We start from the raw sequence: 108,426 nt of genomic DNA on the forward strand, positions 1-108,426 counted from the left end.
CGGGACGGGATTGCTGGCGGTGCCGGTTCTCGCTGGTTCGGCTGCTTTCGCAGTGGGTGAAGCCTGCCGGTGGCCAGTAGGGCTGGAACGCAGACCTAAGGACGCGATCTCGTTCTATGCGACCTTAGCCGCCGCGACCGTACTCGGAATGGGGATCATGTTTACGCCAATCGATCCTATCAAGGCACTCTATTGGAGTGCTGTCATCAATGGCATTTGCGCAGTCCCAGTGATGGTGGTGATGATGCTGATGACGGGGCGTTCCGAAATCATGGGCGAGTTTCCTGTGCAGGGTTGGCTACGGACTTTGGGATGGCTGGCTACCGTCGCAATGGCTTTGTCTGTGCTCGGCCTTGCGGTTCAGTGGATAATCCCTTCAGGAACTTGACGCGGCCGACAAGGCCAGGCTTGAGCCATTTGGGCGCGCACCGCGAGTAATGCTATCCACCGTTTTCCTCGACACCTCATCAAGCGAGCTCGCGCGCTTCGTTCATGCCGCGTCATTCTCGGGCTCGCCAAGGTCCCTGACCATCGGGCCGCCCTTCGGCGCCAGGCCTTCTTCTTCCTCGTCGATCAGGTCGGGCATGTCGTTGACGTCGATCGAGGAGAAATCCGAGTCCGGATCAGCGGCAACGCGCTTGCGCGATTCCTCGGGATCGATCACGCCGCTGTCGATCAGGATCTGATCGCGCTCGGCCTTGGTCTTCTCGACGTCGGCGGCTTCCTTTTCGTCGGTCTCCTCGAGCTTTTCAAACTCGAAGTCGATGCCGTCGTCGGGCTGGCCCCAGAGCGAGATCATCACCAGCCCCATGAGGCGGTGCAGCGGGTGCCGGAATAGATGCTCCTGGTAGGAGTGCACATAGTCGTTGAACGAGCGAAGCTCGCCTTCGGAGGAGGCGTTCAGCCCCGCCGGCTGGGTGCCGAGCAGCTTGACCAGCGGAATATGGCTGACCGACGCCATGTGCTCCTGGGCCTGCGCCTGGAGCATGTCGAGACCGGACAGCGACGCGGAGACGTTCTGGAAGTCCTCCGTGTCCTTGTCGATCATCATCAGGCCGCGATTGGACCTGACCAAATTGAACAACTCGGCGCGCTTGAAGAGCTGGTCCCCGCCGGCCTGTAGCGTCTCGCCAAGATTGGTGGCGAGCACGAACACCGTGAACGCGCTGATGATGTCGTTCACCGACTGGCGCGTCTCCAGCCAGTTGTCGACATAGGGCTTGACCATCTGCGACAGCGACAGGCCGCCGAACGAATAGGTCGGCTTCAACAGGTCCGGCACTTCGCGGCCGATGAAGGTGATCAGCCGCGTGGTGTGGACGATCTTGGCCTGCACATACCAGCTATCGGGCCGGTACCAGTTGTCTTTCAGCGGATCGTTCGAGTTGTAGGCCGTCGGATAGCACCACACCGCCTCGACGGTGCGCAGCGCCTCGATGGGCTTGTTGGCGAACTTGGCGACGCTCATCTTGTCCCAGCCGGTCCCGATCGGCTTTTGCAGCTCCTCGGGATTATCGGTGTCGCCGGTGTCGATGTAGATATGACCGCGGCCGAAGAAGCCGTCCTGCTCGGCGGCGCGGCAGAACAGGTCGCGCACGTAGAGGCGCTTGAACTCGGCCTCCAGCTTCGCGATCTTGTCGGCCTTGTCGGCGCCGTCGTTCGAGGTGAAGCGGATCCACTTGCGCGTCATCTCGCTGGCGATGGTCTCGGAGATCACCCGGTATTCCGGGCGCTGCGCCAGTTCCGACAGATAGGCATAGCCGAGGAAGGTGATCCCTTCGGTGAAGAAGCCGTTCAGCGCGAAGCCATTGGCCCAGGTCTGGACGCCGCCGATGGCGCTGTCCATGGCGAGGCCTTTGCCTTCCGGCACAACACCCGCCGGGTGCTGCGGCATGCTGAACACCTGCACCGGCGCCGGAGCGTCCTTCTGGGCGCGCAGCGCCGACAGCATGGCATCCGAGATGCGGGTGGGTCCCCGCGTGCCAGGAGGCGTCGCGGCAAGCGGTACGGCCTTTGCGGCCTCCGCAACTGGCTTGCGCTTCAACAGGCCGCGCGCTGCCCGGAAAAACCTCCTGATCATCGGGGCGCCGGCTGGGCAGCGCGCCGAAGAACGTCGTCGCTGATCACCATGGCCCCCTTGATGTTGAGCAGCCTCGTAAAGGCGCCGGAAGATGCGTCGACCTGGTCCATAAGTTTGCCGGCCGGGAAGATGCAGAGTTCGTCGAGATAGAGCTGGTTCCAGTCGCCTTCGACGATGGAGACGTTGCCGTATTCGCACTGAGCCGAGAACGGCTCGGCGCGCGTGATCTTGTCGCCGGTTTCACCCTCGGCATGAACCTTGTAGCCGGCGAGGTCGGCGACATAGTCCTGCACCTGGGCCTTGCCCGCCTGCCCCGGATCCTGCGGCAGGCTGATGTGCACCGCTTTACCGTCGAGCGCGGCTTGCGCCTTGATGGTCTTGCGGACCGACTTGCCTTCCTCGCGAAGCGTGACGACGTGGCCCACGTAGTAGTGGCCGTCGGCATCGCGGCCGAGCTTGACGCCAGCGGTGCGTGCGCCAGTGCCGCCTTTCGTGCCGGCCAAGTCCCAATGGCGGACCCAGACCGTGCCCTTGGGCGCTTGCCTGACGAATTTGTCCTCGAACCAGGCGCGCTTGAACATGCCGCCTTCGCGGGCGGCCGGCCGCTGCTGAAACTGCCCGGCCGAGGCGTGACTGCCCATGATCTTTTTGTCGCGTTCGACGACCTGGGGCGGGAAGCGCTCCGGAAAGAGCAGTTCGCCGTCGAACTTGCGAGGATCCTCGAATCCGATCGAGGTATAGCACTTGCGCTCGGGCTCGAACTCCATGGGGAGCATCAAGTGCTCGTAGCCGTAGTCGTTTGCGATGATGACGCCGGAGACGTCGTCTTCGTGCAAGCGCTGCATGATGACGATGATGGCCGACGAATCGGGGTTATTCAGACGGGTCGGCAGCGCTTCGTGAAACGTGTCGTTGGCGGTCTGCCGCTCCACCGGCGACTTTGCCATCTGCACCGAGAGGGGATCGTCGAGGAGCACGCGGTCGCCGCGAGAGCCCGTCATCGAGTTGAACGCCATGGCTTCGCGAAAGCCGGTCTTGTTGTTCTCGAATTTGGTCTTCGTGTTCTGGTCGCCGATCATGGCGAAGCCAGCGCCCCAGCGATCCTGATACCAGTTGGACTGGATCAGGCGTCGGGTCTTGACGTTGTCACGGATCGCCAGCGAGTCCTTGTAGGACGTGCCCATGAACCGCAGGTGCGGCATGGCGAGCGGTCCCCACTCCCAACCCGGGAAGAAGACGCCCGACAGCAGCGATTTCATCGTGCCTGGAGGCACGTTCATCAACAGCCGCAGGATCTCGCCGCTGCTCACCGCCGCAAGATGGTCGCAGATGGCATCAATGTGCCAGCCGTGCTTGTAGGGCTGCCCCGGCTCCAGGACATGCCATGCGCGCTTAACGAACTCGGCGAGAGACCGGGCGCAGGCGCGCCGATCCATCTCGATCAGAAGTTCTTCCGGTGTCGGCGGCATGACGCCCGATATGCGCGCCATAAATCACTTCCCGCCGGCTGTGCTCTCCCGCGCTTGTGCAGCGCGCCACATGATTTCGAGTTCTTCGTCTGTCAGTTTGGACAGGTCCAATTTCTGCTGCGTCTCAACCGGGCCGCCGTTCTTGCCGGTGGTCTCGACGCGGCGCACATAGCCGCGCTCCTTGCCTTTCAGCTCCAGGTACCAGCGCACGGTCTGCAAATCGCCAGAGCGGAGCGCAATCACCACCTGGCCCTCGGCAACGTCGAGCAGCTCGTCCGCGATCTCGGAGTCGGCCTCCTGGATTTCCGGGTGCTCGCTCAGAAAGGCGTACAGCGTCGTGCGGCCGACGTTCAGCTTCTCCGCCGCGACGGTCTTGATGCCACCGCACTGGCGCAGCATCGCAATGACGCGCGCCACATCGCGCTCGGTCAGCTTCGGCGATGCCCCGCCCTTGTGGGCCTCGGCCGGCTTCGGCTGTGGCGCCGGCTCGGGCTTGGTAGCAGGCTTCGGCTCCACAGTGGGCTTTGCCTTGCTGGCCGGTTTCTTCTTGCCGCGCGCCGTCTTGATCACCGGACGATTCGCGCGTGTGAGTGTTCGGAATGTTCGGGATGGCCCTTTTTTTCTCCCGCCAAATCCCACCCCATGAACACCGGACCACGAGGGGTGTTGTAGACTACCAAACCATCCCGCAAAGCCTTGTGGGGCTTGCGATTGGTCAACATGCGCAGAAACGCAAACTGACCCATAATGCTTGACGCCACGACCATGCTAACCACCGACACTGCGTTACACAGACCCGAACACATGCCGATCACGCAAACAGGACGCGTGCGACACAGGCGAGGAAGCCGAGCACGAGGATGGCGGCGACGACCACGAATGGCGAGCCGAAAGAGGGGCCCGCCGGCGGATTGCCGGGCTCGGAGAACGCGCCGAGAAGATTGGGCAGTTCATGCCGCATCTGATTTGTCCTCCGCTTCGGCTTCGAGTTGATCCAGCCGCTCGCCGGCAAGGCGCGCCATGACTGAGAGGGCGATGCCCGAGTTGACGATGTTGAGCTGCTGCTTGGTGCGTACGATGGCGTCGAAGAAGGCGTCGAACCCCGACTGCGGCGCGGCATGGATGCGGAAGCGCTTCGCCCTTTTGGCGATGGCCTCCATTTCGATCTCGAACTGCACGCGCTCCTCCGGCAGGAAGGCGAACAGCAGTTCGTCGTATTTGATGTTCGCGCCGCCGAGTGCTGCGGCACCTGGTCCCTTGTCGCCAGAGAGCACGCTGTCATCGAGACCCGAGAATTTCTTCGAGTCGATGTCGAGCGAGGCGTACAGCTGGGCGAGCAACGACTGGTCGTCCTCGCCGTTGATCGAGTTGTGGCTCAGCTGGATCGCGACCTTGCGCTTCTCGGTCAGTGGCGTGGTGATGACGAGCGCATCCACGATTGCCAGTCCGGCCTCGATTGCGGCGGCGGTGCGGTGATGACCGGACAGGATCTCGAGCGAGCCGTCCTCGTCCTGGCAGGCCAGAACCGTCGTGGTCAGCCTGCCATCGATTTTGACGTTCTCGACAAGGCGCTTAAACATGGCCGGTGCCATGTAGTGCGCGTTCTTCTCGCGGCGCCGGAGCGTCTTCGGATCAACCTGCCGCGCCTCGACATCGAGGGCCTTCCAGTCAACGCTTGAAGTGCTTGCCATACCACCACTCGAACGCTTGTTGCGGCGTCTCGTCGATGCGGGCGCCGACGTAATTCAGCATGAACTTGCCATCCGGGGCGTTCTTCTCCTCGCGCTTTGAGAGCTCGAAGATGCCGCGATACTTCATCGACACCGGATGGTCCGAGAACGCCGTGGTCTTCACCTCGCGGTAGCGGTTGACGAAGCGCTTGCCGAGATCGTGCAAAACCTCGCCATTGCAGGCGAGCCTGGTGACCAGCTTCGACAGCCGGCCCTGCTGGGAGATGGCGAAGTCGGAGAGCAGGTAGATCGAGGCCTTTTCGCCGAATTTCGGCAGGGTGTAGATCAGGCCGCCGACGAGCATGTCGTCGACGCGGACCAGATAGTTCACCATGCCCGGCGTGTGGGTGATGCCTTTTTTCAGGTAGACGTCTTTCAGGAACGTCATCTGAGCCGCGTCGGCCCTGCCGATGGTCACCACCGAATCCGGCTTGATCTTCTCCAGGTCAACCGGCTTGTAGCGGAACGGCGCCGACCGCGGCACGAGCTGCAGGTAGGACGACTTGCCCGTCGACACGTAGCAGAAGTGCGGCTTGCCCCGGCCGGAGATGAACTCCAGTTCCGGTTTCAGATCCTCGTAAATCTGGTCCGAGAGGATGCAGTATGGCACCCCGGCCTGCCGGACGCGCTCGATGATGCCGCGCAGGTTCTTCGGATCGAAAATCTGATATTGCGGCGCTTCCCATTTGATGTTCGCGGCCAGGAACTCGAACATCTTCTCATAGCCATTTTTGAAGAATGGCGGGTAGCTGAACACCGCTGCCTTGCGGTCGATGGCCTCTTCCATGTGGAGCAGCCAGTCGCGCGGGGCGTAGCTCTTGATCGGGATCATGCCCGGCAGCTTGCGGACCTTTTCAAGGGTGCGCTCGACATAGCCGGCGAAGTTCTCAACCAGGTGCGTGCGGTGGCTGGTCTTGTAGGCGTTGGCCTTGCCGCCGGCGAAGCGCCCGAGATTGAAGGCCACGGCCAGTGCGGCGAGGCGCTGATCGGGCTCCCGAAAATCATGCTCGTTCACGAAGTCGAGCGCGCCGTGAAACTCGTAGTCGATGGGCTTGCCCAGGACATAACCGGCGATCGCTGAGGAGTAGAGGCTGACGTCGTTCGAGTGCATCTCGACGCCGGGGAAAGTGGCTAGCGTGATCTGCTCAAACCGGAACGTCCCGGAGCAGCAATTGTAGACCCTGCCCCACTTGTCGACCTCGGAGACGCGCAGGATTTGCGCGATGCACTCCTTCGGCACCACGCCCTGAAACATACGCCAACGCCTTCGCTTTTTTTGCCGCCGCGATCGCTTTTTAGTTGTAACCGGATCGGTTACAGCCTAAGTTATTGATATCAAAGAACAAAACGACGAAGCAGCCAGATGGACATCCTCTCGACCCTGACCGAAGCAGACGGCTTGGACCGCGCCTACTTCGCACCCGTAGCCATCGCTGCCGCAGCCGGTCGCGAGGACAACAAGGCTTTCCGCAACGAACTCAACGCGTTGGTGAAAACCGGCGAGGTCGAGCGTGTCTACGCCCCGATGCGTCGGGCCGGCCGGATCAGCATATACCGGATCGCTCGCTAAGTTTTTTCCCTTTACTTTCCCCGCATTGTAACCAGAATGGTTACATCAACCCTACCACGCGGAGACATGAAATGACCGAACAGCAGAAGAAGATGGCAGCCAAGATCAAGGCTTTGCTCGCCAAGACCACCGACGCCGGTGCCACCGAAGCCGAGGCTTTCGAGGCAATGGCGAAGGCCCGCGAACTCATGGACAAATACGGCCTGACGAAGGCGCAGATCGAACTCGACGCAGAGACGATCGCGGCCCAGAAAACCAAGCGCGACAACTTCAAGACCTACGTCATCAAGGACCATCTGGCTCTCGAAGTCGGCCGCTACTGCGACTGCAAAGCCTGGCTCTCGAAGAAGGAAGACACGATGACTTTCTTCGGCACCGAGCAGGATCGCCAGTTTGCAATCTGGCTGGTCGAAAGCCTCGACCTGTTCGTCCGCAACCAGACCGTCCGCTTCATGACCGAGCGCTACAATCGCGCCGGCGCCGGACCTTGGGACGTTCAGAAGGGCTTCATGGTCGGCTGCATCAGCCGCATCAATGAGCGCCTTCACCGGCTCTCGGCAGAACGCGAGCAGGCTGCTCGGCCGAATGGTCGCGGCAACTCCCTGGTCATCGTCAAAATGGCGTTGGTCAACAAGGCCTTCGGCCAGATCGGCTTGAAGCTCCGCAAGGGCTCCGCGAAGGGCGGAATGAAGGGCGACGGCAACGCTTTCAACGCCGGTCGGGCCGCTGGCGACCGCGCCACATTCAATCGCCCGATCAACGGCGGCGCAGGAACGCGCGCCATCACGGGCTGATCAGAATCGGGGAGGAGTTGGGAAGCGGCCATAGAAGAATCAGGCTGCATGTTTTCTGCCCCTCCCCCGGTACTCAGGTCAAGTGCTTTGGAAAAGAAAAATTGGACACTTTTCGGAAAACGACCATGAGCAGCATCAAGTCACTCGATCCCAAAGATGTCGCCAAAGCGCTGTTTTTGGCGGCTGGACGCAAGTCCGACGCTGCCAAGGCGCTCGGCGTAGCACGCCCGTCTCTCTATCGATTTCTCGAGCTCTACCCCGAGATTGAGCCGGCAGTGAAAAAAGCGCTCGCGCCACAGCAACCAGACAAGATTTCGGGCCGAAGATGGCTCAGGGGACGACCGGGATCATAGCTGAACTCGGACTTTTCCCAGGCCGAAACCCTCGCAAGCGTGTCGCCAAGAAGCGACCGCTGCTCTGAAACTTGCAACCATTTTGACAACACCCCTACCACGGAGAGACCAGTGGCCAACTACCTATCCCCGACCGGAAGCCCGATCACCGGCACGCTTGAGCGACTGTCTGGACGGGCCGAAATCAGCAGCATCGACGAGGCTACCGGCACACCCGAATATTCGGGGGGAACGGACATCTTCTGGGATGAGCAGCGGACCGTCGAGCGTGATGGCAAGATCATCTATCTCGACGAAGCCGGCGATCAATGGACCTTCGACCAGCTGGTCCCCGAAGAGGACGAGGAAGACGACGGCTGCCCGAAGGGCGATCCCGAATGCCTCAGCAAGAATGGCGACTGCCACGATGCATGCGAGCCAGCCAGCGCGGAGGCACGGATATGATCAGGCAATTCCTCGATCTGTCGACCGGACATTTGACCTATGAAACCCGTTCTTTGCTCTCCGACGGACGGCTCCCGCTTTCGACGGTCTACCCGACCGAGTTCGGCTGGTTCGTGCACGTTCCCGATATCGACGCCCTCGGCGAGGTCGATCAGGAGCGCCAGCGCGACTTGCCCAAGGACATGAAGGACGTTCTCGATTTCGCGCGAGAAAACGGCTGCGATTACGTCATGTTCGACTCCGACGCCGCCCCGCTCATGAACCTGCCTTACTACGAAGGCGACGGGGAGCCGGTCTGATGCCGATCGGCTCCCACCATTCCGCGGCGGCCGGCACCGACGTCTGGCTGACACCTCCCGAGATCCTGGCCGCGCTCGGCGGCGCCGAGAGCTTCGACCTCGATCCCTGCGCGCCGCTCGACCGGCCTTGGGACATGGCGCGCCAGCACTACACCATCGCTGACAACGGGCTGATCAGGCCCTGGCACGGTCGGGTTTTCTTGAACCCACCTTACAGCAATAGCGCCCTCGCCCGCTGGATGGGCCGTATGGCCGACCACGCCCATGGAATCGCGCTGATCTTCGCTCGCACCGAAACGCAGGTTTTCCACGAGAGCGTGTGGCGAGCTGCTGACGCGTTGCTGTTTATGGAAGGCCGACTGCATTTCCACGACGCGGCCGGCGTCCGCGCCAAGGCCAATGCCGGCGCGCCCTCGGTGTTCTGCGCCTATGGCGCCGACGATGCAGAGCGGCTGGCGGCAAGCGGCATGCCAGGTGCTTTCGTGCCGCTGCGGCTGCGGTCCCTGATCTTCGGCTTTGCCTCTATCGGCTCGTGGGTCGACGAGGTGATGAAGGTCATGAAGCGCGCCGGCGACGCTCTCCGGCTCGACGACCTCTACCGCGAACTGGCCGACAATCCGAAGGCCGGGCGCAATCCGAACTGGAAGGCGAAGGTCAGGCAGACGCTCCAGCGCGGCCCGTTCGAACCGCTGGGCGATGGCGTCTGGCAGCTGGCCGACGGGAGGCTGCTTTGATCTCACTCCCCGGATACGACGCATGGAAGACCGCCACGCCGCCCCAATGGGATTGGGACGAGGGCGAAGAGGATGCCCTCGCCGAGGCGCAATACCTGTTCGAACTGGAGGAGATGATTTTCCCGCCAGCGTGGGGCCATTGGGAGCGCGAGCCGTTCCCCGGCCCCGATGATTTTCCCGACGATGGTCAGCTCGAGCACATGGAATGGGTGTTTGTGATGGCAAAGGCGAAGAAAGAACCGAAGAAGGCTGCATGGCAGATCGAGGCCGAGCAGCGGCGCCGCGAGCAGGACGACATCGTCGCCATGCTGCGCAACGGTCCCGACGACTATCTTGTCTCGATCGCGCGTGAAGCGCTCGGCCACTACCACGCGGCTATGATGGCGTGCGACAAGCCGGCGCGCCTCCCCTATGAGCTGGTGATCGACGCCTGTGTCGAGACCCTATACCGCATCACGGAATATGGCGGTCGCGAGGAGCGAGCCGACGGCTCCGGTCGCTCATGGCCTCCGCAAGGCCGATCCCGCTTCGACTGCTGGAACTCGGCATCGGCATGGCTCGGCAAGCAGCTGGCCGCGCGCGACGGGGAAATCCCCATGCACGGCCAGCCCGGTCGGTTCATGCTCTTGATCCACGGGTGCAGGACGGACGTCGAGTATCCTGGCCTGTTCGGCGGGCCGGGGCTGCATGGCAAGGTCATCGACCTGGACCGGCCATTTTTCAGCGAGACCGGTTTCCGATCTTTTACCGGCGGCGGGCTCTCCCGCGAGCGCTGGTTCGTCGAGGAGGCGTTGGACGTCCGCGAGATGCTGACCATCGTGATGGAGGAGTCGCTACTGGCCGACGGCAACGGCAAACGCCTGCCAAAGCCCAAGCTCCGCAACCCGCCGTTCGGCTCGGGCTACTGGCGCGGCAACGTGCGGCACGAGGCCTCCGACGAGCACCTGCGCGAGGAAAGGCGAAAGGATCCTGCCTATCAGCCAGGCGGTTTCATCGCCGCGCTCCCCGGCCTCGCATCGCTCGGCTTCGCCACCCGACAGGAGAAGACCGGCCAGCTAGCGTTTATCTTTTAGTTTATTCTACTTGTTGCCAAAATGGTAACATGCTAAGTTGTTGTTGTTGCTAAGAAATTCCCTACCACGGAGTCCAACGATGACCCTGACAGCCCAGATTGAGGAAGCCCGCAAAGCCGGTGATTGGGACAAGCACGCTGACCTTTGGGAACAGCGCCGCATGGCCGAGGTCGACGCCGAAGAGAGCAGCTTTCCAGACCATCCCTTCTCCCCCGAGAACGTTGCCCGCGAGAGCGGCGCAATCAGCACCAGCGAGGCAAACTGGCTCCGCTGGGTCGGCAAGGCCGAGCGGATCGCCGGCCACGATCTGGACGGCGACCAGGACGTCGACGGCTACAGCCTCGACTTTGCGTTTGAGGCCTTCCGTGCCGGCATGTCGGCTGCGGATCATGTCGCTTCGTTTCAGGGCCGGGGCCGCTGAGACCATGTTCTACTGCGACGAATGCCTCGACCCCTGCCGCTGGCACGATACCGGTCTCTGCCCCGGATGCCGCGAGCGCCGCGCTGAGACCATGGCGGCCGAAGAAGCCGACATGGCTTTCGATTTCCAGGAAACCAGCGAGGGAGGCGTGATGCACTGAGAGAGGCAAACCATCCCTTTCGATAGGGCGGCGGGAGTGGTCCCGTCGCCCGCCAAGACCCTACCACGGAGACCAGACCAGTGACCGACAAGCCCACCGAATACGAGTTCACCCTGCCCGACGGCACCAAGCGCTACGAGATCATCATCGAGCGCAAAGACTTCTTCATCTTCCAGAAGATGCACGGCGCCACCAGCGCCAAGCCGGTCGGGCAGAAGCCATGAACGCGCTGATCCCCCGCAACACCGTCGAGCAGATCGCCGCCTATCGCGATGCCGCGGTGGCCGCGTATTACGCCGCATTCGAAGACGTCGAGCGAGCCGCCGGCAAAATGAAGGAGGCTGCGCTGCTCTGGAAGTCTGCTGCCGGCGAACACGCCAACAACTATCACGGCGAACGGGAACCCGCCGAGATCAAGGCGTTCTTCAACGCCGTGAAGCTCCCCGACCGGGACCAATATTTCCGCACTGCGGTGCGCCTCATTGACGTGTCCTGCTGGCACTATCTGGTGCAGATGACCGATCTCGACGCGCTCATGGACCGCAAGGCCAAGGACGAGCTACGCGATAGCCTCGCATGGGTGCCAGAAGCATGGCGCCCAGGAAGGGGCGAGAGCCGCGATCTCGTCAACCTCGACCAGTTGCAGGGCATTCCGCCCGTCACCGTCGACAACATCTACGCCACGATCGACAAGTGGGCCGGCGAAGCCGAGATGATCTTCCGGCGCGGCATTGCCGTCGCCTTCTCCTCGCTCGACCGCCGCTTTCGCTCGCATGACGGCTTCAAGGTCGGCGGCCGGGTGATCCTCACCAATGCCTTCGCCGAATACAGCGGCGGGCTGAGCTACGGCAGGACCGCCGACACGCTGCAGGACATCGAGCGCACCTTCCGCGTCCTCGACGGGCAGAAGCCAGGCGCGGCCTACGGCGGAATCATCGGCCAGATCAGGAACGAGCGCAAATACGGGCCGCACCAGTCCGAGCATCACGGCGAGTATTTCAAGGTGGTCGGCTACAAGAACGGCAACGCCCATCTCTGGTTCACGCGCGACGACCTGGTCGAGAAGGTCAACAAGATGCTGGCGGAATACTACGGCGAGGTGATCGGCGACGCGCAGACCAAGGAACCCGACGATCTCTTCCGCAACCGCAAGACCACGCCCGCGAGGAACTTCGGTTTCTTCCCGACGCCGGACGGTGCCGCCGAGGATCTGATCAAGGGCATCCCGCTATTGCAGCCGATCGAGAAGCCGCGCCTCACCATCCTGGAGCCCAGCGCCGGCACCGGCAATCTGGCGCGGCGCTGCGTCTCCACCATCAAGGACTTTTCCGATCATTACGGCTATGGGCAGGCCGACCAGATGGAGCGGTGGCGCAAGGAATACCGCTTCGACAACCAGGTCGATTGCGTCGAGCTGCAGCCGGCGCTGGCCGGCGCGCTGCAGGCTCAGGGGCTCTATCGCAAGGTCTACGCCACCGACTTCCTGTCGCTGCGCCCCTCGGTCACCGGCCTCTACGATCGCATCGTGATGAACCCGCCCTTCGACATGGAGCGCGATATCGACCACGTCGTCCATGCGCTCGACTTCCTGAAAGACGACGGTTGCCTCGCCGCCATCATGTCAGCCGGGACCGAGTTCCGAGAGACGCGCAAGGCCATCGCCTTCCGGGCGTTGATGGAGAAGCTGAACGCCAGGTTCAACGATCTGCCCCACGGCTCATTCGCCGAGGTCGGGACCTACGTGAACACCATCACCGTCAAGGTCTGGAAGGACGCCCGCAGAAGCTATTTTTAGCTTGACCATATTGTAACCATTTTGGTTACGCCATAGGATCAATCCCTACCACGGAGTCCCCAATGTTTCCCCCGAGAGAATTACCCCAAGACGAGGAGGATCGGCGGCAGCTGCGCCCCTCCATTACCCAGGCCCTCGAGATGTGGGGCAGCTGGCATCGCGACTGCTCCCCACTCGGCTGCACTGGCGATTACACCCTCGACATGCAGCTCGCGGACGCGTTCCGCCATCTCCTCTATCGGCCGGCGCTGAACGACCGGCTGACCTGGATCGAGCGGGAGATCAAGCGGCCACGCAAGCGCGGAGCCGACAACCGCTACCAGGCGGAACTCTGCGCCTGGTGGCTGGACCTATGGGAGGCCGAGAAGGCGCCCGTCATCGAAAACCGAAAGCACCAAAGGGAAATGCGATGCGCTTCATACTGATCGATTCCGGCCTTCGTCAGGTCTTCGACACGGCCACACCTCACCGCATCGACGAGGAGTTTATCGGCAGGATCCTGCGGCGCGACACTTTGGAGCGGGTCGAACTGGCCGAAGATCTCGACCTTTGGGTGTCAGCCGAGCCGGCCAGGACGAGTTTCAGGTTCTTCGCCGACGGGCCGGAATATGTCGGTCACGGCTTTCTGTCCGGTCGCAGCTTGCTTGGCGACTTCAAGAGCCTGCCGCGCTGGCTGACCTATGAGTCGGATCAGCAAATGGGTCGTCTGGCCCCGGGTCTACGACAGCGCGCCGCTGCGCCGGAAAATTCAAAGGCCGACCAGGTTGCCCTTGGTCGGCCTTGCTCTCAATCCCTACCACGGAATCGCGCTCGGAAGCGCCAGAGAGGTCTCAGACATAATGCAGATGTACGGCTGACTCAACGCACCAAAATGGTAACACACGTGTCATTTTGGTTGCTTCGGAAGTTCACCAAGTTTACATTTGGACCTGTCCAAAACCCCACCACAGAAAGAGTCGAAGATGCGCATTTTCACTTCATCCTGGTTCCATCCTCTCCCCGACACCATCCAGAAAATCGGGGTCAGTCGAGGCACACCGAGAGGCTACAAAGCAGGTTACCGAAAGATGCCCGAGCTGGCTCCAGGCGATTGGTTCAAGACCGCCAGCGACCGCGATTACAAGCAGCTCTATTTCGAGATCCTGGCCAAGCTCAGCCCCCGGCAGATCGTCGCCAAGATGGAAGACATCTCGGGCGGCAAGGATTGCGCCCTGCTCTGCTACGAGGCCCCGACGGACAACCAGTATTGCCATCGCGCCTACATCTCGGTGTGGCTGAAAGAACAGCTCGGACTCGAGGTGTTTGAATATGGCATGGAGACCCAGGGCTGCGCGTGGAGCCATCCCAAGCTGCCGGCGCAATACAGGCACCCGGCCACGCCGCCCGAACCCCTCCAGGTCTCTCCCTACCTGGGCGCCGAGGCGCCCGACGCTCAGGGCCGCATCTGGACGGTGATCGGCGTCGATCCGCAGCACATCGAACAGGCTCTCGTGCAGTCCGGCGACGACAAGCGCTCGATCTCCAGCGACGTCCTGCAGGCCCGGTTTCAGCCGGTCACTAGCCGCCTCAGAAGTGGATGAAAATAATCGGCTTTTCGTGGTCTTTCTACTTGTAACCAAGTTGGTTACAGTCTAAGTTATTGAAGTTACTTAGATATTCCTGCCACGGAGACCTCAACTGTTCGCAGTCAGCATCCACTACACCAACGGCACTTCCTCTTTCTACGGCAACCGCATGGCGCCAAGCCGCGCTGCAGCCGTCGCGGAGGTCAAGGCAATTCTCCGCTCTCTCGGGCTGCTCCGTGGCTGTGGCGTCAGGCAGATCGTCGCCACCGAGCTTTGATAAAGCGCCGCCTTCGGGCGGCGCTTTCTTTCCCCCTACCACGGAGACCGACCATGAACCTCGAAATCGAAGCCCTTCGCCAGTCCGCTTCCAAGCTGGCCGGCCGGGACGCGGAGTTCGCCGCTTCCCTTATCCATCAATACGACAGCCGCGCCCACCTCTCGGAGCGCCAGTGGCCGTGGGTGGCCACGCTCACCCAGCGGGCTCAAACGCCATCCGAGCCGGCGGCGCCGAAGGCGCAGGTAGGCGCAATGGACGGGCTGATCGCCCTGTTCGACACCGCGATCGCCAACAAGCTTAAGCATCCGAAGATCCGGTTCGACGTCGAAGGCGAAACCATCATTCTCGCGCTTGCCGGTGAGCGCTCCAGCCACGCCGGGCAGATCAACGTCACCTCGCCTGGCTCGTTCGAAAGCCGCGAATCGTATGGCCGCATCGACCGCAAGGGCGAGTTCACACGCTCCCGCCGGTCGCCAGGTCCAGACGCCTTGATTCCCGCGCTCTCGGCTCTGGCCGAGAACCCCTCGAAGGCCGGCGCCGCCCACGGCAAGCGGACCGGCAACTGCTGCTTCTGCGCAATCGAGCTCACCGACCCCCGCTCGATCGACGTCGGCTACGGGCCGGTGTGCGCCAAACGCTGGGGACTGGCGTGGGGTTGAACCCCGCGCCTTCCTCGAACCCAACCCTACCACGGAGAAAGACGATGACCTTGAACAAAGACGAACTGGCGGCCCTGCGCTCCTATGCCGACGAGCGTGGCCGCAAGTGGAAAGAGGCGCTGAGCCTGGATTGGTACAATGCCCGCCTGTCTGCCTGCGATGCGATGCCGAACCGCGGCTCGGTCCTTCATGGGCTGCGCAATGATCCGAGCTTCGGGCCGTCCGGACTCGAGAAGTTCCGTTTCCCGCCGGTGCGTACCGGCTTCGACGATGCGATCGACACGGCAGAGGAACGCGGGGACCGCGATCTGGCCCGGCGCATCAAGGACGAGCGCCGCATGTGCACTGCCTTGGTGGATGCCTGCTTGAAGCGCGCCTATGTGATCTCCGTCAGCGATGGCGAGGATTGGCCGGTAAAGCGCTCCACCGACAAGGCCGCCATCATGGCCGCGCTGTTCTCGACCGACGAGGACGTGATCGTCATCCGCAACGCAGCGGGCGACAAGCTCGGCTGGTTCCAGCTGATCTATGGGAACGACGGCTGGGACGTGGTCTCCGACTCCAGCGAGAACGAAGTCTGCAACGCCATCTGGAACGAGGTGCTGTCGCCCTTGTCCGACAAGATCGAAGGGGAAATGGCATGAACGCCGCCCGCTTCCACAACGCCCTGCGTATCCTGCTCAGCCTCGACGGCTACGACCTGATCAACGCGGGCGTAGTCGGCCAGAATTGGGGAACGCCGGAAGCGTCCGAGCGTGACCAGATGGGTGCTTTCCTTGAGGATCCTGCCCGCGAAGCGCTCCACATGCCGGACGCCAATTTCAACCGGCTCTTTGCGCTGGTCGAGAGCCGCCAGCCAACGTCTCTGTGAAGGGGGCAACAAATGTGTCGAATACGCCTGGTAGTGCGATTGCTGCCGCTCCGTCCATTGCAGTCTAAATTACGCACCGACTTGATCGATAAAGCTACCGTCTTCATTCTTTGCCACAACCGTGTCGTATAGACCGTAGTGAGACAGCCCCTTGTGGCTTTCGATGCCAGTGTAGCGGAGTGAAGCGTCCTCATAGCGTCGGAAGGCGAAGACGGCCTCGTTCATCCTCTCGGTGTTGAACACTCTTAGGCTCACGAGGAGATGGAAGTCATTTACTGTCAAGCCAGTCACGGCGAGGAACAGGTCCGGCTCCAGCCTGGTAATTACGTCCTGAAGCGTGTTTTCGCGGAAATCCGTCAGATACATGAAGGCAGGAATGCGCGTCGCAAATTTTATCAGTTTTTCCTGAACGAGCTTACGCTTGGATTTGTATTCCTTCTCCTCATCGCTGAGTTCTTTCTTTTCTTTCGCGGTTAAATCCTCGCCCTTCGCCTTGTTCTTGAGATCTTTGACCTTGTCGCTCTTGTTATTGATGGTCTCAATAATGTTGTCGCCAAGTGCGCGCCAGCCTTCGATGCGCCCGACTGCGGCCATTGCGTCGGGGTTGTCGAGAATTCGGCGCAGGGTGTCGTTGTCCACGTTGACGAGCAGCGCGGATTCCCATTTGCGGGCGAGCAGCGTCGCCGAGGTACCGGCCATCGCAAGGTCCAGGATGCTGCCCGCGTCAATCTGCATCATGTTGGCACCATCATAGGCCAGCACGGGTAGAAACGAGACAAGCTCCCGAACAGCATTCTCGGGGTTGGGCTCACCGGGCGAGAGGCCGAGGCCGTATTCCGACAATTGCCGCAGCGCGCGTGTTGGCGCGAAATCAAATACGCAGCAGACCGGCTTCAGCACCTCTTCTTCGTTGGGATTGTCACCATTGGGATTCTTGATCGACCACGGCGACTGCACCCGGAACGCGGCCTGGAAATAGGTTTCCGGGGATTTGAGGTTGCGCAGCATCAGGATCGACGACCACTGCGCCACCGTCACACCTGTCGTGAGCTTGCCGCAGGAAAGCGTGATCGTTTTCGAGTCGAAGCCGCTACCGACGGCCTGCCGAACCGGGGGCAAGGCATCGAGGCCGATCCCCGCCGATGTGCCTGCTGCAACGACAACCGTGTAACGCTGGCGACCGGCGAGTTCATCGAGGAACAGATATTCAACTGGACCTATACCGACGAGCAGCGCGCATGCTCCACGCGCTCGAACCAGATGCGTTTTCTGGAGCCGGCCTGCGGCAGCGGGAATTTTCTCCTCCCCATCCTGCAACGCAAGCTCGCCGCCGTGGAACTGAAATTCGGTAAGTCCGAGTTCGAGCGGCGGCATTACGATATTATCCGCCAACAACTCGATACCATAACAGCACATCAAGGCCAGCAGGGCGATTCGGCTTCGTGCCACTTTTCTCGGTGATCGGATGACTGCCTAGGCACCCATAACAGTCATTCAGTTGAGGTCAATCAAAGGCTGACCGGAACCCCGTGGGGGATATTTCTTAGTAACCCACTTGTAACCGGATTGGTTACAAACTAAGTTATTGTTGTTGCTAAGAAATTCCCTACCACGGAGACCCGACCATGAAAAAGCGTATCCCCCTCACCCAGGTTATCCCGAACCCAAATCAGCCCCGTCGTTTCTTCGACGCGGTCAAGCTCCAGGAGCTGGCCGAATCCATCCGCGAGCGCGGCCTGATCCAGGCCATCACGGTCCGGCCCGTCGGGGACGAAGGCCTCTACATGATCGTCGGCGGTGAGAGGCGCTGGCGCGCTCACCAGCTGATTGGCGCCGCCGACATTCTCTGCGAGGTCGTCAAGATCGACGACAATGAGATGGCGCTGCAAGCCATCGTCGAGAACCTGGCCCGGGCCGACATCAAAGCGCTGGAGGAAGCGCGCGCGTTCCAGGCGATGCTTGACCGCGGCTGGACGGTCGAGAAGCTGGCGAAGGATATCGGCGTGCAGCCGCAGCGCATCAAAGCCCGCACGGCGCTGCTCAATCTGGACGAGACGATTCAGAAGCTGGTCGACGCCAACCAGTTCCCGCTCGGCCATGCGATCTGGTCGACTTGCCCAAATCCGATCAGGTCAACATCGTGAAACTGTTCTCGAGCGGGAAGCTGAAAGATTGGTCGAGCATCAAGGCGGCGGCGCAATCCGTGCGCGACCGGATCGAGCAGGGCGGCATGTTCGACAATGAGAACCGGCCAGAGCCCACAAAAGACGACATGGCCGCGATCTCCCGCATGGAGAGGATGGCAGAGAAAATCGTCTCGGCGATCGCCTCGGGCTTCACGGAGGGCGAGTTCGTCGCCATGAAGACAGTCGACCCGAACCGGGCCGACAAGATGGCCGACACTCTGGCCGCAGCAGCGCGCACGTTACGGTCGATGGAGTCGCAGCTTCGTGGGGCTCACGCCCGCTCGATGCTGATGTAACAGCCTCGGCCTTTCTCCGTGGGGCTGAGGTGCCCGCCGCGATTGGTCCTCGCGGCGGGCGTTTCTTTGGGCGGTTATGCATTTTACGCACCCAGGGCCGAATTCGTTAGGGTGTGGCTACGGTCGTGCTACGTTGACTAGGGCCGCCGGCAAACTTTTCTCTCAATCCTGTAACGGATGGCTACTCGCGGCAGCCAGCGCCTTTAGGGCGCGTGACACTGAAAGAGGGAAAATGACTGACAAAAAGGATGATCCGCCGCCGCCGCCAAAGTCCGACCCACCACCGCCGCCACCAGATCAGACGGCTATAAAGAATGGCGACACTGGCAAATTTGAGAAGCGTTAAGGCGCCTGCCACCCTACTAACATAACCATCGCGGCGGCAGAAAACGCCGCGATGCCAAGTTTCTTTGCCACATTGAGATCGCCGGAGTTGAGCAGGTTGACTTTGCTATTCATGTTTTGAGCGGCCTGAGCGTACTCAAAATACACCGATAGCGCTGCCGTTTCTGTTATGTCGTCACGCATCGCCCATTGCCAGAAATTACCCGCTTTGCCAGGTAGGGAAATCTCGACGGGGCGCATCGCCTTCAAACAGTAAAAGCACCCGACGAAGAGGCAGAGTAACATCGAGCCAAGGGCAACAATGGGGTATATTTCATCTCCCCAAGCTTGCTTTGCGGCTCCCGCCGCAAGCCCCGATGAAACCGCTATTCCCAACGTCACATAAATTCGAAACAGCTCTAAGGCTTGCCTATCGGTGGCAAGGAGCAGCGTCAGCCACGCCACGTCTCTCCCTCTAGAGTCATCTAACATTGCCTTTATATCGATCTTCGCCCTAGGCGTCGTTTTCGTTGCTGATTTGGTGGTGCTCACGGCTTTTTCCACGATGCATCCTTTGCCAGTCCAAGTCTGTTGAGGTCGATGAGACCTATATTGGCCGCAAACGTATAATCGCATTTTTTGTCGAGCGTAGAAGCCCGCCAACGAGCGTCAGTCGCCGGCCTTCCCATCATACGTCCGATGGTCCCCGCGCTCGTCCTGGCCTGCCTCTGGCGGCACAGCGGCCGATTTCGCGACTTCCTTCGCCAACAGCCGGGCGCACCGCTCGCATTTGTCGACATCACCGGGATCCCGCAGCCAGCCGGCGGCGGCGTCCTGAGAGCCGCAGAGCGAGACGGCCAGGCCAACGCCGGGGCGCCGGAAGTAGTGCGCATTGCTGGCTGTTGGCGACTTGATCGCCCAACCCTCTCGGAAACTGGCCATGTCTATTTGTGCTCCACCGGGATCATCCGGCCCTTGCGGAAAAGGCGCTCGGCCGCGTCGCGGGCGCTGGTGATGGTTTCGCCATCGCGCCTCATATTTCCATTGAAGTAGCGCAGCAGGTTCTCGGTGACAGCCTTCCATGCCTCTGCCTCGGTCGGGAACAACATGGGCGTGCCTTTCGGGCCTAGCACCGGCTCGGCCTGGCCGTCCTCTGCGAAGCGCAGCATGGCATGGTGACCGCCGACGACCGGCGTTGTGAAGCCTGCGAAATGATTCACCGGCTCTCCTCCTCGACCATGCGCAAATAGTCGGCTGCGATAGCGTTCAGCATGGTCAGTTCCTCGTGCTTCTGCGAAATCTCGAAATCAGGTCGCTTGTTGCGACCGGTTCCGAAAGAGTTGAGCCATGTCTTCTTTGTGGCGATCATGGCGCGAACGGCATCGAGCTTGCTGCGTGCGGTGATTGGGCTGCTCAAGGCATGCTCTCCTGGGCGCTCGGCTGATAGTCCTTCCAATCGACGCGGCTGGTGACGGTGGGCCCAGCGTATTCGCCGACAAGGTTCTGCTCCCAGACGAACCAGGCCGTGTTCATACGGGAGTTGGCCTCGTTCCCGTCCCAGCCGTCGCGATGCATCATCGGCAGGCGCCGCGTGAAGATGTAGACGCGCGCCGGCTTGTTCTCGTCCATGGCAAAGTTGCGGTCGGGATCGTCGAAGCCGCAGAAGAAATTCAGGTTGAGCAGCAGCGCCATTTTCGCCGGCCGGTGCACGCGCAGCGCATGAGCGACGAAGGCGTTGAGCACCGAGCCGTAGGGCGGATTGGTGACGATGTCGTCACAGCCTTCCCCAGGCTCGCTGGTCAGGAAGTCCTGCACGTTCTGGCAGACGCCATGACGGTCGTGGGTGCCATAGTCGATCAGGTCGGACAGGACGACGTCATAGCCGGCGGCCTCCAGCATGCGCGAGATCGCGCCGCGTCCGCACGCCGGCTCCAGGATGCGGCCGCCGAACGTCTCCAGCGCCAGCAGCGTGTGCATGGCCTCGGGACAGGTCTGGTAGAGGTTATCCCCGCGCTCGGCGGCGCTGGCGCTGTCCGTGCCGATCGCTACGCGCAGGTTCGCCCGGCTCGGCTCGAGTCCGGCGGCGACGCGCCCGGCGATGGCGCGTTCGACGATACCAGGTTCGCGTTTCTCGGCGTCGGCCAGCTTGCGCGCGTCGTGGATTTCCTTCCGGGTCAGCCCAGCTTCCGCCGCAGTGAAACCGTTCTCGGAAGGAACGCTTTTCTTCGGTCGCCCTCCCTTGGACGCCTCGCCGGATTCCTGGGCGGCTGTCCACTCGCTGGCAATCGTGATCTTGGCACGGGCTTCGATCAGCAGGGCGTCACCCTGCAGCCGCCGCGCTTGGCGATCAGGTGCTCGCCGGCATGGAAGCGCGTGGCATAGCTCCCCGCAGCTTTGGCCTGGTCGTAGGCGCCGGCCGCGAGCATACGCGCCGCAGCGACGTCGCCGTCATCGAACAGCACCCGAGCCCGCTCGATGACCTGAGCGAGACCGGAGGCGTCAAAGGGGACGACTGCGTTCATTCGCGCACCAGCTGGGCCAAGGCGGCGCGGCAGGATGCGGCCAAGCGCTCATCGGCAGTGATGTCGCGCTCAGCCAAGGCCTTGGTCGTTTCGACGTGCCCGGCGATGGCGGCCATTTCTGCCTCGTGGCGTCTCTCCTCGGCCTTGCGGTCGACCTCGAGCTCTTCGAGACTGCGCTTCATGCGCTTGGTGGTGTCGGCGATGCGCTGCTCGTATTTCGCGACGCCCTTGCGGTGGACGGTGGCGATGCGCTCCCGCTCCATCTCCGGCTCTACCGCCGCGAGCGGCGTGGCATTATCCAGCTCGACATCGATGTGCTTGGCGAAATCGTGGTCGATTGCGTTCATGTCAGAAAAACCTCATGCGAAGGCCGCGACACGACACGCGCGGGATTGCCCGTGCGCGAAGACGGCGAATGAAACGGGAGAGTTTGGCGGTCATTGCGCTTGGTCGCCGTATTGCTCGGCGACGACGGCGCCGATCACCTCCTCGACCCAATCTTCCCGCCACCAGGGCGTCTTTCGGAAGGTCGGAAGGTTGGCAGTGGCAGAGCCGTAGCCGCGATAGCCGCAGCACTTGGCGATCCCCATGCGCCGCGCGTCGGGAAACGCCTCGAGCAGCGCCGCGAAGGCGATATGCCTTCCCCTCGAGTCCCTCTGCGCCACCTGACCAAGCGCAGTCAGGACAGGGTTCGTGCCGCTCAGCCGGCAAGCCGTGACGATCGCCAGCGCGATCTGATCTGCGGTCGGGAACATTCAGATGATTCCTGCGGCGAAGCGGTCGGCTTCCCGATCAGCTTGGCCTCGAAGCCGCGCGATCAGCTCGGCGTGCGACCAGACGGTTGACCTGAGCGCCACGGCCTGGGCCATGAGCACGCTGTTGAGCGTGTCGAGACTTGCCCGGTACCAGTGCTGCCCGAGATGGCAGTTCGCCAGGGACCGTTCGGCGCCAAGCACGATGGTGCGCGCCACCAGGAGCCCCGGCGTCCAGACGACGTGCGCGAAATGAAGCCTCTCCCACCGGCCTGCCTGGAGCTGCGGAAGGTGGCCCTCGATGTTCTCGGCCGTTGCCAGCCGGAAAACCCCCAAATCGGCGTCAAAGCCTACGGCACAGACCGCGGCATAGCCGACGTTCTTTCTGCGCTGCACGAGATGGCGCGGCATGGCGATATCAAGCATTTTCTTGCGCCTCCCGCCGGCGTTGTTTTTCCTCGCGCTTGCGATCCTTGCGCCGCTGCTCGATCTCTCGAATGTTCAGGCGCCGGAAACTCCGGCTGGTGCGGACCAGGCCGAATTCCTGCTCGATGCCGGCGAGGATCTGGCCCAGCACCCGGCTCTTGACGTCGTGCAGCGACTGCCTAGACATCATGTCGACGCGGTGCTTGTCCCAAACGCGGGTGCAGAACTCGGCACCATGGCCGCCGGCGTGAGCCAGGAAGGTGCGCTTGTAGCGCTGTGCGTCTTGGCCTTGCCGTCCTGCCCGCACGAACCGGAGCAGGTCCATGATGTCGACCATCCGGTCGGCAGCGGATTCGTGAACCACGATCCGGACCTCGGTCGTGTCGTACTGCGGCATACCGTCGGTCATGCGAGACAGCTCGCGCACATAGGCTTGATGCTCGGTCTCTCGCGACGACGGCATGGCCGATCCGACCTTGGAGACCATGCGGCGCTCGGCGTCGGGCATATTGCGCGCCGTGTTGACGGCGTCCGCGAACAGGATCCAGAGCAGGTCGCGCGCCGTGGGCAGACCCTTTTTGTTGGCCACGAAGAAAATCTCCTCGGCATGGCGCATGTGCTCGATAAAGCGGTCGATCCTCTTATCCAGGTCGGCCGGGGTGTCGAGAAAAAGACGCTTCATTCCAATCAACCTCGATCTGCCGACGCAGCCGTTCCGGTTCCAGATGTTGCCAAATTGGCAATACTATTGGCAAGCGAAAGGTCGGCCGGCCACCGTGTTTTCCGCTTCATAAATTTGTGTTTGACCGCGCTCTGCACGCCCGCTTCGCCGTACTCCCGGCGGATCGATCCCAGCCATTCCCGCCACTCGGGACGATCGGGCGTGATGTAGAAATTCCCGTCGCTGTCGAGGGGCGGTGCGCCATCGAACTCGACCCACAGCCGGTCGCGAAGGAACAGGATCATGCGGGCGGGCTTGTTCCGGTGGACCATCGCTTTCCGGTAGGCCTCTGCCGCGCCCAGGACCTTGGCCCTGACGACCGGCTCCAGCTTGCAGAACAGCTTTGCCGCTACCTCCCGGTTGTCTGGACGGCACTGCTCCGGCCATGAGGACCAAAAAATATCAAAATCCTTCCTGCCCTCCTCCCCCTTGGGGGTTAGGGGGGAAGATTCAGTTATTGTTTTAGTAAGTCCTTTGTATGTGTCGCATTTCCCGTTAACCGGTGGACCAGTTACCGGATTTTCAGGAAGCGGCGATGCCGCTTCCTGGTTTTCAGGACACGGCCCGACCGCTTCCTGATTTTCAGGACGTGGCAGCGGCAGGCTCTCGGGCACAGCATCATCGTGGACGGTGTAGTTATAGGCGCCGAAGCGGCCGTCTGAACTCTTGGTCTGCTCGCGCTTGAGATAGCCGATATCCTCCAGCTTCTGGAGGATCCGATAGACCTTGTCGCGGCCGATGCCGCCTTCGTTCTGGAGGTTCTTCACCGACACGTTCCAGTCGTGCGGCTTCGCCAGCAGGTAGACCAGCACGCCACGCTCCTCGAACGTCAGGCTGTCATCACTGGCGACAGCGTTCGGGATAATAGCATACTGGTCCGCCCGCTTGCGGGTAATGATCGTCATGATGTCGCTCTCTCAACTGCGAGGAGCGGCAATCCTACAAGCTACAAATGGTATTGCCGTTCAGTGTCTTTAGTTCAGCCTATCCGATCGACGACAACACCGCCGATAGGATTTGATTAGTCATGCCGGGGCCGACAGTGTCTGCCAGATATGCCGCTGCCGCCACCAGATGCACCTTTGCAGCATGCTCTGCAGCGGCTGCTCCGATACTTCTGGCCGTCATGCAAAATCCGGCCATCACGGCTTTAACTTCGCCGTCTACCGTCGGCCCCACGTCAGTCTGCTTCATTTTAGTTAAATCCTCCGGAATGTTTCAGGCTGAAACATTGCGTGGCTGACATAAGACCAAGTTATTGCCCGAGGAAATCAAGTCTCCGAGTACAGGCGGCGTGGCATAGCTAGCCCTGCTCCCTGGTCCTAGCGACCACGGCCAAAGGATCGTTGGCCGGTTCCAGCGTGGAACCTGCCTTCTGGCAAAGTCGGTTGTAACGGCCGAGAAGATCGAAGATGGCCTTGCCGCGCCAGTTGGACGCGTCGCCATACCAGGCTGCCCGCACGCGCCAGTGGCCGCGCGGGTAGCCGAGATTGTCACAGGCAGCGTTGATCTGGGCCTTGATGCCCATGCCTGGCTTGATAGGTCCGGCGGCCTTGAAGACCACCTGTTGTAGCTCTGCAGCAATGTCTTGCATCGATTCCTCACAAAAAACAGGAGAAGGAACGACGACCAGTCGGGTTTCTCGGATGCCCTGTCGGACACCTCCAACAATTTCCGCGCCATTGTCGCCACCTGTGTAAGGGGGCTGCGAATGACGAGTGACGATGATACCTGGACACCGTTCGGTGTCGCGGCTTGGGGTGTTGTTGAACGCGCCGACCGACTTCGGACGGAACGAGGAACCTTGTTGATCGTACCTCGGGTCAAGCCGAAGCCTGTCGCTTCGCAACGACATCAGCAGCCTCCTTGCCCAACCAGTCACTTGCCGTCACCTCACCGTCGGTCATAAGGACGATGCGATCGAGGAAGGGCTGCTTCGGCATCCGCCCTTCCTCATAGCGAGTGATCGACAGCCGCGTGCAGCCGATCTTAACACCGACGTACACAGCACTCAGATTGCGCTCTTCGCGCCACTTCTTCAGGGGATGAACATTTTCCATGGGCGGGTTTTGGCACCATTCTGGTTACAAGTCAATGATTGTAACCGATCTGGCACAGTTTCGCCGTGAATTGTTTTGCGCTACCGCGTTGATATGAGGAACGGAATAAAATTTTTCCGCGAGAAAGCCGGGCTCAGCAAGGCCGAACTCGCGCGTCGCGTTGGCACCACAAGGCCGCAGATGGGCCGCCTCGAGGAAGAGGAAGATGAAGGCTCCAAGAGCCGAAAGCTCACTTTGAAGTGGGCACAGCGGATCGCGCCTCACCTGAATTGCAGGCCGGAAGAGCTTATGTTCCCGGAGCTTGCGCGGATTGATACGACCCGCTTCAACCACGTCTTCGAGATATCCAGCGGCAAAAACCGCCCGGAATCTCCAGGACTCATCCTCGAGCCCGATTTTTTGAGTCGGATGCTGCCAAACTCATCGGGACACAACCTGCGGTTCATGATGGTCGACACCTACCAGGCCAACGGCGTTGTTGCCAAAGGGGATGCGCTTGTCATCGATATAGATGACAACCTCCCCAATCGCCCCGGTCTCTACGCGCTCGATATCGCCGGCGCGGTGCAATGGCGCTACCTTTCGCCCACAACGGCAGGCACCGTCCAGGTCCATAGCGACAACCCGGCGGCGACCAATGAAACCGTCAATCCAGCGGAATTGAAGGTCATTGGCCGGGCCAGGCTGAGAATATCCACACTCTGATCTGATTTTTTTTGCGTAGAGAGTAACCATTTCGGCACTACCTCTTGCAATCCGTACCAAATTGGTTACGATCACTTCACGCAGAAGGATCGCTAGACCGATGGCCCAGTTTCCCCTGGTTGTATTTTTCCATCATGGCTCGCGGTCTGGTGTCGAGTATCTGCGTGTTCCCGGCCGGGCTGGTGGAAACCAGATCCCACACCTCCAGCGCCAGTTCGGCCGGGTCCTCCCAACATAGGCAGCAGACAGCACCCACGACCGCTTCGTCGTGCCCTTTGTGTTGCCAAAATGGTTACACGTGAAACAGAAAGAGCGCCCAAATGGCAAATCAATATGACTGGTGGAGGCAGGCCTTGAAGCTTGCCGGCGGCGAGTATCGCGAGTTGACGCGCGAACAGCTGCTCTTGCTCGGCCCCTCCGCTGATACCCCGGAGTCAGGATTTTTCAGGAACCGTCCGTTCAAGGACGCGCCGCTGGTGCCCGTCGCCATATGGCGCGACCCGTCGGGCAACACGATCTGCCTGCAGAACGGCGAGGAAGCCGAGGCGGACAAGGTCTGGAACTATGCTTGCCGCAACCCGATCACGGAAGCGCTCTATCACTCGGTCCTGGCCGGCGGCGCATGGCCGGATGAGCCACCAGCGGTTTCGAAAGAACACAACCTTCCTGCCAAGACCGGCGATCTGCACGCCGACCTGAAAGCCGAACTCTTGGCCGAGAAGGAAACGGTGGAAGGGTTCCTCAAGAAGGCGATCACCACTCAGCAGCAGGCCGATCAGGCGGGGGTTTGGGCGAAGCGTCTCGCTGGGATCGCCACGAAGGCGGATGAACAGTTCAACGTCGAAAAACGTCCATGGCTCGATGGCGGCAACGCGGTCGACGACAAATGGCGCGATCTGCGCACCGATTCCAAGGAACTCGCCAAAAAGCTGAAAAAGCACGGCGAGGCATGGCTCAAGGAACTCGATCGGCAGGAGACCATTCGCCAACAGGAGGCGCGCGCAACGGCAGACCGCATCAAGCGAGAAGCCGAGGACGCGCAGCGCGCAGCCGATGCGGCAAAAGTGGCTGTTGAGCAGGCCCCATCGACCGGCGTGGCCTCGTCGTTCAGTGCGGAGGCAGAACGCGAGGCCGACCGGCTGGCGCAGCGCGTAGCAGATGCCGAGCGCGATGCGCAGGCCCGCCCCGTGTTTGCCGGCCGGACCGGCGCGAAGGTGTCCCTCCACACCTACTGGATCGCGAACATCACCGACTACGACGCACTGGTCCTGGCCGTGAAAGACGATCCCGAGGTTCGTCAGGCGGTCGAGAAGGTCGCAGCGCGCTTCGCTCGCAACAAAGACGCCATCCTGCCAGCCGGCATGGAGCGCATTCCTGACAAGAGGGCAGCATGACCGACCAAAAGATCGTCGCCGTGAAATTCGGCGAGAGCGACCGCCTGTATGACTATTTCGCCGGCGCCTTCGACGTCGCAGTCGGCCAGCGCGTCATGATCCCTATGCGCGGCCGCGAGGTCTCGGTGCAGGTCGCGGAGATCAAGACACACTCCGAACTGGCCAAGGTCGAGATCCTGGGCATTGACGTGCGCACCGACGAACAGCGCGCCGCCAAGCATGCGAACGGCGTGCACCAGTGGTCGCCCGACGGCACGCTGCTGGACGAGAACGGCAACCGGTCGATCTTCGACGACGTGGACAAATAGCCATGAGCTGGGTCCGCCTCGCCATCATCATCCTCTGGCTACCGGTGATGATCTTCGCCTTCGTCTCGACGCTGCTGCGCGAGGTCCGACGGGCCTGCTGGTACGCATGGAACGACATGCGGATCGAACACGACGCAATGCGCCACACGTGGCGCGCCAACCGCTTCAACCCCGAGGATTGGAAATGAACGAACGGGCACAGGTACCGGCACTAATGGTGGGCGGCGCGATAAGCGCCATCATTCCCCAATCGATCGAAGAGACCTGGAGGCTCTCGACAATGATCGTTGAGGCGGGGTTGGCGCCACAGGCTCTTGTCGGCAGAGAACCGGGCGAAGGCGCAGACAACGACGCCTGGAACCGCTGGGGCAAGAAGGGCACGAGCGCGGTCGCAATCGTCATCATGTCCGGCGCCGAACTCGGCCTGCCGCCCATGGTGGCGCTTCGGTCCTTTACCGTCATCGGCGGCAAGCCGGCGCTGTATGGCGATGGCCTGATCAACGTCGTTCGCCGGTCCGGCAGGGCGAAATCGCTGGAACTCGGATATCTCCGCAACGCTTCGAAGGAAGCGCTCCTGCGGCTCGGCCTGACTGAGGATCAGGTGGCCGAGATGAACACTCTCGACGAGCGCACCATCGGCTGGTGCAAGGCCGTGCGTGCCGACACCGGCGAAACGAAACTCGAAGTCTATTCGGTGGCTGACGCCAAGCAGGCCGGCCTTTGGGACGATCGCCCCACGCGGCGCGGCAAGGTGTGGAAGAACGCCAAGCAGGAGTGGGGCGATGTCCCTAACGACGCGCCCTGGTTTCGGCACCCGAAGCGCATGAAGCAGTGGCGATCGGCCGGCTTCTGCCTTCGAGAACTTTTCGGCGACGTCCTTGGCGGCATCCGCGATGAGTTCGAGGCACGCGAAGTCGCCGGCGAGCTGATCGAGCACGACGACGAACCCGCACCCACGGCGAGGCTCACCCCACCATCGCCGCCGAAGCCGCCGAGCCCGGATGCGCCGACCGACATCGACACGATTCCCGACAACGGCTTCGACAGGGATATGGCTGGCGAGCACGACGGCGCGGAAGCTGCCGAGGAGGAGGAGCAGAAACAGGCCTCCGACTACGGCGAAGGCAAAGCCTTCAATTTCGGCAAATTCTTCGAGGACTTCCAGCTTGCGCTTGCCGGCGCGCGATCCGCGGTGGCCGTGGAAGAGGTCTGGACCGAGTTCGACGTGGCGGCGCGGTTCCAGAACGACGAGAGCAGCCGCCAACTGGCCGACCGAATCAAAGCGCGGAGGCTGTCTGCGCTCAACCCGCCGAGTGCAGGCTGACATGGCCGGTCGGATCGCAATCCTTCCAGACCACGGCGCCCAGGTGCTCGGGCCGCCAGTGAAGTGGCGCCCGCGCTCCCTGACGATCAAGGAGAAGCTTGAGATCGTCGTTCGACAGGGCGGCAAGGAACCAGGTGGCGCGCGGCTCAATCCGCTCGACGGCGTCCAGTTCGACCACGATCCGGCGCTGCAGCGGCGGCGCTGGTGTGAAGAGACCAGCGACACGATACCGCCGTCCTGCGCGCTCGAGTTCATCGTGGCCCTCAACAAGCCGACCCACGGCACCAAGACGGCAAAGGTCGACGCTCCCGAGATCGCCAAGCTCAAACGCCTGGAAGGCCGCACCGGGCAGAAAAAGCGGAAGCATAAATGGCCGGTGCGTCCGGTCCAGAATGGCAAGCGGGGATTCCGATAACCCGCTCCAGCTACAGCGAGATGGCCGTCATGGCCGGCTTCGTGTTCATCATCGACAACTGCCGACCGGGCGCGATGAGCGTCACCAACGACGCCGAGAACGTCGTGCAGGAATGCCTCAGCCGCTACGGCGAGCGCCGCATTATCTACCGCGACAGCGAGGGCGAGTGGGCAGAGCTGCTGCACACCGGCATCCAGTTTCGAGGCCTCGCACCCTACACCGACCGCACGCCCGACGAGGAGGCAGCATGACGCCGATCGAGTTTGCCCAACGCTGCACAAGGATTGCAGCAAAAGCGCCCGGATGGGCCGCCGACATTCTCGATACCAGCAACGAAACCCCGGCTCGTCGCGAAGATATCGAACGCTTCATCGCCGACATGCGAGCCCGCTTAAATTTCATGGAGGAAAAACTAAATGGCTGACCAAGTATCGCACCCCCCGCGCATTTCCGACCTACAGGCCCGGATCGCCCAGGCTCAGACGCAGGCGAAAATGGATCTGCTGGAGCGCGCCAACGAGATACTGACCCTCCAGCTCACGGCGATATTTGACGGCATCGGCCGCAATGAACAGGTCGAGCTGGTCTACCCGAATGGTGAACTGGTGCTGATCACCAAGGCACGACCGCGCAAAGCTGGCGACGGTGGCGAGTGACGTGATGGACAGAGAAATTGGACATGTCCAAACTGAACTTGATCCGCGAGACGGGGCGCTAATGAAGCTCTACGGCCTCCTCACTGCGCGCAACGCAAAGGCGGGTGGCTTCACCAACCTGGACGAGGATGGGCAGCGCGAATATTTCAAGCTCTCGCGCCGGCGCAGCAGGGCCAAAGAGCGCGCCGCGCCCTCGGTACCGGCGACAGCCGCCAACATTCGCCACGCACTGGCCGATGCGGCATTGATGATCCTCGCCACTGGCGCGCCCGGCGCCGACCAAGTGCGCAAGGTCCTCGAAACGATCTTCGCCCAGCGCCCCGGTGTTCCGATCTCGGTCGAGAACGAGGCCAAGCGAGGCAAGCTGAAACCGAAACTGATCGCCAGGAGCGACCCATGAGTGGCATTCAAGACCTGAAACGCGGCCAGGTGCTAGACGCGATCGGCGAGGAGATCGTCACCGCTGAGATGCTGGCCGAAAAGGTCGGCATCTGCACCCGCACCGTCTATCGCTACGTGCGCCAGCTTCGCGAGAGCGGGCACAAGATCCTGTCCGGGCCGGGCTTCGGCTACCTGAGACTCCAGCGCGAACCGGAGGCACGGCCATGACTGCGCCTAGCATTGATCCCGCAATCGTCGAGGCGTGGGCCCGCAAGTTGGCGGAGGAACACTATGCCGATCGGTTCCAGAAGCCGATCGACGATCCGCACGTCCAGATGAACGTCGATGCCAACTGGCACCGCTTCGCGTCCGATGTCCGCCTTACCATGGAGTTTTACGCGACTGCGGGCGAAGAGATGGGCGGGCGCCCTGCCAAGGAGACAACCGCTCTCAACCCGACAGTTTTTCGCACGCCTCGCTTGTAACCAAAATGGCTACACTGTATTACTGATTTGGTTACTTGCCACGGACGCCATCAATGAACAATCCGAGCACAGCTTCCATGAAGCGCGAGCCCTATCACCCCGGACGCGGCGATTGGGCGGAATGCTACGACATGCTCTGCCGCTGGTGCTCGAACCACTGCAAATGCGAGATCGTCGAGGCGATGATCGAGATGAAGGACGGTGGCGTGTGGCCGGAAGGCGGCTGGGTCACCGATCCCGGCGCCGGCGTCACCTGCCTTTCCTACCAGCCTTCTGAACGGCCGGCGATGCCAAGACAACAGCGCAGGGCGATCGCCCGCACGCGCGAGGCCGACCTTCCGCCGGTATGCGGCGGCTGCGCGGCGCGGAAGGACAGCGAGGCCTCGGTCAGCCTGCATACCAGGCGGGATTACCAGAGCGCGGTGCGCACCGGCGCACCCTTCGTCTGCCACGAGGATCCAGCCAAGACCCGCATGTGTGGCGGGTGGTGCCGAGCCCTAGCCCGAAAGGGCGGCAAGGTCACCGCATAAGATCGGAGCCGTCCGACTCCGGTGACTGAGAACTGCAACAGGAGAGCCCTACCATGGAAAACAATGATCTTCGCTTGATCGAACTAACCGCCGAGATTGTCTCCTCCTACATCGGCAACAACCCGGTGCCGGCGACGCAACTGCCGGAACTGATCGCCAGCGTCAACGCGTCGGTTCGCCAGCTCGGCGGCGCGCTCACTGCGGCGCCGGCAGTGAAGCAGGAGCCAGCCGTCAATCCGAAGAAGTCCATATTCCCCGACTACATCATTTGCCTGGAAGACGGGAAGCGGTTCAAATCCTTGAAGCGGCATCTCCGGACCGCCTTTGGTCTGAGCCCGGATGACTATCGCGCCAAATGGGGCCTGCCTGCCGACTATCCGATGGTCGCGCCGACTTACTCGGCCACACGCTCGGCGCTGGCGAAATCGAGCGGCCTGGGCCTGCATAAGCCGGCGCCGGCACGGGGCGTCGGCTCTCGGCTGCGCGCGATCAAGTAGGTCGGCCATGATGCTAAGCCAGACTGGAGGAGGCGCGCGCCGAAGTCGCGCGCCTCGAACGTGGACTACTGGTCGGCGCGTTTCCACGACAACAAGGAACAGTCGGTTGTGAAAAACGAGGATAATGTGCATGACTAAGCGCGCACTGATCCCTTCTGGTTGCTGGCCGCCGAGAATGCCGCCTGAAATCGCGGCCGGCTATGTCGGCGAGCGAACGGTGGAAGCGTTCCTGCGCCTGGTGGGGCAATCATATCCAGCCCCTGTCGTGGACGAAGGATCGGGGAAAGGACGGCGCAGGCTTTGGCTCAGGACGGACCTCGATCGCGCGATAGGGCTGGACGCCGACAACGACGCGGTCCCGCCCGTAGCCGAATTTTGATGTCCGTCGAGATCACCCTGCCCCGCTATGTGTCGAGCAAGGCGCTCAGATCGGGCGCGACCGGCTTTTACTGGAACTGCCCTAAACTCTACCGCAAGGCCGGCTGCCAGTGGCGCTCCGCGACGCTGGGCGAAAATCTCTCCCAGCAAGACCTCGCCGAAGCCGCCAAGGTCTGGAACGACCGCTTCGACGAGTGGAAGATCGGGGCTGCTCGCGTCGACCAGGGCGAGCGCCCGCTGAAAGAGCATTTTCGCTACGGCACCGTCGGCTGGCTGCTCGACTACTATCTGACCTCCGACGCCTTCCTCGAGCGCGTCTCCGAGCCCTCGCGGCCAGACTATCAGCGCATTTTCCGCCGCGTGTGCGACGTGACATCGAAAAAGAACGGCCGGCGCACCGCCGATCTGCGGGTTATCGAGTTCGGCGTGCTGACAGCGGTCGCGGTCTATGGCCGATTCGCCGATGCCCCGCGCTCTGCCGAAAAGGTGCTGATGTATTGCGAAACCGCATGGGGCCGGATGCTACCGCATTTCCCGAAGCTGTTCCGCCCCGACGTGCCCAACCCCTGGAACGGCGTCACCAAGAAGCGACGCGACAAGCGGAAGAAGACCCATGTCGACCGCGCGACCGTCTACCGATTCGCCCGCGGTGCGATCGAGAAGAAACGGCCGGAGCTTGGCGCTGCGGCTGTGCTGGCCTTTGAATGGTTCATGCGACCGTCCTCAATCTCGGCTGGCTATGCCTCCTGGACAAACTATCGCTCGGCCGCCAACCCGACGAAGATCAAGATCCTGCACCGCAAGAACGGCGGCGAGGTCGACCATCCGCTCGAAGCGACGATCGGCAACCAGGTGGTGAGCTTCTACCCCGATGCCGAATCAGTGCTCGCCGCAGTGCCACAGCGCGGCCTGTCGATCGTCACCAAGCCCGACGGCCAACTCTTCGGTGACACGACGCTCCTCCCGAAAGCGATTCGCGAGATGGCCGATTTGCTCGGCATGTCCGGCTTTACGCTGGAGAAGGCGCGCCATGGCGGCATGACGGAGATGGAGGAGTCCGGACTGACGGAAGGCCAGGGCAAGGCGCTGTCAACGCACCACACCAATGCCTATCGCGCGTATGCCAAAGAGACCGAAAAACGGGTGCTCACGGCGACCTTGAAACGGTTCGGCCATTCCGAAAGCCCGGAAAACACAATGGAATCAATGGCCGAAAGTGCCTCGAAAACGGCCTAAATCAGGGTGTTTTTCGGAATGGCGTTGAAATCATTGAGGTTAGACGGGATTTGCAGTCCTCTGCGTAACCACTCCGCCACGAGGCCTCGTTGCTCCCGGCGTTCCACCCGGTTCCAATAGGTTGCGGCGAAAATGCCGTCAAGCGGCCACCGTGCATTCCGGACGGTTTCCTCTGCGCCAATCCGGGCAGCATCCCGTCAAATCGTCGGGGAGGACCTCACGGCGATACATTAGCGGATTGTTAAGCATGGCTCGCGCTCGGATGAAACCCATCCACGGCCCATACGTTCAGCATGGCGGGAGGCTAGCCATGCGTCCGACAATGGCGGCAAAAGACAAGAATGCTGCGTCCGGCCTGTCGCTGCCGCAGTGCGAAGAGCTTTTGCGCTATGCTATCGACCGCCTGTGTATCGGGAGTGCGAGCAGCCTGTCGCCGCACGACCGGGCGAAGCTCGCCTCAGCCGCGGCGATTCTCAAGCAGATCCGCGAAGCGTTGGAAGAGCACGCCGGCCGCTGAGCCCTGCGCTATCGGCCCTCAATCCGGCCGGCGGCGCCGTTCCCACCAGACGACAAAACGGCGCCGGTGGCGGCGAACCAGGGCGAATTCATAGGACAGCACCAGCAATCCGAGCGGAACCATCCAGAAGCCGAGGATCGGCAGGAAACCGAGGATGCCGCCGATGGTTAGCACGATGCCGATGGTGATTCTGAGCCCGCGCGAGCGCGGCATCTTGAATTCACGTCCGAAAACCGAGATTTTCCGCGCCGGCATCTGATTGTCATGTACTGTCATCGTCTCGAAGATTGACCCGTTTTCACCGCTCAGGAACATCATCAACCAAAGCCGCAGCCGCGCTTTCGGTTCCGTACCCCTGCCAAGACGGCTAATATGAGGACATCCGCCAACGATTGCGAGAAACGCCTGAGCGAAAAAGCCTCGGAAAAATACGAAATGCTTCTTTGCAAAGCGGAAAAGGGTTTGCTATAGGCTGCGCCACTCACATGAGAGCGTCTGTTCCCCGGTAGCTCAGTGGTAGAGCAACCGGCTGTTAACCGGTTGGTCGCTGGTTCGAATCCGGCCCGGGGAGCCAACATTTCTAAACACTTAGCGATGCAGCGAAATCGCCGATTTTGGTGATAGGTACGCTTGGCATGTTTGCCATGCGCAGGAATCACGCGGCCGAACGCAAATCTCGGAAGGATCGGAGAAAAGCTCGCACCGGCGAGTTGGCCTGCACTGTTGCCAGCAATGTAGGTTCGTCAGCCATGCACAACACACACCATGAATCACGGAGCGGTCACCCTGAACGAATTCTTGCTTTCCAAATCCTTCCTGCGACTATCGGTGGGTCCGTGCGACATGGAGGCGACATAGGAGGATATGCGAGGAGCGCTTTTCGGTGTCGTTGTGGTTGCTGCCTTGGCCGGTTGCTCGAACAGCGAGCCTCGGTATCAAGTCCGATCGCGGCCTATATGAATCCGGGCCAGCCGCAGCCGACAACCCTCTTGCTTGACAGACAGACCGCTCAGACTTGGTTCTTGGTCGCGCACCGCCACCGGTGAAATCACATGGTTGCCTCTTGTTGCACCAATGATGTTGAAATGAGGTTCTTCCGCGCCGTGGCGTTGGTTTCAGTCTTGGCCGGCTGCGCGCCCAAGGCTGACGACTCCGTCATCTACACGCTCTACAGAAGCTCCGCTGCCGCCGAAATGCGGATCCATGTGGCAACCTTCGATGCGATGGAGGCAGAGGCCTACAACCGCGAGAATTGTCAAGTTGCAGCCGTTCTGTTTCGGGCGCAACCGGGTGTCGTTGTCCATTATTGGTGCGAGAAAGGGCGATACAGAAAATAAAATAGAGAAGCCCGCCACATGATGCAGCGGCCTCGAAAGTTCGTAGTGTCTCCCCCGCCGTCTGCACCGGCGCGACCAAGACGCGGATTGAAGGCAATCCCGATCCGGTGCATGTCAGCACGTCGCATATCGAGCGTGCCAATCTCACGATGCGCATGGCCAATCGCCGCTTCACGCGCCTCACCAATGCGTTCTCAAAGAAGTTCGAAAACCATGTCCACATGGTCGCGATCTACGCGGTTTGGTACACCTTCATCACAAGACGCTGAAAATGACGCCAGCAATGGCCGCTGGCGTTTCCGCCACGCTCTGGTCAATGGACGATCTTTGCGAGAAGATAGATTCAGTTACGCCGAAGCCGGGGCCGCGCGGCCCTTACAAAACGAAAGCCGTCGCCTAATGCCTATAAAAGATAGCACTGGGAGGGCCGCGTGAAACGCGCGTTACTATTTGGGCTCGCGGCCCAGCTAATCTTCATTGGCGCGATCTTTCTATTTTTTGATGATCTAATGCTGCCAATGACGCGGTCTCCGGTCATTGGCATTGTCGCATTGGGTTTGGGCGTCGCGAGCGCATTTTTCGCTTGGAGAGCGACCCCTCATTCGTCATGGCTGGTCAAAATCGGGATGTGGATTGCCGGCTTCCTTGCCATCTACGTGGTAATCCCCGTCATCGAAGTCGTCGCCGTGCTGATCATTCCGCTTATTTCAGACTGAGACACTACCCGAAAGTTTGAACCATTCCGCAGTGTCAGCATTGAAGCTATATTACGTCGCGGAGGCGAAGGGCGATGGATACGGTAACGTCTGCCATTATGGTGCTGTTGTCGTGCAGTCCCGATTTGATGCTATGCCGAGCGCCGGCAGCAAAGCCCATGGTCTTTTCGACCACGCCCCAATGCGAAGAAGCGCTGGCCGATCAGATATCGAGAGTTCCGCACGCTGGTCAAAAAACGGTTGGACGTTGCCAGGTGGTCAGAGATGAGAATGATGTCACGAGGTGGGGCGTCTCGCCGAATGGCGAGCTATTTTACGCCAGCGCGACGGACGTGATCGGGACAGTAGCCTCGACTGCAACCGCTGCCCCTGCAAAGAGCGGACCTGCGACAGTGCGCGTCACGCGTGGTAACGGTTCCGGCGCGGTGACCACGTCGTACACAGTCCTTAGCACCGGCTCAAAGTAAACGAGAGAAAAGCCCGTCACCATAAGGCAGCGGGCCATTTGGTCAGGGGTGATCAGGAATTCTTATCGCCGTTTGGAATTGGTGCCGGTGCCTCTCTCACATCTCGCGGTGGCGGATCGACGTGTTCAGGCTCCGGCGACGATTCCTTGTCGGGACGACGGCCTGGTGTTTTCTTTGGGTCGGGCCCCGGCGGTTCTTTGATCTTGTTTGGCATCTCCATGTCCTCTCATCCCCTGAAACCGGATCGCTGCTGTCTTGGTTCCCATAGCGCAGCCAAAAAGGCCGCCAAACGTGATGCAGCTCGTGCCGAGCCCTCGGCCGCGCGCTCGCCTTGATCGGGGGATAATGGCATGGGGGAAGATCGCAATTGTAGCCTCGCTGCTATGCGAGCACGAGCGATATAAGAGCAGCCCCGGACGGGAATGATTAAGCCAAAGGGTTTCGCGATTACACCATAGGCCAGCGCAATGACGCTGTTCACAACACAACGACAAGCGGTCGATTCCTTAGGGATGTCGCCACTCCAAAAGCCCGTCGCAGGTCGCTCCCGTGGCGGGCTTTTCAGGGTTTGGGGCTGGATTGCGGGCTTCCCGCATAGGCGAGGCCTCATGGGTCCAACCCTGTTGCGAAAGCTATTGCGATCGACCTCTCCGCGAAAACAGTTCGGCAGTGATTTCGTCTCTGTCCCCACCATGCCTGGCGATCATGGCCAGCGCTTCCTGGCGGCCAATGTTGCCGAGCTTCATGAGGTACGGAACCTCAAACGTTCTCTTGTTGAGGCGCCATTCTGGCACGTACCTCGTTGCTGCTTTTCGCGCTGTTGTTCCATCTTGACGCATCATTTTGACTCCTCTCCCTGATATGATGATGCCGTCGCGAATTCCGTGCCACGTCCCGCTTCGGAAGGGTATTCGAGGTTACATCTTTCGGCGGTAGCGCTTCATGCGCACGCGCTCTGGCCCTTGCATTGGAGGGAGCGCATGCTTCGCGCCAGCCAGCACAGCGTCCCCTCGAAGCCAGACTGGTCAGGCCCGGTGGCCGCCGCTGCTAGTCCCCTGGCAAATCGCTGTTGGCTCTTGCCGATCTCCTTCGCTATCGCCAGCGCCTTGGACTTATCCTTGGGGTGAGAGCACCGTGCGCCAATGTTGTGGCCGGCTTAGGTCCGGCTGGCATACTTCACCTTGCCCCACTGGCTGCATTGAGGACACGAAGGACGGAGATAGGCCAACTTGTCGCCCGGAATATTTCCGGAACTGGTGATCGTCAGGCTACCGCCATTGAAACCCTCCAAGCTGTAGGATTCCCAGGTGCCGCTGAGGGGCTGATCGTCTTCTCGTAGCTTCAAATACCCCGTGCGACCGCATTCGCAAACCAGCTTTTCCCGTAAGACTGTTGAGAGCACTTAGGACTGACCTTGCGATGCGGCAAACAAGCCTGATACTACCATGAGCATCTTAAGCTTGCCGCCATTCATTGTGATGATTGCGGATAACGCTATCGGATAGCTATCGAAAGTCGGTTTCCATTCGCGATTACAGGCGGGATTTTCTTACGGGAACGCGGGGTCTTCTTATCGTCAGGCGAGCTTTTGTTACCGGAAGCGACTTGGTTTTGGCGGCAGCCAAGCCTTTCTCTCTTTCCCTCTCTAGTTCCAACAAGCTGATGTACTCCGTATCAAAGGCCTCACTGTTCTTCCGGTCCTGGCCCCTGAGATAGAAATACGGCAGCGCAAATGCCAAAATCATGACTATGCCGATCGCACCTGCCATGTGACTGCTGCCGACAATCCAACAAAAAACAGCAACCACGCTGCCGGCTATCGCCGCTCCGGCCACACTTGCCCAGAAAGGATCATATTTAGGCGGCGGCGCAACAGAGTCTGCCCGTCGTCTGGCCTCGAAGCTAATGCGTGCAGCATCCAATCTGACAATTCCCGATATCGATTGCACTTTAGCAATTTCTAATGACACGGCAAAGCGCCCGCCATCGTCCAAAAGGCTGTATTCCGACAACTCTAGCGAGAGCGCTATAATTCAACACTCGGCGTCGTTTCCCTCAAAGCGCCGCCGGTAAAGGCTCGGCGCCCTTCTGGTTCGTTCAGTGTCAAAAGCAGGGCGCCGGGCTGCTTAGCCAGCGCTCCCCAGCCGTAGCCCGCGCCGGTCCCGTCCCGAGCCATTGAATGAACGGCCAGCGATTTCTCGGATAGATTTTGGGAGCGCTTCATGCGCGCCCTGGAGCGTTCGATAACGGACGCAGGTAGGCGATAGAAGCGGCTTGACGATGCACTTATGGAGCGCCTCCGCTGCCTTCAGAAAGCGCTTGATCTCAGCCTCTGAAAGTTGCCTGGCCCAGCTTTACTCCGCAGTTGTGTCTTCGGGCGGCGGCGTCAAAACTGTGATGTCCATTCTGGCGATCTGCGATGCGGCGGTGCCCTGCGAGTTAGAATCTGTGTCGCCCGTTTCTGCAACCATTGCCTTGGCGCGATGTCCTACGCTGTCGGCGCTTTTGCCCGGCGCAAATCCTTCGCCTGTTTCTGGCTTTGCGGCTTTCAATTGAGTTTCCGGTACCTGCCGATGCTGACTTGCAATAACCGAAACCATCGATCCCTCCTTTGGTGAGGCGCCATGGTATCTGGCATGGCTGTTGCGAGACTTACCATGCTGCGCTCAATGCCTTGCGCACGGCGGCGGCAAGGTTCCCGTCTGCTGCCCATTGCCGCAATGAGTACATCTTTCGGCGGTAGACCCTCATGCGGATGCGCTCTGGCTCTTGCATCACAGTGAGCGCATGTTTCGGCTCAGCCAGCACAGCGCCTCCTCGAGCCTTACTGGTCAGGCCCAGCGGCAACCGCTGTTAGTCCCCTAGCAAGTTGCTGGGCCGCCTGCCCCGGCAGAAGAAACGCGGCTCCCTCAGCGCTTCACCTCACCAACTCGGATTTAGAAGGCAGCGCCGATCTCGGTATGCGGCGCAAAGAAACAGCGGGTGTCGCCCTTTCTGAAACTTCCCTGATCCAGGTTGAGAAATTCCGATTGATAGATGCAACGGTGGAACTGCCGATCATGGCTATGCTGTATGCGAAGATGCGGGATGAACTCGCCGGTGGGGAGATAGATATAGCCGCCCGGCATTTCTTTGACTTCAGATACCGGGATCGGTGCGCACTCCGACCCTCCGCAGCAGCCGAAGCCTGTGACGGGATCCGTCTTCCCCGTATACCACTCGTGGGCAATGGCCCCAGTCGAAACGACGGCCAAGGCCGGGATGAGAATTTTGACAGACCTGCGCATGTATCCCCCGCGCAATCCAGCTGGGCAGCTCGATCCCTTGCGTTCCTTCATTCATGCTTCTAGAACATTAGCATTGGCGCATATATTTGCCAGCCGCGCCGTCCCCTCAAGCCCGCCGGTCAGACCCACGCTTTGATTAGGGAATTCGCCGGCAGCGACGACATCTGAGTTGCTTGGAATTGTAAGTAGCCAGCGCTACCGGACGCAAAAGAAATGGCCGGTGCGGGTAGATGCTTGGGTGAAGCGCGCCGCACCGGCCACTGCGATTGCGGGAAAAGCCCCCGCGCTGATAAGCTTATAACATATTAGAAGTCGCGCAATTAAGACTGAAGTCCTTGGTTTGCCGGCCCTAAAGACCCGCTTTCGCGGTGTGCGGACTTCGCGCAAAAACGACCGGCCATCTGCGTGATGACAGCACAAGAGTGAGCCACGACATCGTCACACAGCGGGTGTTGCGATCCCCTCGAGCGCGATGATTCTGGTGCTGGCGCAACGCTTGCGGATGTCGATAAGGCGGGCGTATTCCGGCGAATTGTACCAGCCCATCAATGACGCCATGTCGGGGAATTCGATAATAACCAAACGGTGTGGCTCCCAATCACCTTCAAGAACCTTGGTCGCACCGCCACGACCCAGGTATCGCCCACCGTAACGCTCCTCGGTGGCCGGCACATCCCGCCGGTATTCCTCGAACACCGCCGCGTCTTTTATGTCTACATCCGCGATCAGATAGGCGGCCATTTGTGCTCCTCCCTCTCAGCAGCGGCCGAACCTTTGCGCTCCGAGCTTTAGCCCCAGAGGCCACCCCGGATCGCCGCATGCTCCGCTCGCCCTGAGCGCGCCATCGCCCCCAGCAATGTTGGGAGTGGCGATTTCCGCTTCCTGCCCCCTACCCATTGTGACACCCCCCTTAGTCGAACGGCTTATATTAGCAGTCTCTTGACTAACGGGCCAGCAGCGTCAGAATCCTGTGCTTGGCGCGGCAGATCAATACCGGTGACAGGTTGCCGATCAGCGTCACCGTGGGCAAGCATATCGAATGGCGAGACGGTGGGGCAGATGGCTGGCAAAGAGGTGATCGCGGTCAAAGACTGGGCTTGCGCCATGAGTGACGAGCGCGGCCGTGTGGTCCTGACCATCAACCCGACTGAGGGCGAGTCTATCTTCGTTTTGATGACAATTTTCCAGGCAGCAAAAATGGCCCAGGAACTGCGGTCGCCGAAACTCGTCCACCTCTCCCCTCAATGACACCAAGCGCCGGCACGAAGCCAGCACAAGGGTGAAGGCTGCGGTAGCGCGGTTCATCCCCGCCGGATGGCCAGGCAGGATATCGGCACTATCAAACTCGCCAGGCGGCCTCACTCCACCCGGGTAAGAAGCGCGCGCCCTCCGAAATATGCGTCCGCATTCTGGATGACCAATTGCCCCATGGCCAAACGCGTCTCGTAGGTAAAGCTGCCGATATGAGGGGTGAGGACGACATTTTCCAGCCTCAGCAATTCCGCCGGTACGTTGGGCTCGTCGGCAAACACGTCGAGCGCCGCGGCGCCCAGACTGTTCGACTCGAGCGATGCAACGAGGGCAGCTTCGTCCACGACGCTTCCGCGCGACACATTCACCAGCAAGCCGCCGGGACCAAGAGCATCGAGCACTCTGCGGTCGATCAAGCGAAACGTGCCTGCACCGCCCGGCACCGCAATGAACAGCACCTCGCAATACGCCGCGAGGGAAACCGGATCGGGAAAATACCGGTACGCGATGTCGCTCGCCGGCTTGGACTTGCAATAGGCGATCTCGGCGTCGAACACGGCGAGGCGCCTGGCGATGGCTTTTCCGATCCGCCCCATGCCGACAATGCCGACCTTGCGGCCCCTTGCGCTCAGCGGAAGCCGCGACTGCAGCGGTGCCGACCATTGTCCCGCGCGTACCGCACGATCACCTGCCGCGATCAGGCGAGTTGCCGCGAGGAACAGCCCGATGGCGAGATCGGCGACGTCGTCGGTGAGAACGTCTGGCGTATTGGTCACGCTGATGCCCCGTCGGCGGACGGTCGCAAAGTCTATGGCATCGACACCCACACCGTACACGGTGATGAGTTCGAGCGCGGGCAAGCTGTCGATGAGGCGCGCATCGGCTCCGCGACCGCCGGTGGTTACCAGGCCGCGGATGGTATGGCCGTGTTCTCCAACCAGCGCTTCTAGTCCCGGGCTCTCGAAAGCGTTGTAGCACGTGAACCGGGCGCTGAGTTCAGCCATGGCGGCCGCGGGCTCGAGCTTCGACAGCACAAGGATTTCGGGAGCACGTTCGGGAGCGTCGGTCGGTTGCGAAGTATCGTGCGTCTGCATTGCAGCGTCCAGGACGTAAGAGGGCCGATCAGATGATCGCGAATGGCGTGCCGGGCGATCCGGTCGCCCCCACGATCGGCACCGGCGCGAACACATAGGCGAATTCGCTGATCCCGGTCGCCGCGATGGCATCGAGCGCAAGGCCTTCGTGCAGGTGGATGCCATGCTGCATGATCAAGTGCTGGTGGCAGGGGTGGAACACATCCGGATCGACCGGCGGCACCACGTCCACGGCAAAATTGTCGGCTCCAACCAGTGATGGCTGGAACGGCGCTAGCCATTCGGCGGCCGCCAGCCCGAGGCCGGGCGCGCCGTCGTAGAAGGTCGCCGCCTCGGTCCGGAAGCGGCTGCCGTGCCCCGTACGCACCAGGATTGCGTCGCCGGGAGTCAGCGCCGCCTCGTTGAGGCCCTGCCGCTCGAGGCAGGCTTTGAGATCGGCGACGGTGATCTCCTCACCTGGATCGAGCACGCGCTGCTTGAGCGCCTGCACATCGAACAGGATGCCGCGGGTGAAGAAGATGGGGGCATTCTCGATCCCGAGCCGGCGCAGGCCGTAGGGCGACCAGATTTCGGAAAGCGGGGTGCCGTTGTAGAAGAGGATGTTGCCGTGATCGGACGCATCGCCGACCTGCCGGCCGAGATGGCCGAGCGCGTCCATGTGCGTGCCGATCTGGCCAATCTCGGTCGTCAGGAACTCGTCGTTCCAGACGGTTCGGCTGCGGGCGCCGTGCGGGCCGCCGGTCGGCCCGCCAGGCATGCGCAGGCCAAAGATGCGCCCCGGCGCGAGCGGGATCTGGGCATCGTAGCGATGACCGAGGGAAACGATCTCTCCCGTTCTGACCAAGGCGAGCGCCTCCATCACCTTGTGTGCCCCCTGCAGATTGCCGTTGCCGCGCTGGTCGTCCGCGCCCCAGCGCGAGGGATACCAGTGCGCACCAAGCGCGGGACTGCTGTCGGCGGGTCCATCGGATGGGTTGCCAGTCATTTGCTTACTCCCTCGGCAGGTGTGGCCGGCACATCGGTGCCGCTTCGCGCCGCGGCGTCGGCGGCAGTGCCAGCCACGGTCCGACGCTTGCTGGCGGTGACGGCCAGCCCCACCGCGATGATCAGCGTTGCGCCGTTGAACAGGGACTCGACGAAGAACGGGGCTCCCAGTTGGTTGAGACCGGCAACGGTGACGGCGAGCACCGCCACTGCGAGCACGGTGCCCCAAACGTTGACGCGGCCCGGCTTGATGGCTGTGGCACCCAGCAGCGCAGCCGTGAAGGCCGGAAGCAGGTATTCCTGGCCCACGGAGCTCTGGCCAACCTGCAACTGCGACTGCAGCACGATGCCGGCAAAGGCCGAGAGCACGCCGGCGGCGACGAGGGCCCCGGTGACGTACTTCTTTTCCGAGATACCGTTGAGCTGGGCGGCGCGCGGGTTCATGCCGAGGACATAGACGAAGCGGCCGACGGGCAGGAATTCGAGCACGATCCAGAGAATGATGGTGATGACCAGGACGTAGACCGCCGGCAGCGGTACGCCATAGACGACGCCGGACAGCGCGAGGAAGGAATCGGGCAGGTTCGCCAGCACCTGCTGACCGCCAGTGTACCACTGGTTTATGCCGAGCAAAACGGTACCCGTACCCAGCGTGGCGATGAAGCTGTCGATGCCGACCACGGTGACCAATATGCCGTTGATCAGGCCCACCAGCGCCCCGAGCAGGAGGATCAGCACCACCACCACCGGCCAAGGAATGCCCATGCCCTGGAGCCCGATCGCCAGCACCTGGGCGATGCCGAGGACGAAGGCGACCGACAGGTCGAAGCGGTTGGCAGCGATGGGGATCATCGCGGCGAGCGCCACGATGGCCTGGATCGATTTGCTGCCGGCGAGCGCCTGAAAGTTGAAATAGGTGAGGAAAGTGTCGGGCTTGAGCACCGAGAACAGGGCGATGAGGGCGACGAGGACGATCAGCAGCCCCCATACCGAAACGAACCGGGTGGCCCGCGCCATCGCGCTTCCGCGCTGGGAAAGTTGTGCAGTCATGCTGTGGCCTCAAAAGCTTCGGCGCCGGCTGCCAGTGCAGTCAGGCGTGACACCGTCAACTGGTCGCGAGGTATTTCGGCCGCCACCCGCCCGCGATTGAACACAAGCGCCCGGTGACACACCTTGGCTATCTCCTCGAAATCCGACGAGACCAGCAGCACTGCCATACCCTTGGCGAGTGACCTCTGCATCAGGGCGTAGATCTCGGCTTTCGAGCCGACGTCGACGCCTGTCGTCGGTTCTTCGAGAATGAGCAGATCGACCGCCCCCTCCAGCCAGCGGGCAACGATGACTTTCTGCTGGTTGCCGCCGCTCAGCGTCGCGATGGCACGTTCCGGATCGGACGGGCGGATCGAGTAGCGGGCGATGACGGCGGCCGAACGGGCCCGCTCTCCCGCCGGATCGATCCAGCCCGAGGGCTTCATTCCCGTCAAGGTAGGGTTGAGGTAGAGGTTCTCGCGCACGCTGAGCGAGGCGGCCATGCTTTCCTCGCCGCGCTTGCTCGAGATGAACCCGATGCCGGCTGCCATTGCCTGCTCGGCGGTGGCCGGCGCGATCAAGCGACCGCCCAGGGTCACCGTCCCGGCATCGATCGGTCGATCGCCGAACAGAGCGCGGGCGATCGTGTCATGGCCGGCACCGCGCAGGCCGACCAGCCCGAGCGTCTCCCCCGCGGTCACGGAAAAGCTCACGGGCCCGGCGGGGCCAGACTGCAGCTCCGACACCGCGAGCAGCGGACGGACGGACGCAGGCGGTGGAGCGAGTTCGGTTTCGACCAGCTCCCGGCCGACGATCATCGCGACCAGCCGGTCGGGCACGGTATCCCTTACCTCGGCAGTCGCGACCTTGCGTCCGTCACGCAGCACCGTCACACGGTCGGCAATGCGAAACACCTCATCCAGGCGGTGCGAAACATAGATAATGCCGAGCCCGTTCGTCCTGAGGCGGGCGAGCGCCCCGAAAAGCCGGCCGACGTCGGCCTCTGGCAGGGACGCCGTCGGCTCGTCCAGCACCAGTACGTCGCAGCGGGTGGCCAGGGCGCGGGCGATCGCCACGATCGACTTTTCGGCGGCCGTCAGCGTTCCAACCCGAGCCTCGGGATCGATGTCGCTGGCCATTGCCGTCAGTGCCCGGCGCGCGGCCCGGTCGGTTTCGCGCCAGTCGATCAAGTAGCGGCGGCGGGAATAGCCGGCGGCGATCGCGACATTCTCGCCGACGCTCATGGTGTCCACGAGCCCGAGGTCCTGATGGATGAAGTTGATCGGCAGCCGCTCGCTGATGGGGTCTGCCAGGCGGCCTGCGATCCGGATGTCACCGCTGAGCGGTGGGTAAACGCCGGCAAGAATCTTGATCAGCGTCGATTTGCCGGCGCCATTCTGACCGAGCAGGGCGTGGATTTCGCCACGCCGCAGGTCGAAATCGACTCCGTCGAGTGCGAGCGTTCCGGTAAACGCCTTTGAAAGACCGGTGATTGAAAGCACCGGTTCGTCGCCCCGGTTTGGCGGGGATGGCTCAAACGGCATGTGCGGTACTCAGGCTGGCCGCGCGAACCTGCGGTCCGCGCCCGAAGAACTAGGAGGCGTCGTCCGGAGGAACGACGCCTCGCTTGTCGTTGCGGAGCAGTCTACTTGACGCCCCAGTTGCTCAGATAGTGTTCCTTGTAGCCGTTCGACGGCACGAAGTTGTTCTTGTCGCCGCCTTCCTTTTCGACGTTTTGCGGCGTCACCAGATAAGGCGGCTGCACGAAGCCGCTTGGCGCCTGCTTGTTGAAGGCGCGGTTGAACTCGTCGACCGCCTGATAGGCCTGCAGCTCGATTGGCTCGGATACCGTCACGGTCTGGTAAGTGCCCTTGCGGATGCGGTCATAGGCTGACCGGTTGCCGTCCGCGCCGATCAATTTGACGTCAGCCGCCTTAAGCCCGCCCGTCCGCAGCACCGGCACGGCGAAGTCGAAGTCGTTGTCACCCACGGACGTGATGTAAAGCGGCGTCCCGAAACGCTGAATCCAGCTCGTGGTCAGCTGCGGCATCCGTTGAGCCGCTTCGGAGGCCGGCGAGTTCGCATATTCGACGACCTGACAGGTCGTGCACTTGGCTATCTGGTCGCGCGTCGCCTTCGATTTGGTCTCGGCGATCTGGTACTCGTTGTGGGTCAGCACGACGACCTTTGCCTTCCCGTCGCTGTCGGCGATCGCCCAGTCAGCTTCGGCCGCGCCGATCTCGCGCGGATCTTCCTGGATGTTCACGAACAGTCCGAGGTCAGGCTGCGGTCCGGGCAGCGAGGCGGCATGCATGCCGATCACCGTGATACCGGCCTTGTTGGCTGCTGCGATCGGATCCTTGAGGCTCGCCGCGTCGGCAAAGATCGCAATGCCGTTTGGCTTCAGCGCGATCGCCTGGTTGAACCCGGAGAGCCAGCTGGTCGGGCTGCCCTTGCCGTCGATAACGGTTACATCCCAGCCGAGCTTGGCTCCGGCTTCCTTCATGAACTGTCCATAGAGGTGCGAGATGTCATTCTGCTCGTCACCCGACAGGAACACCAGCTTCATGCCCTTGGCGGGAGCGGGCGCGCTGGTCGGCCCTTCCCAGGTGGTCTGCGGGCCGGCATATTTGGCGACCGCCACCTTTGCATTCGCCACGGCGTCATCGGCGTGAGCCAGGCCGGCGAATCCCGCTGCCTGCAGTGCCAGGAGGGCAACCCCTCCCCACCGCAGTGCCGGACCGCCTCGTCCAAAGCGCTTATGCATTTCGTTCTCCATCCCGTTGAACACCACCTGAGCACAGGGAAGCGATCCCGTGGGTGGTACCGACACAACAATTGCAAATCTCCACACGGTACGCAACAACTTTTGCATCGATCTAAAAGCTTGACCGCGACCAAACCGGGTTCTATTGATCCAAAGGCGACCTTGTGCGATGGAAATTTATGGATCGATCCAAGACAATTCGGAAGGAAGGCCGCCTCTCGCCTTCCGCCAGCGCCGAGCAGCGCGTGACCCTCAGCGACATTGCGAAATTCGCCGACGTATCGCGGTCGACCGTGTCGCTGGTGCTCCGCGAGAGCCCGCTGGTGGCGGAGATGACGCGGGTCCGCGTGCTCGAGGCGATTGCCGACCTCGGCTACGTTTACAATCGAGGGGCTGCCTCGATGCGCTCGGGCCGCTCGCAGACGGTGGGGCTGGTCGTTGCCGAAATCACCAACCCCTTCTACGCCGAACTCACTGCCGGCATCGAGCGCGTGCTCGAGGAAGCAGGGCTGCTGACCTTCCTCGCGAACACCAATGACAGCACCGAGCGACAATCGCGCTTCATCCAGCGCATGCGCGAACAGGGCGCCGACGGCATCATCCTCAGCCCCGCCGAGGGAACCGACCGCAAGGTCATCGAGGAATTGCAGCGCTCGCGTGTACCGGTGGTGCAAATCCTCAGGCAGGTCGCCGGCACCGTGACGGATTACGTCGGCGCCGACTACCGGCTCGGCACCGAACTCGCGACCGAGCATCTCATCGAGCGCGGACACACGAGGATCGCCTTCATTGGCGCCGACCGGCAGACCTCGGCTTCGGCCGAGCGCTTGACCGGGTTCACCAGCGCTCTCCGCCGGCACGGGCTGAATCCGGCCCATGTCATGCCCTGCCCGTCTTTGCGGGTTGAGGCCGCCGAGAGGGTCATGGCCCTGCTGGCCGGTCCCAATCGGCCGACGGCGCTACTCTGCCACAACGACGTCATCGCCCATGGTGCGCTCAGCGCGCTCTACCGGCTCGACCTGGAGCCGGGCCGCGACGTGGCCGTGATCGGGTTCGACAATGTCGCCGAATCGGCGATCAGTCGGCCGCCGCTGACCACGATTGCGGTCGGTACCAGCCATATCGGAGAGGTGGCCGCCCATCGGCTGCTGCAGCGCATCGCTCATCCGACGGCAACGCCCGAACGGATCATCCTGCCACCGCGCCTCGTCATCAGGGCCACATGAGCAGCGATCCGGACGGACTTCCGCGCTGGCCCGTCACGCTGCTGACCGGCATGCTCGGCAGCGGCAAGACGACTTTGCTCCGGCACATTCTCCTTGACCCGGCCTTGCGCGGCACTGCCGTGCTCATCAACGAGATTGGCGAGATCGGGATAGATCATCACCTGATCGAAAGGATCGATGGCGAAACGGTCCTGATGCGCAGCGGCTGCCTGTGCTGCACCATGCGCGCCGACCTGCCGCAAAGCCTCAACGCCTTGCGGCGCCGCTGGCTGGGCGACGATCGCCTGGATCTGCGACGCGTGGTGATCGAGACAACCGGGCTGGCCGTGCCCGGGCCGATCTTGCGCGAGCTTGCGACGAACCCGCTGGTTTCCAGCGACTTCCCGCTCTCTTCGGTGGTTGCGACGGTCGATGCCCAGCACGCCTTGCGCCAGACCCGCTCCCGTGAGGAAGCCCGCCAGCAAATCGCCGTGGCCGATATCGTCGTCCTCACCAAAACCGACCTCGCGAACAAGGCGGCAGCAAAAGCCGTTCGCCGTGAAGTCTCGGGACTCAATCCGCGCGCGCCTGTCATCGCTGTGACGTCAGGTGTCGTGGATGCAAAGCGTCTCATTGCCGACCATGATCGCAAGGAAGAAGACATCCGAGCGTGGGCCGCTGTCGATGGCACTCCTGATCCGCTTCGCCATGTGACCCATGCGCCGCACAACGGCATCGGCACCCTGTCGCTCGAAGCCCGGGATCCGATCGCCTGGAGCGCACTCACCGCCTTCCTATCCGGCCTCGTCGGCGAATTCGCGCCAACCCTTCTGCGCTTCAAGGGCATTCTCAACGTGCTGGGGTCGGACCTGCCGGTGGTCGTGCACGGGGTCCATGATGCCTTCTACCCCGCCGAAACGCTGGAGGCTTGGCCGACGCAAGACCGCAATTCGCGTCTGGTCCTCATCCTCGACCGGATGGCCCGGCAGCGCGAGAAACTCTCCCGCCTGATAGGGTCGAGCGGTATCAACTGGTCCATCGCCGGCTGACCCGGCACAAGGGCAGCCGGCCGAAACGTCAGACTGCAAGATTGGCGACGCCCTCGAAGGCATGCTGGGCGCCTGCCCCTTGTGCGGGCTCGCAAATATGGTGGCGTACCCGGCCATTGAACAACTTCAGCAATTCGGCTGTGACGCCCCGGCTGACGGTCCGAACTTCCGACTGCAGCGACATGTGCAGTGTCGCCAAGTCCGGATAGTGGAAAGAGAGGACCAAGGGGCAGGACGGCACTCCGTCGTCATGCTCGACCTCGAACGAGACCGTAACGTTCTGGCATCCCGGAAACTTCGTCCAGAGCGGAATCAGGCGCTCGTGGACGATGCTCCTGAACTCGGCCTCCCGGCCCGGGTGGATGGTACCTTCGAAGAACGCGTAACGAACCGTCATGCTGCTGCAGCCCCATGGACATTGCCCGCCGGCCGCCAAACCACCAGGCCCGCCATCCGGGACAGGCCAGTCATGCGAAGCGCAATCAAGGCACGCAGTAGCTTCTATCGCCCCCTTTGCCCGCCTGACAAGCCGGCGCCCGGTTCACGTTGACCGATGCGCACAAGTTCGCGCAAAGCCGCCGGTCCGCTCGGCTCTGCCCTTGCTCGTCCCGACCACGCTTCCGCATCCTCAGGCGCGCGTAGTGCCATTCTCCAGGCTACCAAAATGGCGTGCCGGTGGCGGCTGATCGGCGCTTCGCCCTTGGCCTGACCCGCAACCCATTTCGATGATTCCGACCAGTGCGCGAACAAACGCAACCATATCGTTTGCCGTGATGGCTGCCTCGTCCGGACTTTGCCCAATGTGCTCGGCGGCTGCGCAACATGAGAGGCGAATGAGATCGTAGTGTAGATCCCTTTCATCCTCCGGCAACGCCGCCAATTTCATGGCTCGGCGATGAATCAACCGCAGCAATTGTTCGAGAGCTGTTCCGACACTCATGCGTTGGCCCCGCATCTGCTCAAGCGTCCCGCCGCTCCAACGGCGTGCATTGGAGCGTCGATGAGGAGGTGCTTCCTGTGGAAAGGCTGCATCACAGCCGTTAATATATCGTTTCTTGCTAATATAATGGGCTTCGCAGAAGCCGCTCTGCACAGGCCGGGCGGCGCCCGACGCCGTGGGGTTCACTGAACACACGGCCCCAAGGACGCGAAAGCAGGATCTCTTTTCATCGGTCACGCCGGCATGACCTGCGTCCATTTGCTGGCAGCCTTGCGAGGAAATCCTGCAGCGAGGCACGCCACCAATCTTGCTCGCCGCGCAGATATTTGACACCGGCGGTTAGGCAGGCTTGACCCGGTTGAGTCGCGGGCCCTGGTTTCCCTACGTTCCCTGCCCTTCAGCACGCTTGATGTTGGCTGACCGACCGTTTCGGCTTCGGCTTCGGCTTCGGCTTGATTTCCTCTATCCGGACCTTGTCACCGATCTCCTTGGCCAGGTCGAAGGCTTTGGCTTTGTCGTTCGTTGACAGCACCGTGCGCCAATGCGGCTTCTCGAACACGCTGACGATGTAGGTTGTCATGGGTTTGTTCCTGCCGTTCGACACTCCATTATCTGCGTATTTGCTAAATTAGACAACGCTACTAAATAGCGTTCCACCGACCCGCGGAGGCGCCGTGGTGACCGACCTGTTGATGAGGATGACGTTCCAAAATCCAGCGGCGGCATCGTGAAAGACGGCGTGTGCCCCAGGCAAGCGATCACGAAGCGGTGACGGCCGTAACGAAGGCTCGGCAGGCTGCGAAGATTGGACGTGAGCGCCGCGCAAAGCATTTGCGGCGCCATCCGGCCGCAGCTTCGCCGCGGATCGGCCAATCGTTCAAGGAATCCACGATCATGTTGAATAGACGTACTTTCTCCACCGCGCTTGTCGCCGGGGTGGCCACGAGCATACTGGCCGGCTCCGGCAAGACGCGAGCCCAGACGGAGCCCAAGGTTCGCAATGTCGTGCTGGTCCACGGCGCCTATGCGGATGGCTCGTGCTGGTCAGAGGTGGTTGGCCTGCTGCAGCAGGCTGGCTTCAACGCAACCGTCGTCCAGCACCCGCTGACCACGCTGGAGGCGGGCGTCGAGGCAACGCGCCGTGCGATCGCGCTCCAGGATGGACCGACGATACTTGTCGGACACTCCTTTGCCGGCATGATCGTCACCGAGGCCGGGATGGATCCAAAGGTTTCCTCACTCGTCTATGTCGCGGCGCGCGCTCCGGATGCGGGCGAAGACTACACGGCGCTCGCCAAGACTTTTGCAGCACCCCCCGCCTCGGCCGGCCTTGTCTGGACCGCAGGCTACGGCAAGCTCAGCGAAGAGGCTTTCCTGCGGGATTTCGCCGGCGGAATTCCTCGCGAGAAGGCGCGCATCCTCTATGCCGTCCAGGGGCCGATTTCGGACAGGCTTTTCACCGGAAGGACGACGCAGGCGGCCTGGCGCTCGAAGCCAAGCTGGTATGCAGTCTCGACCGAGGATCGCACGATCAACCCGGATCTCGAGCGCTTCATGGCAAAGCGCATGAACGCAAAGACCATCGAGGTGAAGGCAAGCCATTTGTCGCTGATCTCCCACCCGCATGAGATCGCCCAGCTGATCTCGCAGGCCGCCGGGCAGCTCGGCTAGCGAGGTTGGCCGGCTTCCGGGGCGGCATGGAACTCAACCCTCAACAGACCGACCAAGGCCAGGGCGCCACGACATGGGCCGCTTGCAACCGAGACGGCCCGTGCCCGGTTCGTATCGGAAAAGGCGCAAGCGCCCCCGAGAAGACGTGCTTGCACGCGGATGGCCGCCGCGCGATGCTGGCGCGGAGGTGGAGGGAATCATGCGAAACATTCTGATGTCAGGGCTGCTGCTGGCGGCCGCATTCTCCACAAGCCCCGCCCATGCGCTGGACAGCAGCGGCACGCCCGTCGTCGTGACGCCACTGGCATCACGCACGACAACCGCTTCCGGTCAGCCGATCACGCTGCCGCAGAAAAACGTGCAGGTCCTGGTCTCGACTTTTGACATCGCGCCGGGTGCGACCTTGCCGGTCCACAGACACCCCTTCCCGCGCTACGCCTATGTCCAAGCCGGGACGCTGAAGGTCACCAATGTCGAGACCGGCAACAGCAACACCTACAAGACCGGGGATTTCATCATCGAAATGATCGGCCAGTGGCATCAGGCCACCAACATCGGCGACGGTCCGGTCAAGCTGCTGGTGATCGATCAGGTCGAGGAAGGCGCCAAGAATACGGAGTTGCGCCAGTAGCGGCCAAGGCCGATATCCGCGCCCCAATGGCCGAGGGTGCACGCCGTGCGTCACCGCACCGTCGCGCACAACCATCCGCCCCCGGGGCTCATCCCCAAGCACCGGCCATCTGCCGTGTCGTGGCGTTGAGCCGGTTGAAGGCGTTGATCAGCGCGATCTGGATGACCAGGGCGGCAAGAGCCTTTTCGTCATAGTGTCGGGCGGCTTCGTCCCAGACTTCGTCCGGCACCGCATCGGGCCGGTCGGCGAGCCGTGTGCCGGCCTCGGCCAGCGCCAGGGCCGCGCGTTCGGCATCGGTGAAGTACGGCGTCTCCCGCCATGCCGCCAGCGCAAAGATGCGCTCGTCTCTTTCGCCGGCCTTCTTCAGCTCGCGTGCATGCATGTCGACGCAGAGTGCACAGTTGTTGATCTGGCTGGCGCGCAGATGGATGAGCTTGCGCGTCACATAGGGCAATTCGGCCGCCTCGGTCGACTTGTCCAGCGCCAGCAGCGCCTGCAGCGCGCCGGGAATGATCACAACCGGATTCTTGATTCTTGCTTGCATGATCTTCTCCTTTGCAGTGTGTCGTCGAGCGTGTCTTGCCAGGCCCGGATGGCCGCGCATCCAGGTCTTTTGAGTTCGGCTAGCGAAATCAATAACCATTTGATTATCGATTAATCCATAACTCAATGGTTATTAGACTGTCAAGCAGGGAAAATTCGCCTGGCCCAAATGGCGGCGCGCTGTTCACGCTTTCGCGCCAACCGGCCTGATGCTAGGGCTGCGGCGACATCATCGATTGGATCGCCCCTTGACCAGAGAAACTCGCCTGCCGCTGATCGAAATCTGTGTCGAAGGCATTGACGGCCTGCTGGCCGCGCAGGCCGCCGGCGCGGATCGGGTCGAACTATGCGCCAGCCTTGTTGAAGGCGGCATCACGCCGAGCCTCGGCACGGTGCGCGCCGCCCTCGACCAGGCGACAGTGCCCTTTCACGTGATGGTGCGGCCGCGCGGCGGCGATTTTCTCTACAGCGACACCGAATACGCCTCGATGCTCGCCGACGTCGCTGCACTGCGCGACCTCGGCGTGCCCGGCGTGGTGTTTGGCTGCCTGGACGCCGACGGCACCATCGACGAGGCGCGCATGAGTGAGTTGACGCAGGCCGCCGGCTCCTTGAGCGTCACCTGCCACCGCGCCTTCGACATGACGCGCGACCCGGCCGAGGCGCTCGAAGCGCTGATCCGCAGCAAGGTCGGCCGTGTGCTGACCAGCGGCCAGCGCGATACGGCGGTCGAGGGCGTGTCGCTGCTGGCGGATCTGGTGCGGCAGGCCGGCGACCGCATCGTCATCCTCGGCTGTGGCGGGCTTGACCTCGGCAACATCGCCGAGGTGCGCAGACAAACCGGCTTGTCCGAAATGCATTTCGCCGCCCTCAAGGACGTGCCGAGCGCCATGGATTACCGCAACCCGCATGTCGGCATGGGCGGCTCCGACCTCGACCGCGAATACCGCAACACCTTGACCGACACGGACCTCGTGGCGGCCACCATTGCGGCTGCGAAGGCATGAGCGCGACCCCTGCCCCGATCAGCCGTGTATCGGCCGAGGACGAAGCAGCGATCCTGGCGCTCAACAACGAGCACGCGGCCGAACTGTCGTGGCTGGAGCCTGAACGGCTGTCCTTCCTGCTCCGCGAGGCATTTTACGCGCGCCGCATCGGCGATCTCGAAGCCTTCATCATGACCTTCGACCAGGATGCCAATTACGACAGCCCGAATTTCGTCTGGTTCCGCGAACGCTACCCCCGCTTCGTCTATGTCGACCGGGTCGTCGTGGCGGCGCAAGCGCGCGGCCGTGGCCATGCCCGCCGGCTCTACCAGGATTTGTTCGGCCATGTTCAGCGCGCCGGCCATACGCTGGTCACCTGCGAGGTCAACATGGACCCGCCGAACCCTGCCTCGGACGCGTTCCACGCCGCGCTCGGTTTCGTCGAGGCCGGCGATGCGGTGATCCACGGCGGCAAGAAGGCGGTGCGCTACTACATCAGACGGATTTCCGTCTGATACGTCAGGCGATCTCCGCCTGACCCGCTGGCGCTGGCCACACAAAGAAGCCTTCGCCTGGAATCATCGCTGGACAACACCGCGCGGTGAAGCCGGTCTCCGACGGTATCTGCTCACGAAAAAGGGCCGATCGGCCTAACCGCGAAATCCAGTCCGCGGCCGCGACCTGTCCGGCGCCTTTGGATTATCCTGCGGGCAAGACGGCGGCATTCACCAGTTGCGGTTAAGCCATTCGCGCGCCGGCCGCTCGATGATGTAGTAGCTGCAGAGCGCGCAGACAAAGACCCCGGCCAGCATCGGGATCGGCGCGCTGCCTTGCTCATAGACGAATTTGTAGAACGGCTGCTGCCACAGATAGAGCGAGTACGACCACAGCCCCAGCGTTGCCATCGGCCAGGACGACAGCAATCCGGTCAGATAGCGCGGGCTGAAATCGAGCGCGTTGACAGCCAGCGCCAGCAGCGGCACCGCAAAGAGATAGTGGATTGGTGTCGGCACCCGATCGAGGAACAGTACCACGGCGCAGATCGATGCCGCGAGCGCAACATGCTTGCCCCCGAGCACCGCCCGCAGCCGGCCGTCGGCCTTGAGCAGGCAGATCGAAGCCGACAGCAGGATCGACGCGATATGCACATCGGTGCGCCAGTAGGTGGCTTCGTAGTCCATCCCCAAGACCCAGTACGAGACAGCGCCGTTGGCCATGGCAAGCAAGGCCAGCGCCAGGAGCAGCACGACGACGCGGGAGCGGCTTGAGACGACGACGCTGATCAGCGCCAGGATGATATAGGCGTGCTCCTCGATGCAAAGCGACCAGATATGGTCGAGCGCGCCTGCCCGCGTAACGAGGATGCCGGCATAATTGTAGGTGAATGTCAGCGCGGTCAGCGCCGCCTTCCATTTGAAGGCGATGAACGTCCCGGAGAGCGCAATCATCGCGACGACCACGAAGACCAGAAGTGCGGGATAGATGCGGGAGAAGCGGCGCTTGAAGAACTTCTTCAGCGGGTAGCGCTCGATGAACAGGATCTCGCCCATCAGCCGACCGCTGAGCACGAAGAAGAATTCGACGCCCAGCACGCCCAGATTGATTCCGGGAACGGGAAAAAAATGGCCGATCAGCACCAGGGCGATCGACAGGCCACGCCAGCCATCGAGATAGGCCAGTCTTGTCCTGGCCGCTCTCTCGGCGGTCGATCGGGGCAGAACCATGCTGGTCGCGGAAATTTCGGACATGCCGATCCCTTCGCATTGGACATGCGAAAGGGCATGGCGGTACACGCTCCAAACCCCGTTCGCATTCCCGCCCGACCACATATTGCAGTGCGAGATAAATTTGTGCAAGTGCGAGATTGCCGCCGAAGCAGGTCCAAGGAAAGTATGTGCCGGAATTGCTTCAAGCAATTCCTTCAGGGTCTGGGCCGTTGCGGGTCGCACGTGAAAAAGGGGCCGCTATGGCCCCTTTCCTTGTCCGCGACTGATGGTGTCAGGCGGTGGCGGCCGCCACCGCACGCTTTGCCATCACTACGATCAGATTGGCGCGGTAGTCCGCCGAGGCATGGATGTCGGTCATCAGATTCTTCGCCGGCACCTTCACGCCTTCGAGCGCCGAGGCGGCGAAATTCTTGGCCAATGCCGCCTCGATCTCCTTCGAACGGAAGACGCCGTCGTCGCCAGCGCCGGTGACGGCAACGCTGACGCCGTCCTTGCCCTTGGCCACGAACACGCCGACGATCGCATAGCGCGATGCCGGATTGCGGAATTTTTCATAGGCCGCCTTGGCCGGCGCCGTGAAGCTGACCGCGGTAACGATCTCGCCTTCCTTCAGCGACGTCTCGAACAGGCCCTTGAAGAACTTGTCGGCAGCGATCTGGCGCTTGTTGGTGACGATGGTAGCGCCCAGTGCCAGCAGCGCCGCCGGATAGTCGGCCGCCGGATCGTTGTTGGCGATCGAGCCGCCGATCGTCCCACGGTGGCGCACCGCCGGATCGCCGATCAGCGACGCCAGATGGGCAAGCGCCGGACAGGCCTTCCTCAGCTTCTCGTCCCTGGCGACCTCAAAATGCGTGGTGGCGGCACCGATGGTGACCGTCTTGCCCGACACCTTGACCCCCTGCAACTCCTTGATCTTCGACAGGTCGACAAGGTCCGAGGGCGCGGCGAGCCGTGTCTTCATCGCCGGGATCAGCGTCATGCCGCCCGAGAGCAGCTTGGCGTCACCCGTCTTGACCAGCTTGGCGGCATCAGCGACCGAGGCGGCGCGGTGGTAATTGACCGAATACATGCTCGTTCCTCCTCAGTGTTTCGTCGCCGCGCGGATTGCCGCCCACACGGTGGACGGCGATGCCGGCATGGCAAGATCGTTGCTGCCGATGGCGTCGGTTATGGCGTTGATCACCGCCGGCGGCGAGCCGATGGCGCCGGCCTCGCCGCAGCCCTTGATGCCGAGCGGATTGCCCGGGCAAGGCGTGTTCGAGGTCGAAACCTTGAACGACGGCAGGTCGCCGGCGCGCGGCATGGTGTAGTCCATGTAGCTGGCGGTCAGCAGCTGGCCGCTGTTGTCGTAATGGGCGCCTTCCAGCAGCGCCTGGCCGATGCCTTGCGCCAGTCCGCCATGCACCTGGCCCTCGACGATCATCGGGTTGATGATGTTGCCGAAATCATCGGCGGCGACGAACTGGATGATCTCGGTCATACCGGTTTCCGGGTCGACCTCGACCTCGCAGATGTAGCAGCCGGCCGGGAAGGTGAAGTTCGACGGATCGTAGAAGGCCGTCTCCTTCAACCCGGGCTCCATGCCGCCCGGCAGATTGTGCGCGGTGTAGGCGGCAAGCGCCATCTGGAACCACGGCACGTTCTTGTCGGTGCCGGCCACTTTCAGCGCGCCGTTCTCGATGATGATGTCTCCTTCGTCGGCCTCGAGCAGGTGCGCGGCGATCTTCTTGGCCTTGGCTTCGACCTTGTCGAGCGCCTTGACGATGGCCGACATGCCGACCGCGCCCGAGCGCGAGCCATAGGTGCCCATGCCCATCTGCACCTTGTCGGTGTCGCCATGGACGATGGAGACGGAATCGAGCGGCACGCCGAAGCGCTCGTTGACCAGTTGCGCGAAGGTCGTCTCATGGCCCTGGCCGTGGCTGTGCGAGCCGGTCAGCACCTCGATCGTGCCGACGGCATTGACGCGCACTTCCGCCGATTCCCATAAGCCGACACCAGCGCCAAGACTGCCGACAGCCGCCGACGGCGCGATGCCGCAGGCCTCGATGTAGCAGCTCATGCCGATGCCGCGCAGCAGCCCCTTCTTGGCGGCGGCGGCCTTGCGCTTGGCAAAGCCGGCATAGTCCGACGCCTTCATCGCCGCGTCGAGCGAAGCGGCATAGTCGCCGGCGTCGTAGCACATGATGACCGGCGTCTGGTGCGGGAACGAGGTGATGAAGTTCTTGCGGCGCAACTCTGCGGGTGAGACGCCGAACTGGCGCGCGGCCGTCTCCATCATGCGTTCCATGACGAAGGTTGCTTCCGGCCGCCCTGCCCCGCGATAGGCATCGACGGGTGCGGTGTTGGTGTAGATCGCCTTCACATTGGCGTGGATGGCGGGGATGTTGTACTGGCCCGACAGCAGCGTCGCGTAGAGGTAGGTCGGCGTCGCCGACGAGAACAGCGACATGTAGGCGCCGAGATTGGCCTTGGTTTCGACCTTCAGGCCAAGGATCCTGTGATCGTTGTCGAAGGCCATTTCGGCATGTGTGTGATGGTCGCGGCCATGCGCGTCGGTGAGAAAACTCTCGGTGCGGTCGGCCACCCATTTGACCGGCACGCCGGTCTTCTTCGACGCCCACAGGCAGACAATCTCTTCGGGATAGATGTAGATCTTCGAGCCGAAGCCGCCGCCGACATCGGGCGCGATGACGCGCAGCTTGTTTTCCGGCGCGACATTGTAGAAGGCGCTCATCACCAGCCGCGCGACATGCGGGTTCTGCGACGTCGTCCAGCAGGTGTAGTGGTCCTCGGCCTTGTCGTAATGGCCAAGAGCCGCGCGCGGCTCCATGGCGTTGGGCACCAGGCGATTGTTGACGATATCCATCTTGACGACATGCGCCGCCTTCTTGAACGCCGCCGCCGTCTCGTCGGCGTTGCCGATATCCCAGTCGAAGATCAGGTTGTTGTCGGCCTCGGGATGGACCTGCGGCGCGCCCTTGTCCATCGCCTTCGAGGCATCGACGACGGCCTTCAGCTCCTTGTAGGTGATCTCTACGGCCTCGGCGGCATCGCGCGCCCGGCCCTTGGTCTCGGCCACGACGACCACGACGGCATCGCCGACATATCGGACCCGGTCGAAAGCGAGCGGCGACCACGCCCCCATCTTCATCGGCGAGCCATCCTTGGAGTGGATCATCCAGCCGCAGATGAGGTTGCCGATGCCGTCGGCCTTGAGTTCCTTGCCTGTCAGCACGCCGATGACGCCTGGCATGGCTTGAGCCTTCTTGACATCGATCTTCTTGATCTGCGCATGCGCGTGCGGGCTGCGCACGAAGGCCGCGTGCTTCATGCCGGGAACCACCATGTCGTCGACATAACGGCCGGCGCCGGTGATGAATCTTTTGTCTTCCTTGCGCGCGACCCGAGCGCCAACACCTTCAATGCCCATCAGAAATTCCTCCCGAATGCTGAGATAGCGAATAGTGAGCAGCGACTAGCGAGTAGTGAAGGTGAGTTGGCGTTTGGTCAGACTGCTGACTATTCGCTACTCCCTATTCGCTACTCACTTCCCTCTCACGCCGCTTGCCTGGCTTTGCTCTTCGACCCCTTGGACATCGTCTTCGATGCGGCAAGGATCGCCTTGACGATGTTGTGGTAGCCGGTGCAGCGGCAGATGTTGCCTTCGAGCTCGGCGCGCACCGTGGCCTCGTCGAGGCCTTCGGGGTGGCGGTTGATCATGTCGGTCGCCGTCATGATCATGCCCGGCGTGCAGAAGCCGCACTGCAGCCCGTGATGTTCCTTGAAGGCGGCCTGCACCGGATGCAGATCTGCGCCATTGGCCAGGCCCTCGATCGTCACCACGGTCGAGCCCGAAGCCTGCACCGCGAGCATCGAGCAGGATTTGACCGCCTTGCCGTCGACATGGACGACGCAGGCACCGCATTGCGAGGTGTCGCAACCGACATGCGTTCCGGTAAGACCGAGATTCTCCCGCAGGAAGTGAACCAGAAGTGTTCGGTCCTCGGCAACGCCGCTGACTCGCTTTCCGTTCACCATCAACGAAACGTCCGACATGGTCCCTCCCTGGGTATCAACCTTGGTCATCACGCTGCCGACGCGGTGTTGGCGCCTCGGCCACGCGTTAGTCGTACACCGCACAACGGACAAAAAACAGCACGTCTAAAACTCGGCACATTGTACTTTCGGTCATGGCCGAGCCCAAACATGCGGCCCCTGTCGCCCCATTGCCAAACCATGGATTGAGGGCAACAATGTTGTCCGACGCCCGCGCGCCCGACGCGCATAAAACAGCGTCGGAGGAAATGCGGAGAACGCCGCTGGCCAGTTCACGGACGCGCTATGCATGCGGCCTGTCGGCGCTCACCACTGACGAGCCCGACATGGACGCGTTCGCCACGGCTATCGCGCTGGAAGCCGCGGCAATCGACGCCGGCTTTGCCCTGCTGTTCTTTTCCCAGAGCCTGGTCGAGGCCGACGCCCTTTCCCGGGCGCTCATGAGCCACGCGCCGGCGCTCCACCACGCGGGCTGCTCGACCGCCGGCGAGATCACGCCGCAGGGCCTCGAGGACGGCCACGTGCTCGCCATGCTGCTTCCGTCCGCCGCATTCACCGCGGTCAGCGTGATGGTCGACAACCTGTCCTCGTCGGGCATGGACAGGATCACCAGCGAGGTCGAGGCTTTGCGGCGGTCGCTGCGCGCGCGCCTGGGCTATGACCGCACCAAAGGCACGTTCGCGCTCTGCTTCATCGACGGGCTTTCCTATGCCGAGGAAGCAGTGAGTTCGGCCATCCATTGGGGCCTCGACGACATACCGCTGCTCGGCGGCTCGGCCGGCGACGATTTGAAATTCGAGACGACGCGCCTGATCTGGAACGGCAAGGTCACCTCCGACAGCGCCATTATCGTGCTGGTCGCCACCGAAATTCCCTTCCATGTCTTCAAGACCGACAATTTCGTTCCCACCGATGAAAAGCTGGTGGTGACGGCGTCCGATCCCGATCACCGCATCGTGCGCGAGTTCAACGCCACCAATGCGGCGGAGGAATATGCCGCGTCCGTCGGCATCATCCCGCAGACGCTGACGCCGCTGAGTTTTGCCTCGCACCCGGTGGTGGTGAAGGTGGGTGGCGAATATTATTGCCGGTCGATCCAGAAGATGCACCCCGATGGCTCGCTGTCGTTCTTCTGCGCCATAGACGACGGCGTCGTGCTGTCGATCGCCCAGCCCAAGGACATGGTCGAATCGACGCGCGCCGCCCTCCGTGACGTCGAGGAGCGGCTCGGCGGCATCGACATGATCCTCGGCTTCGACTGCGTTCTGCGCCGGCTGGATGCGCGCAACCGCCAGGTCTTTCGCGACATCTCGGAACTCTACCGGGTCAACAATGTCATCGGCTTCGGCACCTATGGCGAACAGTACCGGTCGATGCATTTGAACCAGACTTTTACCGGCATCGCCTTTGGCGAACGACAGGCGGCCGAATAAGATGCCGCTCAGGGACATAAACGATCTTGAAAAGCTGAAGAAGATCAACGCCGCACTGGTCAGCCGCGTCGAGCGCTCGATGGACCAGCAAGGCAATGCCTTCTCGCTGTTCCAGACCGCGATTTCGCTGGAAAATCGGGTGCGTACGCGCACCGAGGAACTGCACTCGACCTTGCGCCGGCTGGAACAATCCAACATCGACCTCAGCGCCGCCAAGGAAAACGCCGAACTGGCGAACCTGTCCAAGACCCGCTTCCTCGCCGCCGCCAGCCACGACGTGCTGCAGCCGCTGAATGCCGCCCACCTCTCGGTTTCGGCGCTGGCCGAAGTGCAGACCAGCGAAGAGGGCCGGAAGCTGGTGCGGCAGGTCGAGCGCTCGCTGGAGACGATGGAGGACCTTCTGCACACGCTGCTCGACATCTCCAAGCTCGATGCCGGCGTCGTGCAGCCCGACATCGGCGACGTCAGCCTGGAGGTGCTGTTCTCGTCGCTGCGCTCGGATTTCCAGCCGGTGGCGGAATTGAAGGGCCTGTCGCTGAAATTCCGGCCGGTCAATGCCGTGGTCCGCTCCGACCGCACGCTGCTGCGCCGCATCCTGCAGAACATTCTCTCCAATGCGCTCGGCTATACCCGCTCCGGTGGCGTGCTGGTCGGCACCAGGCATCGCGGCGACACCATCCGCATCGATGTCGCCGATACCGGCTGCGGCATTCCCGACGACCAGCGCGAAGCGGTGTTTGAGGAATTCCATCGCGGCACCTCGTCGGCCAATGCAGAGCTGGACGGCGGCGGTCTCGGGCTCGGGCTTGCCATCGTGCGCCGCATGGCAAGCGCCCTCGGCCATCCCGTGACATTTTCATCGAAGGTCGGGCGCGGCACGATTTTCCACATCGATGTTCCGGTCGGCATCGGCGCCCCGGCCGACGCCATCGCCAACGGCGCCGACACGGAACGGCCGCGCGGCTACGGCCTGTTCGGCACCAAGGTGCTGCTGGTCGAGAACGATGCCGAGGTGCTGGAGGCGATGACCTTCCTGCTCGAACGCTGGCAATGCCTGGTGCGGGCCGCGACCTCGACCGACGATGCGCTGGACATGCTTGGCGACACCGACTGGGTGCCCGACATCGTCATTGCCGACCAGCATCTCGACGGCGGCGACCTCGGCACCGCCACCATCGCCGAGGTCCGCGACTATCTCGGCCGCGCCGTGCCGGCACTGATCGTCACCGCCGACAGTTCCGAAGCCGTCGCCAAGGCGGCGCGCGCGGGCGGCATCGAACTGATGCGCAAGCCGCTGAAGCCGGCACAACTGCGCGCGCTGCTGGCGCATTTGTTGGCTTAGGGACCGGCCTCGATGGAGCAGGAATGAGCCGTCAGAACTTCATAGTCCGTGCGGTGGCAGATAACTGGCATGACAATTTGTCGAATGACGACGAGTTTCATCTCCCTTCTATCGAAGTAATTTCCGACCTGATTGGGTTGCTCAATGCAAACGACAGAACGATCATATCTCTTTCCGGCCGCAACGGCTCATCTCTAACGATTGGCGGCGGAAGCGATCAGTATATTGTCTTTGCTTCGATGCCAGACGAGACTCTGTGGAACTTAACCTCGGAAAAAATTGAAACAGAAAAAACATCGTTTTGAAAATTGGCGGTCAGGAAGGTGACTTCTCGCCCCGCGAGGTGGTCGATAGAAAGACCGTGGACGACGCCGTGCGATCCTTCTTTGCAGATGGAGGATTGCAGCCTTCAAGTCGCTGGGAAAAGCCGGCCTAGTCAGGCCGAGCGCTCCGGGGGAACTGCGACATGGGGTGGTGGCGGCTCGCCATAAAGGCATGAGGGGAATGACCAATAATATTCACGTCGTGTCTGTCGACGCCCTGCGCAAGGCCGAGAGCATCGGTCGACCGGTGGGCAGCAAGGCCTTTCTGGACCGCATTGCCGGGCAATTCGGAAAAGCCATGAAACCGGGGAAACGAGGCAGGCGGCGAAACGAAAATAGTGCACTGTCACCGCAATTAAACGTATCGTCATTCTCACTGGTGAAACTGAGATGAATAATCGAGAAGAAGAGTTAATATTAAATCTATGCTTAGATAAAATAAGTAAAGACGAATTCATAAAGTGCTACCCTGCAGACATTCAGGCTGACAAAAATTACATTTGCCAACAGCTAGAACTGGGATATCAACAAAAAACGGCGAAAACGTTGAGTTAATATTATTACTTGGATTCAACTTTGGATTCGACAAAAATTGCTCCGCCGTATTATCTAAAATTCTACCCGAAGACTGGCACCATAGCCACGAAGATATCGTAACTATACTTGGTGACATGAAATACAACGAAGCAACTAGCGCTATATATCAGGCGGCGATTTCTAAATATGAATATCTGTCGTATGACAATTTTGCCAATCTTGGAGTAAAATGCTGCGTATCGCTGTACCTAATCAAAACGCCCGAATCGAAAGAGAAACTTTCCCTGCTTCTGCAGTCAAATGATAAGATAGTCGCAGATAAAGCAAGTTGTCTTTTGGGCATTTTTGAAATATAACCATCATCTTATGTTTAGAAGATTGTACGGTAATTCGATGGGAAGCAGGAACGTTGCTTTATCAATATTCCCGAGCTCGACAAGAATGTGGATATCATGAACCACCGCCGCGATCGATGCGGTTGATAAGGCGGACCTGCGAACCGGTCGACCAGGGCAAATGGAGCGTACTAAGGGAAATGAGTACGCAGGAAGAACGGTCGTCGTACGCCTGCGTCATCTCTTTACGCCGCTGGGATTGGCTTAAAAAAGACGGCAAAGGACGCAGGCCACTATACCGCGATGTTTCCTTCCGCTGCCACCAAGGAATTGGCACAGGTGTGGAATGACCTCTTCAAATGATTTCCTGCGCGAGTTCGCACGACATCGCGGATCAAATCGCAATCCCTATTTTAGGATGATCATACCGTTTGACTTTTACGACGGCCTCGAAACGGGAGTGGCATTGATTTCGTCTGGCGGAGCCGTCAGAATTTGGTCTCTTGGTGACTCCCGATCGCGCCTTTTTCGCGCCCTAGGGCTGGTGCCCATTGGTGGAAATTGGTTGGAGACCGAATGGATTTCGAAGCAATCAGATACAGAGCACGGCTCTTTTTTGGAACCCGACAACAGTGAAGCCCTCCTGAAATTAGAGGCGGACGTCATGGCGGCGCAAGCTACCGGTTATTTTGTTGGACTTGGCTCACCCTATTTGAATTGTATCGAAATAGTCGAGGTAGACGAAGATGAAGTTAATATTTTACAACAGGATGGCCCTTGTGTTGAAAATTTTCGGCGCATTCATAACCTTTTGAAGCAGCCCCGCTGATTCTCAATTGAGTGACAGTAAAACTTCTTTCGAATTACGGTGACAGTGCAGGTTTGTGAACTTCGGAGAGAACTGATGTGGTATGCGGAGGTAATCACTCGAAATCAAGAAAACGGAATTCCTGTGAAAACGCTCCACGAGCTTGACGATGACAATTTTGAGAACAGAAAGGTTGAAATTTATGCCGATGGAAAATTCGGTCTCGCCGGGGAAGGGGTAGAAGTTGGCAAGACATGGCTTTCTCCAGAGCGTTTTGAAAAAATAGAAGAAATCAACGCTCATGGCGGATTCTTAGCGAGAAAAATAAGAAATGATGAATTTGAAGAGGAATGGAGAAAAGCAAAGAAATATAGTGAATTACTGTGATGAGAAATTACGGTGATGTCCTCTGTTACCATGCTCGCCCCGCCTCGTAATTCCACATTCAATAATAAAGTGCACTGTCACCGTAATTTGGTGGGAACGCTGGAGCAACTGGCGGCATCGTGCGCGATGCCACTGGCCTCTCCCTGGTGGAATACCGCAATTACGACCCTCTCGGCCGCTTGATCGGCGTCACCGATCCCGGCGGCTCGAACTGGACCTACACCTACGACATGATGGGCAACCGGCTGTCGGCGTCGGACCCCGATCTGGGCACCTGGACTTATGTCTATGACGGCGTCAACCGGCTGATCAAACAGACCGATGCCAGGGGCGTGGTCACCAATCTCACTTACGACCAGATGGACCGGCTGACGCTGAAGACGGCGACAGCGCCTGGCGGCAGCCCGGTGACTCTGACACTGAATGCCTATGACGAGGCGGCGAACTATCACAATATCGGGCAGTTGACGACGTCGACCAACACCGCCGCCACGCAGAGTTACAAATATGACGGTTTTGGCAAGGTGGCGCGCCAGGATGCCACGATCGGTACGCTGACCCACACCACCACCACGGTTCGCGATCGCTCCGGCCAGGCGATCGCTACGCAATATCTGCCGGCACAGCTCGACTTCGGCACCTCGGCTGCGCCGCTGCAATTCACCGCCGGCAACAGGCTGTACGCGGTTCCCGGCTACATCACCTCGACGATCTACGAAGCCGACGGCCAGACGAAGGAGATCACCTACGCCAACGGCGTCAAAACGTCCTTCACCTATTCGCCGACCCGGCGCTGGCTGACAGGCGTCAAAACGGAAAAAGGCGCCACCGTCCTGCTCTACGACCAGTATGCGCGCGACAGCCTCGGTCGTATCGTCGACATTACCGGGATCTCGGCCACGAGCAGTTGGCACTATATCTATGACAATGCCAACCGGCTGGTCTCGGCCAACAATCTTGGCGACAATACGCTCGACGAACTCTTCGTCTATGCCGCCAACGACAATCTGATCTCGCGCTACCGTGTGGCCGGCACCTATGTCTATCCGGCAAGCACAGCAGCGCGTCCGCACGCTCCAACTTCGGTCGGCACCAATACGCTGGCTTATGACGCCAATGGTAACATGACATCAGACGGCAGCCGCACGCTCGTCTGGGACGAAGCCAACCGGCTGAAGACCGTCACGCTGGCCTCCAACACCGTCAACCTCACCTATGGACCGGACGGTGCTCGGGCGAAGAAGAACTCCGCTTTCGCCACCACTATCTATCCTGACGCCTCGGTCGAGATCGATCCGAAAACACCGGGAGCGGAAATCTACACACGGTATCCCCACCCCGACATCAAGGTCGTCAACGGCGTCAAATACTTCCTGCACCGCGATCACCTGGCTTCGGTGCGCATGGTCACCGATGCCGCAGGCGCCATCGTCGAGCAGACCAACTACGCCGCCTATGGCGAACGCCTCAATACAGGCTTCCAGACGCAGAAGGGCTACATCGGCGAACGCTTCGATCCCGAGACGGGGCTGCTGTACCTCAATGCCAGATACATGGATCCGGTGCTGGGGCGGTTTATTTCGCCGGATGGTTGGGATCCGACACTGCCAGGGGTTGGGACCAATCGGTATGCGTATGCGGGAAATGATCCGGTCAATAGGAGCGATCCGAATGGGCACGCCGATGGAGGAGAGACCCAAGTAGATGCGATCACAGGAAAGGAGCTTCTTGGGGGAGAGGGCGCGAGCAAAGAGGCGCAGAAAGTAAGTGAATCCCACGTAGTCGACAAGAACATTAACCTTGAAATACGAGACAAGAAGTCAATAAAAAGCGCACTTCTTGATACGGCCAAGGCCGGATGGAATACAGCACTTGGAATCTCTGGAAGTGTCCCTCCGATAGGCCCGCTCTATGCGCCGATGTATGACAGAATGCGCGCCGAGTATGACACACCTGCATTTGGCAATTCTCTGGAAATCGCCGCTGGACTCGTTGCGGTTGAAAGCCCTGTTGGCAAAGCCAAAATGGCAGAAGCTGCTGCAGCGGGCTTGAAAGATTTCAATCAAGTGAGGAATCTAGCACTCGATTGGCTTTCAGCGCGAGCGTTCAAGGCTGACAAGGCGACCATAGGGAAGTTCGGTGACAATGCAGGCAAGGCAATCGGCATGATGACCGAGGACGGCAAAGTTGGCTTCCGGGTCGAATTCGATAGTCGCCACGGCGCGCACATAAATACATGGGCCGCAAAGGAGAAGGCGACATTCAGCTTTGACGGGAGCCAATCCCTAGTAGATAAAATAATAGGACAATTTGACGGAAAATAATATGAATTACTACGAAAAAGAGCTTAAGATGTCTTTAAAAAATATGTTTTCGTCTGGTGATATTATTGATGCCGGCGATTCAAAATTGATATTTAAGCGACTATCGCAATACTATCCTGTTATTGGATCAAAAATTGAGTGGGAAAGGTTGCCAGATTTTATTACGCGCACGGAATATAACGAGGACATGCGCATCATCTCTTTTGTTGATTTTTTTAAATGCGTGATATCAGAAAATAAATTGTCCGGCAATGCCATATATGTTGGCGACGGATTAACTAATTTTGCGCTAAAAGGATCGTTAGATGCTATGAAAATAGCGATTTTTGATATAATTTCTATTCCACAGCATCATTATTTTATTGACGAAGAATATAGGTGGTGTTTTTGTTTTACCATGGAGGGTGATATGGAATTTGGAGTTAGTTCACCTAAATATTTTCACCACTAGAGAATTCGGAATTACGGTGACAGTGCACTTTTAGAATGCTCGCCTAACCAACGCTGTAGGCGAACTCAAAACCCCGCCTGATCGCGAAACAGCTCCGCATTGTCCAGCTTCGACACCTCGATCACCGCTTGCGTGCGGCTGTACACATTGAGCTTGCGCAGGATTTCCGACACGTGCGCCTTGACCGTGGTTTCGCCGACCTGCAGCTCGTAGGCGATCTGCTTGTTGAGCAGGCCCTGGCGCAGCATCTGCAGCACGCGCAGCTGTTGCGGCGTCAGCGTCGACAGGCGCTGCACCATGTCGGCGCGGTCGATGCTGTCGGCGTCGGGCGTGCGGCCTTCGTAGGTTTCCGGCACATAGATCGCGCCCTCCATCACCGAGCGTATGGCGGCGGCGAGATCACTCTTGCGCGCCGATTTCGGAATGAAGCCGGCGGCGCCATAGGACAGCGCTTCGGAAATGATCTTCGGCTCCTCATGGCCCGAGACGATGACCACCGGCAGGCGCGGATAGCGGGTCCGGAGCTGCAGCAAGCCTTCAAAGCCGTGCACGTCGGGCATGCTGAGGTCGAGCAGCGCCAGATCGAACGGCCTGGCGCCAGCCAGAAGATCGAGCGCCTCGGTGATCGAGCGCGCCTCCACCGTGTCGACTTCCGGATAGGCCATCTGCACGGCGCTGTGCAGCGCCTCGCGAAACAGCGGGTGGTCGTCGATGATCAGGAACCGGGCGCGATCGTGGGTTGCGGTCATGGGGTTCATTTCGGTTCAGGGGCGATTAATGCATGTCGCCCAAAAGTGGCCCCGGTTTTGGGTGAACGACATGCATGAGACAAAGACCTAACGCGCGGCGCCTCAATCCGTTTCAAACGCGACGCGCGTTAGAATAACCTCGCGACCATGGCCAGATTATTGCCAAATAGTATATCGCCATCTCCGTCGGAAAGCGCCGCCGGCGCTTTCTCGATTGCCCGGGCGCCCAAATCGGCCGAATGTTCCGGCAACCAAGCAGAGACCCACATGACAGAATTCGTCCTTCCCTCGCCCGCAATATCATCGGTGGCCGTTGCAGGTTCGCCCGAACGTTTTGCGGTGCGCCGCATCTTCTGCGTTGGCCGCAACTACGCCGCCCATATTCGCGAACTCGGCAATGACGAGCGCGATCCGCCCTTCTTCTTCACCAAGCCGGCCGACGCGGTGGTCGATTCCGGCGCCACCATCCCCTACCCACCGCTGACGGCCAATCTGCACCACGAGATCGAGCTGGTTGCCGCGATCGGCAGACCGGGCTTCCGCATCGCCCGCGACAGGGCGCTGGATCATGTCTGGGGCTACGGCGTCGGCATCGACCTCACCCGCCGCGATCTGCAGGATGAAGCCAAGAAGATGGCGCGGCCCTGGGACTGGTCGAAGGCGTTCGACCGTTCCGCGCCTTGCGGCCCGCTGGTCCCCGCTCAGAAATCCGGCCACCCGCAAAAGGGCCGCATCTGGCTCGCCGTCAACGGCAAGGTCAGGCAGGACGCCGACCTCGCCGAGCTGATCTGGCCGATCGCCGATATCGTGTCGATCTGCAGCGAGGCGATGGAGCTGGAACCCGGCGACCTGATCTTCACCGGCACCCCGGCCGGCGTCGGCGCGGTCGGTCCGGGCGACACGATGACCGGCGGCGTCGACGGCATCGGCACGATCGAAGTGACCATCGGCCAACCGAAGTGAGCGCATGAGCGGCATCGTCCTGCACAACTACTATCGTTCCTCCACCTCCTATCGGGTGCGGATCGCGCTGGAGATGAAGGGGCTGAGCTATGACTACGTCCCGCACCACCTGCGCCATGGCGAGCACCTGGAGCCTGCCTATCTCGCGGTCAATCCGCAAGGTCTGGTGCCGGCGCTTATCTGGAACGACGGCACGCTGCTGACGCAATCGCTGGCGATCATCGAATTCCTCGACGAGACCAGCCCCGAACCACCGCTGCTGCCGAACGACGCTCTTGGCCGGGCGCGAGTCAGGATGCTGGCGCAGATGATCGCCTGCGACATCCATCCGGTGAACAATCTGCGCGTGCTGACCTCGCTGCGCACCCTGTTCGGCGCCGGCGACCAGGACATCACCAACTGGTTCCGCCACTGGGTGAACGAAGGCTTTCAGCCGCTTGAGACAATCCTGGCGTCCTCGGCCGAAACCGGAAAGTTCTGCCATGGCAACACACCGGGCCTGGCCGACATCTGCCTGGCCGCGCAGGTCACCAACAATGCCCGCTTCGGCGTCGATATGACGCCATACCCGACGATCGCGCGCATCAACGCCGCCTGCATGGCCCTTTCGGCCTTCCAGAAGGCGGCGCCCCAGAACCAGATCGATGCCGAGTGAGATTTCATTGGCCGACACGTAGCATGAGCATCGACGCGACCATGTCTGGCGGAATTGATTTCCGCTTGACCCGACAGGGAATCGGCTATCTTCCCGCGGGTCGTGTGAAGGTTGGGAGTTGCCAATGAAAGCCGTCGTCTTCGAGAAATTCGGCGAAGCGCCGACGATCCAGACCGTTCCAGATCCGAAACCGGCTGCCGATGGCGTCGTGATCAAGGTCGAGGCGACCGGGCTCTGCCGCAGCGACTGGCACGGCTGGATGGGCCATGACGACAGCATCCGCCTGCCGCATGTGCCGGGCCATGAGCTGGCCGGTATCGTGGTGGCCGCCGGCAAGCAGGTCACCCGCTGGAAGGCCGGCGAACGCGTCACCGTGCCGTTCGCCGTCGGCTGCGGCCGCTGCTTCGAATGCTCATCGGGCAATCACCAGGTCTGCGAGCATCAGACGCAGCCTGGCTTCACCGGCTGGGGTTCGTTCGCCGAATATGTCGCCATCGAACACGCCGACACCAATCTCGTGCGCTTGCCCGACGAAATGGAATTCGCCACCGCCGCCAGCCTCGGCTGCCGCTTCGTCACTTCGTTTCGCGCCATTGTCGACCAGGGCCGGGTGACGCCGGGCGAATGGGTGGCGGTGCATGGCTGCGGCGGCGTCGGCCTGTCGGCGACCATGATTGCCAGCGCCATGGGCGCCAATGTCATCGCCATCGACCTCACCGACGAGAAGCTTGAGTTCGCCAAGAAGATCGGCGCGGTCGCCACCATCAACGCGTCGAAAACGCCGAATGTGGTCAAGGCGGTCAAGCAGATCACCAATGGCGGCGCGCATATGTCGATGGACGCGCTCGGCCACCCCACCACCTCGTTCAATTCGATCGCCAATCTGCGCCGGCGCGGCCGCCATGTGCAGGTCGGCCTGATGCTGGGCGAGCACGCCCGCCCGCAGGTGCCGATGGACAAGGTGATCGCCTTCGAGCTCGAAATCCTCGGCAGCCACGGCATGCAGGCCTATCGCTACCAGGCGATGATGGAGATGATCCGCAACGGCAAGCTCCAGCCCGAACTGCTGGTCGGCAAGAAGATCAGCCTCGACGAGGCGCCGGCCGCCTTGATGGCCATGGGCGGCTTCGAGGGCATCGGCATCGGCGTGGTGACGAAGTTCTGAATCAATTCCAGGAAAAGTGTGAAGCGGTTTTCCCGGGAAAAGCGCGTAGCGCTTCCCTTAGGGAATTGCGTCAAAACAAAGAGACATAGCGGCGGGAACCGCCTCCCCGGGCCTATCTCGCAAATTTCTTCGCACCGAACACGCACAGCACCACGCCGAGCGTGACGACGACCATCAGCGAACTGACCTGCTCATGCAGCAGCGTCGCCGCCAGCGTGAGGCCGAAGAAGGGCTGCAGAAGCTGCAACTGCCCGACCGCGGCGATGCCGCCTTGCGCCAGGCCGCGATACCAGAAGACGAAGCCGATCAGCATGCTGAACAGCGAGACATAGGCGAGACCGATCCAGGCGTTGGAGCCGACGCCGGCAAAGGATGGTGGCAGCGTCGCAAAAGTCAGCATCAGCATGATCGGCAGCGACAGCGTCAGCGCCCAGCAGATCACCTGCCAGCCGCCGAGCTTGCGTGACAGCGCCGCACCCTCGGCATAGCCCAGGCCGCAGGCGACGATGGCGGCCAGCATCAGACCATCGCCGACCGGCGAGGCTGTCACGCCCTGCGTCAGCGCAAAGCCCGCGACGAGCGCGCTGCCCACGCACGAAAACAGCCAGAACGCCGGGCGCGGGCGATCACCGCCGCGCAGCACGCCGAAGATCGCCGTCGCCAGCGGCAGCAGGCCGACGAAGATGATGGAATGGGCCGTGGTGACATGCTTCAGCGCCAGAGCGGTCAGCAAGGGAAAGCCGACCACCACGCCAAGTGCGACGATCGCCAGCGACAGCAGATCCCCGCGCTGCGGACGTTTCTGCCGGAACAACAGCAGCATTGCCAGACCAAGCAATCCGGCAATCGCCGCGCGGGCCGTCGTCAGGAAGATCGGATCGAAATCCATCACCGCCACACGCGTCGCCGGCAGCGAGCCGCTGAAGATCAACACGCCGATGAATCCGTTCACCCAGCCACTCGCCGTCTTGTCCATTCCAGGCTCCATTTCTTTCGCCCTCTATCGGGCCGACGCCTATGGTGCAGCCAGAGACAATGGAGTACACTTCTACAAAACTGTAATGGTCAACTAGGCAGTACGGATGACGGAACTCGCGCTGGAAACCGAAGACACGCTCACCCTGATCGAGAGCGTGATGGCGACCATCCGCCAGCGGATTGCCGCGCGCAGCCTGACGCCGGGAGCGCGACTGCCGTCGATCCGCGCCTTCGCCAAGTCCATGCAAGTGTCCAAGTCCACCGTGGTCGAAGCCTATGAGCGGCTCGCCGCCGAAGGCGCGATCCGGTCCCGGCCGGGCTCGGGGTTTTATGCCGCCGGATCGCTGGCGCCGCTGTCTCTGGCCGAGATTGGCCCCCGGCTCGACCGCGCCGTCGATCCGCTCTGGATCTCGCGCCAGTCGCTGGAGACAGGCGATGACATCCTGAAACCCGGCTGCGGCTGGCTGCCGGCCTCCTGGATGCACCAGGCAGGGTTGCGCCGGGCATTGCGCACCGTGGCGCGTGCCGACGATGTCGCGCTTGCCGACTACGGCACGCCGCTCGGCCTGCCGCCGCTGCGGCAACTGCTTGCGCGGCGCATGGCGGAGCACGGCATCGAAGCCTCGCCAGAACAGATCATGCTGACGGAATCGGGCACGCAAGCCATTGACCTGCTGTGCCGCTTCCTGATCGAGCCCGGCGACACGGTGCTGGTCGATGATCCCTGCTATTTCAATTTTCACGCCTTGCTGCGCGCCCACAGGGCCAAGGTCGTCAGCGTTCCCTACACGCCGTCGGGACCGGATATCGACCTGTTCGCGCAGGCGCTCACCGAGCACCGGCCGCGCCTCTACATCACCAATTCCGCCATCCACAATCCGACCGGCGCGATCCTGTCGCCAGTCACCGCGCACCGCCTGCTCAAGCTCGCCGATCAGTCGGAATTGACCATCGTCGAGGACGACATCTTTGCCGATTTCGAACATGCGCCCGCCCCCAGGCTGGCGGCGTTCGATGGCCTGAGCCGGGTCGTCCAGATCGGCAGTTTCTCCAAGACGCTGTCGGCGTCGGTTCGCTGCGGCTACATCGCGGCGCCCCGCGACTGGATCGAGCGCCTGACCGACCTCAAGATCGCCACCACCTTCGGCGGCGGCCGGCTTGCGGCCGAACTGGTGCTGACGCTGCTGAAGGACGGCAGCTACCGCAAGCATATGGATCTGCTGCGGGCGCGGCTTTCGCGCGCCATGGGCGAGACGAGTGCCCGCCTGAAGGCAATCGGCATCACGCCCTGGATCGACCAGCCGGCCGGCCTGTTCCTGTGGTGCGGCCTGCCGGATGGCGTCGATGCGGCCGAAGTCGCCCGCCGCGCCCTAGCCGACAACATCGTGCTGGCGCCCGGCAATGCGTTCAGCCTGTCCCAGACAGCCAGCCGCTTCCTGCGCTTCAACGTTGCCCAATGCGCCGACGAGCGGATTTTCAAGGTGCTTGAGGCGGCGATGGCGAATTGATTGCGCACGGTTGTCGGTCAGCGGGCCGCACAGACCTCCCGCACGCAGTCGCGCAACCAGCGCTGTGCCGGATCGGCATCGAGACGCGGGTGCCAAAGCATGGAGATGGTGACCTCCACAGTGGCAACCGGTAGTGGAAAGCTGTGCATGCCGGCGCGCGCGCCTTCCGTGTGCCGCTCGGGCACGCTGGCGATCAGGTCGGACGCGCGCGCCATGGCAAGCGTGGCCGAAAAGCCGGAAACCATGCACACGACTGTCCGCTGGAGTCCAAGCCGCTCCAGGGCTTCATCGATCGGCCCTTTCTCGCGGCCCCGCCGCGAAACACTGATGTGGCGGCCGGCCGCGTAGCGCGCGGGCGTGACGACGCCCTCGCTCAAGGGATGGCCAGTTCGAACGGCACCGATGAAGCGGTCGCGAAACAGCGCCTGGATGCGCATCTCTGGTCCGGTTTCACCGGCGACGCCGATTTCCAGGTCAATCGCCGCCTCGCGCAGCGACGTGACATCCTTGTCGAACTTCGGCGCGAAACGCAGCCGCACGCAAGGCGCCTCCGCTTCGATGCGGGCGACAAGGCGCGGCGCGAACTCCTCGACGAAGCTTTCATTGGTGCGCAGCGTGAAGGTCCTGGCGAGGCCTGAAAGGTTGAGGAGCTTGACAGGGCGCAGCAGCGCTTCCGCATCCTGAACGACGCGACCAGCCTGCTGCTGCAACTCCTGCGCACGCGGTGTCGGAACCAGGCCGCGACCGGCGCGAACCAGTAGCGGATCGCCCGTTGCCTCGCGCAGCCGCGCCAGCGTCCGGCTCATCGCCGAGGGGCTGAGGCGCAGCCGGTTGGCGGCGCGCGCCACGCTGCCTTCGGTGAGCAGGATGTCGAGAGCGACGAGCAAATTGAGATCGGGCGATGCCATAGGCGGACCATAGCATGGGATATGGCGTTTGGTGCATGAATAAGATGCAAATGCTGCGCCTTCCGCCACATCAACCGAGAGACTAGACCTCCCATGGCTCCGGTTCTGGAGCCGATGGAAAGGAGATCGCCTTGGCAATCATTGAGCAAAATCGGCGCGTATCGGCGCCGCCACAGGTCCAATCCGACCGCTGGGCGCTGGCAAGCCTTTCGCTCGCAACGCTGCTGTCGTCGCTTGGAACCAGCATTGCCAGCGTCGGCCTGCCGTCGCTGATGCAGAATTTCGGCGCTTCGTTCCAGTCGGTGCAGTGGGTTGTTCTCGCCTATCTGCTCGCCATCACCACATTGATCGTCAGCGCCGGACGGCTGGCCGACATGTTCGGGCGCCGGCCGTTGCTGCTTGGCGGCATCGCGCTGTTCACGCTGGCATCCGTACTCTGCGGCCTGGCGCCGACACTCTGGCTGCTGATCGCCGCGCGGGCCGTGCAGGGGCTTGGCGCGGCGCTAATGATGGCGCTGACGCTGGCTTTTGTGGCCGAGACGGTAAGCAAGGCTAAAACCGGCAGCGCCATGGGCCTGCTCGGCGCCATGTCCGCGATCGGCACGACACTTGGTCCGTCGCTGGGCGGGTTCTTGATCGCGGGCTTCGGCTGGCAGGCGATCTTCCTCATCAATGTCCCGCTGGGTGTGCTGACCTTCGCTCTCGCCTGGCGTTCCTTGCCGGCCGACAGCAAGGCGCGGACTGATCGAGGCAAGTTCGACGCCGTGGGCACCGCCCTGCTGGCCCTGACGCTGGCCGCCTATGCGCTGGCCATGACGCTTGGCAGAGGCAATTTCGATACGCTCAACATCGGTCTGCTGATAGCTGCCGGCATCGGCGCCGTTCTGTTCGCCGCTTCGCAGGCGAAAGTGAAAAACCCCTTGATCCAGCTTGCCAGCTTCCGCGACCTCCAACTGAGCGCCAGCCTGGCCATGAGCCTCATCGTTGCCACCGTGATGATGGCGACCCTGGTGGTTGCCCCGTTCTATCTGTCGCGCGGGCTCGGGCTCGATGCCGCAATGGTCGGCCTCGTGCTTTCGACCGGCCCGCTTGTCTCGACCCTGTCGGCGCTGCTGGCCGGACGCCTGACCGATCGCTTCGGCGCTCATGGAGTGATGGTCGCCGGTCTGCTCGCCCTTGCCGCCGGCATGTTCCTGCTGTCGCTCGCCATGACGAAACTCGGCATTGCCAGCTATGTCGTTCCAATCACCATTAGCTGCATCGGCTATGCGCTGTTCCAGACGTCCAACAATGCAGCCGTCATGACCGGTGTCGGCGCCAGCGAGCGCGGCGTCGTCTCCGGCCTGCTCAACCTTTCGCGCAATCTCGGCCTCATCACCGGCGCATCGTTGATGGGCGCCGTCTTCGCCGTCGCGTCGGCCGGGGAACAGCAAGGCATTGGCGAGGACATTCTGAGTTCAGGGGCCGCCGCCCGTGGGATGCAGGTCACCTTTCAGACGGCAACGGCGCTGGCGCTGATCGCGCTGTTCCTTGCGCTGCTCTCGGCCCACGCCGCTAGCCGCGCTGAACCCAATGTTTCGTGACCTGCGACCAGTTTGGCGGCATGCGATCGAAGCGTGATGTCCAGTTGGACGCCGCTCAGAGGCTGTTTCGAAATTCGCTCTGGCGAGTCATATGACGATGGTTTCGAGAACCGTAGCGCAGCGGACATTCGGTCCGTGAGCAACGGAAGCGCAGAAACCGCCATCAGATAGTCGCCAGAGTAGAATTTCCAAACAGGCTCTCAGGCCCCTGCCCGTTTGCGGCGCTCGTAGAGCATGACCAGTGTTTCGGCTGTCAGGGCGGGCTTTTCTTCGCCTTCGATCTCGACCGTATTGGCCGCCTTCATCAGATACTGGCCCGGCCCCCTGTCCTCCATCGAAAGAAGAGTAGATCGCAGCCTGATGCGCGCGCCGACCTTGACCGGCGCCAGGAAACGCACCTTGTCGAAGCCATAGTTGAATGCGGCCTGGGTATTCTCCGGCACGATGCCCATGCCGAGCGCCAGCGCGCCGATGATCGACAGCGTCAGGTAGCCATGCGCGATCGTCGTGCGGAACGGGCTTTGGCGTCGCGCCCTCTCGGGATCGACATGGATCCATTGATGGTCGCCTGTACATTCGGCGAACTGGTCGATGCGATTCTGGTCGACCGTCGTCCACTCCGACACGCCAAGCTCCTGCCCGGCCATCGTCCTCAATTGCGCGTAGGTCGGCGGCGTCTTAGGCCGTATTTCGTTCATTCCTGGTTTCCCGATCGCTTCAAACGCCTCCGGACCACGAACTGGCAGCCCCTGTCAATTCGGTCGGTGCAAATCCGTTCCGCCAATTTCGGCCGCGATCGTGCCACTCCGCCCGGCGCAGTGGCAGGGCAAATCCGGATTTCCTGGCTTTCAGGGGCTGCCGGCGGCAACAAACGCCGCCTTGGCCAGAGAACGCTACTTCTTGTCGTAGCCGGCGCGGATTTCCTCCATCGCCTCCTTGATGCGCGTGCGCAGGATGTCGACCGATTCGGTGCCGGATTTCTTGGCCAGTTCAGCCACTTCGCCGGCATTCTTCAACGCAGCCTCGAAGGATTTGCGGGCGAATTCGGTCTGTTTGGCCATCAATTCCTGCGGATTGCCCGGCGCTCTGTAGCTTTGCGCCATCTCGGTGATCTCGCGCAGCGTGTCCTGCAGCATCTCGCGCTGCCTGGACAACAGCGACGACGCTCCGGCAGCACCGGTTCGGGCCGATTTTTCCAGTGCCTCGAGGTTCTTGCGATGATGCGCGAGGATCGCCTCGACATCGACGTTGGGCACCTTCAAGTCGCGGCCAAACTTGCCGAACATGTCCATGAAGGAATCGGATTCCGGTTGCTTGGCCATGATCGTCTTCTCCCCTTGTCGCCGCCGATTGGGCTCCCTGACGGAGAATAGCACCGAAGTGCTGGCTGTCCATTCGAACGCAGTGGAATCGACCCAGGCTCGCGCTTCAGCCGACGAGGAACAGCCGCTCGGCGACATAGAGCACTACACCGGCAAGCCCGCCAATGATCATGCCGTTGAAGCGGATGTATTGCAGGTCCCTGCCGATGTTCATCTCGATCAGCCTCGTCAGCTGCGCGAGATCCCAGCGCTTGACCTGGTCGGCGATGAATTTCGACACGCCGCTCTTCTGGCTCTCCACGAACGAAGCCAGCGCCACCACGAAGCCCTGGTTCATGTCGGCCCTGATCTGTGCGTCGCTGGCAAGATGCCGGCCGACCTCGACGAACATGTTGGCGAGATGCGCACGGATGATCGACTCGGGCGCCTTGGTATCCTGCTCGATGAACTGGCTGAGGCTCGCCCACATATCGCCGGCCAGTCCCCTGACCTCCGGCCGAGCGAGGAAATCGCGCTTCAGCTTCTCGGCGCGTTTGGCATATTGCTTCGAGGTCCTGAGCTTTTCGATGAAGCCTAGAGCGAAACGGTCGAATTCGGCGCGCATCGGGTGGTCGGGATCGGCCCGCACTTCGTCGAGCAGCGAGCCGGCGGAAGCGACGATCTTCTTCAAAAGATAGGCGTCGGCGCGGAACAGGTTGAACAGCGATGGCAGCTCCTCGCGGATCTTCTCGCGCATTGTCGCCAGCGCCTGCTCGTCGTTGAGGAATCGGCCGATCACCTTGGTGAATTCGTCGAACAGTTTCTGGTGGCGGCGATCGTCGGTGAGCGCCGACAACAGCTCGGCGGCCAGCGGCGCCAGCGGCACCTTTTCGATTTGCTCGAGCATGCGGCTGGTGACGAAGCCACGCAGGCCGGATTGCTCGACGGCGGCGAGCGTCTGCGGCACCAGACGCACGACGAAGCGCGACAGGCCGGCGGCGCGTTCGGCATCGGCCAGCCAGTCGGCGACGAGCGCCGAAAAATCGACCTCGGCAAGCTTTTCACGCACCGGTTCCGGAGCGAGGAAGTTCACCTCGATGAAGCGGCCGAGATTGTCGGCAATGCGGCTCTGGTTCTCGGGAATGATGGCGGTATGCGGGATCGGCAGCCCCAGCGGCCGTCGGAACAGCGCCACCACCGCGTACCAGTCGGCCAGACCGCCGATGGTCGCGGCCTCGGCAAAGGCAGCGACGAAGCCGAGCCATGGATAGGCGTGCTCGAACGATTTGGCGACCGCAAACACCAGCACGCAAAGCGCCAGCGCCGCCGCTGCCACGAGTTTGGTACGCCGCAACGCGGAAAGTTTGGCGTCCGCGTCGGCATCGAAACGGACAGGCGCCAGGGAAGGAGCCGATTGGGACATGGAAGAGCCGCTCCTCGTCGATCTCGGGCCTATTTAGTGTTTCATCAGGCGAAATGCCCGTGACAGCCGAATTCGCTCCGCGTCTGGTCCGGCTGCGCACACAAAGTTGAGGAGGATATTCATCTATTGTGCGACGCCAGTCTGGAATTGTTCCAAGGTATAGGCCATATTCCGCTCAGGCTAATGTGGCGAATCCGAAATTTTCAAAGCCACATCGGCAAGTTTTGAAATCTGGCGTGGTTGCACCGCACCAGTGCCTTGTGAGGACAAAATGCGGCTTACGCGCCAGACCAACTATGCCATGCGCATCCTGATGTATTGCGCGGCGAATGACGACCGATTGAGCCGCATCCCCGAGATCGCGGCCGCCTATTCGGTGTCGGAGCTTTTCCTGTTCAAGATTTTGCAGCCGCTGGTCGAGCATGGCCTTGTCCAGACCGTGCGTGGCAGGAATGGCGGCGTCAAACTTGGCCGGACGGCCGAAGCAATAAGCCTGTTCGATGTCGTGCGCGTGACGGAAGAGAGCTTCGCCATGGCCGAATGCTTCGAGAACGATGCCGCCGAATGCCCGCTGGTCGACAGCTGCGCACTGAACTCGGCGTTGCGTGAGGCGCTGAACGCGTTCTTCGCCGTGCTCGCCCGCTACACGATCGCTGACCTCGTGGCAGCGCGGCCGAATGTGCGCAACCTGCTCGGCATCGACATGCTGGTGGAGCGCCGCGCACCCGCTGCCTGATTCCGGCCTCCCACGTCAGGCCGAGTCGAGAATGGTGGGGTCCGAGAACCGGAACGGAGCGTACGTTTGGGTACGTGAGTACCGGAAGCACAGGAAACCGCCATTCGCAGGCCGGCCTCACCTGAATATCAACTGACCGACGATTGCGGCAGCACGAACGGCACGTTGCCGGCCGGCAGCACGCCGATCCTGAGCCGGCAGTCGAACACTTTTTCGATCAGATCGTCGCTCAGCACATCCTGTGGCGACCCGGTGGCGGCGAGCCTGCCGCGATGCATGACGAAAATCCGGTCGGCAAACATGGCCGTGAGATTGAGGTCGTGCAGGATGGCGACCACGCCGCCGCCACGTCTGGCGAAGTCGCGGGCGATGTTCATGATGATCAGCTGGTGCTTGATGTCGAGGCTGGAAACCGGCTCATCGAGGAACAGATAGCGCGGCTTGCTGTCGAGCACCGGCGCCCAGACCTGGCACAGCACGCGCGCGAGTTGGACACGCTGTTGCTCGCCGCCCGAAAGCTCCTGGTAGAAACGTCCGGCAAAGCCGTCAAGATCGACGCGCGCCAGCGCCCGTTCCGGCAGCCGCGCATCCTCGCCCGGCAGGACGCCCGAGCGGCTGCCGACAAGCCCGAGCTTGACCACCTCTCGCACCGTGAATGGAAACGAAAGCGTCGTCACTTGCGGCAGCACCGCTCGCTGGGTAGCAATCTCGACCGGTTTCATGGCCGAGAGATCGCGGCCGTTGAGGGCGACATATCCGGTATAGGCGAGTTCGCCGGACAGTGCCTTGAGGAAGGTCGTTTTGCCGGAACCATTGGGGCCAACGATGGCGGCGATCTCGCCGGGCCGCGCAGCGAAATCGACACCGGCAACGATACGCTTGCCGGCGATGTCAACCGAAACATCCCTTGCCTCGATCATTCAAGCCTCACAAATCCACAAATCGCATCCCCGAATCCTACAAATCAATGACGCCGCGCTTGCGCAGCAGGATCCATAGGAAGAACGGCGCACCGGCGATCGCGGTGACGATGCCGATCGGCAATTCGGCTGGCGCCACGATTGTGCGCGCGACGGCGTCAGCCAACAGCAGCAGCGACGCGCCAAGTAGCGCCGACGCCGGCAGCAGATAGCGATTGTCGGGACCGATCAGCAGGCGCAGCAGATGCGGCACGACGATGCCGACGAAGCCGATGCCACCGCTGACGGCGACGGAGGCGCCGACAGCGGCCGACACGCCGACGATGGCCGTGTATTTCAGCCGCTGCACCGGGATGCCCAGATGACCTGCGGTCGCCTCGCCCAGTGCCAGCGCGTTGAGGCCGCGGGCCAAAAACGGCATCGCCGCCAGCGCCAGCACGATGATCGGCCCAACGGAAGCGATCTTCGACCAGGTCGCGCCGCCGAGCGATCCGAGTTGCCAGAAGGTCAGGTCGCGCAACTGGCGGTCGTCGGCCATGAAGATGAGGATGCCGGTCAGCGCCATGGCGAGCGCCGCCAGTGCGATGCCGGCGAGCAGCATGGTGGCGACCGAAGTTTGTCCCCGTCTCGTCGCAACCTGATAGAGCACCAATGTCGTGGCGAGCCCGCCACAGAATGCCGCCAGCGGCAGCGCAAGCGTGCCGAGCATGGCCGTCACCGGCGCCAGCACCGTGGCGCCGAGCACGATGACGGCAACCGCACCGAGGCTGGATCCGGCCGAAACGCCGATCAGGCCAGGGTCGGCGAGCGGATTACGGAACAGCCCCTGCATAACCGCTCCGGAGACGGCAAGAGCAGCCCCGACCAGCATGCCAAGGATGACGCGCGGCAGGCGGATGTCGTAGACGATCAGGCTGTCGCGGGCGCTCAGCGCGGCGTGATCAGGCACGGTACCGAACAGCCAGTCGCTGATGACGTTGACGGCCGATGCGTCCGATGCTCCTGACGTGAGCGACAGCAATACGGCAATGACGAGCCCCAGGCACAACAGAAGGATGACCATGCGGGCGCGGCCGGAGCGGTCGCCTTCGGATGCACCCGTCATCACCTCGACCGGGCCGGCGATCGATTGATCGACCATGATCCGCCCCGCTCAATCCGTGACCTGCCCGCCATAGAGCGAGACGGCGAGGTCGTGGATGGCGTCGGCCGTGCGCGGCCCGAAGCCGAGCAGATAGGCACCGTCGATGCGGATCAGCTTGCGCGCGGCACCCGCCGGCGCCGAGGCGATCGACGGATTGGAGAACAGTTCGTCGTCCCATACCGGAGGCCCGGCATTGCTCATCATCAGGATCACGTCCGGCCTGGCGGTGATGATCGCCTCGTCGGACATCTGCTTGTAACCGGAAAAGCCCTCGACGGCATTGACCCCGCCGGCCAGCTTGACCATGCCGTCAGCGGCGGTCTCGTTGCCGGCGGCCAGGATCTTGCCGCCCTGTATCGACAGCACGAACAGGATGCGCTTGCGCTGGTTGATCGAGGCTGTCTGCTGTTCGGCGGCCGTGAGCTTGGCATCAAGCTCCCTGGCCAGCACCTCGGCCTTGGCATCGACGCCGAGCGCCTTGCCGACGATGCGGACCTTCTCCAGGATGCCTTCGTGGCTATAGTGTTCCGGCACTTCGATGAACGGAATGCTCGTCTTCTTCAGCACATCGACGGCTTCCTTGGGACCGCTGCCGTGCAGAGCCAGGATGCCGGTCGGATTGACCGACAGGACACCTTCCGGCGACAGCTGGCGCATGTAGCCGACATCAGGAAGCTCAAGTGCTGCTTTCGGGAACCGGCTGGTGGAATCGCGAGCCACCAGATGCTTCTCCTCGCCGAGCGCATAGACGATCTCGGTGATCGAGCCACCAATGGCCGCTATCTTCGAGGGATCGGCAAAGACCGTCGCACCCTCGGTGGCGTTGCCAGGTTGCAGTTGGGCGAAAGCCAGGGAAAGACCGATCGCCGGCCCGAGCGCCAACCGGAGGACGGGCGCCAGTCTGGAAAAGGAAACCATTTCTGTAGTCCTCAGGCTGCGGTCGGGCTTGGGATGCGCGGCAGGTTCTCCGCCAGGAATCGCCAGTCGTCGCGCTCGCTCTCGCCCTCATGGCGCTTCCCGAAGAACTGGATGATCATCTTGCCGTCGGCGTCATAGACCTCGAGCGAGGTGACATGACCGTCCCTGGTCGGCTTGCGCACCGCCCAGACCTCGTGGATGTGGTCGGTTCGCAGATGCAGGTGGAAGCTTTCGTCCAGCACATTGATCCACGGCCCCATCGGCTTGATGGATTTGACCGGACCGGAATGGATCTGGATGCAGCCGCGATTGCCGACAAAGCACATGATCGGCATCTCGCCCTCGGCAGCATGATGGAACATGGCACGGACGGCATCGTTGTCGAGCAGCCAGGCATAGTCCTGGCCGACCATGCGCACCGCCTGGCGGCGGCTGAGCTTCAGCGTCTTCAGCATTCCGAAGAACTGGTGCACATCGGTCAGCCGGCTCCAGCGGTCGCGCAGATCGTCGAGACTGGCGGTCGTATCCGCGTCATGGGCCTCGTCGTCGGAAATCTGCCCTGAAATGTCGACCGTCGGCTCCTGGTTCGACGATTCGAGCGCACCGACCAGCTTCTGATAGGCATAGAGGCTGGAAGCCGGCCGCAGATGCACCTTGTGCACCGCATCGCCGGCCGCGTCGAAGAACTGCAGGCTGCGGCGGATGTCGTCGCCATCGCGCTTTTCCACGGCAAAGCCGTGCGCCCAGACTTTCGGGAAGATGCGCAAGTCGATGTTCTCGCCGAGCACCATGGCATTGTGGTTGCCGGTGACGACCTTGTCATAGACGCCGATCTTTTCGTGCACGGCGCTTTCATTGCGGGTCAGCGCCATGACCTCGCCGACGGCTTCGAGCCCGGTCAAAAGATCGTTGACGCGAGGCTCCATGCGAACGACGCCGTCGCCGCAATGCGCGGCGACCAACTCGGCCTCCGAAATGCCGAGCTGGGCGGCCAGATCACGCTCGCGCGCCTTCGGATTCTCTGTCCGCGCCCGCCGGATTTCATGCGGGGCGGGTTTTACGCGCTGGTCCATGTCTCGTCCCTACTGCCTTGCCTTACTTGTTGAGAATGAGCTTGCCCTGACGGGTGATCTTCAGCCGGTAGAGCGCGCCGTGATGCTCGATGCCGATCTCGTGCTCGCCCTGGAACAGGGTGTTGCTGGAGAGGGTTCGCACCGCCACCGGAACCCGGTCGAAACGGGCGGAGGTATCGTCGGAACGGCGGACGCGATAGCGAAAATCATTGGGATTGTGCGTGTTCATCTGGATCGATCCCTTTCCTGTGCCGGGCGTCTGGCTAGGCGTTGCATAAATGCCGATTCATTTCTTGACTCGAATAATCATGTTTATTAGTCAGTGCAATACCGGAGCAAACGAGTCAAGATTTAAGACGCCGGATACGATCAAAAATGCCAGCCAGCCCCGGGCCAGCCAGCATCGAACCTGGACTTTGGAGTTGGGGCATGGGGTTGATGAATTGGGAATGGCGCGGCCGGTTTGACATCGGTCCGTCTGATCAGGGTCTTGGCGGGCGATCCGCGACAAGAGGAATGGCAGGCTTGCTGGCAAGCGTGGCGGCAGCCACTTTGCTGACGCCACCGGCCAGCGCCCAGCAGGCCACCCAGTTGACCGCCGAACAGCAGGCGGCGCAATCCCAGAAGGCGGAAGAGACAAAGCCTGCCCCGGCGGGCGCAACGCTGCTCGACAAGATCCTTGTGCTGAGCCGCACCGGCGAGACGGCGATCGAATCGCTGTCCTCCGCCAGCCATGTCGATCAGGAACAGCTCGATCGCCGCATGGCGACGACGCCGAACGAGATGCTGCTCGGTGTTCCCGGTGTCGCGGCACAGGCCGACGCCAGGCGCGTCAGCACCAGCATCAACATCCGCGGCTTGCAGGATTTCGGTCGCGTCGCCGTCATCGTCGACGGCGCGCGCCAGAATTTCCAGCGTTCCGACCACGGCACGCAGTCGACCTTCTATGTCGATCCCGAGCTCGTCAAATCCGTCGATGTGATCCGTGGCCCCGTCGCCAACACCTATGGCTCGGGCGCCATCGGCGGCGTCGTCTTCTTCGACACCAAGGACGCCGCCGACTTCCTCAAGCCGGATGAGACATGGGCTGGTTCCGTCACCGGACGCTATGAGAGCAACGGCAAGGGTTGGACCACCAGCGCATCCGGCGGCTACCGCCTCAACGAGAACTGGGACGTGCTGGGCAACATCGTCTACCGCAACTATGACGACTACAAGGATGGCGGTGGGGACACCGTCAAGGGCACCGGCTTCGATGTGCTGAGCGGCCTGCTCAAGACGACCATCCGGCCGACCGACAACAGTGAATTGAAGCTCGGCTGGGTCGGCTCAAGCGACAGCTGGAACGAAATCAGCGGCGGTGTGCCGGTGAATGACGTGGACCTGAAATCGAATACCTTCACCGCTCGCTACAACATCACTGATGAAGACAAGAGCTGGCTCGATCTCCACATCAACACCTCCTACAACAAGACAAATCTCGACCTGACCAGCCTTGTGCCCCAGAACCGGTTCGACCCCGTCACAGGCCTTCCCATTGTTTTGCCAGCGGGATCGCAATCCACCTTCGACGTCGGCACCACCGGTATCGACATCTGGAACACATCGCGCTTCGAAACGGGCGGGATCACTCACGAACTGACCTATGGCGGCGACTGGGTGGGGGACAACGTCAAGACCGGCGGCACCGCCGGCGGCGACAGTTTCTACACGCCATCGGGCAAGCGCAGCGTGTCCGGCGCCTATGTCCAGGACAAGCTCACCTGGGAGTGGCTCGAAGTCATCGCCGGGCTGCGCTACGACAATTACAGCCTCAAGGATGACACCCACGAAACGTCAGGTGACAGAGTGTCGCCGCGCATTACCGTCGGCGTCTCGCCCTTTGAAAGTGCGGGCCTCGCCGGTCTGCAATTCTACGGCACCTATGCGGAAGGCTACCGGTCGCCCTCACTGACGGAAACGCTGATCAGCGGCAACCATCCGGCCGGCGTCAGCTTCCCGTTCCTGCCCAATCCCAATCTACGGCCCGAGACCGGCAAGACGACCGAATTCGGCGTCAACTACAAGCAAAACGACATCCTGGAGGCCGGCGACGCACTCCGCATCAAGGCGGCCTATTTCAACAACGATGTCGACGACTACATCGATGGCGTGACGCTGTCGCCGTTCGACCCGACCAGTGGCTGCCCGTTCGGCCCCGGCATCCCGATCTGCTTCCAGTATCAGAATTTCGCCAAGGCGAAGATCAACGGCTTCGAGATGGAAGGCATTTACGATGCGGCATGGGGCTACGCCGGACTTTCCGCCTCCATCATCAATGGTCACACCATATCCTATGACGGCGACCGGGCGGACCTCGCCACCATCCCGTCTTCGCAAGTCACGGCCCAGATCGGCCTGCGCTTCCTCGAGGATAAGCTGACCGTCGGTGGCGAGGTGCAGTACAATGGCAAGCCGAAGGGCAATGCGGTGACCAAGGACTATACGCTGGTCAACGCCTTCGCCAGCTATCAGGCGACCGACAATCTGAAGGTCGATTTCCGCGCCGACAATCTGTTCGATGTCAAATACGCCAACCCGTTGAACGGCAGTACGACAGTTGCGGTCTATGAACCGGGCATAACGCTGAAGCTGGCGGCAACGATGCGATTTGGAGGCTGACGCTGATGCGCTTGATGACATCCCTTCGTCTGCTGACCTCGACGTTTGCGATGTCGCTTCCGATGGTTCCGGCGTGGGCACAAGGGTCCGCGCCGGTCCCCGCACTAACCCTCGAACTCAATGGTGCGCAAGCCTCCGACAAGGGCTGCCGCCTGACCTTCGTGGTCAACAACGATCTCGGCGCCGACCTCTCCAAGGCGGCGTTTGAGATCGCATTGTTCAACGAAGCCGGCGTCGTCGACCGGTTGACCGTCCTCGACTTCAAGGAATTGCCGGCCGGCAAGACCAAGGTGACGCGTTTCGACCTGGCCGGCACCGACTGCGCCAAGGTCAGCCGCGTGCTGATCAACAGCGCGACGGAATGCGCCGGCACCGGCATCGAACCCAATGCCTGCATGCGCAAGCTGAAGACGGGCTCCAAGACCGGTATCGCTTTCGGCGTCTGAGGTGGGATTGCATCCATTCCTGCAAAACACAGTGGCATGGCCTCTGGCCGGCTCCCATGCGTTGTCGTCTGGACCAAGCGATCTTGATTTGACAATTCTGCTAGGGTCGCTGCAGGTCTCGCCGCGTGACATGCCGGATATCAGCCCCCTCCCCGAAGCCAGCGCCGAGCTGGCTATCACGCCGACCGAGGCGCTTGCACCGCCACGGCCATCGGCCTGGAACCGCAAATGGACGGCGGCGATCGTCGTCTCCTGCCTGCTCCATGCCGCGGTGGCGGCGGCTTTTCTGATTTCGCCTTCACGGACATTCGATACCCAGGACGCCATGCAGTCCGAAGGCAGCGATCAGTCCGGGGACAAGGTGGTCGGCAGCGCACTGGACCAGGACCCGACAGTGATGAAGGTCATGCTGGTGCCGAACCCGCAACCGACCAAACCAGAGCCGGCAAAGGCAGCTAGGCCGACGCCACCAACCGAACCCTCCCAGCCCCCGAGGGAAGCGACAAAGCAGCCCGTCGAGCTTTTGCCGGAAGCCGTTAAACAACCTGCGGTGACGCCGGACATACTGGTGACCGGCGCCCCACGCTCCGATGACCAGAGCGTGGCTCCGAAGACCGAGACGCCGGCACAGCCGACTGTTCAGGCCGAAAGCACCGAGGCGCCTGCCGCCGTTCCAGAGCAGCACCGATCCCAAGCGCCAGGCCAAGTCCGGCAGCCCAATCGGATGACAAGCGCGGCACGGCGGACGGCCAGGACCGGTTGGCGCAGGCAGCCAGCAAGGGCAAAAAGCAGAAAGAGGCAGGCCGCGCCGCGGAAGACAGCTACCGCGGCGACGTCATCAGAAAGCTCAGCCGTGTCAATCGTGGCGTTCCGCCTTCAGTGCAATTGGCCGCTCGCAACAATGCCGTTGTGACATTCGCCATAGGCAGCCGTGGCGGCATCGATGACCTGCGCATTCTGCAAAGCTCCGGATCGCCAAACTTCGATCAGGTCGTGCTCGGCATCGTCCGCAAGGCAGCGCCCTTCCCGCCAATTCCATCACAAGCCGCAAGCAAGAGTTTGGTGTTCGAGGCCGAAATCGGCCCATTTTGAATGTGCACAGAACAAACTGTTGCGGCACCAACCATCAACATCCGCATGAAAGGAACCACCATGTACATCGCCATGAACCGCTTCAAGGTGCAGAACGGCTCGGAGGCTGACTTCGAAGCCGTCTGGAAGAACCGCGATTCCAGCCTTGCGGAGATGAAAGGTTTCCGGGAATTCCATCTGCTGCGCGGCCCGGTCAACGAGACCGAAGGCTACACGCTGTTTGCCTCGCACACGGTATGGGCGAGCCACGACGATTTCGTCGCCTGGACCAAGTCGGAGAATTTTCGCGCCGCCCACAGAAATGTCGGCACGACGAAAGTCCACTACCTCGGTCACCCGCAATTCGAGGGCTTTTCCGTCGTCGAGGGCGCATAAACTGGCCGGATCAAGCTCCGGCCAGCAGGCTCGCATTGCCACCCGCAGCGGTGGTGTCGACGCAGACGGCGCGTTCATGCGCGTAGGCCGCCGGGTTGAGCACCTCGCTGACCAGCGGCACGATCGGGCCCGAGCGATCGGCGATAACCTTGCGCACGATGCGCGCGGCCTCGAGCGTACCCGAGAAAGCGACCACGTCGACGCGCAGCGAGCGCGCTTCGACCGGATCAGGGCGGCCGTCGATGGCGGCCAGCGGCAGGCCCTTGCCGGTCAGTGCCGAGAGCGCCACCGGCGCGCCGGGCGCGACGGCCAGCACCGCATTGCCGGCGGCGAGCGCCTGGATCGTCTGCGCAAGCAGCGTGTCGCCATCGGGGCCAAGGCACAGCACTCGTCCACGCGGTGACAGCGACAGCGTGTTGGCCTCGCCGGTCGGCCCGGGCAGGTCGACCTGGCCGAAGTCGATACCGGCGGCGGCGCCAATGGCTGCCGCGCCCTTGCCGCGCAGATGCTTTCTCAGGATGGCGACCCGGTCGGGCCGCGTCGACCAACCGCCCAGCGTCGGATCGGGCAGATTGTCGGCAAGCTCGGTCGCCGTCACCTTGTGGCCTTCGGCGATATGCGTGCCGGCCTCTGGCCCCTTGCGGAAGCGGCGGAGATAGTGCGGACCGCCGGCCTTCGGTCCGGTGCCCGACAGCCCCTCGCCGCCAAACGGCTGCGAACCGACGACCGCGCCGATCTGGTTGCGGTTGACATAGATGTTGCCGGCATGGATGCCGTCGACGAAATGTTGGACTCGGCCCTCGATGCGGGTGTGCAGGCCGAAAGTCAGGCCGTAGCCCTTGCGGTTGATCGCGGCGATGACCGCATCGATTTCGTCGGCATCGAACGTGGCGACATGCAGCACCGGCCCGAACACCTCGCGTTCCATGTCTTCGATGCCCTTCACCCGGAAGACATGTGGGGCGACGAAGCGGCCTTCGTTCGGCGCCTCGAGCTTGGCGATCAGCCGGCCCTGCAGCCCCATCTTCGTGCAGTAGTCGCGGATTGAAGTCTGAGCTTCGTCATCGATGACCGGGCCGACATCGGTCGAAATCCGCCAAGGATCGCCGATGCTGAGTGCCTCCATGGCGCCTTTCAGCATCTCCAGCATCTTTTTCTCGACATCCTTCTGCACGTAGAGCACGCGCAGCGCCGAGCAGCGCTGGCCGGCACTCTGGAAGGCCGAAGCCAGGATATCGCGCACCGCCTGCTCGGGCAGCGCGGTGGAATCGACGATCATCGCGTTCAACCCGCCGGTCTCGGCGATCAGCATGGCATCGGGCGCAGCCGTCTCGGCCAGCTGCTTCTCGATCAGTTTGGCGACCTCGGTCGAACCGGTGAAGCAGACGCCGGCAATGCGCGGGTCGGCGGTCAGCGGGCCGCCGACCGAGGGGCCGTCGCCGGGCAGAAGCTGGATAACGTCTTCCGGCACACCGGCCTCGCGCAGCATTTCGACGGCGCGGAAGGCGATCAGCGGCGTCTGCTCGGCCGGCTTGGCGATGACCGAATTGCCGGTGACGAGTGCCGCCGCGATCTGGCCGGTGAAAATGGCGAGCGGAAAATTCCACGGCGAAATGCAGACGATGGCGCCACGCGCCTGCGTGCCCGGTTCGGCATTGGCCGCCTCGGCGGCGTAGTAGCGCAGGAAGTCAACCGCTTCGCGCACCTCGGCCACACCGTCGGCCAGCGATTTGCCGGCCTCGCGCGTCGCCAGTGCGAAGAATTCGACGGCATTGGCCTCATAGAGATCGGCGGCGCGGTTGAGGATGGCGGCGCGCTCGGCGACGGGACGCTTGGCCCAGGCCGGCTGCGCCTCCACGGCGATGCGCACGGCGGTCGTCACCTGCTTGGCGGTCGCCTCGCTGACAGCGCCGACCACTTCGGATGGCTTTGCCGGATTGACGATCGGCCGTTGCTTGCCATAGCCGGCGGCCCGCGTGATCGGCTTGGCATGCCAGCGGTCGGGGCCAGCAAACGCCGCCTTGGCCCTGTCGATCGCCGCCAGCGTCACCGTGTCGGTGATGTCAAACCCCTTCGAATTGCGGCGACCGGCGCCGAAGATCTGGGAAGGCCGGGCAATCGCCGGATTGGCGGCGGGGCCCTGGTCCTCGACGGTTTCGAGCGGATCGCGGGCGATGTCCTCCGGCTCGACCTCCTCATCGGTCAGCTGATGCACGAAGGAGGAGTTGGCGCCGTTCTCCAGCAGCCGACGGACCAGATAGGCAAGCAGGTCGGAATGCGCGCCGACCGGCGCATAGATGCGGCAGCGCGTGCCTTCGGACCGGCGCACTGTTTCATGCAGGGCCTCTCCCATGCCGTGCAGGCGCTGGAACTCGAAGGAATCGCGGTCCCCGGCCATCGACAGGATCGCGGCGACGGTGTGGGCGTTGTGCGTGGCGAATTGCGGATAGATGCGGTCGGTCATCGACAGCAGCTTTTTGGCGCAAGCCATGTAGGAGACGTCGGTGTTGGCCTTGCGTGTGAACACGGGATAGCCGGTGAGCCCGAGCGTCTGCGCCCGCTTGATCTCGGTGTCCCAGTAGGCGCCCTTGACCAGCCGCACCATGATGGTGCGGTCGTATTTCTTGGCCAGCGCATAGAGCCAGTCGATGGCAAAGGCCGCACGCGGCCCATAGGCTTGGACGACAACGCCAAAACCGTTCCAGCCGGCGAGCTCCGGCTCGGCCAGCACCCGCTCGATGACGTCGAGCGACAGATCGAGGCGGTCGGCCTCCTCGGCATCGATGTTGAGACCCATGCGCGAATGCCGCGCAGCGAGCGCCAGCGACAACAGCCGGTCGGCCATGACAGGCAGCATCTCGCCCTTCTGCGCCACCTCGTAGCGCGGATGCAGCGCCGACAGCTTGACCGAAATGCCGTGGTTCTGGCGGATATCCGGGCCGTTGGAGCCGGCGTCGAGCGAGGAAATCGCGTCGGCGTAAGCCTTGTGATAGCGCAATGCGTCGGCCTCGGTGCGGGCCGCCTCGCCCAGCATGTCGAAGGAATAGAGATAGCCTTTCTGCGTCATCGGCCGGCCGCGCTTGACGGCCTCGGCAATGGTGCGGCCGAGCACGAACTGCTCGCCCATCTCGCGCATGGCGGCGGCCACCGCCTTGCGGATGACCGGCTCGCCCAGCCGGCGCACCATTGAGCGCAGCGTGCCTTCGATGCCGCCCTCGCCTTCATCGAGGACGCGGCCGGTCAGCATCAGCGCCCAGGTCGAGGCGTTGACGAAGATGGAGCTCGAACCGCCCGAATGCGCCGACCAGTCGTGCGGCGCGATCTTGTCGGCGATGAGGTCGTCCATGGTCTCGGTGTCAGGCACGCGTAGCAGCGCCTCGGCCAGGCACATCAACGCCACGCCCTCCTTGGTGGAGAGACCGTAGGCAGAAAGGAAGACTTCCATCAATCGTGGATCGGAAGAGCCGCGCACGGCCCGCACCAGATCGGCGGCGCGGGTCGAGATCGCCTTGCGGTCTTTCGCGGAAAGACCCGTCGCCTCGGCCAGTCGCTTCACCGCCTCGTCTTCGTCGGGCAGATAGTTGGCGCGGATCTGCTGGCGGATGGAATCTAGGGGCATGGCGGTCCTGCGGAGCGAGCATCAGGGAGCGGACCGGCGGTCACCGGACCGAATGGCGCAAGCTAGCACAGGTACGAATTTCAGTCGGTCCAAAGAAATCGACATGGTGGATCGTTCGATCTATCGTAGTGGCACAAAATTGGCATATGGACTGCGCTTTCGATGACAGAAGACCAATTGGACCGCATCGACCGGAACATCCTGTCGGCGCTGGCAAGCGATGGCCGGCTCTCCATGTCCGAACTGGCGGCAAAGGTCGGCCTGTCGAAGACGCCGGTGCAGGCGCGGGTGAAGCGGCTGGAAAAGGACGGCTACATCAGGGGCTATCAGGCAATCATCGACCGCGAGCGCATGGGTGAAGGCCATGTCGCCTTCGTCCAGGTGAAACTGTCGGACACCCGTTCCGCAGCACTCGATGCCTTTAACCGGTCCGTACAGGCGGTGCCCGAGATCGAGCAGTGCCACATGATGGCGTCGAGCTTCGACTATCTCTTGAAGGTCCGCACGCGGGACATCGCCGCCTATCGCCGGGTGCTTGGCGAGCGCATCTCCGCCCTGCCCCACGTCGCCCAGACCTCCACCTTCGTGGCGATGGAGACGGTGAAGGATCGGTAGATCACTCCGCCAGCGTCTTCAGAAACGCCACCAACGCGGCACGTTCACGGTCCGACAGGTCCAGCGGATGGATTTCGGATGTTCCCTCGACACTGGGCGCGGCCTTGGCGTAATGCGCGACCACCTCGTCAAGCGACGAAAACTGCCCAGCATGCATGTAGGGTGGACGCGTAGCGGCGCCGCGCAACGAGGGCGTCTTGTAGGCCCGGACCAGTTGCGGCCCATCCTTGACCATGAAACGCAGTTCTCCGCAGGCGCCGGCGTCGCCGTCGCGGAAGGCACCCAGGCAGTTGAACGGGTCGGCCTCGACCTGCGCCACCGCATCGATGCGGCCGCGATCCGGCGGCAGGTCCGCGACCGGCGGGACGCCGGTGTTGTGAAAGCTGTTGTCGGTGAAAAGCGGCCCGTCGTGACAGGTCACGCAATTGGCCTTGCCGATGAACAGTTTCAGGCCAAGGATTTCCTCTTGGGAAAAGCCGGCATCGCCTTTCGGCTCAGCGCCGGTGACGAGATCCAGCGCAAAGCGGTCGAAGCGGGTCGGTGCCGGCTCGATCGACCTTTCGAAGGCGGCGATCGCCTTGCCGATATTGGCATAAACGCCGTTGATCGCGTCGCGCTGCGCACCGCTCATCGCGTTCCAGGCGGCCTTCTCGGCATCGTTTCCGAGCGGGCTGGCATTCAACGGCATGCCGGAAAAGTCAGGCAGCGGGCCAAAGATGCGCTCATAGCGCTCGCCGAAGCGCGCCTTGATGTAATGCGCATAGGCGGCGCGGTTTCCTGCTTGCTCCAGCGGGTTTTCGAGCGGCGTCAGCGCTTGCGCCCACAGGCTGTCGCGGCGGCCGTCCCAGAAGAACCAGGGATCGCGCGCCACGCCGGCCAGCGGCATGGTGCGCCGGTTGGTGTGGCCGACGCCGACCGCTTGCGGCAGGTCGTCCTGGAACTGCCGGTCGATCTTGTGGCAGGTCGAGCAGGAGACCGTGCCGTCGCGGCTCATCCCCTGGTCAAAGAACAGCGTCGAGCCGAGGGCGGCGGCGGCCGGCACATCGGCAAAACGATTGGTGGTGTCGGGCTTCAACGGCGGCAACGCCGACAGTCCCAGCGAGGCGATGGTCTTCTTCTCGGCGTCGGAAAAGTCACCCTTGCCGCACCCGGCAAGGATGACGACCACCATCAGCGCCAGAAACCGCGGAAAGTGCCTCATCGATCGCTCACAGGACCACGTTGAACAGCACCGTGTCGGAACCGGCGGTGGCCGAAATGGCGAAATGCAGCTGCCACCAGCCGCTCATCGTGAATTTCACCCCTTCGATCCGATAGCGCCCGTCGCCGAGATAGTCGGTCGCCTGCGGGCTGGTAGGCAGGCCGTGATTGTGCAGTGGCATGCCGCCGGAGATCGCGATTGCCGCACCCTCCACTGGAACTCCCGCCTTTGTCTTTAGGGTCAGCAGCCAAGACTCAAGTTCACCCTGCCGCATGACGCCCCGCTCCGGCGAAAAACTGGCCACGAACAGCCCGTTGTTGGTGTTCTTCGTCCGCGAGACATCCGGGCCGGCAGGCTGGGACGATCGCGGCGCCGTCAGATAGACGACTGCGAGAATGCCGGCCAGCAAGGCAGCCAGACCAAGACCCGCCAGAAGATAACGCCATAACGATGCCAAACCGGTTCCTCTTCTGCAGACAACGTTTTGCCGGACGGATCGCGTCCCGCCAGCCTGTGGGAAAACGCTGTGGCGGAAAAAACCCTGCTTGCCAAGCATGGCGCTGCCGGTGGCAAAAAGCTACAGCACCTCGATCACTGGAGGATTGTAGATGGCGGGAAACGGCGTCGCCTCGATCGGCGAATGCATGCTCGAACTATCGGGCCAGACGGGCCCGGTCTGGCGCATGGGCTTTGCCGGCGACACGTTCAACACGCTCTGGGCGCTGCACGCATTGAGCGCTGAGCGGCCAGCAACCTATGTCTCGGCCTTCGGCGACGACCCGTTCTCTCAAGGCCAGATCGGCTTCTTCGCCGAAAACGGCATCGGCATCGGCTCCAGCCCGGTCATAGCGGGCGCGCGGCCCGGCCTCTATGCGATCACTTTGACCGGCGCCGAGCGTTCCTTCACCTACTGGCGCGGCGACGCCGCCGCCCGGCAGCTCGCCTCCGACCCGGCGGCATTGTCGAAAAACCTGGAAAATCAGGCGCTTGTGTACTTCAGCGGAATCACTTTGGCAATTCTGGACGATGCCGCACGCAAAACACTACTGGCGGCTGTAGCCAAGGCGCGGGCCGCAGGCTCGACTGTCGCCTTCGACCCCAATTACCGGCCGCGACTTTGGCGCCGGCGCGAGGACGCGCAGTCAGCGATCGCCGAAGCGCTTGCCGTCACCGACATCGCCTTGCCGACCTTCCCCGACGAGCAGATGCTGTTCGGCGATGCCACGCCGCAAGCGACCACTGGGCGGCTCGGGCAATTGGTCAGCGAGGTCGTCGTCAAGAACGGCGAGGCGCCGGCGCTGATTGCTGAAAATGGAACATTGCACGACGTGCCGGCGATCCATGTCGCAGCACCCGTCGACACGACAGGCGCCGGCGATTCCTTCAATGGCGCCTATCTGGCCGCACGCCTCGCCGGACACGCCCCGGCAGATGCCGTCTTGCGCGCGCATCGCGTCGCCGCCGCCGTGGTTCAGGTGCGCGGCGCCCTGGCGCCGTTCGAGACATTGCGCGCGGCTTTCGATGGCTAGGGTCTGTTGAGATTCAGGTCAGGCCGAGTCGAAAATGGCGGTCTCCGAGAACCGGCGCGGAGCGTACTTTTCGTACGTGAGCACCGGAAGCGCAGGAAACCGGCATTTGCAGGCCGGCCTCACCCGAATATCAGCAGACCTACGGAAGCCTGAACCGATATTCCGTCACATGATGGTAGATCGCGCCGGGCCACAGCGTCGCCTGCGGGAAATACGGCCGGTTCGGCGCATCCGGCCACACTTGCGGCTCCAGGCAAAAGCCGCAGAAAGCCTTGTAGTCTCGCCCTTCCAACCCCTTGCGCGGCGTCACGTACTGGCCGGTGTAGAGCTGGACCCCGGGCTCCGTGGTCCAGACCTCCATCTCGACACCGGAACTCGCCCCTTGCGTCCAGGACGCCTGCTTGAGCGGGCCGCGTGTCGGGGCGAGGCAGAAATTCTGGTCATAGGGCAGCTGTTCGCCTTCGGTCTCCATGCGCAGCGGCCGCGCCTGGCGGAAATCGAAGGGCGAGCCGTCGACCGGCTTGACCACGCCAGTCGGGATCATGTCGCCATCGACCGGCAGATAGGCGCCGGCATTCAGCATCATCCTGTGGTCGAGAATATCGCCGGCCCCGCCATCATCGAGGTTGAAATAGGAATGCTGGGTGAGATTGCACAGCGTCGGCTCCTCGCAGGTCGCCGTCAGTTCGACGCTGAGCGTGCCGGGGATCTTCAGCCGGTAGGTGCAGGTGACGTCGAGCGCACCGGGAAAGCCCATCGTGCCGTCGGGATCATGCAGCGTCAGCGTGACGAAATCCCTGCCATGCAGCGAAACCGTCCACGGCCGGTGGAAATAGCCTTGCGAGCCGCCATGCAGCGTATGCTTGTCGAGGAAGTTGCGTTCGGTCTGGTAACGCTGGCCGGCGATGGTGAAGCGGCCGTCGCGGATGCGATTGGCATAGCGGCCGACGACCGCGCCGAAGAAGGCGGTGTCGGTCTCATAGGCTTCCAGACTGTCATAGCCGAGCACCAGCGGTGCATCGTGCCCGGTCAGCCGCAGATCCTGGACGATCGCGCCAAGCCCGATGATGTTGGCGGTAAGGCCGCCGCCCCTGATCGTGAAGCGACGCACCGGCTCGCCTGCCTGCGTCGTGCCGAAAACCTCGCCGTCCTTCATCGCCATGCCCGCAAACGTCAGTTGATCCAGAGGATTTCGGCTGGTTTTCTCACGCAAGATGGGCAGGCGGTGGCCTCCCCATCTCAGAATAGTCTATCAGAGGCCGAGGCCGCCAATGCAGACATATTTGGTGTCGAGGTAATCCTCGATGCCCTGATGTCCGCCTTCCTTGCCGAGACCGGATTCCTTGACGCCGCCGAACGGCGCCTCCGGCGTGGTGATGAGGCCTTCATTGACGCCGACCATGCCGTATTTCAGCCCTTCCATGACGCGGAAGGCGCGGCCGAGATCGCCGGTGTAGAAATAGCAGGCAAGGCCGAATTCGGTGTCGTTGGCGAGCGCGATGGCTTCCTCTTCGGTCTCGAACTTGAACACCGGGGCGACCGGGCCAAAGATCTCTTCCTTCATGAAGCGCATCTTGGGCGTGGCGTTGGCGATGACCGTCGGCTGGAAGAACGAACCGCCGAGCGCATGGCGCTTGCCGCCGGCAACGATCTTGCCGCCCTTGGCAGTGGCGTCGGCAATCAGCTCCTCGACCTTCTCGACCGCCTTCTCGTCGATCAGCGGTCCCTGCTGCACGCCATCCTCGAGGCCGGACCCGACCTTCAGCCCGTCGCTGGCGGCAGCGAGCTTCTCGACGAATTTGTCATAGACACCCGCCTGAACCAGGAAGCGGTTGGTGCAGACGCAGGTCTGGCCGGAATTGCGGTACTTGGCGGTGATCGCACCGGCAACCGCACGTTCGAGATCAGCGTCGTCGAAGACGATGAACGGCGCGTTGCCGCCAAGTTCCATCGACACCTTCTTGACGGTGACGGACGACTTCTGGATCAGAAGCTTGCCGACTTCGGTCGATCCGGTGAAGGTGATCTTCGACACCAGCGGATTGGCGCAAATCTCGTCGCCGATCTCGCTGGCCGACCCGGTCAGGATGTTGATGACGCCCTTGGGGAAGCCGACTTCCTCGGCGAGCGCGCCCCAGGCCAGACCCGAGTACGGCGTCTGCGAGGCCGGCTTGACCACCGCGGTGCAGCCGGCGGCAAGTGCCGGGCCGAGCTTGCGGGCCAGCATCGAGGACGGGAAATTCCACGGCGTGATGGCGGCGATGACGCCGACCGGTTCCTTGGTCACCAGGATGCGGCGGTCGGCCCATGGCGATGGCACGACGTCACCGTAGGTGCGGCGGCCTTCCTCGGCGAACCACAGGATATAGGATGCGGCCGAGCCGATCTCGCCTTTGGATTCGAACAGCGACTTACCCTGCTCGATGGTGAGCAGCTCGGCCAGCACATCCTGATTGTCCATCATTGCGTCGTGCAGCTTGCGAAGCAGCTTCGAGCGCTCGAGCGCGGTGGTCTTGCGCCAGGTCTTGAAGGCTTCGCTGGCAGCCTCGATGGCGCGGCGGGTCTCGGCCTTGCCCGACTTCGGCACGGTGCCGATCTTGAGGCCGGTGGCAGGGTTGTTGACGTCGACCGTCTGGCCGCCGTCGGCCTGCACCCATTCGCCATTGATGAGATTGGCCTGCCGCATGAAATGGCTGGTTTTCTGAAGCATGGTCTATCCTCCGTTTGGCGCACTGACGGGCCGGTCTGTGAAGTCTTCGGCGAGCGTGCGCAATGGATTGAAGCCGGCACGCCGGAGCCAGTGCTCTTTACCTAGGGCAAGGCCCGCAAGCAATCGCAAGATGGCATATAGGGGTTGGGCCAGCGCGAGACGAGGGCAAGATGGCATGAACGCGTCTCAAATACCCTACCCGAATACCTGCACGACCACCGTCAGCCAGAAAGCAGTGGTGACGGCGGCGCAGGCCGTGGCGATGGTCATCTGGTTCGACGCCAGCGCCTGGCCGGTGTTGAACTGGACAGCGATGAGATAGGAATTGATGCCGGACGGCAGCGCCGCGACCACGACCGCCACCTTGGCCGTCAAGGGCGGCAGGCCGAGCAGCCAGACGAAGGCAAGAACCAGCGCCGGCATCAGGAAAAGCTTCAGCACCGAAAGCGCCAGCGCAGGCCGGACATTGCCGGAAATGCCGAAGCGGCGCAGGCTGAGCCCCATGGCGAAAAGCGCCACGGGCCCGGCCGTATCGGCCAGCGCATCGACCAGCCGCATGACAAGCTCGGGCAGCGGCACACCGCTGAGGCGCCATGCCAACCCCACCAGAATGCCGATGATCAGCGGATTGATGAACAGCCGTCTCAGGAAACTGCGGACGATGCGCAAGGGATGCATCGGCTCGCCACCGCCGCGGCCGAACATCTCGAACAGCACGATCGAAGCCATCATCATGATCGGCAGGTGCACGGAAACGAGCAGCGACAGCACTTCGAAGCCGCTCGGGCCGAATATGCCAAGGATGAAGGGAGCGCCGAGCAGCACGACATTGGAGTAGGCCGACGACACGCCACCGACGACCCCGGCGCGTGCATCCCGTCCGAAAATCCGCGTGGTGACGACATGGCCGGCGGCCCAGGTGATTGCCACTGCCGCGAAATAGGCGCCCCAAAGGGACCATGGCGCGACACCGTGGAAATCGGCATTCACCATGGTCTGGAACAACAGCAGCGGCATCGCCACGCTGACCGCGAAATCGGATATCCCCTCGCCGCTCGCCGGCTTCAGATAGCCGGTGAACCCGGCGAGATAGCCGAGCGCGACGAGGCTGAAGACGAAGAGGACGGTTTCGGTGAGCGGAGACATTTTTCCAGGGATAGGCGAGCCACGGTCGCGGCGCAATCGCGCCTGAATTTGATCATCGTCGGCTGGCAGCGTTATAGAGGGTTTGGATTATCAGGGCGGGCGCGGACGACAAATGGCCTTTGTCGAACCTTCAAAGCGTAATCTTGTCCGGCAGGCGTGGCTGACAGCTTTCGCCGCCGCCCTGTTTTGCCTTGCCGCGACAGCGCTTGAGGCCGCCGAAACGAAAAGCCTCAAGGGCGTGGCGCTGATCATCGGCCAGTCGAAATACGAACACATCGCCGCCCTCCCCAACCCGGCCAACGACGCGCGCGACATGGCCAAGATGCTGACCGACCTCGGCTTCGACGCGCGCAATGTCACCGACCGCGACGCCACCAAGCTGAAGCGGGACCTGGAGCGTTTCGCGGAGGATGCCGAAGGAGCCGATGTCGCCTTCATCTATTATTCCGGCCATGGCATCGAGGCCGGCGGCGAGAACTATCTGGTTCCGGTTGATGCCGGCGTGTCGTCTCTGAAGGATGCCGACGCCACCCTGGTGCCGATTTCCGCCGTCATGGACGCTTTGAAAAAGACCGTGCCGGTGACGATCGTGCTGCTCGATGCCTGCCGCACAAATCCGTTTCCGGCGGACGCCGTGGTGCGACGCGCGCCAACAGCCTCCGCCTCGCCCATTGGGGCTGGTGGGCTGGAACCGGTGCGTGGCGCCAAGGCGCTCGGCAACACGCCGGCGACAGACGAAAGCCTAGGCACCGTGGTCGGCTTTGCCGCCGAACCGGGCCGCCCGGCGCTCGATGGCGCCGCCGGCGAAAACAGCCCCTATGCGGCAGCCCTGCTGCGCCATCTGTCGGCAATGAAAGGCACCGAGTTCGGCTCGGTCATGCGCATGGTGACGGAGGAGGTCTATCTCGACACCAGGGCCAAGCAGCGCCCCTGGGTCAATGAGAGCCTGCGCCGCCTGCTCTATTTCGGCATTGCACCACTGGAACCGACCGGCGACGACGGGTTGATCACCGGCGAGCGGCGGCAGCTGCTGTTGACCATTTCCGACCTGCCCGACCCGAAGCGGGCGCAAGTTGAACTGGCCTCGCTGGAGGAAGGCGTGCCGCTCGACGCGCTCTATGGCGTGCTGAAGGCGCTCGGCACGGAAAAAATCCCCGAGGACCCGACAGATCTGCAAAAGGTGCTCGACGCCCAGGCCGAGCGCCTGAAAAAGATGATGTCCGAGCGCGCCGCGCTGCGCACCGACGATCCCGAAATCAAGCGCCTCGTCGCCTCCGCCGACAAGGCCATCGGCCAGGGCGCCATCGTGACCGCGCGCAAATTTCTCGATGACGCAGTCGGCCGGGTCGAGCAGACAAGCGATGCGGTCGATGAAGCCGAAGACCTCGTCAAGCAGAAGCGCCTTGCCGATGCCGCGATCTATGCCAGGCGCGCCGATGCCTCTGCGCTGGTCTTCGACTACAAGTCCGCAGCCAACGATTACGCCAAGGCGTTTTCGCTGGCCGAAAAATGGGACGACAAGCAGCGCTGGAACTATAAGAACCAGCAAGCCGAAGCGTTGAATGCTTTCGGCTATGCCACCGGCGATCTCGATGCGCTGCAGCACTCCATAGAGGCCTATCGCATCATCCTGAATTTCATTCCCAACGGCGAGCAGAATCGCGACTGGGCGATCACCCGCAACAACATGGCGGTGGTGCTGCAGACCATCGGCGAGCGCGAGACCGAAACCGCGCATCTCGAAGAGGCGGCGCAGATCTTTCGCGACTCCCTCATCGTGTTCGTGCGCGAGAAGGACGATCTCAACTGGGCCGCCGCGCAGAACAATCTGGCCAATGTGCTGTTGAAGATCGGTGAGCGCGAGAGCGACCCGAAGCGCCTGAATGAAGCTGTGGCGGCGATGCGCGCCACGCTGGAGAAGCGCCCGCGCGACAAGGTGCCGCTCGACTGGGCAGCTTCGCAGAACAATCTCGGCCTGGCGCTCTATGCGCTATCCGAGCGCGAGGCCGCCGGCGAGCATCTGCCGCAAGCGGAGGTGGCCTACCGGCTGGCGCTGGAGGAATACACCCGCGAAAAAGCGCCGGTGGAATGGGCGATGGTCGAGAACAATCTCGGCAACACGCTCGTGTCGCTCGGCATCCAGCTCAACGACAAGGCGAAGATCAACGAGGCGGCCGATGCGTTCCGCGCCGCACTCGAGGTGCGAACCCGTGAAACCTTCCCGGTCTCGTGGGCGACCAGCCGGCTGAATCTTGGCAACGCGCTGAGCGGCGTCGCTCGCTTTGACCTGGGCACCGGCGCTCTCGAAGAGGCAGCGGCGGCCTATGACGATGCGCTGACGGTGTTTACCCGGCAGCGTTTTCCGATGGACTGGGCATCAGCCCAGAACAATCTCGGTTCGATCTACCAGACGCTTGGCCAGCGTACCCTCGATGCGGCCAAGCTCGAACAGTCGGCCGCGGCGTTCCAGGCTGCCCGACAGGTTTATGTCAGGCGGAAATTCCCCCTCGACTGGGCAATGAGCCAGTACAATCTCGGCAACACGATGCAGCTTCTTGGCGGTGTGACCGACAGGCCGGAACACTACGGCAAGGCCATTGCCGCCTATCGCGATGCGTTGCGCGAATACAAGCGCGAGACGAACCCTCGGCAATGGGCATTGGCCCAGGCCGGCGTCGGCTCGGCGCTGCACTGGCTAAGCATGAGCAATGCCGATCCCAAGACCTTGCTTGAGTCCATCGCCGCCCGCAGGGCAGCACTTGAGGTGCTAACCATCGAGGCGGCGCCCGTCGACTGGGCCAATGCCCAGAACGGCATCGGCATGAGCCTGCTCAACCTCGGCAATCTCCAGCGGACCGACAAATATCTCAGCGATGCCGAGGCGGCTTTCACGGCAACGCTGAAGGTGTTCACCCGCGAAAGCCAGCCGATGCAGTGGGCGTTCGAACAGAACAATCTCGGTGACATCCACTGGAACCGCGCCAGCTATGGCGGCGGCAAGGCCGAATATCAAAAGGCGATCGAATTCTTCGAGAACGCCAAGCAGGGCTTTACCGAAGCCGGCTACACGATGCCCATTCCATTGACTGACCAGAAGATCGATCTGGTGAAGAAGCAGATGGCGAAGAAGTAGGGCTCGGTCCGACCGCGCCTTGTCTTTCGGCTGGCTTTACCATCCCTATATGTCCAATCACCGGAACCCATTGCCGGGAACCGGAGAAGGATAGCCTATGATTCGATTTGTGCTGGCTTTGCTTCTGCTCGCCGTCCCGGCCGCGGCCCATGCAACGGACGCCGGCTGGGCGCTGTTGAGCGACGGCGGCCATGTCGTGCTGCTGCGTCATGCCATGGTCACCGGCACCACCGATCCGGCCAATTTCGACATCGACAGCTGCGCCACCCAGGTCAACCTGTCGGCGCGCGGCAAGCAGCAGGCGAGCAAGATCGGCGCCCTGTTTGCCGCTCGTGCAGCGCCCATCGAGCGCGTGCTGTCCAGCCGCTATTGTCGTTGCCTCGACACCGCGCGCATCGCTTTCGAGGCCGAGCCGGAGCTCTTCGCGCCGCTCGACCTGTTGAAGGGCGACGAAACGCAGAAGGCGGCACAGATCGCGGCAATCATGAAGGAAATCCGCGCCTACTCCGGCTCCGACAATCTGGTCATGGTCACGCATCTGGAGGACATCTTGGCGCTGACCGGCGTTTCGCCGCGCGAAGGCGAAGCCGTGGTTGTCGAGCCGCAGGGCGACGGCCTGCGTGTGCTCGGCCGCGTCACGTTCTGACCTCGGCAGTGTTGCCGAAATGCCACCACTGTAAGAAGCCGCAAATTGACCACGACAATGCCGCTTGCGACAACCCGTCGCAGGGGCTATAGGCGCGCACCCGGTCACGAAAACCGAAGTGAGCACAACGGTTGGAGCTTTCGTCTCCGCCCGTGCAGGCGGCTTTGACCGCCCTGTATACGGCGCCGCTTTGGGGATTGGGATCGCGGGTGTAGCTCAATTGGGAGAGCGCCGGACTTGGCCCGGAGGTTGTGGGTTCGAGTCCCGTCATCTGCACAACGGATAGCTCAGTTGGGAAGAGCATCAGACTGTTAATCTGACTGTCGAAGGTTCGAATCCTTCTCCATTGGCCTGATAAGCCAGCACCCTGCCACGGTGTTATCTGAAAAACGGTCCGGGGACTGGAATGCTGAAGATCTGACGGACGGCCCAAGCCTTCGGGCGCGAGCCATCCTGAAAGTCTGACGCCATCGGCTCGCGGCCAGGCCCGCGGTGATGGTCAAGGCGCAGCGTCGCCGGCAAGGGAGGCCAAGGCCTCCGGCGTCCGCTTCGCTGCCCCGCGATCCGCTCCCGAAGGCCCGCCACGGATTGATGCCACCAGTCCCCGGATCATTCGTGCCCGGACATGACGCAAGAGACGATGTGAAACGAGAAACGAAGGGAAGATCGACGCATGACTTGACGCCTCGCATGGGGCCATGCCCGACAGGAGTAAGACAATGACCATTCTCGACAAGGTTCTTGGACGCGAGCGCGTCCTCGTTAGGGAAAACGAACGTGCCCTCACCCTCTACAAGGGTGAGATCAAGGCTGTCCTGTTGCCGGGCGAGCATTGGCTCGCCAACCGGCGCGGAAGCCTCGAGGTGTCGCGGCACGATCTGAAGAACCCGGAATTCGTTTCTGCATACGAGAAGGCGTTGTTCGACAAGCTCCCGGATGTGGCCGCGCGTCATTTCACCGTCGTTCGCACAGGGCGCACGGACGTCGCCGTCATCGAGCGTGACGGCAACCTGCACGCCGTTGTGGCGCCGGATCGCAAGCTGGTGCTGTGGACGGATGCCGGTCCGTGGAAGGTGACGGTGATCGACACCTCGGCCGACCTCGCCATCGATGCGGCGGTCATGCGCCGGCTCGGCCAGGCCCGGAAGGCGGATTTGATGTCCGTCCATCCGGTCGTCGACGGCCAGGCAGGACTGCTGTTCATCGACGGTGTCCTGGTCAGGACGCTGACGGCGGGCGTGCATGGCTTCTGGAACGTCGGACGCATGGTGCAGATCAAGGTCGTCGACCTCAAACGCCAGTCGCTCGATGTCGCCGGGCAGGAAGTGTTGACCAAGGATCACGTCACGATCCGCGTCAACATCGCCGCCGAATACCGGGTTGTCGATCCGGTCAAGGCGGTGAGCACCGTGAAGGACTTCTCCGAGGCCCTCTACCGCGCCCTGCAGTATGCCTTCCGCAAGACGCTGAGCGCGCTGACGCTCGACCAGATCCTTGAAAAGAAGGTGACGGTCGACGAGGAGGCCGCGACCAAGGTCCGCGCCGATATGGCCGAGATCGGGGTGGAGGTCAGCGATATCGCCCTCAAGGATGTCATCCTGCCGGGCGAGATGCGTGAGATCCTCAACCAGGTGGTGTCGGCCGAAAAGCAGGCCGAGGCCAACATCATCCGCCGCCGCGAGGAGACGAACGCCACGCGTTCGCTGCTCAACACGGCCCGGGTGATGGCGGAGAACCCGGTGATGCTGCGGCTGAAGGAGCTCGAAGCTCTGGAAACCATCGCTGGCAAGGTCGAGCGACTGACCGTCCACAACGGAACGGGCGGACTGCTCAACGACCTCGTCAAGCTCCGCGACAGCTGAGCTGACGTTACGTCAACAGGAAGGGCCGCCGGGTCAACCGGCGGCCCTTCTTGCGTTTCTTGAGCACCCTACCCATCTGCGCCCGGCGTATCAGGCCTTTTCCTGTCGGGAAAAACCGATTAGACAGCGCCCAAACACATGCGGACAGATTCCGCCCGCAACCGAAGGAAAAGCCCCTTGTCCACCACGTTCGACAAAGTCGCCAAGATCATTGCCGACACCAGCGAGATCGATATCGACACCATCACGCCCGAGAGCCACACGATCGACGATCTCGGCATCGATAGCCTCGACTTCCTCGACATCGTCTTCGCCATCGACAAGGAATTCGGCATCAAGGTGCCACTGGAAAAGTGGACCCAGGAGGTCAATGACGGCAAGGCTTCGACCGACGATTACTTCGTCATGAAGAACCTGTGCGCCAAGATCGACGCGCTGGTCGCCGCCAAGAACGCCTGACGTCAGTTGAGCGCGCGACCTTGACGCGCTCTGCCGCCTGACCCACAAAGCCGCTCATGAGCAGCCCCCGCGACGTCGTCATCACTGGTATCGGCCTTGTCTCCTCGCTGGGAGAGGGTCCGGATGCCCACTGGCAGAAGCTTGCCCAGCCGGGCCTGCAGCCGGTGCTCGAAGCGGCGCGCTTTGCGCCCTACACCGTCCATCCGCTGCCGGAGATCGACTGGAACCTGCAGATCGCCAAGCGCGGCGACCAGCGGCAGATGGAAACCTGGCAGCGGCTCGGCACCTATGCTGCCGGCCTGGCGCTGGACGACGCCGGCATCAAGGGCAATGACGAGCTCTGCACGACCATGGACATGGTTGTGGCCGCCGGTGGCGGCGAGCGCGACGAAGCGGTCGACGCCGCCATTCTCGCCGCTTCGGAAAGCCGCAACGACCGCGACGTGCTGCTCAATGAGAAGCTGACCACCGAATTGCGGCCGACGCTGTTCCTGGCCCAGCTTTCCAATCTGCTCGCCGGCAACATCTCCATCGTCCACAAGGTGACCGGCTCGTCGCGAACCTTCATGGGTGAGGAAGGTGCGGGCGTCTCCGCCGTCGAGACGGCCGCCGCGCGCATCCGCTCCGGCCAGTCGACGCACATCCTGGTCGGCGGCGCCTTCCAGACCGAACATTCCGACATGCTGCTCGGCTATGAGCTTGCCGGCTATCTGCATCGCGGCCCGTGGAAGCCCGTCTGGCAAAGACAGGGTGCCGAGGGCGGCGGCGTTGTGTCGGGCTCCGGTGGCGCCTTCCTGGTGCTGGAGCAGCGCGAACACGCGACAAGTCGGGGCCGGAAAATCTATGCCGAGCTCGGCCCGGTCGTCTCCGGCCGCGCCAGGCGGTCACGGGGGGAACTCGATACCGAGATCGCCGCACTGCTCAGCCAAGCGGCATTGCCGAACGGCAAACTGCTTGCCCTGTCGGGCGCATCGGGCGCGCATGCCGCAACCAATGCCGAGAAAGCAGCACTCGATGCCAATCCGGCGATCGCCTCGCGCGGCTTCTCGACACTGACCGGGCATATGAAGGAAGCGCAGTTTCCGTTCGCCGTGGCGCTGGCCGCACTCGCCGTCGACCGCAAGGCCGCCTACCCTGTTTTTGATGCCGCAGCCGAAAAGCCGTTCGAAGGCGTTCCAGCAAGTGTCCTTGCAACGGCGATTGGCTATCACCAATTCGAGGGCATGGCGCTGGTCAACGTCGCCTGAGGCGGCGCTGCGCAATCCATGTTGTAACGATAAGAGGTCGAGGGCTCCCGGATGGCCAATCTGAACGATCACATGGGCAGGCCAATCGTCGCCGTCACCGGCATCGGCGTGGTGACGTCGCTTGGCGTCGGCAAGGCCGACAATTGGGCGGCGCTGACTTCCGGCAAATCGGGCATCCACCCGATCACCCGCTTTCCGGTCGACCATCTCAACACCCGCATCTCCGGCACCGTCGACTTCCTGGCGTCGAGTTCGAAAGGTGCCAGCCCCCTCACCTATGAGCTTGCCGAAACCGCCGCGCACGAGGCCGTGGCCGAAGCCGGTCTCAATTCCGGCGACTTTGGTGGTCCCCTGTTCCTGGCTTCGCCACCGGTCGAACTCGACTGGCACGAACGCTTCTCGCTCTATAATTCCGACAAACTGGATGCCGGCGCCGAAAGGCTGCTGCGGGTGGCGCGCGGGCTGAAGGCGACAGATATTTTCGAGACCACCCAGTTCGGTTCGATCGCCGACCGGCTCGCCGACCGCTTGGGCACGCGCGGCCTGCCCATCACGCTGTCGACCGCTTGCGCCTCCGGCGCAACCGCCATCCAGCTCGGCGTCGAGGCGATCCGCCGCGGCGAATGCGACCGGGCGCTGTCGATCGGCGCCGACGGTTCGGCGACCGCCGAGGCACTGATCCGTTTCTCGCTGCTGTCGGCACTATCGACCCACAACGACATTCCGGAAAAGGCATCAAAACCCTTCTCCAAGGACCGCGACGGCTTCGTGCTGGCCGAGGGTTCGGGCGCTCTCGTGCTGGAATCGCTCGAAGCCGCGCTGGCGCGCGGCGCCACTGTTCTCGGCATCCTGCGTGGTTGCGGCGAGAAGGCCGACGATTTCCACCGCACCCGCTCCAAGCCCGACGGTTCACCGGCGATCGCCGCGGTTCGTGCCGCCCTTGCCGATGCCGGCCTGAGCAAAGACGAGATCGACTACGTCAACGCCCATGGCACCTCGACGCCGGAAAACGACAAGATGGAACATCTGTCGCTGTCGACGGTGTTCGGCGAGCGGATCGGCTCGATGCCGGTCTCGTCGAACAAATCGATGATCGGCCACACGCTGTCGGCGGCCGGCGCCGTCGAGGCGGCGTTCTCGCTGATGACGATGCGCGAAAGCGTCATTCCGCCGACCATCAACTACGACAATCCGGACCCGGCGATCGTACTCGACGTGGTGCCGAACAAAAAGCGTAACGCCGAGGTTCGCACAGTTCTGTCGAACTCCTTTGGCTTCGGTGGCCAGAACACTTGCCTTGTCATGGCGCGGGAACCGGTCTAAGCGACCTTTTTCCGCCAATCAGAACTGACAGGCTCCATGCGCGCACTGCAACTTATCGAGGACCGCCGTCTTGAGACGGTGGACCTGCCGCCTCCGCCACCGCCGGCACTCGGCGAAGTCACGCTGCGCATCAAGGCAGTTGCCTTGAATCACATCGATGTCTGGGGCTGGCGCGGCATGGCCTTCGCCAAGCGCAAGCTCCCGCTGGTCGTCGGCGCCGAGGCCTCAGGCGAGGTCGAGGCGGTCGG

General features: G+C 62.2%; 129 protein-coding genes, 3 tRNA genes and 1 pseudogene (2 of these 133 only partly in view). 76 read left to right on the forward strand and 57 right to left on the reverse strand.

Going from position 1 to position 108,426, the window contains the following annotated elements:
• Positions 1-388, forward strand: partial view of an NRAMP family divalent metal transporter gene (locus AC1D10_RS11675; RefSeq protein WP_477271724.1) — the 3' portion only. It extends 929 nt beyond the left edge of the window; 388 of the gene's 1,317 nt are visible here — the last part of the coding sequence; its start codon lies beyond the left edge, outside the window; the stop codon is at positions 386-388.
• A 102-nt stretch (positions 389-490) separates the two neighbouring features.
• On the opposite strand, the gene AC1D10_RS11680 is transcribed toward AC1D10_RS11675, so the two are convergent.
• The 6 genes from AC1D10_RS11680 to AC1D10_RS11705 form a co-directional block, all read right to left on the reverse strand.
• On the reverse strand, positions 491-2,080 hold the full coding sequence (locus AC1D10_RS11680) for a DUF1073 domain-containing protein (RefSeq protein ID WP_477271726.1): 1,590 nt from the start codon (positions 2,078-2,080) through the stop codon (positions 491-493).
• Complete coding sequence (gene terL / locus AC1D10_RS11685; protein ID WP_477271728.1) at positions 2,077-3,570, reverse strand: phage terminase large subunit; 1,494 nt, start codon at positions 3,568-3,570, stop codon at positions 2,077-2,079. Before terL ends, AC1D10_RS11680 begins: the two co-directional genes overlap by 4 nt.
• 3 nt (positions 3,571-3,573) lie before the next feature.
• Complete coding sequence (locus AC1D10_RS11690; RefSeq protein WP_477271730.1) at positions 3,574-4,119, reverse strand: helix-turn-helix domain-containing protein; 546 nt, start codon at positions 4,117-4,119, stop codon at positions 3,574-3,576.
• Between the two features lie 241 nt (positions 4,120-4,360).
• Positions 4,361-4,510, reverse strand: coding sequence for a hypothetical protein (locus AC1D10_RS11695; RefSeq protein ID WP_477271732.1), 150 nt, complete (start codon positions 4,508-4,510; stop codon positions 4,361-4,363).
• On the reverse strand, positions 4,500-5,240 hold the full coding sequence (locus AC1D10_RS11700) for a ParB/RepB/Spo0J family partition protein (RefSeq protein WP_477271734.1): 741 nt from the start codon (positions 5,238-5,240) through the stop codon (positions 4,500-4,502). Before AC1D10_RS11700 ends, AC1D10_RS11695 begins: the two co-directional genes overlap by 11 nt.
• Positions 5,218-6,534, reverse strand: coding sequence for a putative antirestriction adenine methyltransferase (locus AC1D10_RS11705; protein ID WP_477271736.1), 1,317 nt, complete (start codon positions 6,532-6,534; stop codon positions 5,218-5,220). The genes AC1D10_RS11700 and AC1D10_RS11705 overlap by 23 nt, the downstream gene beginning before the upstream one ends.
• A 108-nt stretch (positions 6,535-6,642) precedes the next feature.
• Between AC1D10_RS11705 and AC1D10_RS11710 the strand changes: the two genes are divergently transcribed.
• From AC1D10_RS11710 to AC1D10_RS11785, 16 genes are all read left to right on the forward strand, one after another.
• Complete coding sequence (locus AC1D10_RS11710) at positions 6,643-6,849, forward strand: hypothetical protein (protein ID WP_477271738.1); 207 nt, start codon at positions 6,643-6,645, stop codon at positions 6,847-6,849.
• A gap of 71 nt (positions 6,850-6,920) precedes the next feature.
• Entirely contained in the window at positions 6,921-7,643 is a 723-nt protein-coding gene (locus tag AC1D10_RS11715) for a DUF2786 domain-containing protein (protein WP_477271740.1), read from the forward strand.
• A 125-nt stretch (positions 7,644-7,768) separates the two neighbouring features.
• Entirely contained in the window at positions 7,769-7,996 is a 228-nt protein-coding gene (locus tag AC1D10_RS11720; RefSeq protein ID WP_477271742.1) for a hypothetical protein, read from the forward strand.
• A 111-nt stretch (positions 7,997-8,107) separates the two neighbouring features.
• Positions 8,108-8,440, forward strand: coding sequence for a hypothetical protein (locus tag AC1D10_RS11725; protein WP_477271744.1), 333 nt, complete (start codon positions 8,108-8,110; stop codon positions 8,438-8,440).
• A complete protein-coding gene (locus AC1D10_RS11730) occupies positions 8,437-8,739 on the forward strand; it encodes a DUF5983 family protein (RefSeq protein WP_477271746.1) in 303 nt (100 codons plus the stop codon). The genes AC1D10_RS11725 and AC1D10_RS11730 overlap by 4 nt, the downstream gene beginning before the upstream one ends.
• The gene (locus AC1D10_RS11735) at positions 8,739-9,473 is read left to right on the forward strand and encodes a DNA N-6-adenine-methyltransferase (protein ID WP_477271748.1); all 735 of its coding nucleotides are present in this window, start codon (positions 8,739-8,741) and stop codon (positions 9,471-9,473) included. Before AC1D10_RS11730 ends, AC1D10_RS11735 begins: the two co-directional genes overlap by 1 nt.
• Positions 9,470-10,546 (forward strand): hypothetical protein, encoded by a 1,077-nt coding sequence (locus tag AC1D10_RS11740; protein ID WP_477271750.1) that lies wholly within the window; start codon positions 9,470-9,472, stop codon positions 10,544-10,546. Before AC1D10_RS11735 ends, AC1D10_RS11740 begins: the two co-directional genes overlap by 4 nt.
• 79 nt (positions 10,547-10,625) lie before the next feature.
• Positions 10,626-10,967, forward strand: coding sequence for a hypothetical protein (locus AC1D10_RS11745; RefSeq protein WP_477271752.1), 342 nt, complete (start codon positions 10,626-10,628; stop codon positions 10,965-10,967).
• Positions 10,968-10,971: 4 nt separating this feature from the next.
• Positions 10,972-11,127 carry a hypothetical protein gene (locus AC1D10_RS11750; RefSeq protein ID WP_477271754.1) on the forward strand — a complete coding sequence of 52 codons (156 nt, stop codon included), beginning with the start codon at positions 10,972-10,974 and terminating at the stop codon, positions 11,125-11,127.
• Between the two features lie 80 nt (positions 11,128-11,207).
• Entirely contained in the window at positions 11,208-11,351 is a 144-nt protein-coding gene (locus AC1D10_RS11755; RefSeq protein WP_477271756.1) for a hypothetical protein, read from the forward strand.
• Positions 11,348-12,922 (forward strand): DUF4942 domain-containing protein, encoded by a 1,575-nt coding sequence (locus AC1D10_RS11760; RefSeq protein WP_477271758.1) that lies wholly within the window; start codon positions 11,348-11,350, stop codon positions 12,920-12,922. Before AC1D10_RS11755 ends, AC1D10_RS11760 begins: the two co-directional genes overlap by 4 nt.
• Before the next feature lie 62 nt (positions 12,923-12,984).
• Complete coding sequence (locus tag AC1D10_RS11765) at positions 12,985-13,347, forward strand: hypothetical protein (protein ID WP_477271760.1); 363 nt, start codon at positions 12,985-12,987, stop codon at positions 13,345-13,347.
• A 537-nt stretch (positions 13,348-13,884) separates the two neighbouring features.
• Positions 13,885-14,502 carry a DUF488 family protein, N3 subclade gene (locus AC1D10_RS11770; protein ID WP_477271762.1) on the forward strand — a complete coding sequence of 206 codons (618 nt, stop codon included), beginning with the start codon at positions 13,885-13,887 and terminating at the stop codon, positions 14,500-14,502.
• Between the two features lie 315 nt (positions 14,503-14,817).
• Positions 14,818-15,423 carry a DUF6011 domain-containing protein gene (locus AC1D10_RS11775; protein ID WP_477271764.1) on the forward strand — a complete coding sequence of 202 codons (606 nt, stop codon included), beginning with the start codon at positions 14,818-14,820 and terminating at the stop codon, positions 15,421-15,423.
• Between the two features lie 44 nt (positions 15,424-15,467).
• Entirely contained in the window at positions 15,468-16,067 is a 600-nt protein-coding gene (locus AC1D10_RS11780) for a hypothetical protein (protein ID WP_477271766.1), read from the forward strand.
• Positions 16,064-16,294, forward strand: coding sequence for a hypothetical protein (locus AC1D10_RS11785; protein ID WP_477271768.1), 231 nt, complete (start codon positions 16,064-16,066; stop codon positions 16,292-16,294). The genes AC1D10_RS11780 and AC1D10_RS11785 overlap by 4 nt, the downstream gene beginning before the upstream one ends.
• Before the next feature lie 69 nt (positions 16,295-16,363).
• On the opposite strand, the gene AC1D10_RS11790 is transcribed toward AC1D10_RS11785, so the two are convergent.
• Positions 16,364-17,668 (reverse strand): hypothetical protein, encoded by a 1,305-nt coding sequence (locus tag AC1D10_RS11790; RefSeq protein WP_477271770.1) that lies wholly within the window; start codon positions 17,666-17,668, stop codon positions 16,364-16,366.
• A gap of 251 nt (positions 17,669-17,919) precedes the next feature.
• Between AC1D10_RS11790 and AC1D10_RS11795 the strand changes: the two genes are divergently transcribed.
• Together AC1D10_RS11795 and AC1D10_RS11800 are read left to right on the forward strand one after the other, a co-directional pair.
• Complete coding sequence (locus AC1D10_RS11795) at positions 17,920-18,438, forward strand: ParB/RepB/Spo0J family partition protein (protein WP_477271772.1); 519 nt, start codon at positions 17,920-17,922, stop codon at positions 18,436-18,438.
• Complete coding sequence (locus AC1D10_RS11800) at positions 18,435-18,776, forward strand: hypothetical protein (RefSeq protein WP_477271774.1); 342 nt, start codon at positions 18,435-18,437, stop codon at positions 18,774-18,776. Before AC1D10_RS11795 ends, AC1D10_RS11800 begins: the two co-directional genes overlap by 4 nt.
• A gap of 342 nt (positions 18,777-19,118) precedes the next feature.
• Here the strand turns inward: AC1D10_RS11800 and AC1D10_RS11805 are convergent, their stop codons facing one another.
• The 14 genes from AC1D10_RS11805 to AC1D10_RS11870 all read right to left on the reverse strand — a co-directional run bounded on the left by AC1D10_RS11805 (position 19,119) and on the right by AC1D10_RS11870 (position 25,581).
• A complete protein-coding gene (locus AC1D10_RS11805; RefSeq protein ID WP_477271776.1) occupies positions 19,119-19,652 on the reverse strand; it encodes a hypothetical protein in 534 nt (177 codons plus the stop codon).
• 117 nt (positions 19,653-19,769) lie between these two features.
• Positions 19,770-20,042 carry a hypothetical protein gene (locus AC1D10_RS11810; RefSeq protein WP_477271778.1) on the reverse strand — a complete coding sequence of 91 codons (273 nt, stop codon included), beginning with the start codon at positions 20,040-20,042 and terminating at the stop codon, positions 19,770-19,772.
• Between the two features lie 2 nt (positions 20,043-20,044).
• Positions 20,045-20,320, reverse strand: a complete 276-nt coding sequence (locus AC1D10_RS11815; protein ID WP_457153329.1) for a hypothetical protein — start codon at positions 20,318-20,320, stop codon at positions 20,045-20,047.
• Positions 20,317-20,517, reverse strand: a complete 201-nt coding sequence (locus AC1D10_RS11820) for a hypothetical protein (protein ID WP_477271780.1) — start codon at positions 20,515-20,517, stop codon at positions 20,317-20,319. The genes AC1D10_RS11815 and AC1D10_RS11820 overlap by 4 nt, the downstream gene beginning before the upstream one ends.
• Positions 20,514-21,077, reverse strand: a complete 564-nt coding sequence (locus AC1D10_RS11825; RefSeq protein ID WP_477271782.1) for a TRM11 family methyltransferase — start codon at positions 21,075-21,077, stop codon at positions 20,514-20,516. Before AC1D10_RS11825 ends, AC1D10_RS11820 begins: the two co-directional genes overlap by 4 nt.
• A 332-nt stretch (positions 21,078-21,409) precedes the next feature.
• Positions 21,410-21,622, reverse strand: a complete 213-nt coding sequence (locus AC1D10_RS11830) for a hypothetical protein (RefSeq protein ID WP_477271784.1) — start codon at positions 21,620-21,622, stop codon at positions 21,410-21,412.
• On the reverse strand, positions 21,619-21,969 hold the full coding sequence (locus AC1D10_RS11835; protein ID WP_477271786.1) for a hypothetical protein: 351 nt from the start codon (positions 21,967-21,969) through the stop codon (positions 21,619-21,621). Before AC1D10_RS11835 ends, AC1D10_RS11830 begins: the two co-directional genes overlap by 4 nt.
• A 90-nt stretch (positions 21,970-22,059) precedes the next feature.
• Positions 22,060-22,377, reverse strand: coding sequence for a hypothetical protein (locus AC1D10_RS11840; RefSeq protein WP_477271788.1), 318 nt, complete (start codon positions 22,375-22,377; stop codon positions 22,060-22,062).
• Positions 22,378-22,800, reverse strand: coding sequence for a hypothetical protein (locus AC1D10_RS11845; RefSeq protein ID WP_477271790.1), 423 nt, complete (start codon positions 22,798-22,800; stop codon positions 22,378-22,380). It lies immediately after the preceding gene.
• Positions 22,793-23,482 (reverse strand): hypothetical protein, encoded by a 690-nt coding sequence (locus AC1D10_RS11850; RefSeq protein WP_477271792.1) that lies wholly within the window; start codon positions 23,480-23,482, stop codon positions 22,793-22,795. Before AC1D10_RS11850 ends, AC1D10_RS11845 begins: the two co-directional genes overlap by 8 nt.
• Before the next feature lie 5 nt (positions 23,483-23,487).
• Positions 23,488-24,426 (reverse strand): hypothetical protein, encoded by a 939-nt coding sequence (locus AC1D10_RS11855; protein WP_477271794.1) that lies wholly within the window; start codon positions 24,424-24,426, stop codon positions 23,488-23,490.
• 79 nt (positions 24,427-24,505) lie between these two features.
• Positions 24,506-24,715 (reverse strand): hypothetical protein, encoded by a 210-nt coding sequence (locus tag AC1D10_RS11860; RefSeq protein ID WP_457153321.1) that lies wholly within the window; start codon positions 24,713-24,715, stop codon positions 24,506-24,508.
• A gap of 109 nt (positions 24,716-24,824) precedes the next feature.
• Positions 24,825-25,376: a hypothetical protein gene (locus AC1D10_RS11865; protein ID WP_477271796.1), complete on the reverse strand. Its 552-nt coding sequence runs from the start codon at positions 25,374-25,376 to the stop codon at positions 24,825-24,827.
• Positions 25,345-25,581: a helix-turn-helix domain-containing protein gene (locus AC1D10_RS11870; protein WP_477271798.1), complete on the reverse strand. Its 237-nt coding sequence runs from the start codon at positions 25,579-25,581 to the stop codon at positions 25,345-25,347. Before AC1D10_RS11870 ends, AC1D10_RS11865 begins: the two co-directional genes overlap by 32 nt.
• 75 nt (positions 25,582-25,656) lie before the next feature.
• Between AC1D10_RS11870 and AC1D10_RS11875 the strand changes: the two genes are divergently transcribed.
• The 17 genes from AC1D10_RS11875 (at position 25,657) to AC1D10_RS11955 (ending at position 34,407) form a co-directional block, all read left to right on the forward strand.
• Complete coding sequence (locus AC1D10_RS11875; RefSeq protein ID WP_477271800.1) at positions 25,657-26,286, forward strand: helix-turn-helix domain-containing protein; 630 nt, start codon at positions 25,657-25,659, stop codon at positions 26,284-26,286.
• A 353-nt stretch (positions 26,287-26,639) separates the two neighbouring features.
• A complete protein-coding gene (locus AC1D10_RS11880; protein ID WP_477271802.1) occupies positions 26,640-27,680 on the forward strand; it encodes a hypothetical protein in 1,041 nt (346 codons plus the stop codon).
• The gene (locus AC1D10_RS11885) at positions 27,677-27,988 is read left to right on the forward strand and encodes a primosomal protein N' family DNA-binding protein (RefSeq protein ID WP_477271804.1); all 312 of its coding nucleotides are present in this window, start codon (positions 27,677-27,679) and stop codon (positions 27,986-27,988) included. The genes AC1D10_RS11880 and AC1D10_RS11885 overlap by 4 nt, the downstream gene beginning before the upstream one ends.
• A 2-nt stretch (positions 27,989-27,990) precedes the next feature.
• The gene (locus AC1D10_RS11890) at positions 27,991-28,176 is read left to right on the forward strand and encodes a hypothetical protein (RefSeq protein ID WP_477271806.1); all 186 of its coding nucleotides are present in this window, start codon (positions 27,991-27,993) and stop codon (positions 28,174-28,176) included.
• Positions 28,173-29,312: a hypothetical protein gene (locus AC1D10_RS11895; RefSeq protein ID WP_477271808.1), complete on the forward strand. Its 1,140-nt coding sequence runs from the start codon at positions 28,173-28,175 to the stop codon at positions 29,310-29,312. The genes AC1D10_RS11890 and AC1D10_RS11895 overlap by 4 nt, the downstream gene beginning before the upstream one ends.
• A gap of 1 nt (position 29,313) precedes the next feature.
• Complete coding sequence (locus AC1D10_RS11900) at positions 29,314-29,727, forward strand: hypothetical protein (RefSeq protein WP_477271810.1); 414 nt, start codon at positions 29,314-29,316, stop codon at positions 29,725-29,727.
• Between the two features lie 29 nt (positions 29,728-29,756).
• Positions 29,757-29,978, forward strand: coding sequence for a hypothetical protein (locus AC1D10_RS11905; protein WP_477271812.1), 222 nt, complete (start codon positions 29,757-29,759; stop codon positions 29,976-29,978).
• Complete coding sequence (locus AC1D10_RS11910; RefSeq protein WP_477271814.1) at positions 29,975-30,151, forward strand: hypothetical protein; 177 nt, start codon at positions 29,975-29,977, stop codon at positions 30,149-30,151. Before AC1D10_RS11905 ends, AC1D10_RS11910 begins: the two co-directional genes overlap by 4 nt.
• Complete coding sequence (locus tag AC1D10_RS11915) at positions 30,144-30,383, forward strand: hypothetical protein (RefSeq protein WP_477271816.1); 240 nt, start codon at positions 30,144-30,146, stop codon at positions 30,381-30,383. Before AC1D10_RS11910 ends, AC1D10_RS11915 begins: the two co-directional genes overlap by 8 nt.
• Positions 30,384-30,444: 61 nt before the next feature.
• Positions 30,445-30,783, forward strand: coding sequence for a hypothetical protein (locus tag AC1D10_RS11920; RefSeq protein WP_477271818.1), 339 nt, complete (start codon positions 30,445-30,447; stop codon positions 30,781-30,783).
• The gene (locus AC1D10_RS11925) at positions 30,780-30,992 is read left to right on the forward strand and encodes a helix-turn-helix domain-containing protein (protein ID WP_477271820.1); all 213 of its coding nucleotides are present in this window, start codon (positions 30,780-30,782) and stop codon (positions 30,990-30,992) included. Before AC1D10_RS11920 ends, AC1D10_RS11925 begins: the two co-directional genes overlap by 4 nt.
• Positions 30,989-31,249 (forward strand): hypothetical protein, encoded by a 261-nt coding sequence (locus AC1D10_RS11930; RefSeq protein WP_477271822.1) that lies wholly within the window; start codon positions 30,989-30,991, stop codon positions 31,247-31,249. The genes AC1D10_RS11925 and AC1D10_RS11930 overlap by 4 nt, the downstream gene beginning before the upstream one ends.
• A gap of 53 nt (positions 31,250-31,302) precedes the next feature.
• Complete coding sequence (locus AC1D10_RS11935) at positions 31,303-31,779, forward strand: hypothetical protein (RefSeq protein ID WP_477271824.1); 477 nt, start codon at positions 31,303-31,305, stop codon at positions 31,777-31,779.
• A gap of 53 nt (positions 31,780-31,832) precedes the next feature.
• Positions 31,833-32,276 carry a Ros/MucR family transcriptional regulator gene (locus AC1D10_RS11940; protein WP_477271826.1) on the forward strand — a complete coding sequence of 148 codons (444 nt, stop codon included), beginning with the start codon at positions 31,833-31,835 and terminating at the stop codon, positions 32,274-32,276.
• A gap of 130 nt (positions 32,277-32,406) precedes the next feature.
• Entirely contained in the window at positions 32,407-32,655 is a 249-nt protein-coding gene (locus tag AC1D10_RS11945; RefSeq protein WP_477271828.1) for a hypothetical protein, read from the forward strand.
• On the forward strand, positions 32,655-33,890 hold the full coding sequence (locus AC1D10_RS11950; protein ID WP_477271830.1) for a hypothetical protein: 1,236 nt from the start codon (positions 32,655-32,657) through the stop codon (positions 33,888-33,890). The genes AC1D10_RS11945 and AC1D10_RS11950 overlap by 1 nt, the downstream gene beginning before the upstream one ends.
• Before the next feature lie 310 nt (positions 33,891-34,200).
• Positions 34,201-34,407 carry a hypothetical protein gene (locus AC1D10_RS11955; RefSeq protein ID WP_379095160.1) on the forward strand — a complete coding sequence of 69 codons (207 nt, stop codon included), beginning with the start codon at positions 34,201-34,203 and terminating at the stop codon, positions 34,405-34,407.
• A gap of 18 nt (positions 34,408-34,425) precedes the next feature.
• On the opposite strand, the gene AC1D10_RS11960 is transcribed toward AC1D10_RS11955, so the two are convergent.
• Complete coding sequence (locus AC1D10_RS11960) at positions 34,426-34,662, reverse strand: hypothetical protein (RefSeq protein ID WP_477271832.1); 237 nt, start codon at positions 34,660-34,662, stop codon at positions 34,426-34,428.
• Between the two features lie 244 nt (positions 34,663-34,906).
• Between AC1D10_RS11960 and AC1D10_RS11965 the strand changes: the two genes are divergently transcribed.
• The 4 genes and pseudogenes from AC1D10_RS11965 to AC1D10_RS11980 all read left to right on the forward strand — a co-directional run bounded on the left by AC1D10_RS11965 (position 34,907) and on the right by AC1D10_RS11980 (position 36,460).
• Positions 34,907-34,981 (forward strand) — tRNA-Asn (locus tag AC1D10_RS11965).
• Between the two features lie 511 nt (positions 34,982-35,492).
• The gene (locus AC1D10_RS11970) at positions 35,493-35,744 is read left to right on the forward strand and encodes a hypothetical protein (protein WP_477271834.1); all 252 of its coding nucleotides are present in this window, start codon (positions 35,493-35,495) and stop codon (positions 35,742-35,744) included.
• A 50-nt stretch (positions 35,745-35,794) separates the two neighbouring features.
• Positions 35,795-36,144, forward strand: a pseudogene (locus AC1D10_RS11975) (IS1 family transposase); the annotation flags it as partial.
• Between the two features lie 31 nt (positions 36,145-36,175).
• Entirely contained in the window at positions 36,176-36,460 is a 285-nt protein-coding gene (locus tag AC1D10_RS11980; RefSeq protein WP_477271836.1) for a hypothetical protein, read from the forward strand.
• A gap of 1,099 nt (positions 36,461-37,559) precedes the next feature.
• Here the strand turns inward: AC1D10_RS11980 and AC1D10_RS11985 are convergent.
• From AC1D10_RS11985 to AC1D10_RS12005, 5 genes are all read right to left on the reverse strand, one after another.
• Positions 37,560-37,769 (reverse strand): hypothetical protein, encoded by a 210-nt coding sequence (locus AC1D10_RS11985; RefSeq protein WP_477271838.1) that lies wholly within the window; start codon positions 37,767-37,769, stop codon positions 37,560-37,562.
• Between the two features lie 690 nt (positions 37,770-38,459).
• A complete protein-coding gene (locus AC1D10_RS11990) occupies positions 38,460-38,921 on the reverse strand; it encodes a hypothetical protein (RefSeq protein ID WP_477271840.1) in 462 nt (153 codons plus the stop codon).
• Between the two features lie 360 nt (positions 38,922-39,281).
• On the reverse strand, positions 39,282-39,527 hold the full coding sequence (locus AC1D10_RS11995) for a hypothetical protein (RefSeq protein ID WP_477271842.1): 246 nt from the start codon (positions 39,525-39,527) through the stop codon (positions 39,282-39,284).
• A gap of 336 nt (positions 39,528-39,863) precedes the next feature.
• The gene (locus tag AC1D10_RS12000; protein ID WP_477271844.1) at positions 39,864-40,265 is read right to left on the reverse strand and encodes a hypothetical protein; all 402 of its coding nucleotides are present in this window, start codon (positions 40,263-40,265) and stop codon (positions 39,864-39,866) included.
• Between the two features lie 387 nt (positions 40,266-40,652).
• Positions 40,653-40,955, reverse strand: a complete 303-nt coding sequence (locus AC1D10_RS12005; protein WP_477271846.1) for a DUF1330 domain-containing protein — start codon at positions 40,953-40,955, stop codon at positions 40,653-40,655.
• A gap of 318 nt (positions 40,956-41,273) precedes the next feature.
• Between AC1D10_RS12005 and AC1D10_RS12010 the strand changes: the two genes are divergently transcribed.
• A complete protein-coding gene (locus AC1D10_RS12010; RefSeq protein WP_477271848.1) occupies positions 41,274-41,462 on the forward strand; it encodes a hypothetical protein in 189 nt (62 codons plus the stop codon).
• A gap of 110 nt (positions 41,463-41,572) precedes the next feature.
• On the opposite strand, the gene AC1D10_RS12015 is transcribed toward AC1D10_RS12010, so the two are convergent.
• The 5 genes from AC1D10_RS12015 to AC1D10_RS12035 form a co-directional block, all read right to left on the reverse strand.
• Positions 41,573-42,559 carry a 2-hydroxyacid dehydrogenase gene (locus AC1D10_RS12015; protein ID WP_477271850.1) on the reverse strand — a complete coding sequence of 329 codons (987 nt, stop codon included), beginning with the start codon at positions 42,557-42,559 and terminating at the stop codon, positions 41,573-41,575.
• A gap of 28 nt (positions 42,560-42,587) precedes the next feature.
• Positions 42,588-43,544, reverse strand: coding sequence for a cyclase family protein (locus AC1D10_RS12020; protein WP_477271852.1), 957 nt, complete (start codon positions 43,542-43,544; stop codon positions 42,588-42,590).
• A complete protein-coding gene (locus AC1D10_RS12025) occupies positions 43,541-44,560 on the reverse strand; it encodes an ABC transporter permease (protein ID WP_477271854.1) in 1,020 nt (339 codons plus the stop codon). The genes AC1D10_RS12020 and AC1D10_RS12025 overlap by 4 nt, the downstream gene beginning before the upstream one ends.
• Positions 44,561-44,589: 29 nt before the next feature.
• Positions 44,590-46,116: a sugar ABC transporter ATP-binding protein gene (locus tag AC1D10_RS12030; protein ID WP_477271856.1), complete on the reverse strand. Its 1,527-nt coding sequence runs from the start codon at positions 46,114-46,116 to the stop codon at positions 44,590-44,592.
• 101 nt (positions 46,117-46,217) lie between these two features.
• Positions 46,218-47,339 (reverse strand): substrate-binding domain-containing protein, encoded by a 1,122-nt coding sequence (locus AC1D10_RS12035; RefSeq protein ID WP_477271858.1) that lies wholly within the window; start codon positions 47,337-47,339, stop codon positions 46,218-46,220.
• A gap of 245 nt (positions 47,340-47,584) precedes the next feature.
• Between AC1D10_RS12035 and AC1D10_RS12040 the strand changes: the two genes are divergently transcribed.
• A complete protein-coding gene (locus tag AC1D10_RS12040; RefSeq protein ID WP_477271860.1) occupies positions 47,585-48,565 on the forward strand; it encodes a LacI family DNA-binding transcriptional regulator in 981 nt (326 codons plus the stop codon).
• On the forward strand, positions 48,562-49,593 hold the full coding sequence (locus AC1D10_RS12045; protein ID WP_477271862.1) for a CobW family GTP-binding protein: 1,032 nt from the start codon (positions 48,562-48,564) through the stop codon (positions 49,591-49,593). The genes AC1D10_RS12040 and AC1D10_RS12045 overlap by 4 nt, the downstream gene beginning before the upstream one ends.
• Positions 49,594-49,621: 28 nt before the next feature.
• Here the strand turns inward: AC1D10_RS12045 and AC1D10_RS12050 are convergent, their stop codons facing one another.
• The 3 genes from AC1D10_RS12050 to AC1D10_RS12060 all read right to left on the reverse strand — a co-directional run bounded on the left by AC1D10_RS12050 (position 49,622) and on the right by AC1D10_RS12060 (position 51,113).
• A complete protein-coding gene (locus tag AC1D10_RS12050) occupies positions 49,622-49,990 on the reverse strand; it encodes a hypothetical protein (protein ID WP_477271864.1) in 369 nt (122 codons plus the stop codon).
• A gap of 231 nt (positions 49,991-50,221) precedes the next feature.
• The gene (locus tag AC1D10_RS12055) at positions 50,222-50,533 is read right to left on the reverse strand and encodes a hypothetical protein (RefSeq protein WP_477271866.1); all 312 of its coding nucleotides are present in this window, start codon (positions 50,531-50,533) and stop codon (positions 50,222-50,224) included.
• Between the two features lie 397 nt (positions 50,534-50,930).
• Positions 50,931-51,113 (reverse strand): hypothetical protein, encoded by a 183-nt coding sequence (locus AC1D10_RS12060; protein WP_477271868.1) that lies wholly within the window; start codon positions 51,111-51,113, stop codon positions 50,931-50,933.
• A gap of 311 nt (positions 51,114-51,424) precedes the next feature.
• Here AC1D10_RS12060 and AC1D10_RS12065 point away from each other — a divergent pair, with 311 nt between their 5' ends.
• Both AC1D10_RS12065 and AC1D10_RS12070 read left to right on the forward strand, forming a co-directional pair.
• The gene (locus tag AC1D10_RS12065; protein ID WP_477272090.1) at positions 51,425-52,204 is read left to right on the forward strand and encodes an alpha/beta hydrolase; all 780 of its coding nucleotides are present in this window, start codon (positions 51,425-51,427) and stop codon (positions 52,202-52,204) included.
• 199 nt (positions 52,205-52,403) lie between these two features.
• Positions 52,404-52,835: a cupin domain-containing protein gene (locus tag AC1D10_RS12070; RefSeq protein ID WP_477271870.1), complete on the forward strand. Its 432-nt coding sequence runs from the start codon at positions 52,404-52,406 to the stop codon at positions 52,833-52,835.
• An 88-nt stretch (positions 52,836-52,923) separates the two neighbouring features.
• On the opposite strand, the gene AC1D10_RS12075 is transcribed toward AC1D10_RS12070, so the two are convergent.
• A complete protein-coding gene (locus tag AC1D10_RS12075) occupies positions 52,924-53,379 on the reverse strand; it encodes a carboxymuconolactone decarboxylase family protein (RefSeq protein WP_477271872.1) in 456 nt (151 codons plus the stop codon).
• Positions 53,380-53,587: 208 nt separating this feature from the next.
• Here AC1D10_RS12075 and AC1D10_RS12080 point away from each other — a divergent pair, with 208 nt between their 5' ends.
• Both AC1D10_RS12080 and AC1D10_RS12085 read left to right on the forward strand, forming a co-directional pair.
• Entirely contained in the window at positions 53,588-54,385 is a 798-nt protein-coding gene (locus AC1D10_RS12080) for a copper homeostasis protein CutC (protein ID WP_477271874.1), read from the forward strand.
• Positions 54,382-54,879: a GNAT family N-acetyltransferase gene (locus AC1D10_RS12085; protein WP_477271876.1), complete on the forward strand. Its 498-nt coding sequence runs from the start codon at positions 54,382-54,384 to the stop codon at positions 54,877-54,879. The genes AC1D10_RS12080 and AC1D10_RS12085 overlap by 4 nt, the downstream gene beginning before the upstream one ends.
• A 210-nt stretch (positions 54,880-55,089) precedes the next feature.
• Here AC1D10_RS12085 and AC1D10_RS12090 read toward each other — a convergent pair whose 3' ends face one another.
• The 4 genes from AC1D10_RS12090 to AC1D10_RS12105 all read right to left on the reverse strand — a co-directional run bounded on the left by AC1D10_RS12090 (position 55,090) and on the right by AC1D10_RS12105 (position 60,150).
• Complete coding sequence (locus tag AC1D10_RS12090) at positions 55,090-56,112, reverse strand: acyltransferase family protein (RefSeq protein WP_477271878.1); 1,023 nt, start codon at positions 56,110-56,112, stop codon at positions 55,090-55,092.
• A 250-nt stretch (positions 56,113-56,362) separates the two neighbouring features.
• The gene (locus AC1D10_RS12095) at positions 56,363-57,160 is read right to left on the reverse strand and encodes an FAD binding domain-containing protein (protein ID WP_477271880.1); all 798 of its coding nucleotides are present in this window, start codon (positions 57,158-57,160) and stop codon (positions 56,363-56,365) included.
• 12 nt (positions 57,161-57,172) lie between these two features.
• Positions 57,173-59,524, reverse strand: a complete 2,352-nt coding sequence (locus AC1D10_RS12100) for a xanthine dehydrogenase family protein molybdopterin-binding subunit (protein WP_477271882.1) — start codon at positions 59,522-59,524, stop codon at positions 57,173-57,175.
• A gap of 125 nt (positions 59,525-59,649) precedes the next feature.
• Positions 59,650-60,150: a (2Fe-2S)-binding protein gene (locus AC1D10_RS12105; protein WP_477271884.1), complete on the reverse strand. Its 501-nt coding sequence runs from the start codon at positions 60,148-60,150 to the stop codon at positions 59,650-59,652.
• Between the two features lie 248 nt (positions 60,151-60,398).
• Between AC1D10_RS12105 and AC1D10_RS12110 the strand changes: the two genes are divergently transcribed.
• The 8 genes from AC1D10_RS12110 (at position 60,399) to AC1D10_RS12145 (ending at position 68,090) form a co-directional block, all read left to right on the forward strand.
• Positions 60,399-61,583 carry an FIST N-terminal domain-containing protein gene (locus AC1D10_RS12110; protein ID WP_477271886.1) on the forward strand — a complete coding sequence of 395 codons (1,185 nt, stop codon included), beginning with the start codon at positions 60,399-60,401 and terminating at the stop codon, positions 61,581-61,583.
• 1 nt (position 61,584) lies between these two features.
• Positions 61,585-62,925, forward strand: a complete 1,341-nt coding sequence (locus tag AC1D10_RS12115) for a hybrid sensor histidine kinase/response regulator (protein WP_477271888.1) — start codon at positions 61,585-61,587, stop codon at positions 62,923-62,925.
• 23 nt (positions 62,926-62,948) lie between these two features.
• Positions 62,949-63,230, forward strand: coding sequence for a hypothetical protein (locus tag AC1D10_RS12120; RefSeq protein WP_477271891.1), 282 nt, complete (start codon positions 62,949-62,951; stop codon positions 63,228-63,230).
• Positions 63,231-63,429: 199 nt separating this feature from the next.
• A complete protein-coding gene (locus AC1D10_RS12125) occupies positions 63,430-63,642 on the forward strand; it encodes a hypothetical protein (protein ID WP_477271893.1) in 213 nt (70 codons plus the stop codon).
• Positions 63,643-64,466: 824 nt separating this feature from the next.
• Entirely contained in the window at positions 64,467-64,949 is a 483-nt protein-coding gene (locus AC1D10_RS12130) for a hypothetical protein (protein ID WP_477271895.1), read from the forward strand.
• 75 nt (positions 64,950-65,024) lie between these two features.
• The gene (locus AC1D10_RS12135) at positions 65,025-65,315 is read left to right on the forward strand and encodes a DUF6881 domain-containing protein (RefSeq protein WP_477271897.1); all 291 of its coding nucleotides are present in this window, start codon (positions 65,025-65,027) and stop codon (positions 65,313-65,315) included.
• Positions 65,316-65,434: 119 nt separating this feature from the next.
• The gene (locus tag AC1D10_RS12140; RefSeq protein WP_477271899.1) at positions 65,435-67,639 is read left to right on the forward strand and encodes an RHS repeat-associated core domain-containing protein; all 2,205 of its coding nucleotides are present in this window, start codon (positions 65,435-65,437) and stop codon (positions 67,637-67,639) included.
• Between the two features lies 1 nt (position 67,640).
• Complete coding sequence (locus AC1D10_RS12145; protein WP_477271901.1) at positions 67,641-68,090, forward strand: hypothetical protein; 450 nt, start codon at positions 67,641-67,643, stop codon at positions 68,088-68,090.
• Between the two features lie 65 nt (positions 68,091-68,155).
• Here the strand turns inward: AC1D10_RS12145 and AC1D10_RS12150 are convergent, their stop codons facing one another.
• Complete coding sequence (locus AC1D10_RS12150) at positions 68,156-68,839, reverse strand: response regulator (protein ID WP_477271903.1); 684 nt, start codon at positions 68,837-68,839, stop codon at positions 68,156-68,158.
• A gap of 267 nt (positions 68,840-69,106) precedes the next feature.
• Between AC1D10_RS12150 and AC1D10_RS12155 the strand changes: the two genes are divergently transcribed.
• The 3 genes from AC1D10_RS12155 to AC1D10_RS12165 all read left to right on the forward strand — a co-directional run bounded on the left by AC1D10_RS12155 (position 69,107) and on the right by AC1D10_RS12165 (position 71,622).
• Positions 69,107-69,802 carry a fumarylacetoacetate hydrolase family protein gene (locus tag AC1D10_RS12155; RefSeq protein ID WP_477271905.1) on the forward strand — a complete coding sequence of 232 codons (696 nt, stop codon included), beginning with the start codon at positions 69,107-69,109 and terminating at the stop codon, positions 69,800-69,802.
• Positions 69,803-69,806: 4 nt separating this feature from the next.
• On the forward strand, positions 69,807-70,457 hold the full coding sequence (gene maiA, locus AC1D10_RS12160; protein WP_477271907.1) for a maleylacetoacetate isomerase: 651 nt from the start codon (positions 69,807-69,809) through the stop codon (positions 70,455-70,457).
• A gap of 124 nt (positions 70,458-70,581) precedes the next feature.
• Positions 70,582-71,622: a zinc-dependent alcohol dehydrogenase family protein gene (locus AC1D10_RS12165; RefSeq protein ID WP_477271909.1), complete on the forward strand. Its 1,041-nt coding sequence runs from the start codon at positions 70,582-70,584 to the stop codon at positions 71,620-71,622.
• A 112-nt stretch (positions 71,623-71,734) separates the two neighbouring features.
• Here AC1D10_RS12165 and AC1D10_RS12170 read toward each other — a convergent pair whose 3' ends face one another.
• Positions 71,735-72,598 carry a DMT family transporter gene (locus tag AC1D10_RS12170; RefSeq protein WP_477271911.1) on the reverse strand — a complete coding sequence of 288 codons (864 nt, stop codon included), beginning with the start codon at positions 72,596-72,598 and terminating at the stop codon, positions 71,735-71,737.
• Between the two features lie 106 nt (positions 72,599-72,704).
• Here AC1D10_RS12170 and AC1D10_RS12175 point away from each other — a divergent pair, with 106 nt between their 5' ends.
• Positions 72,705-74,108, forward strand: a complete 1,404-nt coding sequence (locus AC1D10_RS12175) for an aminotransferase-like domain-containing protein (RefSeq protein WP_477271913.1) — start codon at positions 72,705-72,707, stop codon at positions 74,106-74,108.
• A gap of 17 nt (positions 74,109-74,125) precedes the next feature.
• Here AC1D10_RS12175 and AC1D10_RS12180 read toward each other — a convergent pair whose 3' ends face one another.
• Positions 74,126-75,016: a LysR family transcriptional regulator gene (locus AC1D10_RS12180; protein WP_477271915.1), complete on the reverse strand. Its 891-nt coding sequence runs from the start codon at positions 75,014-75,016 to the stop codon at positions 74,126-74,128.
• A gap of 131 nt (positions 75,017-75,147) precedes the next feature.
• Here AC1D10_RS12180 and AC1D10_RS12185 point away from each other — a divergent pair, with 131 nt between their 5' ends.
• Positions 75,148-76,599 carry an MFS transporter gene (locus AC1D10_RS12185; protein ID WP_477271917.1) on the forward strand — a complete coding sequence of 484 codons (1,452 nt, stop codon included), beginning with the start codon at positions 75,148-75,150 and terminating at the stop codon, positions 76,597-76,599.
• 200 nt (positions 76,600-76,799) lie between these two features.
• Here the strand turns inward: AC1D10_RS12185 and AC1D10_RS12190 are convergent, their stop codons facing one another.
• The 3 genes from AC1D10_RS12190 to AC1D10_RS12200 form a co-directional block, all read right to left on the reverse strand.
• Positions 76,800-77,297, reverse strand: a complete 498-nt coding sequence (locus AC1D10_RS12190; RefSeq protein ID WP_477271919.1) for a MaoC family dehydratase — start codon at positions 77,295-77,297, stop codon at positions 76,800-76,802.
• A 195-nt stretch (positions 77,298-77,492) separates the two neighbouring features.
• Positions 77,493-77,921: a phasin family protein gene (locus AC1D10_RS12195; RefSeq protein ID WP_477271921.1), complete on the reverse strand. Its 429-nt coding sequence runs from the start codon at positions 77,919-77,921 to the stop codon at positions 77,493-77,495.
• Positions 77,922-78,027: 106 nt separating this feature from the next.
• Positions 78,028-79,323, reverse strand: a complete 1,296-nt coding sequence (locus AC1D10_RS12200; RefSeq protein ID WP_477271924.1) for a DUF445 domain-containing protein — start codon at positions 79,321-79,323, stop codon at positions 78,028-78,030.
• A gap of 271 nt (positions 79,324-79,594) precedes the next feature.
• Here AC1D10_RS12200 and rirA point away from each other — a divergent pair, with 271 nt between their 5' ends.
• Positions 79,595-80,059, forward strand: a complete 465-nt coding sequence (rirA, locus tag AC1D10_RS12205; RefSeq protein ID WP_258594224.1) for an iron-responsive transcriptional regulator RirA — start codon at positions 79,595-79,597, stop codon at positions 80,057-80,059.
• A 128-nt stretch (positions 80,060-80,187) separates the two neighbouring features.
• Here rirA and AC1D10_RS12210 read toward each other — a convergent pair whose 3' ends face one another.
• The 5 genes from AC1D10_RS12210 to hemP are packed head-to-tail and all read right to left on the reverse strand — an operon-like array spanning position 80,188 to position 84,343.
• Positions 80,188-80,979 (reverse strand): heme ABC transporter ATP-binding protein, encoded by a 792-nt coding sequence (locus tag AC1D10_RS12210; RefSeq protein ID WP_477271926.1) that lies wholly within the window; start codon positions 80,977-80,979, stop codon positions 80,188-80,190.
• A gap of 37 nt (positions 80,980-81,016) precedes the next feature.
• The gene (locus tag AC1D10_RS12215; protein WP_477271928.1) at positions 81,017-82,120 is read right to left on the reverse strand and encodes a FecCD family ABC transporter permease; all 1,104 of its coding nucleotides are present in this window, start codon (positions 82,118-82,120) and stop codon (positions 81,017-81,019) included.
• A gap of 12 nt (positions 82,121-82,132) precedes the next feature.
• A complete protein-coding gene (locus AC1D10_RS12220) occupies positions 82,133-83,041 on the reverse strand; it encodes a heme/hemin ABC transporter substrate-binding protein (protein ID WP_477271930.1) in 909 nt (302 codons plus the stop codon).
• Positions 83,042-83,052: 11 nt separating this feature from the next.
• On the reverse strand, positions 83,053-84,114 hold the full coding sequence (locus AC1D10_RS12225) for a hemin-degrading factor (protein ID WP_477271932.1): 1,062 nt from the start codon (positions 84,112-84,114) through the stop codon (positions 83,053-83,055).
• Between the two features lie 22 nt (positions 84,115-84,136).
• Positions 84,137-84,343: a hemin uptake protein HemP gene (gene hemP / locus AC1D10_RS12230; protein ID WP_477271934.1), complete on the reverse strand. Its 207-nt coding sequence runs from the start codon at positions 84,341-84,343 to the stop codon at positions 84,137-84,139.
• A gap of 200 nt (positions 84,344-84,543) precedes the next feature.
• Here hemP and AC1D10_RS12235 point away from each other — a divergent pair, with 200 nt between their 5' ends.
• The 4 genes from AC1D10_RS12235 (at position 84,544) to hmuQ (ending at position 88,688) form a co-directional block, all read left to right on the forward strand.
• Entirely contained in the window at positions 84,544-86,775 is a 2,232-nt protein-coding gene (locus AC1D10_RS12235) for a TonB-dependent hemoglobin/transferrin/lactoferrin family receptor (RefSeq protein WP_477271936.1), read from the forward strand.
• A 14-nt stretch (positions 86,776-86,789) separates the two neighbouring features.
• Positions 86,790-87,221, forward strand: coding sequence for a hypothetical protein (locus tag AC1D10_RS12240; RefSeq protein WP_477271938.1), 432 nt, complete (start codon positions 86,790-86,792; stop codon positions 87,219-87,221).
• Between the two features lie 759 nt (positions 87,222-87,980).
• Positions 87,981-88,313: a TonB family protein gene (locus AC1D10_RS12245; RefSeq protein ID WP_477271940.1), complete on the forward strand. Its 333-nt coding sequence runs from the start codon at positions 87,981-87,983 to the stop codon at positions 88,311-88,313.
• A gap of 60 nt (positions 88,314-88,373) precedes the next feature.
• Complete coding sequence (hmuQ, locus tag AC1D10_RS12250; RefSeq protein ID WP_023763446.1) at positions 88,374-88,688, forward strand: heme-degrading protein HmuQ; 315 nt, start codon at positions 88,374-88,376, stop codon at positions 88,686-88,688.
• A 10-nt stretch (positions 88,689-88,698) separates the two neighbouring features.
• Here the strand turns inward: hmuQ and putA are convergent, their stop codons facing one another.
• Positions 88,699-92,307 (reverse strand): bifunctional proline dehydrogenase/L-glutamate gamma-semialdehyde dehydrogenase PutA, encoded by a 3,609-nt coding sequence (gene putA, locus AC1D10_RS12255; protein WP_477271942.1) that lies wholly within the window; start codon positions 92,305-92,307, stop codon positions 88,699-88,701.
• A 162-nt stretch (positions 92,308-92,469) separates the two neighbouring features.
• Between putA and AC1D10_RS12260 the strand changes: the two genes are divergently transcribed.
• Positions 92,470-92,922, forward strand: coding sequence for an Lrp/AsnC family transcriptional regulator (locus AC1D10_RS12260; protein WP_027029407.1), 453 nt, complete (start codon positions 92,470-92,472; stop codon positions 92,920-92,922).
• A gap of 1 nt (position 92,923) precedes the next feature.
• Here the strand turns inward: AC1D10_RS12260 and AC1D10_RS12265 are convergent, their stop codons facing one another.
• Positions 92,924-94,123 carry a cytochrome-c peroxidase gene (locus tag AC1D10_RS12265; protein ID WP_477271945.1) on the reverse strand — a complete coding sequence of 400 codons (1,200 nt, stop codon included), beginning with the start codon at positions 94,121-94,123 and terminating at the stop codon, positions 92,924-92,926.
• Between the two features lie 7 nt (positions 94,124-94,130).
• Positions 94,131-94,580 (reverse strand): FixH family protein, encoded by a 450-nt coding sequence (locus AC1D10_RS12270; RefSeq protein WP_477272092.1) that lies wholly within the window; start codon positions 94,578-94,580, stop codon positions 94,131-94,133.
• A gap of 151 nt (positions 94,581-94,731) precedes the next feature.
• Here AC1D10_RS12270 and AC1D10_RS12275 point away from each other — a divergent pair, with 151 nt between their 5' ends.
• Entirely contained in the window at positions 94,732-95,652 is a 921-nt protein-coding gene (locus tag AC1D10_RS12275; protein ID WP_477271947.1) for a sugar kinase, read from the forward strand.
• Between the two features lie 139 nt (positions 95,653-95,791).
• Here AC1D10_RS12275 and AC1D10_RS12280 read toward each other — a convergent pair whose 3' ends face one another.
• From AC1D10_RS12280 to AC1D10_RS12290, 3 genes are all read right to left on the reverse strand, one after another.
• A complete protein-coding gene (locus tag AC1D10_RS12280; protein WP_477271949.1) occupies positions 95,792-96,814 on the reverse strand; it encodes an aldose epimerase family protein in 1,023 nt (340 codons plus the stop codon).
• Between the two features lie 90 nt (positions 96,815-96,904).
• The gene (locus AC1D10_RS12285; protein WP_477271951.1) at positions 96,905-98,362 is read right to left on the reverse strand and encodes an NAD-dependent succinate-semialdehyde dehydrogenase; all 1,458 of its coding nucleotides are present in this window, start codon (positions 98,360-98,362) and stop codon (positions 96,905-96,907) included.
• Positions 98,363-98,557: 195 nt separating this feature from the next.
• Entirely contained in the window at positions 98,558-99,508 is a 951-nt protein-coding gene (locus AC1D10_RS12290) for an AEC family transporter (RefSeq protein WP_477271953.1), read from the reverse strand.
• 112 nt (positions 99,509-99,620) lie between these two features.
• Between AC1D10_RS12290 and AC1D10_RS12295 the strand changes: the two genes are divergently transcribed.
• The 9 genes from AC1D10_RS12295 to AC1D10_RS12335 form a co-directional block, all read left to right on the forward strand.
• A complete protein-coding gene (locus AC1D10_RS12295) occupies positions 99,621-102,641 on the forward strand; it encodes a caspase family protein (RefSeq protein ID WP_477271955.1) in 3,021 nt (1,006 codons plus the stop codon).
• A 97-nt stretch (positions 102,642-102,738) separates the two neighbouring features.
• Positions 102,739-103,287, forward strand: a complete 549-nt coding sequence (locus AC1D10_RS12300) for a histidine phosphatase family protein (RefSeq protein WP_477271957.1) — start codon at positions 102,739-102,741, stop codon at positions 103,285-103,287.
• Between the two features lie 205 nt (positions 103,288-103,492).
• Positions 103,493-103,563: transfer RNA gene (locus AC1D10_RS12305), tRNA-Gln, on the forward strand.
• A tRNA-Asn gene (locus AC1D10_RS12310) sits at positions 103,564-103,637 on the forward strand.
• Between the two features lie 369 nt (positions 103,638-104,006).
• Positions 104,007-105,149, forward strand: a complete 1,143-nt coding sequence (locus tag AC1D10_RS12315) for a slipin family protein (protein ID WP_477271959.1) — start codon at positions 104,007-104,009, stop codon at positions 105,147-105,149.
• Positions 105,150-105,326: 177 nt separating this feature from the next.
• Positions 105,327-105,608 carry an acyl carrier protein gene (locus AC1D10_RS12320; RefSeq protein WP_006335407.1) on the forward strand — a complete coding sequence of 94 codons (282 nt, stop codon included), beginning with the start codon at positions 105,327-105,329 and terminating at the stop codon, positions 105,606-105,608.
• Positions 105,609-105,664: 56 nt separating this feature from the next.
• Complete coding sequence (locus AC1D10_RS12325; RefSeq protein WP_477271962.1) at positions 105,665-106,855, forward strand: beta-ketoacyl-ACP synthase; 1,191 nt, start codon at positions 105,665-105,667, stop codon at positions 106,853-106,855.
• A gap of 51 nt (positions 106,856-106,906) precedes the next feature.
• On the forward strand, positions 106,907-108,178 hold the full coding sequence (locus AC1D10_RS12330; protein WP_477271964.1) for a beta-ketoacyl-ACP synthase: 1,272 nt from the start codon (positions 106,907-106,909) through the stop codon (positions 108,176-108,178).
• Between the two features lie 36 nt (positions 108,179-108,214).
• Positions 108,215-108,426, forward strand: partial view of a zinc-binding dehydrogenase gene (locus AC1D10_RS12335; RefSeq protein ID WP_477271966.1) — the 5' portion only. 817 nt of this gene lie beyond the right edge of the window; only the first 212 of its 1,029 coding nucleotides appear in the window; it begins with the start codon at positions 108,215-108,217; its stop codon lies off the right edge, out of view.

Source organism: Mesorhizobium sp. P2_A8 (genome assembly GCF_056404935.1).

Bases quoted from the DNA above. Each gene is read 5' to 3' on its own strand.
- AC1D10_RS12240 (WP_477271938.1), top strand. From the start codon at position 86,790: ATGACATCCCTTCGTCTGCTGACCTCGACGTTTGCGATGTCGCTTCCG.
- AC1D10_RS11970 (WP_477271834.1), top strand. From the start codon at position 35,493: ATGAGGTTCTTCCGCGCCGTGGCGTTGGTTTCAGTCTTGGCCGGCTGC.
- AC1D10_RS12170 (WP_477271911.1), bottom strand. From the start codon at position 72,598: ATGGACAAGACGGCGAGTGGCTGGGTGAACGGATTCATCGGCGTGTTG.
- AC1D10_RS12220 (WP_477271930.1), bottom strand. From the start codon at position 83,041: ATGGTTTCCTTTTCCAGACTGGCGCCCGTCCTCCGGTTGGCGCTCGGG.
- AC1D10_RS11900 (WP_477271810.1), top strand. From the start codon at position 29,314: ATGGCCGGTCGGATCGCAATCCTTCCAGACCACGGCGCCCAGGTGCTC.
- AC1D10_RS12110 (WP_477271886.1), top strand. From the start codon at position 60,399: ATGCGGAGAACGCCGCTGGCCAGTTCACGGACGCGCTATGCATGCGGC.
- AC1D10_RS12090 (WP_477271878.1), bottom strand. From the start codon at position 56,112: ATGTCCGAAATTTCCGCGACCAGCATGGTTCTGCCCCGATCGACCGCC.
- AC1D10_RS12020 (WP_477271852.1), bottom strand. From the start codon at position 43,544: ATGACTGGCAACCCATCCGATGGACCCGCCGACAGCAGTCCCGCGCTT.
- rirA (WP_258594224.1), top strand. From the start codon at position 79,595: ATGCGGCTTACGCGCCAGACCAACTATGCCATGCGCATCCTGATGTAT.
- AC1D10_RS11710 (WP_477271738.1), top strand. From the start codon at position 6,643: ATGGACATCCTCTCGACCCTGACCGAAGCAGACGGCTTGGACCGCGCC.
- AC1D10_RS12000 (WP_477271844.1), bottom strand. From the start codon at position 40,265: ATGAAGGAACGCAAGGGATCGAGCTGCCCAGCTGGATTGCGCGGGGGA.
- AC1D10_RS12225 (WP_477271932.1), bottom strand. From the start codon at position 84,114: ATGGACCAGCGCGTAAAACCCGCCCCGCATGAAATCCGGCGGGCGCGG.
- AC1D10_RS11910 (WP_477271814.1), top strand. From the start codon at position 29,975: ATGACGCCGATCGAGTTTGCCCAACGCTGCACAAGGATTGCAGCAAAA.
- AC1D10_RS11855 (WP_477271794.1), bottom strand. From the start codon at position 24,426: ATGACGATCATTACCCGCAAGCGGGCGGACCAGTATGCTATTATCCCG.
- AC1D10_RS11825 (WP_477271782.1), bottom strand. From the start codon at position 21,077: ATGCACACGCTGCTGGCGCTGGAGACGTTCGGCGGCCGCATCCTGGAG.
- AC1D10_RS12165 (WP_477271909.1), top strand. From the start codon at position 70,582: ATGAAAGCCGTCGTCTTCGAGAAATTCGGCGAAGCGCCGACGATCCAG.
- AC1D10_RS12300 (WP_477271957.1), top strand. From the start codon at position 102,739: ATGATTCGATTTGTGCTGGCTTTGCTTCTGCTCGCCGTCCCGGCCGCG.
- AC1D10_RS11705 (WP_477271736.1), bottom strand. From the start codon at position 6,534: ATGTTTCAGGGCGTGGTGCCGAAGGAGTGCATCGCGCAAATCCTGCGC.
- AC1D10_RS11680 (WP_477271726.1), bottom strand. From the start codon at position 2,080: ATGATCAGGAGGTTTTTCCGGGCAGCGCGCGGCCTGTTGAAGCGCAAG.
- AC1D10_RS12075 (WP_477271872.1), bottom strand. From the start codon at position 53,379: ATGCAAGCAAGAATCAAGAATCCGGTTGTGATCATTCCCGGCGCGCTG.
- AC1D10_RS12100 (WP_477271882.1), bottom strand. From the start codon at position 59,524: ATGGGCATTGAAGGTGTTGGCGCTCGGGTCGCGCGCAAGGAAGACAAA.
- AC1D10_RS12275 (WP_477271947.1), top strand. From the start codon at position 94,732: ATGGCGGGAAACGGCGTCGCCTCGATCGGCGAATGCATGCTCGAACTA.
- AC1D10_RS11890 (WP_477271806.1), top strand. From the start codon at position 27,991: ATGAGCTGGGTCCGCCTCGCCATCATCATCCTCTGGCTACCGGTGATG.
- AC1D10_RS11720 (WP_477271742.1), top strand. From the start codon at position 7,769: ATGAGCAGCATCAAGTCACTCGATCCCAAAGATGTCGCCAAAGCGCTG.
- AC1D10_RS11935 (WP_477271824.1), top strand. From the start codon at position 31,303: ATGAACAATCCGAGCACAGCTTCCATGAAGCGCGAGCCCTATCACCCC.
- putA (WP_477271942.1), bottom strand. From the start codon at position 92,307: ATGCCCCTAGATTCCATCCGCCAGCAGATCCGCGCCAACTATCTGCCC.
- AC1D10_RS11850 (WP_477271792.1), bottom strand. From the start codon at position 23,482: ATGAAGCGTCTTTTTCTCGACACCCCGGCCGACCTGGATAAGAGGATC.
- AC1D10_RS12200 (WP_477271924.1), bottom strand. From the start codon at position 79,323: ATGTCCCAATCGGCTCCTTCCCTGGCGCCTGTCCGTTTCGATGCCGAC.
- AC1D10_RS12315 (WP_477271959.1), top strand. From the start codon at position 104,007: ATGACCATTCTCGACAAGGTTCTTGGACGCGAGCGCGTCCTCGTTAGG.
- AC1D10_RS11835 (WP_477271786.1), bottom strand. From the start codon at position 21,969: ATGAACGCAATCGACCACGATTTCGCCAAGCACATCGATGTCGAGCTG.
- AC1D10_RS12155 (WP_477271905.1), top strand. From the start codon at position 69,107: ATGACAGAATTCGTCCTTCCCTCGCCCGCAATATCATCGGTGGCCGTT.
- AC1D10_RS12005 (WP_477271846.1), bottom strand. From the start codon at position 40,955: ATGGCCGCCTATCTGATCGCGGATGTAGACATAAAAGACGCGGCGGTG.
- AC1D10_RS11745 (WP_477271752.1), top strand. From the start codon at position 10,626: ATGACCCTGACAGCCCAGATTGAGGAAGCCCGCAAAGCCGGTGATTGG.
- AC1D10_RS11985 (WP_477271838.1), bottom strand. From the start codon at position 37,769: ATGATGCGTCAAGATGGAACAACAGCGCGAAAAGCAGCAACGAGGTAC.
- AC1D10_RS12080 (WP_477271874.1), top strand. From the start codon at position 53,588: ATGCTAGGGCTGCGGCGACATCATCGATTGGATCGCCCCTTGACCAGA.
- AC1D10_RS11865 (WP_477271796.1), bottom strand. From the start codon at position 25,376: ATGTCGTTGCGAAGCGACAGGCTTCGGCTTGACCCGAGGTACGATCAA.
- AC1D10_RS12095 (WP_477271880.1), bottom strand. From the start codon at position 57,160: ATGTATTCGGTCAATTACCACCGCGCCGCCTCGGTCGCTGATGCCGCC.
- AC1D10_RS12150 (WP_477271903.1), bottom strand. From the start codon at position 68,839: ATGACCGCAACCCACGATCGCGCCCGGTTCCTGATCATCGACGACCAC.
- AC1D10_RS12070 (WP_477271870.1), top strand. From the start codon at position 52,404: ATGCGAAACATTCTGATGTCAGGGCTGCTGCTGGCGGCCGCATTCTCC.
- AC1D10_RS11925 (WP_477271820.1), top strand. From the start codon at position 30,780: ATGAGTGGCATTCAAGACCTGAAACGCGGCCAGGTGCTAGACGCGATC.
- AC1D10_RS12260 (WP_027029407.1), top strand. From the start codon at position 92,470: ATGACAGAAGACCAATTGGACCGCATCGACCGGAACATCCTGTCGGCG.
- AC1D10_RS12215 (WP_477271928.1), bottom strand. From the start codon at position 82,120: ATGGTCGATCAATCGATCGCCGGCCCGGTCGAGGTGATGACGGGTGCA.
- AC1D10_RS11700 (WP_477271734.1), bottom strand. From the start codon at position 5,240: ATGGCAAGCACTTCAAGCGTTGACTGGAAGGCCCTCGATGTCGAGGCG.
- terL (WP_477271728.1), bottom strand. From the start codon at position 3,570: ATGGCGCGCATATCGGGCGTCATGCCGCCGACACCGGAAGAACTTCTG.
- AC1D10_RS12030 (WP_477271856.1), bottom strand. From the start codon at position 46,116: ATGCCGTTTGAGCCATCCCCGCCAAACCGGGGCGACGAACCGGTGCTT.
- AC1D10_RS11750 (WP_477271754.1), top strand. From the start codon at position 10,972: ATGTTCTACTGCGACGAATGCCTCGACCCCTGCCGCTGGCACGATACC.
- AC1D10_RS12120 (WP_477271891.1), top strand. From the start codon at position 62,949: ATGAGCCGTCAGAACTTCATAGTCCGTGCGGTGGCAGATAACTGGCAT.
- AC1D10_RS11840 (WP_477271788.1), bottom strand. From the start codon at position 22,377: ATGTTCCCGACCGCAGATCAGATCGCGCTGGCGATCGTCACGGCTTGC.
- AC1D10_RS12180 (WP_477271915.1), bottom strand. From the start codon at position 75,016: ATGGCATCGCCCGATCTCAATTTGCTCGTCGCTCTCGACATCCTGCTC.
- AC1D10_RS11895 (WP_477271808.1), top strand. From the start codon at position 28,173: ATGAACGAACGGGCACAGGTACCGGCACTAATGGTGGGCGGCGCGATA.
- AC1D10_RS11905 (WP_477271812.1), top strand. From the start codon at position 29,757: ATGGCCGGCTTCGTGTTCATCATCGACAACTGCCGACCGGGCGCGATG.
- AC1D10_RS11915 (WP_477271816.1), top strand. From the start codon at position 30,144: ATGGCTGACCAAGTATCGCACCCCCCGCGCATTTCCGACCTACAGGCC.
- AC1D10_RS11860 (WP_457153321.1), bottom strand. From the start codon at position 24,715: ATGAAGCAGACTGACGTGGGGCCGACGGTAGACGGCGAAGTTAAAGCC.
- AC1D10_RS12135 (WP_477271897.1), top strand. From the start codon at position 65,025: ATGTGGTATGCGGAGGTAATCACTCGAAATCAAGAAAACGGAATTCCT.
- AC1D10_RS12050 (WP_477271864.1), bottom strand. From the start codon at position 49,990: ATGACGGTTCGTTACGCGTTCTTCGAAGGTACCATCCACCCGGGCCGG.
- maiA (WP_477271907.1), top strand. From the start codon at position 69,807: ATGAGCGGCATCGTCCTGCACAACTACTATCGTTCCTCCACCTCCTAT.
- AC1D10_RS12210 (WP_477271926.1), bottom strand. From the start codon at position 80,979: ATGATCGAGGCAAGGGATGTTTCGGTTGACATCGCCGGCAAGCGTATC.
- AC1D10_RS12025 (WP_477271854.1), bottom strand. From the start codon at position 44,560: ATGGCGCGGGCCACCCGGTTCGTTTCGGTATGGGGGCTGCTGATCGTC.
- AC1D10_RS11785 (WP_477271768.1), top strand. From the start codon at position 16,064: ATGAACGCCGCCCGCTTCCACAACGCCCTGCGTATCCTGCTCAGCCTC.
- AC1D10_RS12045 (WP_477271862.1), top strand. From the start codon at position 48,562: ATGAGCAGCGATCCGGACGGACTTCCGCGCTGGCCCGTCACGCTGCTG.
- AC1D10_RS12105 (WP_477271884.1), bottom strand. From the start codon at position 60,150: ATGTCGGACGTTTCGTTGATGGTGAACGGAAAGCGAGTCAGCGGCGTT.
- AC1D10_RS12010 (WP_477271848.1), top strand. From the start codon at position 41,274: ATGGCTGGCAAAGAGGTGATCGCGGTCAAAGACTGGGCTTGCGCCATG.
- AC1D10_RS11930 (WP_477271822.1), top strand. From the start codon at position 30,989: ATGACTGCGCCTAGCATTGATCCCGCAATCGTCGAGGCGTGGGCCCGC.
- AC1D10_RS11790 (WP_477271770.1), bottom strand. From the start codon at position 17,668: ATGCCGCCGCTCGAACTCGGACTTACCGAATTTCAGTTCCACGGCGGC.
- AC1D10_RS11950 (WP_477271830.1), top strand. From the start codon at position 32,655: ATGTCCGTCGAGATCACCCTGCCCCGCTATGTGTCGAGCAAGGCGCTC.
- AC1D10_RS11810 (WP_477271778.1), bottom strand. From the start codon at position 20,042: ATGGCCAGTTTCCGAGAGGGTTGGGCGATCAAGTCGCCAACAGCCAGC.
- AC1D10_RS12015 (WP_477271850.1), bottom strand. From the start codon at position 42,559: ATGCAGACGCACGATACTTCGCAACCGACCGACGCTCCCGAACGTGCT.
- AC1D10_RS12085 (WP_477271876.1), top strand. From the start codon at position 54,382: ATGAGCGCGACCCCTGCCCCGATCAGCCGTGTATCGGCCGAGGACGAA.
- hmuQ (WP_023763446.1), top strand. From the start codon at position 88,374: ATGTACATCGCCATGAACCGCTTCAAGGTGCAGAACGGCTCGGAGGCT.
- AC1D10_RS12130 (WP_477271895.1), top strand. From the start codon at position 64,467: ATGACCTCTTCAAATGATTTCCTGCGCGAGTTCGCACGACATCGCGGA.
- AC1D10_RS11885 (WP_477271804.1), top strand. From the start codon at position 27,677: ATGACCGACCAAAAGATCGTCGCCGTGAAATTCGGCGAGAGCGACCGC.
- AC1D10_RS12290 (WP_477271953.1), bottom strand. From the start codon at position 99,508: ATGTCTCCGCTCACCGAAACCGTCCTCTTCGTCTTCAGCCTCGTCGCG.
- AC1D10_RS12035 (WP_477271858.1), bottom strand. From the start codon at position 47,339: ATGCATAAGCGCTTTGGACGAGGCGGTCCGGCACTGCGGTGGGGAGGG.
- AC1D10_RS12330 (WP_477271964.1), top strand. From the start codon at position 106,907: ATGGCCAATCTGAACGATCACATGGGCAGGCCAATCGTCGCCGTCACC.
- AC1D10_RS12175 (WP_477271913.1), top strand. From the start codon at position 72,705: ATGACGGAACTCGCGCTGGAAACCGAAGACACGCTCACCCTGATCGAG.
- AC1D10_RS11920 (WP_477271818.1), top strand. From the start codon at position 30,445: ATGAAGCTCTACGGCCTCCTCACTGCGCGCAACGCAAAGGCGGGTGGC.
- AC1D10_RS12195 (WP_477271921.1), bottom strand. From the start codon at position 77,921: ATGGCCAAGCAACCGGAATCCGATTCCTTCATGGACATGTTCGGCAAG.
- AC1D10_RS12295 (WP_477271955.1), top strand. From the start codon at position 99,621: ATGGCCTTTGTCGAACCTTCAAAGCGTAATCTTGTCCGGCAGGCGTGG.
- AC1D10_RS11870 (WP_477271798.1), bottom strand. From the start codon at position 25,581: ATGGAAAATGTTCATCCCCTGAAGAAGTGGCGCGAAGAGCGCAATCTG.
- AC1D10_RS11770 (WP_477271762.1), top strand. From the start codon at position 13,885: ATGCGCATTTTCACTTCATCCTGGTTCCATCCTCTCCCCGACACCATC.
- AC1D10_RS12325 (WP_477271962.1), top strand. From the start codon at position 105,665: ATGAGCAGCCCCCGCGACGTCGTCATCACTGGTATCGGCCTTGTCTCC.
- AC1D10_RS12280 (WP_477271949.1), bottom strand. From the start codon at position 96,814: ATGGCGATGAAGGACGGCGAGGTTTTCGGCACGACGCAGGCAGGCGAG.
- AC1D10_RS12235 (WP_477271936.1), top strand. From the start codon at position 84,544: ATGGGGTTGATGAATTGGGAATGGCGCGGCCGGTTTGACATCGGTCCG.
- AC1D10_RS11830 (WP_477271784.1), bottom strand. From the start codon at position 21,622: ATGAACGCAGTCGTCCCCTTTGACGCCTCCGGTCTCGCTCAGGTCATC.
- AC1D10_RS11695 (WP_477271732.1), bottom strand. From the start codon at position 4,510: ATGCGGCATGAACTGCCCAATCTTCTCGGCGCGTTCTCCGAGCCCGGC.
- AC1D10_RS11760 (WP_477271758.1), top strand. From the start codon at position 11,348: ATGAACGCGCTGATCCCCCGCAACACCGTCGAGCAGATCGCCGCCTAT.
- AC1D10_RS11955 (WP_379095160.1), top strand. From the start codon at position 34,201: ATGCGTCCGACAATGGCGGCAAAAGACAAGAATGCTGCGTCCGGCCTG.
- AC1D10_RS12145 (WP_477271901.1), top strand. From the start codon at position 67,641: ATGAATTACTACGAAAAAGAGCTTAAGATGTCTTTAAAAAATATGTTT.
- hemP (WP_477271934.1), bottom strand. From the start codon at position 84,343: ATGAACACGCACAATCCCAATGATTTTCGCTATCGCGTCCGCCGTTCC.
- AC1D10_RS11845 (WP_477271790.1), bottom strand. From the start codon at position 22,800: ATGCTTGATATCGCCATGCCGCGCCATCTCGTGCAGCGCAGAAAGAAC.
- AC1D10_RS11765 (WP_477271760.1), top strand. From the start codon at position 12,985: ATGTTTCCCCCGAGAGAATTACCCCAAGACGAGGAGGATCGGCGGCAG.
- AC1D10_RS11795 (WP_477271772.1), top strand. From the start codon at position 17,920: ATGAAAAAGCGTATCCCCCTCACCCAGGTTATCCCGAACCCAAATCAG.
- AC1D10_RS11960 (WP_477271832.1), bottom strand. From the start codon at position 34,662: ATGCCGGCGCGGAAAATCTCGGTTTTCGGACGTGAATTCAAGATGCCG.
- AC1D10_RS11995 (WP_477271842.1), bottom strand. From the start codon at position 39,527: ATGGTTTCGGTTATTGCAAGTCAGCATCGGCAGGTACCGGAAACTCAA.
- AC1D10_RS12060 (WP_477271868.1), bottom strand. From the start codon at position 51,113: ATGACAACCTACATCGTCAGCGTGTTCGAGAAGCCGCATTGGCGCACG.
- AC1D10_RS11945 (WP_477271828.1), top strand. From the start codon at position 32,407: ATGACTAAGCGCGCACTGATCCCTTCTGGTTGCTGGCCGCCGAGAATG.
- AC1D10_RS11715 (WP_477271740.1), top strand. From the start codon at position 6,921: ATGACCGAACAGCAGAAGAAGATGGCAGCCAAGATCAAGGCTTTGCTC.
- AC1D10_RS11940 (WP_477271826.1), top strand. From the start codon at position 31,833: ATGGAAAACAATGATCTTCGCTTGATCGAACTAACCGCCGAGATTGTC.
- AC1D10_RS12125 (WP_477271893.1), top strand. From the start codon at position 63,430: ATGACCAATAATATTCACGTCGTGTCTGTCGACGCCCTGCGCAAGGCC.
- AC1D10_RS11730 (WP_477271746.1), top strand. From the start codon at position 8,437: ATGATCAGGCAATTCCTCGATCTGTCGACCGGACATTTGACCTATGAA.
- AC1D10_RS11735 (WP_477271748.1), top strand. From the start codon at position 8,739: ATGCCGATCGGCTCCCACCATTCCGCGGCGGCCGGCACCGACGTCTGG.
- AC1D10_RS12055 (WP_477271866.1), bottom strand. From the start codon at position 50,533: ATGAGTGTCGGAACAGCTCTCGAACAATTGCTGCGGTTGATTCATCGC.
- AC1D10_RS11775 (WP_477271764.1), top strand. From the start codon at position 14,818: ATGAACCTCGAAATCGAAGCCCTTCGCCAGTCCGCTTCCAAGCTGGCC.
- AC1D10_RS12115 (WP_477271888.1), top strand. From the start codon at position 61,585: ATGCCGCTCAGGGACATAAACGATCTTGAAAAGCTGAAGAAGATCAAC.
- AC1D10_RS11780 (WP_477271766.1), top strand. From the start codon at position 15,468: ATGACCTTGAACAAAGACGAACTGGCGGCCCTGCGCTCCTATGCCGAC.
- AC1D10_RS12285 (WP_477271951.1), bottom strand. From the start codon at position 98,362: ATGCTTCAGAAAACCAGCCATTTCATGCGGCAGGCCAATCTCATCAAT.
- AC1D10_RS12190 (WP_477271919.1), bottom strand. From the start codon at position 77,297: ATGAACGAAATACGGCCTAAGACGCCGCCGACCTACGCGCAATTGAGG.
- AC1D10_RS12265 (WP_477271945.1), bottom strand. From the start codon at position 94,123: ATGAGGCACTTTCCGCGGTTTCTGGCGCTGATGGTGGTCGTCATCCTT.